The organism is Leisingera sp. SS27 (genome assembly GCF_028368855.1).
In the GTDB taxonomy this organism is placed as follows: domain Bacteria; phylum Pseudomonadota; class Alphaproteobacteria; order Rhodobacterales; family Rhodobacteraceae; genus Leisingera.
This window is the reverse complement of sequence record NZ_JAQNCY010000004.1, coordinates 1-110494: the sequence shown is the minus strand read 5'-3', so window position 1 is coordinate 110494 and position 110494 is coordinate 1. Positions and strand designations below refer to the sequence as shown.

Annotated in this window: 118 protein-coding genes; 51 read left to right on the top strand and 67 right to left on the bottom strand. The window is 62.7% G+C overall.

The features are described 5' to 3' along the window. Positions 1-34 precede the first annotated feature (34 nt). Positions 35-1033 carry a polyprenyl synthetase family protein gene (locus N6L27_RS10565; RefSeq protein WP_271907213.1) on the bottom strand — a complete coding sequence of 333 codons (999 nt, stop codon included), beginning with the start codon at positions 1031-1033 and terminating at the stop codon, positions 35-37. Positions 1034-1090: 57 nt separating this feature from the next. Between N6L27_RS10565 and N6L27_RS10560 the strand changes: the two genes are divergently transcribed. The 3 genes from N6L27_RS10560 (at position 1091) to N6L27_RS10550 (ending at position 2478) form a co-directional block, all read left to right on the top strand. Next, complete coding sequence (locus N6L27_RS10560) at positions 1091-1306, top strand: putative signal transducing protein (RefSeq protein WP_271907211.1); 216 nt, start codon at positions 1091-1093, stop codon at positions 1304-1306. Further along, on the top strand, positions 1303-2070 hold the full coding sequence (locus N6L27_RS10555; protein WP_271907210.1) for a tRNA1(Val) (adenine(37)-N6)-methyltransferase: 768 nt from the start codon (positions 1303-1305) through the stop codon (positions 2068-2070). The genes N6L27_RS10560 and N6L27_RS10555 overlap by 4 nt, the downstream gene beginning before the upstream one ends. Positions 2071-2304: 234 nt before the next feature. After that, positions 2305-2478: a YdcH family protein gene (locus N6L27_RS10550; RefSeq protein ID WP_019297104.1), complete on the top strand. Its 174-nt coding sequence runs from the start codon at positions 2305-2307 to the stop codon at positions 2476-2478. A 79-nt stretch (positions 2479-2557) separates the two neighbouring features. Here the strand turns inward: N6L27_RS10550 and yddG are convergent, their stop codons facing one another. Further along, positions 2558-3421 (bottom strand): aromatic amino acid exporter YddG, encoded by an 864-nt coding sequence (gene yddG / locus N6L27_RS10545; protein WP_271907209.1) that lies wholly within the window; start codon positions 3419-3421, stop codon positions 2558-2560. Then, a complete protein-coding gene (locus tag N6L27_RS10540) occupies positions 3418-4365 on the bottom strand; it encodes a transcriptional regulator GcvA (RefSeq protein ID WP_271907208.1) in 948 nt (315 codons plus the stop codon). The genes yddG and N6L27_RS10540 overlap by 4 nt, the downstream gene beginning before the upstream one ends. Positions 4366-4478: 113 nt before the next feature. Here N6L27_RS10540 and N6L27_RS10535 point away from each other — a divergent pair, with 113 nt between their 5' ends. After that, entirely contained in the window at positions 4479-4628 is a 150-nt protein-coding gene (locus N6L27_RS10535) for a hypothetical protein (RefSeq protein ID WP_271907207.1), read from the top strand. Positions 4629-4721: 93 nt separating this feature from the next. Here the strand turns inward: N6L27_RS10535 and phbB are convergent, their stop codons facing one another. From phbB to N6L27_RS10495, 8 genes are all read right to left on the bottom strand, one after another. Continuing rightward, positions 4722-5444, bottom strand: a complete 723-nt coding sequence (phbB, locus tag N6L27_RS10530; protein ID WP_260017602.1) for an acetoacetyl-CoA reductase — start codon at positions 5442-5444, stop codon at positions 4722-4724. 189 nt (positions 5445-5633) lie between these two features. Further along, positions 5634-6809, bottom strand: a complete 1176-nt coding sequence (locus tag N6L27_RS10525) for an acetyl-CoA C-acetyltransferase (RefSeq protein ID WP_271907205.1) — start codon at positions 6807-6809, stop codon at positions 5634-5636. 370 nt (positions 6810-7179) lie between these two features. Next, positions 7180-8010, bottom strand: a complete 831-nt coding sequence (locus N6L27_RS10520; RefSeq protein ID WP_271907204.1) for an EAL domain-containing protein — start codon at positions 8008-8010, stop codon at positions 7180-7182. 126 nt (positions 8011-8136) lie between these two features. Beyond that, positions 8137-9069 carry a sterol desaturase family protein gene (locus tag N6L27_RS10515; RefSeq protein ID WP_271907203.1) on the bottom strand — a complete coding sequence of 311 codons (933 nt, stop codon included), beginning with the start codon at positions 9067-9069 and terminating at the stop codon, positions 8137-8139. Next, positions 9066-9464 (bottom strand): hypothetical protein, encoded by a 399-nt coding sequence (locus N6L27_RS10510; protein WP_271907202.1) that lies wholly within the window; start codon positions 9462-9464, stop codon positions 9066-9068. Before N6L27_RS10510 ends, N6L27_RS10515 begins: the two co-directional genes overlap by 4 nt. Positions 9465-9541: 77 nt before the next feature. Continuing rightward, on the bottom strand, positions 9542-9883 hold the full coding sequence (locus N6L27_RS10505) for a hypothetical protein (protein WP_271907201.1): 342 nt from the start codon (positions 9881-9883) through the stop codon (positions 9542-9544). 94 nt (positions 9884-9977) lie between these two features. Continuing rightward, the gene (locus N6L27_RS10500) at positions 9978-10334 is read right to left on the bottom strand and encodes a hypothetical protein (protein WP_271907200.1); all 357 of its coding nucleotides are present in this window, start codon (positions 10332-10334) and stop codon (positions 9978-9980) included. A gap of 66 nt (positions 10335-10400) precedes the next feature. Next, on the bottom strand, positions 10401-10988 hold the full coding sequence (locus tag N6L27_RS10495; RefSeq protein ID WP_271907199.1) for a TlpA disulfide reductase family protein: 588 nt from the start codon (positions 10986-10988) through the stop codon (positions 10401-10403). A 22-nt stretch (positions 10989-11010) separates the two neighbouring features. Here N6L27_RS10495 and argH point away from each other — a divergent pair, with 22 nt between their 5' ends. The 5 genes from argH to N6L27_RS10470 all read left to right on the top strand — a co-directional run bounded on the left by argH (position 11011) and on the right by N6L27_RS10470 (position 17366). After that, positions 11011-12405 carry an argininosuccinate lyase gene (argH, locus tag N6L27_RS10490; RefSeq protein WP_271907198.1) on the top strand — a complete coding sequence of 465 codons (1395 nt, stop codon included), beginning with the start codon at positions 11011-11013 and terminating at the stop codon, positions 12403-12405. A gap of 35 nt (positions 12406-12440) precedes the next feature. Then, on the top strand, positions 12441-12617 hold the full coding sequence (locus N6L27_RS10485; RefSeq protein ID WP_260017611.1) for a hypothetical protein: 177 nt from the start codon (positions 12441-12443) through the stop codon (positions 12615-12617). Positions 12618-12710: 93 nt separating this feature from the next. Beyond that, complete coding sequence (locus N6L27_RS10480) at positions 12711-12863, top strand: hypothetical protein (RefSeq protein ID WP_271907197.1); 153 nt, start codon at positions 12711-12713, stop codon at positions 12861-12863. A 564-nt stretch (positions 12864-13427) separates the two neighbouring features. Next, a complete protein-coding gene (gene lysA, locus N6L27_RS10475) occupies positions 13428-14693 on the top strand; it encodes a diaminopimelate decarboxylase (RefSeq protein ID WP_271907196.1) in 1266 nt (421 codons plus the stop codon). A gap of 48 nt (positions 14694-14741) precedes the next feature. Continuing rightward, positions 14742-17366, top strand: coding sequence for a DUF4175 domain-containing protein (locus N6L27_RS10470; RefSeq protein WP_271907195.1), 2625 nt, complete (start codon positions 14742-14744; stop codon positions 17364-17366). Between the two features lie 60 nt (positions 17367-17426). Here the strand turns inward: N6L27_RS10470 and N6L27_RS10465 are convergent, their stop codons facing one another. Next, positions 17427-18491 (bottom strand): zinc-ribbon domain-containing protein, encoded by a 1065-nt coding sequence (locus tag N6L27_RS10465; RefSeq protein ID WP_271907194.1) that lies wholly within the window; start codon positions 18489-18491, stop codon positions 17427-17429. Between the two features lie 206 nt (positions 18492-18697). Between N6L27_RS10465 and N6L27_RS10460 the strand changes: the two genes are divergently transcribed. From N6L27_RS10460 to N6L27_RS10445, 4 genes are all read left to right on the top strand, one after another. Further along, the gene (locus tag N6L27_RS10460) at positions 18698-19375 is read left to right on the top strand and encodes a cell division ATP-binding protein FtsE (RefSeq protein WP_271907193.1); all 678 of its coding nucleotides are present in this window, start codon (positions 18698-18700) and stop codon (positions 19373-19375) included. Beyond that, complete coding sequence (locus N6L27_RS10455) at positions 19372-20271, top strand: cell division protein FtsX (RefSeq protein ID WP_271907192.1); 900 nt, start codon at positions 19372-19374, stop codon at positions 20269-20271. Before N6L27_RS10460 ends, N6L27_RS10455 begins: the two co-directional genes overlap by 4 nt. Beyond that, complete coding sequence (locus tag N6L27_RS10450; RefSeq protein WP_271907191.1) at positions 20268-21017, top strand: lysophospholipid acyltransferase family protein; 750 nt, start codon at positions 20268-20270, stop codon at positions 21015-21017. The genes N6L27_RS10455 and N6L27_RS10450 overlap by 4 nt, the downstream gene beginning before the upstream one ends. A 192-nt stretch (positions 21018-21209) precedes the next feature. Beyond that, entirely contained in the window at positions 21210-22208 is a 999-nt protein-coding gene (locus tag N6L27_RS10445; RefSeq protein ID WP_271907190.1) for a sterol desaturase family protein, read from the top strand. Positions 22209-22268: 60 nt separating this feature from the next. On the opposite strand, the gene N6L27_RS10440 is transcribed toward N6L27_RS10445, so the two are convergent. The 15 genes from N6L27_RS10440 to mdh all read right to left on the bottom strand — a co-directional run bounded on the left by N6L27_RS10440 (position 22269) and on the right by mdh (position 37199). Continuing rightward, positions 22269-22577 carry an EthD family reductase gene (locus tag N6L27_RS10440; RefSeq protein WP_271907189.1) on the bottom strand — a complete coding sequence of 103 codons (309 nt, stop codon included), beginning with the start codon at positions 22575-22577 and terminating at the stop codon, positions 22269-22271. Between the two features lie 109 nt (positions 22578-22686). Next, on the bottom strand, positions 22687-23541 hold the full coding sequence (locus N6L27_RS10435) for a tellurite resistance TerB family protein (RefSeq protein ID WP_271907188.1): 855 nt from the start codon (positions 23539-23541) through the stop codon (positions 22687-22689). Between the two features lie 132 nt (positions 23542-23673). Then, the gene (gene lpdA, locus N6L27_RS10430) at positions 23674-25065 is read right to left on the bottom strand and encodes a dihydrolipoyl dehydrogenase (protein ID WP_271907187.1); all 1392 of its coding nucleotides are present in this window, start codon (positions 25063-25065) and stop codon (positions 23674-23676) included. A gap of 70 nt (positions 25066-25135) precedes the next feature. Continuing rightward, positions 25136-25405: a hypothetical protein gene (locus tag N6L27_RS10425; RefSeq protein ID WP_271907186.1), complete on the bottom strand. Its 270-nt coding sequence runs from the start codon at positions 25403-25405 to the stop codon at positions 25136-25138. A 226-nt stretch (positions 25406-25631) separates the two neighbouring features. Beyond that, entirely contained in the window at positions 25632-26024 is a 393-nt protein-coding gene (locus N6L27_RS10420) for an MAPEG family protein (protein ID WP_271907185.1), read from the bottom strand. A gap of 70 nt (positions 26025-26094) precedes the next feature. Continuing rightward, positions 26095-26571, bottom strand: coding sequence for a hypothetical protein (locus N6L27_RS10415; RefSeq protein WP_271907184.1), 477 nt, complete (start codon positions 26569-26571; stop codon positions 26095-26097). Positions 26572-26641: 70 nt separating this feature from the next. Then, complete coding sequence (odhB, locus tag N6L27_RS10410; protein WP_271907183.1) at positions 26642-28168, bottom strand: 2-oxoglutarate dehydrogenase complex dihydrolipoyllysine-residue succinyltransferase; 1527 nt, start codon at positions 28166-28168, stop codon at positions 26642-26644. Positions 28169-28180: 12 nt separating this feature from the next. Further along, positions 28181-31132 (bottom strand): 2-oxoglutarate dehydrogenase E1 component, encoded by a 2952-nt coding sequence (locus N6L27_RS10405; RefSeq protein ID WP_271907182.1) that lies wholly within the window; start codon positions 31130-31132, stop codon positions 28181-28183. A 41-nt stretch (positions 31133-31173) separates the two neighbouring features. Then, on the bottom strand, positions 31174-31476 hold the full coding sequence (locus tag N6L27_RS10400) for a hypothetical protein (RefSeq protein WP_271907181.1): 303 nt from the start codon (positions 31474-31476) through the stop codon (positions 31174-31176). Between the two features lie 21 nt (positions 31477-31497). Then, positions 31498-32202 (bottom strand): hypothetical protein, encoded by a 705-nt coding sequence (locus tag N6L27_RS10395; RefSeq protein ID WP_271907180.1) that lies wholly within the window; start codon positions 32200-32202, stop codon positions 31498-31500. A gap of 115 nt (positions 32203-32317) precedes the next feature. Beyond that, positions 32318-33202, bottom strand: coding sequence for a succinate--CoA ligase subunit alpha (gene sucD, locus N6L27_RS10390; RefSeq protein WP_039181809.1), 885 nt, complete (start codon positions 33200-33202; stop codon positions 32318-32320). A 12-nt stretch (positions 33203-33214) separates the two neighbouring features. After that, positions 33215-34042 (bottom strand): glycosyltransferase family 25 protein, encoded by an 828-nt coding sequence (locus N6L27_RS10385; protein ID WP_271907179.1) that lies wholly within the window; start codon positions 34040-34042, stop codon positions 33215-33217. A gap of 152 nt (positions 34043-34194) precedes the next feature. After that, positions 34195-34734 (bottom strand): hypothetical protein, encoded by a 540-nt coding sequence (locus N6L27_RS10380; RefSeq protein ID WP_271907178.1) that lies wholly within the window; start codon positions 34732-34734, stop codon positions 34195-34197. A gap of 8 nt (positions 34735-34742) precedes the next feature. Then, the gene (sucC, locus tag N6L27_RS10375; RefSeq protein ID WP_442915754.1) at positions 34743-35936 is read right to left on the bottom strand and encodes an ADP-forming succinate--CoA ligase subunit beta; all 1194 of its coding nucleotides are present in this window, start codon (positions 35934-35936) and stop codon (positions 34743-34745) included. A gap of 300 nt (positions 35937-36236) precedes the next feature. Continuing rightward, positions 36237-37199 carry a malate dehydrogenase gene (mdh, locus tag N6L27_RS10370; RefSeq protein WP_039181814.1) on the bottom strand — a complete coding sequence of 321 codons (963 nt, stop codon included), beginning with the start codon at positions 37197-37199 and terminating at the stop codon, positions 36237-36239. Positions 37200-37358: 159 nt separating this feature from the next. Between mdh and N6L27_RS10365 the strand changes: the two genes are divergently transcribed. Next, the gene (locus N6L27_RS10365; RefSeq protein ID WP_271907176.1) at positions 37359-38114 is read left to right on the top strand and encodes a sulfite exporter TauE/SafE family protein; all 756 of its coding nucleotides are present in this window, start codon (positions 37359-37361) and stop codon (positions 38112-38114) included. 78 nt (positions 38115-38192) lie between these two features. On the opposite strand, the gene N6L27_RS10360 is transcribed toward N6L27_RS10365, so the two are convergent. Beyond that, on the bottom strand, positions 38193-38507 hold the full coding sequence (locus N6L27_RS10360; protein ID WP_039181820.1) for a hypothetical protein: 315 nt from the start codon (positions 38505-38507) through the stop codon (positions 38193-38195). A 349-nt stretch (positions 38508-38856) separates the two neighbouring features. Between N6L27_RS10360 and N6L27_RS10355 the strand changes: the two genes are divergently transcribed. The 17 genes from N6L27_RS10355 (at position 38857) to N6L27_RS10275 (ending at position 49658) form a co-directional block, all read left to right on the top strand. After that, a complete protein-coding gene (locus tag N6L27_RS10355) occupies positions 38857-39711 on the top strand; it encodes an HpcH/HpaI aldolase/citrate lyase family protein (protein WP_271907175.1) in 855 nt (284 codons plus the stop codon). Positions 39712-39745: 34 nt separating this feature from the next. Next, positions 39746-40294, top strand: coding sequence for an NnrU family protein (locus N6L27_RS10350; protein WP_271907174.1), 549 nt, complete (start codon positions 39746-39748; stop codon positions 40292-40294). 23 nt (positions 40295-40317) lie between these two features. Next, positions 40318-40521, top strand: coding sequence for a DUF1737 domain-containing protein (locus N6L27_RS10345; RefSeq protein WP_024088976.1), 204 nt, complete (start codon positions 40318-40320; stop codon positions 40519-40521). Beyond that, positions 40521-41552 carry a MaoC family dehydratase gene (locus tag N6L27_RS10340; protein ID WP_271907173.1) on the top strand — a complete coding sequence of 344 codons (1032 nt, stop codon included), beginning with the start codon at positions 40521-40523 and terminating at the stop codon, positions 41550-41552. Before N6L27_RS10345 ends, N6L27_RS10340 begins: the two co-directional genes overlap by 1 nt. 142 nt (positions 41553-41694) lie before the next feature. Further along, positions 41695-41976, top strand: a complete 282-nt coding sequence (locus N6L27_RS10335; protein WP_271907172.1) for an NINE protein — start codon at positions 41695-41697, stop codon at positions 41974-41976. A gap of 13 nt (positions 41977-41989) precedes the next feature. Further along, a complete protein-coding gene (locus N6L27_RS10330; protein ID WP_206540425.1) occupies positions 41990-42229 on the top strand; it encodes a TM2 domain-containing protein in 240 nt (79 codons plus the stop codon). Positions 42230-42341: 112 nt separating this feature from the next. Further along, the gene (locus N6L27_RS10325) at positions 42342-43043 is read left to right on the top strand and encodes a DUF1194 domain-containing protein (RefSeq protein ID WP_271907171.1); all 702 of its coding nucleotides are present in this window, start codon (positions 42342-42344) and stop codon (positions 43041-43043) included. Between the two features lie 194 nt (positions 43044-43237). Beyond that, complete coding sequence (sdhC, locus tag N6L27_RS10320) at positions 43238-43621, top strand: succinate dehydrogenase, cytochrome b556 subunit (protein ID WP_271907170.1); 384 nt, start codon at positions 43238-43240, stop codon at positions 43619-43621. 18 nt (positions 43622-43639) lie between these two features. Then, complete coding sequence (gene sdhD, locus N6L27_RS10315; RefSeq protein WP_271907169.1) at positions 43640-44011, top strand: succinate dehydrogenase, hydrophobic membrane anchor protein; 372 nt, start codon at positions 43640-43642, stop codon at positions 44009-44011. Positions 44012-44030: 19 nt separating this feature from the next. Then, positions 44031-45836, top strand: a complete 1806-nt coding sequence (gene sdhA / locus N6L27_RS10310) for a succinate dehydrogenase flavoprotein subunit (RefSeq protein ID WP_271907168.1) — start codon at positions 44031-44033, stop codon at positions 45834-45836. 11 nt (positions 45837-45847) lie between these two features. Next, positions 45848-46627, top strand: a complete 780-nt coding sequence (locus N6L27_RS10305) for a succinate dehydrogenase iron-sulfur subunit (protein ID WP_039174849.1) — start codon at positions 45848-45850, stop codon at positions 46625-46627. A gap of 91 nt (positions 46628-46718) precedes the next feature. Continuing rightward, the gene (locus N6L27_RS10300; RefSeq protein WP_271907167.1) at positions 46719-46979 is read left to right on the top strand and encodes a hypothetical protein; all 261 of its coding nucleotides are present in this window, start codon (positions 46719-46721) and stop codon (positions 46977-46979) included. Positions 46980-47117: 138 nt separating this feature from the next. Further along, positions 47118-47387, top strand: coding sequence for a hypothetical protein (locus tag N6L27_RS10295; RefSeq protein WP_271907166.1), 270 nt, complete (start codon positions 47118-47120; stop codon positions 47385-47387). Between the two features lie 45 nt (positions 47388-47432). Beyond that, complete coding sequence (locus tag N6L27_RS10290; RefSeq protein WP_271907165.1) at positions 47433-48143, top strand: ZIP family metal transporter; 711 nt, start codon at positions 47433-47435, stop codon at positions 48141-48143. A gap of 128 nt (positions 48144-48271) precedes the next feature. Continuing rightward, positions 48272-48433: a hypothetical protein gene (locus tag N6L27_RS10285; RefSeq protein ID WP_271907164.1), complete on the top strand. Its 162-nt coding sequence runs from the start codon at positions 48272-48274 to the stop codon at positions 48431-48433. Between the two features lie 67 nt (positions 48434-48500). Next, complete coding sequence (locus tag N6L27_RS10280; RefSeq protein WP_271907163.1) at positions 48501-48695, top strand: hypothetical protein; 195 nt, start codon at positions 48501-48503, stop codon at positions 48693-48695. A gap of 105 nt (positions 48696-48800) precedes the next feature. Then, the gene (locus N6L27_RS10275) at positions 48801-49658 is read left to right on the top strand and encodes an urea carboxylase-associated family protein (protein ID WP_271907162.1); all 858 of its coding nucleotides are present in this window, start codon (positions 48801-48803) and stop codon (positions 49656-49658) included. A gap of 150 nt (positions 49659-49808) precedes the next feature. Here N6L27_RS10275 and deoD read toward each other — a convergent pair whose 3' ends face one another. The 3 genes from deoD to N6L27_RS10260 all read right to left on the bottom strand — a co-directional run bounded on the left by deoD (position 49809) and on the right by N6L27_RS10260 (position 52938). After that, positions 49809-50513 (bottom strand): purine-nucleoside phosphorylase, encoded by a 705-nt coding sequence (gene deoD / locus N6L27_RS10270; RefSeq protein ID WP_271907161.1) that lies wholly within the window; start codon positions 50511-50513, stop codon positions 49809-49811. Between the two features lie 20 nt (positions 50514-50533). Further along, on the bottom strand, positions 50534-50851 hold the full coding sequence (locus N6L27_RS10265) for an H-NS histone family protein (protein ID WP_065266064.1): 318 nt from the start codon (positions 50849-50851) through the stop codon (positions 50534-50536). 119 nt (positions 50852-50970) lie between these two features. Next, a complete protein-coding gene (locus tag N6L27_RS10260; protein ID WP_271907160.1) occupies positions 50971-52938 on the bottom strand; it encodes a protein meaA in 1968 nt (655 codons plus the stop codon). A 169-nt stretch (positions 52939-53107) separates the two neighbouring features. On the opposite strand from N6L27_RS10260, the gene N6L27_RS10255 reads away from it, so the two are divergent. From N6L27_RS10255 to N6L27_RS10230, 6 genes are all read left to right on the top strand, one after another. Then, positions 53108-54538 carry a 1-acyl-sn-glycerol-3-phosphate acyltransferase gene (locus N6L27_RS10255; protein WP_271907159.1) on the top strand — a complete coding sequence of 477 codons (1431 nt, stop codon included), beginning with the start codon at positions 53108-53110 and terminating at the stop codon, positions 54536-54538. Positions 54539-54650: 112 nt separating this feature from the next. Further along, a complete protein-coding gene (gene ccrA / locus N6L27_RS10250; protein WP_271907158.1) occupies positions 54651-55931 on the top strand; it encodes a crotonyl-CoA carboxylase/reductase in 1281 nt (426 codons plus the stop codon). 353 nt (positions 55932-56284) lie between these two features. Then, on the top strand, positions 56285-57004 hold the full coding sequence (locus tag N6L27_RS10245) for a helix-turn-helix transcriptional regulator (RefSeq protein ID WP_271907157.1): 720 nt from the start codon (positions 56285-56287) through the stop codon (positions 57002-57004). Between the two features lie 93 nt (positions 57005-57097). Beyond that, positions 57098-57739 (top strand): acyl-homoserine-lactone synthase, encoded by a 642-nt coding sequence (locus tag N6L27_RS10240; protein ID WP_271907156.1) that lies wholly within the window; start codon positions 57098-57100, stop codon positions 57737-57739. 63 nt (positions 57740-57802) lie between these two features. Beyond that, entirely contained in the window at positions 57803-59341 is a 1539-nt protein-coding gene (locus tag N6L27_RS10235; protein ID WP_271907155.1) for an ATP-dependent DNA helicase, read from the top strand. After that, entirely contained in the window at positions 59338-60075 is a 738-nt protein-coding gene (locus N6L27_RS10230; protein WP_271907154.1) for an SDR family oxidoreductase, read from the top strand. Before N6L27_RS10235 ends, N6L27_RS10230 begins: the two co-directional genes overlap by 4 nt. Positions 60076-60156: 81 nt before the next feature. Here N6L27_RS10230 and N6L27_RS10225 read toward each other — a convergent pair whose 3' ends face one another. The 23 genes from N6L27_RS10225 to N6L27_RS10115 form a co-directional block, all read right to left on the bottom strand. After that, the gene (locus tag N6L27_RS10225) at positions 60157-60942 is read right to left on the bottom strand and encodes a TIGR02186 family protein (protein WP_271907153.1); all 786 of its coding nucleotides are present in this window, start codon (positions 60940-60942) and stop codon (positions 60157-60159) included. Between the two features lie 2 nt (positions 60943-60944). After that, positions 60945-61868, bottom strand: a complete 924-nt coding sequence (locus N6L27_RS10220) for a sulfite exporter TauE/SafE family protein (RefSeq protein ID WP_271907152.1) — start codon at positions 61866-61868, stop codon at positions 60945-60947. A gap of 124 nt (positions 61869-61992) precedes the next feature. Continuing rightward, the gene (locus N6L27_RS10215; protein ID WP_271907151.1) at positions 61993-62916 is read right to left on the bottom strand and encodes a sulfite exporter TauE/SafE family protein; all 924 of its coding nucleotides are present in this window, start codon (positions 62914-62916) and stop codon (positions 61993-61995) included. Between the two features lie 181 nt (positions 62917-63097). Continuing rightward, positions 63098-64063: an ABC transporter permease gene (locus tag N6L27_RS10210; protein WP_271907150.1), complete on the bottom strand. Its 966-nt coding sequence runs from the start codon at positions 64061-64063 to the stop codon at positions 63098-63100. Beyond that, positions 64063-65157 carry an ABC transporter permease gene (locus tag N6L27_RS10205; protein ID WP_271907149.1) on the bottom strand — a complete coding sequence of 365 codons (1095 nt, stop codon included), beginning with the start codon at positions 65155-65157 and terminating at the stop codon, positions 64063-64065. Before N6L27_RS10205 ends, N6L27_RS10210 begins: the two co-directional genes overlap by 1 nt. Further along, the gene (locus N6L27_RS10200; protein WP_271907148.1) at positions 65158-66687 is read right to left on the bottom strand and encodes an ABC transporter ATP-binding protein; all 1530 of its coding nucleotides are present in this window, start codon (positions 66685-66687) and stop codon (positions 65158-65160) included. Then, positions 66684-67037, bottom strand: a complete 354-nt coding sequence (locus N6L27_RS10195; protein WP_271907147.1) for a nuclear transport factor 2 family protein — start codon at positions 67035-67037, stop codon at positions 66684-66686. Before N6L27_RS10195 ends, N6L27_RS10200 begins: the two co-directional genes overlap by 4 nt. Before the next feature lie 17 nt (positions 67038-67054). Further along, positions 67055-68050, bottom strand: coding sequence for a BMP family lipoprotein (locus N6L27_RS10190; RefSeq protein ID WP_271907146.1), 996 nt, complete (start codon positions 68048-68050; stop codon positions 67055-67057). A gap of 156 nt (positions 68051-68206) precedes the next feature. Further along, positions 68207-68632, bottom strand: a complete 426-nt coding sequence (locus N6L27_RS10185) for a GNAT family N-acetyltransferase (RefSeq protein WP_271907145.1) — start codon at positions 68630-68632, stop codon at positions 68207-68209. Then, positions 68625-69221 (bottom strand): tRNA (adenosine(37)-N6)-threonylcarbamoyltransferase complex dimerization subunit type 1 TsaB, encoded by a 597-nt coding sequence (gene tsaB / locus N6L27_RS10180; RefSeq protein WP_271907144.1) that lies wholly within the window; start codon positions 69219-69221, stop codon positions 68625-68627. Before tsaB ends, N6L27_RS10185 begins: the two co-directional genes overlap by 8 nt. 21 nt (positions 69222-69242) lie before the next feature. Then, a complete protein-coding gene (locus N6L27_RS10175) occupies positions 69243-69809 on the bottom strand; it encodes a NifU family protein (RefSeq protein ID WP_271907143.1) in 567 nt (188 codons plus the stop codon). A gap of 69 nt (positions 69810-69878) precedes the next feature. Next, on the bottom strand, positions 69879-70418 hold the full coding sequence (locus N6L27_RS10170; RefSeq protein WP_334312495.1) for a 2-hydroxychromene-2-carboxylate isomerase: 540 nt from the start codon (positions 70416-70418) through the stop codon (positions 69879-69881). Positions 70419-70498: 80 nt separating this feature from the next. Then, on the bottom strand, positions 70499-70954 hold the full coding sequence (locus N6L27_RS10165; RefSeq protein WP_271907142.1) for a universal stress protein: 456 nt from the start codon (positions 70952-70954) through the stop codon (positions 70499-70501). 290 nt (positions 70955-71244) lie between these two features. Further along, the gene (locus N6L27_RS10160; protein ID WP_271907141.1) at positions 71245-72108 is read right to left on the bottom strand and encodes a branched-chain amino acid aminotransferase; all 864 of its coding nucleotides are present in this window, start codon (positions 72106-72108) and stop codon (positions 71245-71247) included. 223 nt (positions 72109-72331) lie between these two features. Beyond that, on the bottom strand, positions 72332-72826 hold the full coding sequence (locus N6L27_RS10155) for a VOC family protein (protein WP_271907140.1): 495 nt from the start codon (positions 72824-72826) through the stop codon (positions 72332-72334). A gap of 199 nt (positions 72827-73025) precedes the next feature. Next, on the bottom strand, positions 73026-73787 hold the full coding sequence (locus N6L27_RS10150; protein WP_271907139.1) for a Phenylacetic acid catabolic protein: 762 nt from the start codon (positions 73785-73787) through the stop codon (positions 73026-73028). Between the two features lie 24 nt (positions 73788-73811). Beyond that, positions 73812-74885 (bottom strand): 1,2-phenylacetyl-CoA epoxidase subunit PaaE, encoded by a 1074-nt coding sequence (paaE, locus tag N6L27_RS10145; RefSeq protein ID WP_271907137.1) that lies wholly within the window; start codon positions 74883-74885, stop codon positions 73812-73814. A 10-nt stretch (positions 74886-74895) separates the two neighbouring features. Next, positions 74896-75369, bottom strand: a complete 474-nt coding sequence (gene paaD, locus N6L27_RS10140) for a 1,2-phenylacetyl-CoA epoxidase subunit PaaD (protein ID WP_271907136.1) — start codon at positions 75367-75369, stop codon at positions 74896-74898. A 100-nt stretch (positions 75370-75469) separates the two neighbouring features. Continuing rightward, a complete protein-coding gene (gene paaC, locus N6L27_RS10135; RefSeq protein ID WP_271907134.1) occupies positions 75470-76231 on the bottom strand; it encodes a 1,2-phenylacetyl-CoA epoxidase subunit PaaC in 762 nt (253 codons plus the stop codon). Further along, positions 76231-76515, bottom strand: a complete 285-nt coding sequence (paaB, locus tag N6L27_RS10130) for a 1,2-phenylacetyl-CoA epoxidase subunit PaaB (protein ID WP_008557866.1) — start codon at positions 76513-76515, stop codon at positions 76231-76233. The genes paaC and paaB overlap by 1 nt, the downstream gene beginning before the upstream one ends. A 62-nt stretch (positions 76516-76577) precedes the next feature. Further along, a complete protein-coding gene (gene paaA, locus N6L27_RS10125; protein ID WP_271907133.1) occupies positions 76578-77555 on the bottom strand; it encodes a 1,2-phenylacetyl-CoA epoxidase subunit PaaA in 978 nt (325 codons plus the stop codon). Positions 77556-77579: 24 nt separating this feature from the next. Next, complete coding sequence (gene pcaF / locus N6L27_RS10120; protein ID WP_271907132.1) at positions 77580-78782, bottom strand: 3-oxoadipyl-CoA thiolase; 1203 nt, start codon at positions 78780-78782, stop codon at positions 77580-77582. 210 nt (positions 78783-78992) lie between these two features. Continuing rightward, the gene (locus tag N6L27_RS10115; protein WP_271907131.1) at positions 78993-80618 is read right to left on the bottom strand and encodes a sulfatase-like hydrolase/transferase; all 1626 of its coding nucleotides are present in this window, start codon (positions 80616-80618) and stop codon (positions 78993-78995) included. A 126-nt stretch (positions 80619-80744) separates the two neighbouring features. On the opposite strand from N6L27_RS10115, the gene N6L27_RS10110 reads away from it, so the two are divergent. Further along, entirely contained in the window at positions 80745-81275 is a 531-nt protein-coding gene (locus N6L27_RS10110) for a GNAT family N-acetyltransferase (protein ID WP_271907130.1), read from the top strand. Positions 81276-81419: 144 nt separating this feature from the next. Here the strand turns inward: N6L27_RS10110 and N6L27_RS10105 are convergent, their stop codons facing one another. Both N6L27_RS10105 and N6L27_RS10100 read right to left on the bottom strand, forming a co-directional pair. Next, positions 81420-82775, bottom strand: coding sequence for an aspartate aminotransferase family protein (locus N6L27_RS10105; protein WP_271907128.1), 1356 nt, complete (start codon positions 82773-82775; stop codon positions 81420-81422). A 43-nt stretch (positions 82776-82818) separates the two neighbouring features. Then, the gene (locus N6L27_RS10100; RefSeq protein WP_271907127.1) at positions 82819-83598 is read right to left on the bottom strand and encodes an IclR family transcriptional regulator; all 780 of its coding nucleotides are present in this window, start codon (positions 83596-83598) and stop codon (positions 82819-82821) included. A gap of 612 nt (positions 83599-84210) precedes the next feature. Here N6L27_RS10100 and N6L27_RS10095 point away from each other — a divergent pair. Beyond that, positions 84211-86301 carry a 3-hydroxyacyl-CoA dehydrogenase NAD-binding domain-containing protein gene (locus N6L27_RS10095; protein WP_271907126.1) on the top strand — a complete coding sequence of 697 codons (2091 nt, stop codon included), beginning with the start codon at positions 84211-84213 and terminating at the stop codon, positions 86299-86301. Positions 86302-86482: 181 nt separating this feature from the next. Here N6L27_RS10095 and rpe read toward each other — a convergent pair whose 3' ends face one another. After that, positions 86483-87172, bottom strand: a complete 690-nt coding sequence (gene rpe, locus N6L27_RS10090; protein WP_271907125.1) for a ribulose-phosphate 3-epimerase — start codon at positions 87170-87172, stop codon at positions 86483-86485. Positions 87173-87386: 214 nt separating this feature from the next. On the opposite strand from rpe, the gene phnC reads away from it, so the two are divergent. The 5 genes from phnC to N6L27_RS10065 all read left to right on the top strand — a co-directional run bounded on the left by phnC (position 87387) and on the right by N6L27_RS10065 (position 92173). Continuing rightward, the gene (gene phnC, locus N6L27_RS10085) at positions 87387-88205 is read left to right on the top strand and encodes a phosphonate ABC transporter ATP-binding protein (protein ID WP_271907124.1); all 819 of its coding nucleotides are present in this window, start codon (positions 87387-87389) and stop codon (positions 88203-88205) included. Positions 88206-88270: 65 nt separating this feature from the next. Next, positions 88271-89173, top strand: a complete 903-nt coding sequence (gene phnD, locus N6L27_RS10080) for a phosphonate ABC transporter substrate-binding protein (protein ID WP_271907123.1) — start codon at positions 88271-88273, stop codon at positions 89171-89173. A 114-nt stretch (positions 89174-89287) separates the two neighbouring features. Beyond that, positions 89288-90157: a phosphonate ABC transporter, permease protein PhnE gene (gene phnE, locus N6L27_RS10075; protein WP_271907122.1), complete on the top strand. Its 870-nt coding sequence runs from the start codon at positions 89288-89290 to the stop codon at positions 90155-90157. After that, the gene (phnE, locus tag N6L27_RS10070) at positions 90154-91527 is read left to right on the top strand and encodes a phosphonate ABC transporter, permease protein PhnE (protein ID WP_271907121.1); all 1374 of its coding nucleotides are present in this window, start codon (positions 90154-90156) and stop codon (positions 91525-91527) included. Before phnE (N6L27_RS10075) ends, phnE (N6L27_RS10070) begins: the two co-directional genes overlap by 4 nt. A 31-nt stretch (positions 91528-91558) precedes the next feature. Continuing rightward, positions 91559-92173: a chloramphenicol acetyltransferase gene (locus tag N6L27_RS10065; protein ID WP_271907120.1), complete on the top strand. Its 615-nt coding sequence runs from the start codon at positions 91559-91561 to the stop codon at positions 92171-92173. Positions 92174-92395: 222 nt separating this feature from the next. Here N6L27_RS10065 and N6L27_RS10060 read toward each other — a convergent pair whose 3' ends face one another. Continuing rightward, positions 92396-93463: an Mrp/NBP35 family ATP-binding protein gene (locus N6L27_RS10060; protein WP_271907119.1), complete on the bottom strand. Its 1068-nt coding sequence runs from the start codon at positions 93461-93463 to the stop codon at positions 92396-92398. A gap of 236 nt (positions 93464-93699) precedes the next feature. Beyond that, a complete protein-coding gene (gene gap, locus N6L27_RS10055; RefSeq protein WP_271907118.1) occupies positions 93700-94728 on the bottom strand; it encodes a type I glyceraldehyde-3-phosphate dehydrogenase in 1029 nt (342 codons plus the stop codon). A 143-nt stretch (positions 94729-94871) separates the two neighbouring features. Between gap and N6L27_RS10050 the strand changes: the two genes are divergently transcribed. Together N6L27_RS10050 and N6L27_RS10045 are read left to right on the top strand one after the other, a co-directional pair. Next, entirely contained in the window at positions 94872-95876 is a 1005-nt protein-coding gene (locus tag N6L27_RS10050) for a LacI family DNA-binding transcriptional regulator (protein ID WP_271907117.1), read from the top strand. Between the two features lie 146 nt (positions 95877-96022). Continuing rightward, positions 96023-96238: a hypothetical protein gene (locus N6L27_RS10045; protein ID WP_271907116.1), complete on the top strand. Its 216-nt coding sequence runs from the start codon at positions 96023-96025 to the stop codon at positions 96236-96238. A 68-nt stretch (positions 96239-96306) separates the two neighbouring features. Here N6L27_RS10045 and N6L27_RS10040 read toward each other — a convergent pair whose 3' ends face one another. The 7 genes from N6L27_RS10040 to N6L27_RS10010 all read right to left on the bottom strand — a co-directional run bounded on the left by N6L27_RS10040 (position 96307) and on the right by N6L27_RS10010 (position 104427). Beyond that, positions 96307-97452 (bottom strand): iron-containing alcohol dehydrogenase, encoded by a 1146-nt coding sequence (locus N6L27_RS10040; RefSeq protein WP_271907115.1) that lies wholly within the window; start codon positions 97450-97452, stop codon positions 96307-96309. A 64-nt stretch (positions 97453-97516) separates the two neighbouring features. After that, positions 97517-98899 carry an aldehyde dehydrogenase family protein gene (locus tag N6L27_RS10035; protein WP_271907480.1) on the bottom strand — a complete coding sequence of 461 codons (1383 nt, stop codon included), beginning with the start codon at positions 98897-98899 and terminating at the stop codon, positions 97517-97519. A gap of 96 nt (positions 98900-98995) precedes the next feature. Continuing rightward, positions 98996-100348: a glutamine synthetase family protein gene (locus tag N6L27_RS10030; RefSeq protein ID WP_271907114.1), complete on the bottom strand. Its 1353-nt coding sequence runs from the start codon at positions 100346-100348 to the stop codon at positions 98996-98998. 116 nt (positions 100349-100464) lie between these two features. Beyond that, the gene (locus N6L27_RS10025) at positions 100465-101499 is read right to left on the bottom strand and encodes a TRAP transporter substrate-binding protein (RefSeq protein WP_039181977.1); all 1035 of its coding nucleotides are present in this window, start codon (positions 101497-101499) and stop codon (positions 100465-100467) included. Positions 101500-101550: 51 nt separating this feature from the next. Next, a complete protein-coding gene (locus N6L27_RS10020) occupies positions 101551-103053 on the bottom strand; it encodes a TRAP transporter large permease (RefSeq protein ID WP_271907112.1) in 1503 nt (500 codons plus the stop codon). Further along, complete coding sequence (locus N6L27_RS10015) at positions 103053-103649, bottom strand: TRAP transporter small permease subunit (protein WP_271907111.1); 597 nt, start codon at positions 103647-103649, stop codon at positions 103053-103055. Before N6L27_RS10015 ends, N6L27_RS10020 begins: the two co-directional genes overlap by 1 nt. Continuing rightward, positions 103642-104427 (bottom strand): N-formylglutamate amidohydrolase, encoded by a 786-nt coding sequence (locus N6L27_RS10010; protein WP_271907110.1) that lies wholly within the window; start codon positions 104425-104427, stop codon positions 103642-103644. The genes N6L27_RS10015 and N6L27_RS10010 overlap by 8 nt, the downstream gene beginning before the upstream one ends. A 152-nt stretch (positions 104428-104579) precedes the next feature. Between N6L27_RS10010 and N6L27_RS10005 the strand changes: the two genes are divergently transcribed. The 3 genes from N6L27_RS10005 to N6L27_RS09995 all read left to right on the top strand — a co-directional run bounded on the left by N6L27_RS10005 (position 104580) and on the right by N6L27_RS09995 (position 106306). Then, positions 104580-105452: a MurR/RpiR family transcriptional regulator gene (locus tag N6L27_RS10005; RefSeq protein ID WP_271907109.1), complete on the top strand. Its 873-nt coding sequence runs from the start codon at positions 104580-104582 to the stop codon at positions 105450-105452. A 113-nt stretch (positions 105453-105565) separates the two neighbouring features. Beyond that, a complete protein-coding gene (locus N6L27_RS10000) occupies positions 105566-105910 on the top strand; it encodes a hypothetical protein (RefSeq protein ID WP_271907108.1) in 345 nt (114 codons plus the stop codon). 45 nt (positions 105911-105955) lie between these two features. Further along, entirely contained in the window at positions 105956-106306 is a 351-nt protein-coding gene (locus N6L27_RS09995; protein WP_271907107.1) for a RidA family protein, read from the top strand. A gap of 59 nt (positions 106307-106365) precedes the next feature. Here N6L27_RS09995 and N6L27_RS09990 read toward each other — a convergent pair whose 3' ends face one another. Continuing rightward, a complete protein-coding gene (locus tag N6L27_RS09990; RefSeq protein ID WP_271907106.1) occupies positions 106366-107640 on the bottom strand; it encodes an aspartate aminotransferase family protein in 1275 nt (424 codons plus the stop codon). Between the two features lie 402 nt (positions 107641-108042). On the opposite strand from N6L27_RS09990, the gene N6L27_RS09985 reads away from it, so the two are divergent. Continuing rightward, positions 108043-109497, top strand: coding sequence for an aldehyde dehydrogenase family protein (locus tag N6L27_RS09985; RefSeq protein ID WP_271907105.1), 1455 nt, complete (start codon positions 108043-108045; stop codon positions 109495-109497). Between the two features lies 1 nt (position 109498). Then, the gene (locus N6L27_RS09980; protein WP_271907104.1) at positions 109499-109882 is read left to right on the top strand and encodes a carboxymuconolactone decarboxylase family protein; all 384 of its coding nucleotides are present in this window, start codon (positions 109499-109501) and stop codon (positions 109880-109882) included. The last annotated feature ends 612 nt before the right edge of the window (positions 109883-110494 follow it).

The following is a 110494-nucleotide window of genomic DNA, read 5'->3' as shown; positions in this document are numbered from 1 at the left end:
AAAGACCGAGGGGGCAGCGCCCCCTGGCCCGGTGTCAATTCAGCCGCGAAACCACGTAATCAGCCAGATCGCTCAGCATGGTGCGGATCTCGTGGTCCGGCAGAACCTCCAGCGCAGCCCGCGCCTTGGCGGCCCAGCCATAGGCATCCGCGCGGGTGGCTTCCAGCGTCTTGTATTTCGCCATCAGCGCCAGCGCCTGCTCCAGGTCGCCGTCTTCCTGCTTGCCCTTCTCGATGGTGCGGGTCCAGAACGCACGCTCCTCATCACTCGCCTGCGCCACCGCCTTGATCACCGGCAGGGTCAGCTTGCGCTCGCGGAAATCGTCGCCGACGTTCTTGCCGGTTGCCTTGCTGTCGCCCTGGTAATCCAGCAGGTCATCGGCAATCTGGAAAGCAATCCCCAGCGCATCGCCATAGTCGAACAGCGCCTTCACCTGTTCCTCCGGTGCGCCGGCAATCACTCCGCCCACCTCGGTCGCGGCCGAGAACAGCGCCGCGGTCTTGCCGCGCACCACCTGCAGATAGACGTCTTCATCGGTTTTCAGGTTCGACGCGGCGGTCATCTGCAGCACCTCGCCCTCGGCAATGGTGGCTGAGGCATTGGCCAGAATGTCCAGCACTCGCAGGCTCTCGGTCTCCACCATCAGCTGGAAACTGCGGGCAAACAGGTAGTCGCCCACCAGAACGGAACTCTTGTTGTCCCACAGAAGGTTCGCTGTCGGGCGGCCGCGCCGCTGGGCGCTCTCGTCGACCACATCGTCATGCAGCAGGGTGGCCGTGTGGATGAATTCCACCGTCGCGGCCAGTTTCAGGTGGTGGTCGCCCTCGTAGCCGCAAAGCCGCGCCGCTGCCAGCGTCAGCATCGGCCGCAGCCGCTTGCCGCCGGCCTCGACCAGATGCGCGGTCACCTCGGGAATGCGCGGCGCGTGCTTGGAGGCCATCCGGGTGCGGATCAGCGCGTTCACCGCATCCAGCTCCTGGCTCAGCGTTGCGGCCAGCATCTCATGCGGTTTCCTGGTCATCACTTGGTCCATCACTTTCCCGCTCGCAAGTCTCGACAAGGGGGACGGCTTGCCCTTAGATCCATCCCCATGAAAGAGCTTCTGCGCAGCACCGATCCGACGATCATGGCCTTTGCCTCAGCCCTCCTTGAGGGTGAGGATATAGACTGCTTTCAAATGGACGTAAATATGAGCATCCTGGAAGGCAGGATCGGAATTTTCCCGCGCCGTCTGATGGTTCACGAGGATGACTATGACGATGCCGTGATCGTGATGCGCGACAATGAAATCCCGCTGGGCAGATGACCTGCTTCTCTGATGATGAGCTGACCCGCAACGGTTTCCTCGGCGGCAGGGTGCAGCTGTGGCAGCCCGTGCGCGGCTACCGCGCCGGGGTGGACCCGGTTCTGCTGGCGGCCGCGGTTCCCGCGCGGGCGGGGGAGGCGGTGCTGGAGCTTGGCTGCGGTGCCGGGCAGGCGCTGCTGTGCCTTGGTGCGCGGGTGCCCGGACTGGCGCTGGCCGGAGTGGAGCTGCAGGCGCCATATGCGGACCTTGCCCGGCGCAACGCCCAAGCAAACGGTCAGGACGCCGAAGTGTTTGAAGCCGATCTTTCTGCCCTGCCGGAGGCGCTGAAGCAGCGCCAGTTCCACCACGTCATCGCCAACCCGCCCTATTACAAGGCCGGCGCCCACAGCCAGGCCCGCGACGATGGCCGCAAGGTGGCCCTGGGGGAGGGCACGCCGCTGGCGGATTGGATCGCCGCCTCTGCCCGCCGCCTTGCACCCAAGGGCTACTTGCACATGATCCAGCGTGCCGACCGGCTGCCGGACATGCTGGCGGGCTGCAGCGGCGTTCTGGGGTCTATAGAGGTGCTGCCGCTGGCGCCGCGCCATTCCCGCGCCGCGGAGCTGGTGATCCTGCGCGCCCGTAAGGGCGGACGGGCGGATTTCCGTCTGCATGCGCCGCTGATTCTGCACGAAGGCAGCCGGCATGAGCGTGATGGGGAGAGCTACCGCCACGAAATCAGCGCCATCCTGCGCGACGGCGCCGCCTTGCCCTGGCCCCGCTGAGGCCCTTTCAGCAGCCGCGCCAATGTGGGATTGCCGCCTAACCGTTTCAACCTGTGGTGAATCTGCGCGCCCGGTTTTCTGCAAAAACGCGCTGCACGCTGCGGCAAAATGCGCGGCGCATAGCCGATATGAAAATTTCATGACAAAAATAGTGCGGCTGCAGCGTGACAGACGCGGAAACATATGCTCCACTCTTCCTGTCAAACACATCTAGCTCAAAAAAGGAGGGTTACCATGAGCCTCAGCTCGCATCTGACCGAACTTAAGAAGAAGCACGAGCATCTGAGCATGGAAGTGGAACAGGCCCAACGATCGCCCAGTACCGACGATCTGGAAATCGCAGCAATGAAAAAGCAGAAGCTGAAGCTGAAGGAAGAGATCACGCGCCTGACAGCTGAAGCCGTCTGAAGAGTTCCCGCCGGGTCATAGACCGGCACAGTCAACGGGAGGGCCTGCCAGAGCGGCGGCCCTCTTTTTGTTTCCAGGACTATTTGCCGGCACTGGCCCGCGCCGCAATTAGCGCCCCGCCAGTGATCAGCGCTGCCGCCAGCGCCAGCCCCCAGGAGGCCGCGGCAATCCCCGCCAAGACCAGGATCAGCGTCGACAGCAGCGGTGCCGCGTAAGAGCTGGTGCCAAGCATCTGAATGTCGCCCTGCTTGACGCCGATATCCCAGACATAAAACGCCAGCCCGACGGGGCCGAGGCCCAGCAGCAGGGTGGAGGCCCAGCCCAGCGTGCCCGCAGGCCACACGGTTTCCTCCAGCGCGAAATGCAGCCCCCAGGAAGCCGCGGCGGTCGCCAGGCAGAACACCGCAACCGAACTGGTCGGCGCGCTGCCCACCAGCCGCGACAGCACCGAGTAGCCGGACCATGTCAGCGCGCACAGCAGCGCCAGCCCGTAGCCCGGCAGATACTGCGCCTCAAACCCGCCGCCGCCGCCGGAAATGATGGTGGCTGCCCCGGCAAAGCCCAGGACCGCACCGATCAGATGCCCTGCCTTCAGCCTTTCGCCGGGCAAGAGGCCGGAAAACAGCACGATCAGCAGCGGCCACAGGTAGGCAATCAGCCCGGCCTCTGCCGCCGGGGCCAGCCGCAGCGCGGAGAAGTAGAGCGCGTGATAGCCAAACAGGCCAATCGTGCCGAAGATGTAGACCCGCACCGGCACATGGCGCAGCTGTTTCAGCTTGCCCGACGCTGCGGTCCAGATGATCCCCAGCGTGCCGCCAATGGTGAAACACAGTGCATTCAGCAGCAGCGGCGGGGTGGGTTCCGAGCCGACAGTCAGCAGCGCCAGCAGCGCCCACAGCAAAACAGCGATGAAGCCAATGGCGGTCGCGCGGGTCTTGGTCATTGGGATTGCAGATCCTGAATCGGAATAATCTTGATGTCGCCCCACATATGCGCGGTTTTCTCGATCTCCGCAAAGTACCAGTCGCGGAAGGCTGCAATCTGCGGCCTGTCCTTGGCTTCCGGCAGACACAGGAAACGGAACCGCGCGTCGGATTGGATGGCGATCTTGAAGGGTGCCACCAGCCGCCCCTCGCGCACGTCCTTGATGATCAGCGGCCTCCGCCCCAGCGCCACGCCAAGGCCCGCACAGGCGGCATCGATGGCATGATCGGGGGCTGAAAAATGGGTTCCGCTGGTGGGGGTGAAGCCAACCCCCGCCGCCTGGAACCAGGTTGGCCAGTCGCACCCCGGTGCCACCTTGCTGATGGAATCGTCAAAAATCAGGGGCGCGTTCATCAGCGATTCCGGGGTGGGGAATTGCTCATGCATCTCAGGCGTCATCACCGGCGTCAGCCAATCGGGCCGGGTGCCATAAGAGGCAAGCCCCACGTCGTCTGACACGCCAAAGCGGATTGCCACATCCACATCGCCGCGGCGCAGGTCCACCACCTTGAGAGAGGCTGACAAGCGCAGCTCGATCTCCGGGTGGCTGCGGGCAAACTCGAACAGCCGCGGCGCCAGCCACTTTGCCGTCAGCGCAGGGCCTGCCGTCACCGTCAGCGTGGTTTCATCCAGCAGCCGCCGGGTGCTTTGCCAGGCCTGGCCCAATGTGCGGAAGCCCTCGGCCGCGCCGGGTGCCAGCGTCTCGCCCGCCTCGGTCAGCTCCACCGCCCGGTTCAGGCGGCGGAACAGCGGCTGGCCCAGATGCTCCTCCAGCGACTTGATCTGAAACGACAGCGCCGCAGGGGTCACGTTCAACTCATCTGCCGCCTTGGCAAAGGACATGTGGCGTGCAGCGGCGTCAAAGGCGCGCAAAGCGGTGAGCGGAGGCAGGCGGTCAGTCATCTTCGCATAAGTACAGCTTAACTGAAGCTCTGCAAAGTCTCGTTTGTGCGTTTGACGGAACGTCCTCATATTGGACGCAGGTAAAGGATACTGATCTGAGAAGGAGGCCGAAGATGCTGGAATACACTGCTGATGCCACCGTCAAATCCGCGATGGCCCGTGCCCACGCCGAGCGGGGGCAGGTGCTGAAACAGGCCTGGATCTGGCTGTTCGGCAAACGGGCGGCACCCGTCCTCCGCCCCAAGGTTTCCCGCTGGGCCTGAGCGCGCTCTGATTTCGAGAAAGAGGCACTTACGGGATAGGAAAAGGGCCGGTCCAGATGGACCGGCCCTTGCCGTTTCTGCTGATGCCAGGGATCAGACGAAGAACTGCGCGCCGTTGGCGGAAATGGTCGAGCCGTTGATGAAGCCCGAGTCGTCAGACGCCAGGAAGGCCACGCAGCGGGCGATCTCTTCCGGCTCGCCCAGACGGCCGGCCGGGATCTGGCCGATGATCGACTCGCGGACCTTCTCCGGAACCGCCATCACCATTTCAGTGGCGATATAGCCGGGGCAGACCGCGTTGGCGGTGATGCCGGCGCGCGCACCTTCCTGGGCCAGCGATTTCACGATGCCCAGGTCGCCTGCCTTGGTCGCGGCATAGTTCACCTGCGCGAACTGGCCCTTCTGGCCGTTGATCGAGGAGATCACGATGACGCGGCCGAACTTGCGCTCGCGCATGCCGGGCCAGATGGGGTGCACAGTGTTGAACACGCCGGTCAGGTTGGTGTCGATCACCTCCTGCCACTGCTGCGGCGTCATTTTGTGGAACGGCGCGTCGCGGGTGATGCCGGCGTTGGCCACCACGATGTCGATCGGGCCCACTTCCTCTTCGACCTTGGCGATGCCTGCAGCGCTGTCCTCATAGCTGCCGACGTTCCACTTGTAGGTCTTGATGCCGGTTTCCTCGGTGAATTTTGCCGCGGCTTCGTCATTGCCGGCATAGGTTGCGGCCACATTGCAGCCCTGCGCCTTCAGCGCCTGGGAAATTGCTGCGCCGATGCCGCGGGAGCCGCCGGTGACGAGTGCAGTACGTGCCATTAAATAATCCTCCAGTCATAGTCTCTTGGTAATCTTGCTACAGATTACGGTAAGTGAGCGCAACAATATTGCGCAGAAAAATTCTGCATTGCCGCGAAAAAATTGTCGCACCTGCAGTATAGGCCTGCCGTGTAAAAGAAAAAGGACGCCACGGGGGCGTCCTTCTCATTTTACGGTTTGTTGCCGGTTTTATGGGCGCTCGACACACATGGCGACGCCCATGCCGCCGCCGATGCACAGGGTGGCCAGGCCTTTCTTGGCGCCGCGGCGCTTCATTTCGAACAGCAGCGTGTTCAGCACCCGGCAGCCGGAGGCGCCGATCGGGTGGCCGATGGCGATCGCGCCGCCGTTCACGTTCACGATCGACGGATCCCAGCCCATGTCCTTGTTCACCGCGCAGGCCTGGGCGGCAAAGGCTTCGTTGGCTTCGACCAGATCCAGGTCATTGACCGACCAGCCGGCCTTTTCCAGCGCCTTGCGGGAGGCATAGACCGGGCCAACACCCATGATCGAAGGGTCCAGGCCCGCGGTGGCATAAGAGGCGATGCGGGCCAGCGGCTCGATGCCGCGGCGCTCGGCTTCATCGGCGCTCATCAGCAGGGTGGCGGCGGCGCCGTCATTGAGACCGGAGGCGTTGGCGGCAGTAACCGAGCCGTCCTTGGTGAAGGCCGGGCGAAGCTTCTGCATCGCTTCCATAGTGGCGCCGTGGCGGATGTATTCGTCTGCATCCACGGTGATGTCGCCCTTGCGGTGCTTGACCACGAACGGGGTGATTTCATCGGCGAACTTGCCCGCCTTCTGCGCGGCTTCCGCCTTGTTTTGCGACGCAACCGCAAACTCGTCCTGCATGTCGCGGGAGATCTGCCACTGCTCGGCCACGTTTTCGGCTGTCTGGCCCATGTGGTAGCCGTTGAACGCATCCCACAACCCGTCGCGGATCATGGTGTCGATGTATTTCATGTCACCCATCTTGTGACCGGCGCGCAGATGCGCGGCATGGGGGGACAGGGTCATGTTTTCCTGGCCGCCGGCCGCCACGATGGAGGCGTCGCCCAGCTGGATGTGCTGCGCACCCAGCGCCACGGCGCGCAGGCCGGAGCCGCAAACCTGGTTGATGCCCCAGGCAGCGCTTTCCTTGGGCAGGCCGGCGTTGATATGGGCCTGGCGGGCCGGGTTCTGGCCCTGCGCCGCGGTCAGCACCTGGCCCAGGATGGTCTCGGACACTTCGGATTTGTCCACACCGGCACGTTCCACAACAGCTTCCAGCACCGCGGCGCCCAGGTCATGGGCGGGGGTGTTGGCGAATGAGCCGCCAAAGGAGCCGACGGCGGTGCGCGCGGCGGATGCGATTACAACATTGGTCATTGATTCTGGTCCTCTGCCATCAATTCAGGTCTTCCGGGAGAGCCTGGCACCTGCAGTTTCAGCGGGCGCGCAAGAATCTTTCCCGATCACTCCGGGTACCGACATAATCTATTGCTGCACGTGCAGCAATTGACAGCGTGTCTCAGGGGGGGCGGCAAAGTCAACCGCAGGATACGTCCAGAACGGCAGGATTTCCGTCAGCGGGGCGCCGCGATGCTGCAGGGCAGCAACAAAGCCCGTCGCGGGCCTGCGCCGGGCGGATTGGCAAAGCACTTGAAAAGACCGGAACATATCAGGGATCCGGGAGCAGGGCGGTGTTGCTGGCGCTGCGTGCGGGCCTGCGCCGCGCGAAGGCCCGTGCGGTGTCCGGTCAGCCGCTTTCCTGCCGTTTCATGTCCTCGATCCAGGGCGGCGTGACAGAGGGGGCGCCGAACAGGTAGCCCTGCAGGCAGTCCACGCCGTTGTCCACCAGGAATTCCGCGTCTGCCTGGCTTTCGACCGATTCCGCGACGGTCAGCATGTCGAATTGTTTGGCAATGCCGATCAGGGCGCGGACCACGGCCTGATTGTCGTGGCTGGCGTGGATGCCGCGCACGAACTGGCCGTCTATCTTGACCGCGTCAAAGAAGAACTGGCGGAAGTTTCCGATCGCGGTGGTGCTGGCGCCGAAATTGTCGAGCGCAAAGGCGATCCCGTGCGGCTGCATCCGGCCCATGAAATCGGTCACCAGTTCCGGTGCGGCCATGGCTGAGGCTTCGGTGATTTCCAGAACCAGCCGTTCACCAAGCGTGCTGTCGCGCTTCAGGAACCGTTCCAGAACCTGCGTCCAGCGCTGATATCCGATGGAGCGTGCGGACATGTTCACCGACAGGCGGACCTGGGGGTATTTCTCCAGCGCCTTCAACCCGTGCTGCAGCGCCAGGCAGTCCATTTCGCGGCCGATCTCTTTGTCCTCGACCACATGCATGAATTCGCGGGCCGGGATCACCCGGCCGGTCGGGTCCAGCACCCTGATATAACCCTCGTAGAGGGCGACGCCATGCGGCGCCATCGCCTGCATGATGGGCTGATAGGCCAGAACGGTTTGATTGTGCCGCACGGCTTCCGCCACCATATCAAGCGTGGAGCGGTCGCGGCCGGCCACCGCCGCATTCAGCGGATTTTCAGCGCCTTCCGGAAAATCTGTCTTACGTCTGCTCATCTGCTGTCAGGCCCCTTTTTGTGCTGAAGCTGGGGTGAGTATCATGCTCCGTGCAGACTGCTGCAAAAGGGTTGAAGCAGGATTAAAATTCAAATTTGAACGACCCGCCCGGAGCGCCGCAGGCGGTCATCCGCCGAAGCCGGGTGTGCCTGCGTCCTCGGGGTGGCGGGCCAGATGCGCAGCCTTGATCGCGGCAGAGGTCTCGCGGCTGCCGTCGTGGCTGTAGCCGGGCGGCGCAAAAGCATAAAGCAGCCGCTGCTTCAGGGTCAGGTCGGGCTGGCGCATGTCCTTGAAAATGCCCGCCCATTCATGAAAGGCGACCCGCAGCGGGTTGAAGGTGGCGATGTTGTGGACCAGCCCGTAATCGGGGCGGTCGTGATCCTGTTCCGGCACAAAGGTTCCGAACATCTTGTCCCAGATGATGAAGACACCGGCATAGTTGCAATCCAGGTAGCGCGGGTTTCTGCCATGGTGGGCGCGATGGTGGCTGGGGGTGTTCATTACGGCCTCGAACCAGCGGGGCAGGCGGCTGACGGCCTCTGTGTGGATCCAGAACTGGTAAATCAGGTTCAGCCCGCCGCAAAACAGCACCAGCGCCGGGTGAAACCCCAAGAGCACCATGGGTGCCTTCACGATCATCATGAAGGTGAAGGTGCCGGTCCAGGTCTGCCGCAGCGCGGTAGTCAGGTTGTAGTGCTGGCTGGAATGATGATTTACGTGGGACGCCCAGACCCAGCGCACCCTGTGGCCGAAACGGTGCACCCAGTAATAGCGCAGATCGTCCAGCACGAAACACACCAGCACCGCCCACACAGACGTGCCCATGTCCAGCGGCGTCAGCTCCCACAGGAACATGAACAGCGCCCAGGCGACAAAGCCCAGCAACAGCCCCTCCGCCACACTGCCCGCGCCCATGATGAGGGAGGTCACCGCATCGCGGGTCTCATATCTTCCGCCGCGGCGCTTCAGGGCGATCCACAGGAACTCAGCCAGGATGGCGGCAATGAAAAAGGGCACCGCCAGCTGGGTCACGTCGGGGTAGGAGATTTCTCCGGTCATGCGGCCTCCGCCGGGGTGTTGATCAGGGCAAGCCACTGCTGCCGCTCGCGCTCCGGCAGAGCCAGTGAGAGGCCGGGGGCCGCGAAGTCGTTGAATTCAAAGCGCAGTCCGGTGGCTGTTTCGCGGACCTGGCTGCCGGTCAGGTGGCGGCCCACGGTGCCGCTTCCAAAGGCCCAGAGCAGCCCTGGGCCGTTCCCGGTCACTACCAGCGCGGCCTGTCCGCTGGCTGCGGGCAGCACCTTGAGGACCTTGTCACCGGGAAAGTGGCGCAGCCAGCCGGAGCGGGAGGTTTCAACGCCCAGCACAGCCTGCCGGGAGCGCCCGGTCAGATGTAGCAGAACGGCGATTCCCGATATTCCGCCCAGCACCAGGGCCAAGAGCAATTCCAGCGCCATACGCGACCTCCCGCGCGCAGACTGGCGGGCGGGCGGAAGCCTGTCAAAGGTGGCGTGGGGTCAAGCCCGGGGGGCTGTTATCCTGCCATGGCGGCACTGCGCGGGCGGGCCAGCACCTGCATCTGCACCACCCGTTCAACAAAGGGCACCAGCCCCTCCGGCCCGGAGGCCCGGTCTTTCAGATGGATGCAGACATCCGGCCGCAGCGCCGCTATGATGCCAATGAGGTCGCCGCGGATCTGGTCATCCAGGCCCGCGCCCATGATCACGCATTCGATGCGCGGCTCTGTCTCCAGCTGGCGCACCACCTCGGGCTGGTCATGCGCGCCCAGCCAGTGGATCGGCAGATGGTCCAGCTCCTCAGCCACATTGCCGATCACATGCGGCAGCTTTCCGATCAGTAACACAACAGGTCTCATTTCACTCTCCACCCTAGGCCAGGACGCCGTTCCGGGGCGTCCCTCGGTTTACAGGTAGTGCAAAATGCTGCCGGGTCAGGCAGAGGCCGCGGGATCAGAAGGAATAGGTGATGGACCTGCCCTTGCCCTGATCGCGGGTGAAGGTCACGGTGTTTCCATCGGTTGTGACCGTGAGGCAGTTCTGCGGAAGCTGCTTTTTCCCGATATAGACATTTCGGCAATAGAACCGCTTGTGCCAGGCCCAGGCCCCAACGATCTTTTCGCCTTTCGGAGAGACGCCCTGTAACTTGCCGTCTTCGGTGGCAAGAACCCAGTGATCGCCGGCCACCAGCTTCTTACCGGCAATTTTGGCCAGAAAATCCTTTTCGGTCTTGATAGGCCCGGCGCTGGCCGGGACGGAGGCTGCGATGCTGAGCGCTACGGCACACAAAGTCAGATGCAGCAATTTCATGGGGGTCCCTCCCGGAATACTTGTTAACAGAACACCGGGAGAGTGTGTCAGATCAGGGCTGATTTTTCAATTGGTGGGTGCGGCGCTGCCTGCTCGCTCGCCAATCATCGCTGCAATGATGTCCTTAGCGCTCTCGGAGTTCCACTCGGCATCGCCCAGAAGCCGCGCCACCTCCTTGCCGTCGCGGTCCAGCAGTACCGTGATCGGCAGACCGATCACTGCCATCTCACGGGCCAGAGCCTGTTTCGGGTCCTGGTGGCGGGGCAGATTGCTGATGCCGTTTTCATCAAAGAACTTCTGGATGCCCGCGGGCGAGTTGCGCCCGGTGGCGATGGTCAGCACTTCGAAGTCCTCACCGCCGAACTCCTCTTGCAGCTCCGCCAGCTGCGGCATTTCCTTGCGGCAGGGGGCGCACCAGGTGGCCCAAAAGTTCAACAGCACAATCTTGCCCTGGTAGTCCCCCAGGGATGCCGTGCCGGCGCCGTCGGCCAGATCAAAGGCGGCGGCGGACACATCGCGCGGCTCTGCGTGCACCACCAGCTTCTTCATTGAGCCATCGCGCAGCGCTTCCAGCTGCGCCTGATCTGCCGCAGCCGCGGCATTTGCACCCAAGGCGAGGGCCATATAAAGGGAAAGCTGACGAAACAGACGCATATTATCTCCGGGGTTCCACACCATGACAGATCAATCCTCGAACCAGATGTGGGGCGGCCGCTTTGCCGCTGGCCCGGACGCGATCATGGAGGCAATCAATGCCTCGATCGGGTTCGACAAGCGGATGGCAGCACAGGACATCGCAGGCTCCAGGGCCCATGCGGCGATGTTGGCCGCCACGGGCGTCATTACGGATAATGATGCGGAGGCCATTCGGGAAGGGCTGCTCACCGTTTTGTCAGAGATCGAGGGCGGAACTTTCCAGTTTTCCACAGCACTGGAAGACATTCATATGAATGTAGAGGCGCGCCTGAAGGAGATCATCGGCGAGCCCGCAGGCCGCCTGCACACGGGCCGCAGCCGCAATGACCAGGTGGCGACCGATTTCAAACTCTGGGTACGCGATCAGCTGGACGCAGCCGAAAGCGGCCTCTTGGCGCTGATCCGCGCGCTTCTGTCGCAGGCTGAGGCAGGCGCCGATTGGGTGATGCCGGGCTTCACTCACCTGCAAACCGCGCAGCCGGTGACCTGGGGCCACCACATGATGGCCTATGTCGAGATGTTCGGCCGCGATCTGTCCCGCGTCCGTGACGCCCGCGCGCGGATGAACGAATCGCCCTTGGGTGCCGCAGCGCTGGCCGGCACCTCCTTCCCGATTGACCGGGAGATGACGGCAAAGGCGCTTGGCTTTGACCGCCCGGCGGCCAACTCACTGGATGCGGTCAGCGACCGCGACTTCGCGCTGGAATTCCTCAGCACCGCGTCGATCAGCGCCGTGCACCTGTCGCGCTTTGCCGAGGAGCTGGTGATCTGGTCCTCCGCCCAGTTCCGCTTCGTGACGCTCAGCGACCGGTTCTCCACCGGCTCGTCGATCATGCCGCAGAAGAAGAACCCGGACGCCGCCGAGCTGATCCGCGCCAAGGTTGGCCGGATCTTTGGCGCCAACACCGCGCTGATGATGGTAATGAAAGGCCTGCCGCTGGCCTATTCCAAGGACATGCAGGAAGACAAGGAACAGGTCTTTGACGCCGCCGACAACTGGATGCTGGCGCTGGCGGCGATGGAAGGCATGGTCAAGGACATGAGCGCCAACCGCGAGAGCCTGGCGGCTGCGGCGGGCTCCGGCTTCTCCACCGCAACCGACCTGGCCGACTGGCTGGTCAGGGTGCTGAAGGTGCCGTTCCGCGATGCCCACCACGTGACCGGCACCCTGGTTGCGATGGCCGAACAGCGCGGCTGCGACCTGCCGGATCTTTCGCTGGAAGATATGCAGGGTGTGCACGCAGGCATCACCCAGGACATCTTCTCTGTGCTTGGTGTTGAGAATTCGGTAAACTCGCGCATGTCTTATGGCGGCACCGCGCCCGCCCAGGTGCGTGCGCAGGTCGCCCGCTGGAAAGAAGTGCTGGCAGGCTGATCCCGTCAGGGACGGCTGCGGCAAGGAGGCAGACGATGCGCAACATGATCTTTGCTTTGCTGGGACTGGCCGTGCTGTCGGCCTGCGGCGCCGACGGCGAACCGGTGCAGCCGACCCTGAACGCCGGTGTCGGCGTCGGCAGCGGCGGTGTCCATGTCGGCGGCGCGGTGGGTCTGCACAAGGGGCCGCTCAGCGTCTTTCTCGGCTTCTAGCAGCCAAGCGCCCTTGATGCGGCGCAACAGAGCAACCGCGTTTAGACCGCCCCGCAACACTGCCGGGGCGGTTTTGGTTTCAAGGATATTGCAATGAAAGCAGCTATTGCCCTTCTGGCCTTCCTGAGCCTGGCCGCCTGCGAGGCCGGCGCCCCGGCGTCCGGCCCGCCGCAAAAACCCGAGCCGGCGGCAACCGGCGTGAAGGTCTCCGGCTATGGCCGGGTTGGGGTCTCCACTGCGTTCTAGCGGACACGGGCAAGAGCCGGTCCGGGCCCTTGTCCCGTCCGGCTGCCGTCTGCTGCTGTGTGTTCCGTATCTGATTTGCTGAGCTTCAGAGGTAAGTAATGGCGGCGCCGCCAAGGGGCGGAGGCGGGACGGGAGTTTCCTCCCGCACGCGAAACGTCGTCTGTGCGTGCCCGTGCCAAGGGGCCCTGTTCCTGAGTGCCGGGGGTGTCAGGCCCGGCGGTGACCGCGATCAAATGGGACTATGCCATCTGCCGCTTAAAATCGCGTGAGCCATGCGTGCGCCGGTTGCGCAACACCCCGGGCATTGCGGTTGCCGCCGCTGTTTTGCAGTGAGTATTTGGGGAAAGATGAAGGCGCAGGCCGGGTGTTTTCATCTTTCCCGAAATACTCAAACTCCGCCGCCCGCAACGAAACGCCGGCGGGGATGGCGCGGCGCAGGGCCCGACGGGCGCGGGCGCATCTTTGATGCGTTTGCGGCGGGCGGCAGAGCTGCTTTGTGTCCTACAGGGCGGGCGGGGCGGAATCATTTGATCCATCCGCCCCTTTTGCCCTAAACGCGGGGGCATGGACCATTTTCTCTACCGCGACGGCGCGCTTTTCGCCGAAGACGTTCCCATCTCCGAGATCGCCGCGGCGGTGGGCACCCCGTTCTATGTCTATTCCACGGCCACGCTGCTGCGCCACTTCCGCCTGTTCGACGAGGCGCTGGAAGGCACCGACCACCTGGTCTGCTTTGCGATGAAGGCGGCCTCTAACCAGGCGATCCTAAAGACCCTGGCGCAGGCCGGCGCGGGCATGGATGTGGTCAGCCAGGGCGAATATCTGCGCGCCAAGGCGGCAGGCGTGCCGGGGGACAGGATCGTGTTTTCCGGCGTCGGCAAGACGGCAGAGGAAATCCGCGTGGCGCTGACCGGCGGCATCCGCCAGTTCAACGTGGAATCCGAGCCGGAGATGGAGGTGATCAGCGCCGTGGCTGAGGAGCTGGGCAGCAAGGCCCCTATCACCATCCGGGTGAACCCGGACGTGGATGCCAAGACCCACGCCAAGATCGCCACCGGCAAATCCGAAAACAAGTTCGGCATCCCGATTGCGCGCGCCCGCGAAGTCTATGCCCGCGCCGCCGCGCTGCCGGGGCTGGAAGTGGTGGGGATCGATGTCCATATCGGGTCGCAGCTGACTGACCTGGAGCCGTTCCGGCTGGCCTATCAGAAGGTGGCCGAGCTGACGGAAACCCTGCGCGCCGATGGCCACAACATCCGCCGCCTGGACCTGGGCGGCGGGCTTGGCATCCCGTATGAGCGCTCCAACTCCGCGCCGCCGCTGCCGGTGGAATACGGCCAGATGGTCAAGGAGACCCTGGGCCATCTCGGCTGCGAGATCGAGATCGAGCCGGGCCGCTTGATCGCGGGCAACGCGGGCCAGCTGGTCAGCAAGGTGATCTATGTGAAGTCGGGCGAGGGGCGCGATTTCCTGATTCTTGATGCCGCGATGAACGACCTGATCCGCCCGGCGATGTATGAGGCGCATCACGACATCATTCCGGTTGAGGAGGCGACAGCGGGCGTGGAAAGCCAGCCCTATGACATCGTCGGCCCGGTTTGCGAGACCGGCGATACCTTTGCCAAGCAGCGCGGCCTGCCGCCGCTGGCTGCGGGCGATCTGGTCTCCTTCCGCAGTGCCGGTGCCTATGGCGCGGTGATGGCGAGCGAATACAATTCCCGCCCCTTGATCCCGGAAGTGCTTGTGCACGGGGATCAATTCGCGGTTATTCGCCGCCGCCCGGACTATGAAGAGATGATAAACCGCGATACCATCCCGGAGTGGCTCTGAAGCGATCCGGGCGCAATCCGGCGCGGGCCATCGGAGAATGAGGCCCCAATGCCCTTTGACCGCCTTGGAAACCGGCAGGCCGATCCGGTCCTGAAACCCCTGCGCTGGCCGCTGGCCCTGACGCAGGCCGGGCTGGCGGCAGAGCGTGCCTTGCGCAGCTTCTGGCCGCTGGCCTCGCTGCTGATGGCGGCGCTGGCGGCACTGATGCTGGGGCTGCACCAGATACTGCCGGAGCGGCTGGTCTGGACCGGTGCGATTGCGGTGCTGATTGCCGCCGCTGCGGCGCTGGGCTGGGGGCTCTGGCGTTTCCGCTGGCCCAGCCGGGCCGCGGCGCTGGACCGCTTGGACCAGACCTTGCCGGGCCGTCCGGTCTCGGCTCTCTTGGATACCCAGGCGATTGGTGCAGAGGATGCGGCGTCAGCCGCGCTGTGGCAGGCCCACCAGCGCCGGATGGCCGCGGCGGCGGCCAAGGCCAAGGCGCCGGCACCTGATCTCAACATTGCATCTTCCGACGCTTACGGCCTGCGCTATATGGCGGGGCTGATGCTGGCGGTGGCGGTGCTGTTCGGCTCGATCTGGCAGCTGGCCACGGTCAGGGATCTGGGCGCAGGCGGCAGCGCTGCGCTGAACGGGCCGGCCTGGGAGGGCTGGGCGGAGCCGCCTGCCTATACCCGCCTGCCGGTGCTCTATTTGAATGACCAGGACGCAGGCCTGCTTAAACTGCCGGAAGGCAGCCGCGTTACCTTGCGGTTTTATGGCGAGGTGGGCGCGCTGGAACTGGCAGAGACTGTCTCCGGCGCGGGCAGCAGCGAAGCAGGCCCCGCGCAGACCGCCATGGAGTTCAGCGTCACCCGCAGCGGCAGCTTTGCCATCGAAGGCAACGGCGGGCGCAGCTGGCAGGTGGAGGTGATCCCGGACAATCCGCCCATGTTGGCGGTCGCAGGCCAGCCGGAGCTGGAAAACGACGGCTACACCACATTGGGTTTTACGGCGCAGGATGATTACGGCGTGGCGGCAGGCCAGGTGCGGATTGCGCTGGATCTGGCGGCGGTGGAGCGGCAGCACGGGCTGGCCGCGGAGCCTGACCCGCGCGAGGCGCTGGTGCTGGACCTGCCATTGCCCCTGTCCGGCTCGCGCAAGGATTTCACCGAGAAGCTGATCGAGGATTTTTCCCAGCACCCCTGGGCCAATCTGCCGGTGGTCTTCACCTTCACCGCGGTGGATGAGGCAGGCCAGTCGTCTGCTGCCGCGGGATACGGGGCCGAGCTGCTGACCCGCCGCTTCTTTGATCCGCTGGCCGCAGCGGTGATCGAACAGCGCCGCGATCTGTTGTGGACACGCGCCAATGCAGTGCGGGTGGCGCAGGTGATCCGCACCCTGACGCACCGCCCCGAAGGGCTGTTCCGCGACTATGGCGATTTTCTGCGGCTGCGCACCATTCTGCGGCGGCTGGAGAGCTATACCGTTGACGGCTCGATCCCTGAACCGCGGCAGGAGGAGATCGCTTCTGCGCTGTGGGATCTGGCGATCCAGCTGGAAGAGGGCGACGTGGGCGACGCGCTGGAGCGGATGCAGCGGGCGCAGGAGCGGCTGAGCCAGGCGATGCGCGACGGTGCCAGCGAGCAGGAGATCGCGCGCCTGATGCAGGAACTGCGCGAGGCCACCCAGGACTACATGCGCCAGCTCAGCCGTCAGGCAGAGGCGAACGGCGAGATGATGGACCCGGGTGATATGCCCGAGGACATGATGACGCTCAGCCAGGACGACCTGCAGGCGATGATGGACCGCATCCAGGAGCTGATGGAGCAGGGCCGCATGGCTGAGGCTGAACAGGCGCTGCGCGAGTTCCAGGAGATGATGGAGAACATGCGGATGACCCGCTCGCAGCAGGGGCAGGGCCAGGGCAACGAAGGCCGCGAGGCGATGGAGGGGCTGGCGGAGACCCTGCGCGAGCAGCAGGGGCTGTCGGATCAGGCGTTCCGCGATCTGCAGGAGCAGTTCAACCCCGGCGCCCGCAGCGGCGAGAGCCAGGGCAATGAGGGCCGCGACGGCGGCCTTGGCCGCGGCCAGAGCCATCAGGGCGGCCAGGGCGGCGACCAAGGCGATGGCCAGGGCGGCGAGGGCGCCGAGAGCCGCAACCCCGATGGCCAGGGCGGCCAGGGCGGCAGCAACCGCGAACAGCCGGGGCAGGGCGGTTCGCTGGCCGACCGGCAGCAGGCACTGCGCCAGCAGCTGCAGCAGCAGCGCGACGGGCTGCCCTATATGGGCGGCGAGGCCGGTGAAGCCGCGCGCGAGGCGCTGGACCGCGCAGGCCGCGCCATGGAAGGTGCCGAAGAGGCGCTGCGCGGCGGTGACAATGCCGAGGCCATCGACCGCCAGTCCGACGCCATGGAGGCGCTGCGCGAAGGCATGCGCAGCCTGGGCGAGGCGCTGGCGCAGCAGCAGCAGCCGGGGGCGCAGAACGGGCAGCAGCCCTCTGCCACGGCGCAGGGGGACCGGCTGGACCCGCTGGGCCGCAACAACGGCAGTATCGATGACGGCGGCAAGGTGGGCGAAGGCACGGCCTACCGCCGCGCCTGGGATCTGCTGGAGGACATCCGCCGCCGGGCAGGAGAGCGCGAGCGCAGCGATCGAGAGCGCAATTACCTGCAGCGCCTGCTGGACCGGTTCTGACACCGGCAGCACGGGGCACTGCGGCCGGAGGTGCCGTTCGGGACCTTGAGCCGAGCTGCCTTATTGAGTTGAGGTGACAGACTTCACCTGGTTGTCCAGCCACAGCCGTGCCTGATCGACCCAGTCCACATAGCTGCTGATCACCGGGTCCGCCTGCGGCAGCTTCTCGGCAATCAGCGGCGCCTTGTCATAGACCATCACCAGGATCAGCGCTGCAATCAGCGACACTGCAAAGCCGCGGGCAAAGCCGCTTTTACGCCGTACCGGCACGTCTTCAGGATCCGCTTGCGGTGCGGTTGCCGCAGTGCCGGCGGAACGCAGGGTGGAGTTGATTTCCTCGATGTCCGGCAGCAGCTCCTTGCGCGAGCCGCCTTCGGCGGCAGCCAGCTGGCGCGGGTCCTCGCCGCGCATCCGCGCCATCCGGTCGCGGGCCTGACGGCTGCGGCGGGCTGCTTCGTCATCCACGGGTGCTGCGCCCTCCAGCCCAAGATCGGGCTGGATTTCCAGGCTTTGTGCCTCTGCCTTGCGCAGCTCAGCCTCGCGCGCAGCTTCCTCGCGCAGGATATCAGACATTTCCGGGTCCAGTGTGCGCCCGCGCTGCGGCTGCGGGGGGTCTTCGGCGTGAAGGTCTTCTTCTTCGCCCTCGCCGTGACCGCCGGACTGGTCATCCGCGTCTTCTTCAAAGCGGTCCTGCGGCGCAGCGGCGGATTCCGTCTCATCCGTCAGTTCCGGGACGGCTTCTTGCGCCGTATCTTCTGGCGTGCTGTCTTCCAGATCAGCCTCTGGTGAAGCTTCCGGCTGCTGCCCGGCGTCCTGCTCAGCTTGCGCTGCTCTTTCCCGTTCTGCTTCGGCGTCCCGTTCCGCTTTCGCTGCAGCGTCCTGTTCCGCCTTTGCCGCCAGCTCCCGCTCAGCCTTCTCCCGTGCCTCTGCTTCCGCCGCGCGGGCAAAGGCTTCTTCGATCCCGATGTTCTCCAGCGCGTCCTCTGCGCCGGCTTCAGCGGTGCCCGCTGCCGCCTGGTACCAGGTCTGGCCGCAGTTCGAGCACTGCACATCGCGCCCCTCGGGCGGGATCACATCCTCGGGCACTTCGTATTGCGCTGCGCAATTCGGGCAGGTCAGGCGCATCATGCTCTCCTCGGCACCATCCCGCCGCCCTGCAGGCGGCAGATTGTTTTTCCAAGGATTATAGGCATCCCCCACAGGCGGTGAAAGTGGCAAATGCGGCAACAGCACGCACGCGGGTTTCCCGGCAACAGAGCCCCCATTGAAACTGCCGGCCCCTTGGGGCAAAACAGCCGGGCGCAATTAACAGGCGCGTTCAGGGGGCAGCAGTGATCGAGCTGGAAAATGTGGGCTACAACTACGGCGGCGGCGAGCTGCTGCACGAGGTGTCTGTGCAGCTGGCGCCGGGCTCGTTCCATTTCCTGACCGGCCCGTCCGGCGCGGGCAAGACCACGCTGCTGAAGCTGTGCTATGGCGCGCTGATGCCGACCGCGGGCCGGGTGCGCGCCTTCAACATGGATGTGCACGGGCTGGACCGCGACCAGATGGCCTATCTGCGCCGCCGGGTCGGCGTTGTGCATCAGGACTGCCGGTTCCTGGATCATCTGCCGGTGATTGAGAACATCGCGCTGCCGCTCTTGGTCTCGGGGCGCGAGCTGAGCCACGAGGAAGCCAACCTGCAGGAACTGCTGAACTGGGTGGGCCTCAGCGAGCGTGCCCACGCGCTGCCGCCGGAATTGTCGGGCGGCGAGCGCCAGCGGGCGGCGCTGGCCCGTTCGGTGATCCTGTCGCCGGATGTGATCATCGCCGATGAGCCGACCGGCAATGTGGACTGGGAAATGTCGCAGCGGCTGCTGCAGCTGCTGGTGGAGCTGAACCGGATGGGCAAGACCATCCTGGTTGCCACCCATGACCTGTCGCTGATCCGGGCTGCCAAGAACCAGGTGCAGGCGCGGGTGCTGCGGATTTCCAACCGGCAGCTGCAACTGGCGGGGGCGGACCTATGACCGAAGGCAGGCTGCGCAAGCTGATCCTGGGCGACGCCCAGGCGGACCGGGTGGTGCCGCCGAGCGGCTTTACCGCCCAGCTGACCCTGTTTGTCTCCGGCGCGATGGCGTTCCTCACGGTTTTTGCGCTGGCGCTGTCGATGGCCTCGGGCCGGCTGGCCGACCAATGGGCCGAGGAGCTGGCCCGGGCCGCCACTCTGCGCATCAACGCCCCGGCGGAGCAGCGCGCGGCACAGACCGAGGCAGCGCTGGAAATCCTGCGCCAGACGCCCGGTGTGGCCACTGCGCGGGCGCTGACCGGTGAGGAGCAGGCGGCCTTGCTGGCGCCCTGGTTCGGGGCTGGCGTGCCGGTCGGGGACCTGCCGCTGCCGCAGCTGATCGAAGTCACGGGCGATGATGCGGGGTATGATGCCCAGGGCTTGCGGCTGCGGCTGCAGGCCGAGGTTCCGGGCGCGGTGCTGGATGATCACACCCGCTGGCGGGCGCCGCTGGTGGATGCGGCCCAGGCGCTGCGCCGCCTGGCCTGGGTTTCGATCCTGCTGATCGGCGGCGCCACTGCGGCGATGATCACCCTGGCCGCCAATGCCGCCCTGGCCGCAAACGCCCAAGTGATCGAAGTGCTGCGGCTGGTCGGCGCGCTCGACAGCTATATCGCCCAGGCTTTCATCCGCCGCTTCACCCTGCGGGCGCTGACCGGCACCGCCGTTGGTGTGGCCGCGGGTATGATCGGGGTCTTTCTGATGCCGGAAGCCTCTGCTGAGGGCGGTTTCCTGACCGGGCTTGGCCTTCAGGGCTGGGGCTGGCTGGCGCCCTTGCTGATCCCGCCACTGGGCGCGCTGGTGGCCTTTGCCGCCACCACCCGGGCGGCCACCAAACGTCTGGGGGAACTGTCATGAAAAACCCGATCCAATGGCTGCGCTCGCTGGTCTTCATCACGCAGATGTATCTGGCGATGCTGGTGCTGGGCATCGTGTTTGCACCCTGGGCAATGGTGTCGCCCAAGGGTGCGCGCACGGCCTGCAAGACCTATGCCCGCTGGTCGTTGTGGACCGCCCGCTGGATGGTCGGCATCCGCAGCGAAGTGCGCGGGCAGGTGCCCGAGGGCGAGGTGATCGTCGCCGCCAAGCACCAGAGTTTCCTGGATATCCTGATGATCTTCAATGCGGTGCCCTCGGCCCGGTTCATCATGAAGAAAGAGCTGATGTGGACGCCCGTTATTGGCGTCTACGCCAAACGGCTGGGCTGTGTGCCCGTGAACCGCGGCAAGCGCGGCGCGGCGATTGCCAAGATGGTCAAGGATGTTGCCAAGGAAAGCGCGGAGCCGGGGCAGCTGATCATCTATTCGCAAGGCACCCGCGTGGCGCCCGGCGCCAGGAAACCCTACAAGATCGGGACCGCGGTTCTCTATGACGGGCTGAACCAGCCCTGCGTGCCGGCTGCCACCAATGTCGGCGTGTTCTGGCCCCGTACCGGGATCTACCGAAAGCCGGGCCTGGCAGTGGTGGAATTCCTGGAACCGATGCAGCCGGGGATCGCCCGCGACGACTTCATGGCGCAGCTGGAAGAGCGGGTCGAAAGCCGCTCAGACGCGCTGATGCGCGAAGCCGGCTTTGATCCCGGCCAGGCTGCCGCCAAGGCCTGATCCGCTGGCCTGACCGGCTGTTTCGGCTGTGAGCAGGAGGCACAGGCTCCAATTTGCCGGGGTGACGGTTTGCCCGAAACAGGCTAGCCTTACCGCAAGAATGCGCGGCAAGCCGCCGGCCGGTGGCGGGGGCATGCCAGAGGCGCGCAGCAAGTGCCAACAGCAGGCAGCAGAAGAGCGGGCAGTAAAAGAATGAGCGAATTCCTGGCTTCCTATCTGGCTTATGCCAGAGATGTTTTTTTGGCTTTTCTCGATCCGGGGCAGCGCGTTTTCTACGTCTATATCGCGACCTCCGTTCTGGCGGCCTACGGGGTCTACCTGTTCCAGCGCAAGCAGAGCCGAAATGCCGCTGAGGGGTCCTTCCTGGGGTTCCTGTTTCCCAAGTCGGTGTGGTCGCATCCTTCGGCCTGGCTCGACGTGCGCTATTTCTTCTTTCACAAACTGCTGGCGCATTTCCTGCTGCTCGGCCTGTTTGCCGGCACTGCTGCCCTGGTGTTCCGCTGGATCACCGGCCATGCGATCACCTCTCTTCCCGTCACCGCCGAGGGCGCCGCGGGCTGGGGCATCGTGATCGGCTACATGCTGGTCAGCACGATCGTGCTCGATCTGATCGGCTATACCGTGCACTACCTGCAGCACAAGGTGCCGATCCTGTGGGAATTTCACAAGGTGCACCACAGCGCCGAGGTGATGCATCCGCTGTCCAACTACCGCGAGCACCCGGTGGACAATTTTTTCTATCTGCTGCTGATCGGCGCGGGCTACGGGGCGGTTGCGGGCGGTGTCTACCAGTATGCCGCGGTGGTGCCGAGTGTTCCCAGCATTCTGGGCGTGCCCATCCTGATGTTCGTCTTCAACATCCTGGCCTACAACCTGCGCCATTCCCACGTCTGGCTGCGCTGGCCCGGCATCTGGTCCAAGGTGTTCCCGTCGCCCGCCCATCATCATGTGCATCACAGCTGCCATCCGGATCATTTCGACAAGAACTTTGCCTTCATGTTTCCGGTCTGGGACGTGATTTTCGGCACCTATGAAATGCCGGAGGACAACCGCGATGTGAAATTCGGCGTCGCGGGCATGAAACCGATGGAGATGGACACTTGCTGGAAGCTTTATTCCATCCCCTTCGTCAAGGCCGCGCGCCGCCTGAAACGGGGCAGCAAAGCCCGCAAGAGCGGACGCGCAAGCTGACGCCAGCCGCGGAGAGGGCAGTGGCCGGGCCAAGCGCCAAGGGCGCCAGCCCGGCGCTGGTTAGCGCACGACCTCTCCGATCAGGATCTGTGGCTGCACATTGGTGAAATTCGGAAGGTCTTCCAACGCGGGGCCTGCAGCCTGCATTGCGGTGTTCATTGCCGCCTCGTTGGCAAAGACCATGGTGGCGACAGCATGGAACGGGGCAGGCACATCCGGACCGCCGGCCAGCCCCTTGGTCACAACGATGCTTTGCGTATGAGGGGCGATGTGCTGATCCACCAGCGCCATATGGGTAGTGGCATAATAGCCGTGATCAAAGTGACTGCCATCGCTGACGGGATAGATCACTTGCAGTGAAACGGACATAAGCGGGTCTCCTGTATCTGCGTCACCCGCGCACTAAAGCCGGCAGCAGGCGGGTTGCCAAACGAAAACGGCCAGCTGCGGCAACTGGCCGTTGTTTTGTCCTGGCAGATTACGACGCTGCGCGCTGCTGTCTTGCATTGGCGGCTTCGGCCAGCAGCTGGTGGATCTTTTCCTTGCGCATTTTCATGGCCTTGGCCAGCATGCCGACGAATTTCTGCTCCTTGCCGTCCAATGTGCCGTCAGAGGCGGCGACAAAGAGAACACCGCGCATCATCACCTCTTTCTCAGCTTCGGTCCGGCCCTTGACCAGGCGCTTGAAGTCACCTTCCTTGGGGGCTGCCTCGGCCAGTTCCGCCATTTGCCGGACCATTTCCGGTGCAAAGCTCTCGCCTGTCATTTCCCGCGCGGCAGCGGCAATCCCGGCAACTTCGGCGTCAGCGACATGGCCATCCGCCTTGGCCGCATGACACATCGCGTCAAGGATTGCAGCTGCAGCAGGAGAGGCACTGCCCATCATCGCCTGGCGCTGATTGCGGCGGTCCCGGGATTTCTTTGCGCGGACACCAAACAGGCCCAGAGCAAGAACAACCAGAGCCCAGCCCCAATGGCCCTCAATCATGGCCCCGGCGGACAGTTCGGGTTCATCTGGAACCGATTGGCTGATTTCTCCCGCGGCCTTTGCGCCGGCCAGGGCTTCGGCGGTCAGGGCGATGTACTGATCGCTGTTGCACTTGTTGGCGGCCAATGCGTAGCCTTCCAGGCGCCGCAGATAGTTAATGAACAGGATGGCGTCGTCTTTCACCAGATGGCAAAGCGCATAAGGGGCGCCGTCAATTTCAATCTTGGTGCTGTCGACAAAGAGCAGGTTCTGGGATGAGCTGCCGCCCGAGCGCCTTGCTTCGGCTTCTCCTGACAGCGACACCAGCAGAAGGCCGGCCAGGGCGGCGGTCGTGAATTTGCGCATATCGCGGGATCCTTAATAGAAATTAATTCAACCGCAGGTAGCGGTCCGTCCGGGGCAAATTTATGAGTAAAAAATGAAGAAAGTCAGGCAGCCGGGCTGCCTGACTCATGCCGTGCCCGAAGGCAGTCCGGCTTAGCTGTGGACCGGCCCGTCGCCGCAAGCCAGTGCGGCTTCGCGCACAGCCTCAGAATAGGTCGGATGGGCGTGGCAGGTCAGGGCCACGTCTTCGGCGGAGGCGCCGAATTCCATTGCCACGCACAGCTCGTGGATCATGTCGCCCGCTGCCGGGCCGATGATGGCGGCGCCCAGGATGCGGTCGGTCTCCTTGTCGGCGATGATCTTGACAAAACCGCCCTCGGCCTGGCCGACGGCCTTGGCGCGGGCGTTGCCCATGAACATAAACTTGCCCACCTTGATCTTGTGGCCTGCCGCCTTCAGCGCGTCCTCGGTCTGGCCAACAGTGGCCACCTCGGGCGTGGTGTAGACGACGCCCGGAATGACACCGTAGTTCACATGGCCATGCTTGCCGGCAATCACCTCGGCCACGGCCATGCCCTCATCCTCGGCCTTATGCGCCAGCATCGGGCCTTCGATCACATCACCGATGGCATAGATGCCGGGCAGGCTGGTGCGCCAGTGGTTGTCGGTGGCGATCTGGCCTCGTTCGGTCATCTTGATGCCAAGCGCATCGAGCCCCAGCCCCTCGGAGTAGGGCTTGCGGCCGGTGGCAACCAGCACCACGTCGGCGTCCAGCGTGACCTCGTCGCCGCCCTTCTTGGGCTGGTACTTGACCTTGGCCTTGGTCTTGGAGGTCTCCACACCCTGCACCGCGGCGCCCAGGATGATGTTGAGACCCTGCTTTTCCAGGATCCGCTTGAAGGAGCGCTGCACGTCCTTGTCCATGCCGGGGCAGACCGCGTCCATGTACTCGACCACGGTCACTTCCGAGCCAAGGCGGGCATAGACAGAGCCCAGCTCCAGCCCGATCACGCCGGCGCCGATCACCGCCAGCTTCTTGGGGATCTTCGGCAGCTCCAGCGCGCCGGTGGAGGAGACCACGATCTTCTCGTCGATCTCGACGCCCGGAATGGAGGCAGGCACCGAGCCGGAGGCGATCACGATGTTTTTGGCCTCATGCACCTCATCGCCGACCTGCACCTTGCCGGCCGCCGGAATGGAGGCCCAGCCCTTGATCCAGTCGATCTTGTTCTTCTTGAACAGAAACTCGATACCGCCGGTGTTCTGGCCGATCACCTCGTCCTTGTAGGCCTTCATCTGGTCCCAATCGACCGACGGGCTTTTGCCCTTGAGGCCCATATGGGCAAAGTTGTGCTCTGCCTCATGCAGCAGATGGGTCGAATGCAGCAGCGCCTTGGAGGGAATGCAGCCCACGTTCAGGCAGGTGCCGCCGAGGGTCTCGCGGCCCTCGACAACCGCTGTCTTCAGTCCCAGCTGGGCGCAGCGGATGGCGCAGACATAGCCGCCGGGACCGGCGCCGATTACGATGACGTCATATTGGGACATGGGTCGGTTTTCCTCGTTTCTCCCCGGTTCCGTTCAGCGGAACACGCATTAGGGGATAGTGGTCTGATGATCAGACGGGGGTCAACATCTTGATCGAGATATTGGTGACCCCGTCGCGTTCAAGGTGCATGGCAAGCTCTTCCGAGCCGAAGAAGGCGCGGGCCTTCGCCAAGTCGGTGATCGCAAACAGCGCCACGGCGTGGTTTTTCTGGTCCGGATCGCTCCAGACGTTCAGATCGGTGATGCCCGCGGCCTGCCGGTTGCGCTTGTCCTGCCGGAACACGGTCAGCCAGGCGTTGAAATCGGCCACATCGGCCTGCCAGAGAACATGGGTTGCCATCGGTGTTACTCCTTTGTCCGTTCTGGAAGAAGGATGCACCGGATGGGGCGAGGAGCGCTTTGATTCCACTCAACTGACGGGGGGCTTGAGGCACTGCTTTCCGAATGGGGGCGCTGCCCCCGGCCCATGCGCAGTGGGGCTCCGCCCCGTTCGGCCCTGAAACCGCCCCCCAGGCGGTTTCCAAGACGGGCCTCACCCCCCGGAGTATTTTTGTAAAGGTGAAAGCTCATGCGAGGAGCACCCCCGCGAGCATCGCGGCAAGGCCGCTGGTGGCAATCAGCCAGATGGCGGTGCGCAGATAGGGCACGCCGCTGAGGTAGGCAGGCAGGTAGAGGGCGCGGCCCCCGAGATAAGTGTAGATCCCGGCGGAGATCAGCGCGCTGTGCAGACTCGCCAGTTCCGCGACCAATGCCAAGCTGATGAAGACCGGGGCGGTTTCCAGGAAATTGGTGAAGGCTCGCCGCGCCCGCCCCGCCAGCGCGTTGCGGCTGACGCCGGTGTCGCGCGGGCCTGCGGTCCAAGCGTTGCCCACAGAGAGCTTCAGCAGGAAACTGTCGCAGCTCACGTGGATCAGGGCGAGGATCGAGAGGCAGACAAGGCCCCAGAGCGGAAGGGTCATGGGAGGCTCAAATGGCCTTCTGCCCTAGAGTGCGCGCGCTCTATTCGGATGGGGAAACCAGAATACCTCATCATTTAACTGCCACTCGGTAACTGTTTTCCTTTGACAGCCCAAAATGATTTGCGCCTAGCCAAGCGCAAAAATACACGGGTAGAAACGGCGGAAGAAATACGGATATTACTATCGCTAGACCTGCAAATAGCATGGGTTGCCGAACAAAGGTGTCGAGAAGACCTATCGCCTTGAGCATGTCGATTTGGAAATTCCACATCGAAGCCAGAAGTGCCAAAGCCCCCTCGACCAACTGTGGAACGTTGCTTTGCGTTCGCGCAGGGTCTTCAGTCGAGGCTTTTGATTGCACAGTGTCCTCATTGGCGGAGCTTATGGCTGAGTTGCGCAATGCTAAAACCCACCCGACGAACGCACCTAACGGGGTTAAAAAAACGGCAGCATTATAGGCGTCGCCGCCCGTAGCGATGCCCATTGACGATCCCGCAAAAAAGCCGATGGCTGCGCCTGAAATAGCAAATGCTGTTGTTCGCTTCATATTGTTTCCTAAATAGTGGCAGGGTGGACCCCTGCCACAGGTATGTCCTGAAAATCAGCTGGAGCAAATTTTACAGATCCATCAGCAAACGCCGCGGGTCTTCCAGCGCTTCCTTGACGCGGACCAGGAAGGTCACGGCGCCTTTGCCGTCGACGATGCGGTGGTCATAGCTCAGCGCCAGATACATCATCGGGCGGATTTCCACCTTGCCATTGATCGCCATCGGGCGGTCCTGGATCTTGTGCATGCCCAGGATGCCGGACTGCGGCGGGTTCAGGATCGGCGAGGACATCAGCGAGCCGTAGACGCCGCCGTTGGAGATGGTGAAGGTGCCGCCCTGCATTTCCGCCATCGACAGCTTGCCGTCGCGGGCGCGGGCGCCTTTTTCGGCAATCGCCTTTTCGATGGAGGCAAAGGACATCGCGTCGGCGTCGCGGATCACCGGCACCACCAGACCCGTGGGCGTGCCTGCGGCGATGCCCATGTGGACGTAGTTCTTGTAGACGATGTCGGTGCCGTCGATCTCGGCGTTGACTTCCGGCACTTCCTTCAGCGCGTGGCAGCAGGCCTTGGTGAAGAAGGACATGAAGCCCAGTTTTACGCCGTGTTTCTTCAGGAACAGGTCCTTGTACTCGTTGCGCAGCGCCATCACCTCGGTCATGTCGACCTCGTTGTAGGTGGTCAGCATGGCAGCGGTGTTCTGGCTGTCCTTCAGGCGCTTGGCGATGGTCTGGCGCAGGCGGGTCATCTTCACCCGCTCTTCGCGCGCAGCGTCATCGGCGGTGACGGGGCCGCGGACCTGGGCGGGCGCCTGTGCAGGCGCGGCTGCGGGTGCTGCCTTGGCGGCGGCCACGGCCGCGGCGACGTCTTCCTTCATGATGCGGCCGTCACGGCCCGAGCCGGTGACCTGATCGGCGCTGATGCCGGCCTCTGCCATGGCTTTCTCGGCGGAGGGCGCGTTGGCGACGTCCTTGGAACCGGTGGCAGCGGCTGCCGGGGCAGGGGCTGCGGCAGGTGCGGCAGCAGCACCGGCGGCGCCGGAGGCAATCACACCCAGCTGCGAGGAGGCCTGCACGGTGGCGCCTTCAGCGGCCATGATCTCAGTCAGAACGCCGGCCGCGGGTGCGGGCACCTCGACGGAGACCTTGTCGGTTTCCAGCTCGCACAGCATTTCATCCTGCGCGACGGTGTCGCCCACCTTCTTGAACCAGGACGAAACGGTCGCCTCGGAGACCGACTCGCCAAGTGCGGGAACCATGACCGGCACCGGGGTGCCGTCGCCGCCGGAGGGCGCAGCAGCCGGAGCCGGTGCTGCCGGCTTTCCAGCAGAGGGCGCGGCAGGGGCTGCGGCGGCGCCGTTGGCCTCAGTCAGGGTGGCCAGCAGCGCGTCGACACCGACGGTGTCGCCTTCTGCGGCGACAATCTCGCCCAATGTGCCGGCGGCGGGCGAAGGCACCTCGACCGTCACCTTGTCGGTTTCCAGCTCGCAGAGCATTTCATCGGCATTGACGCTGTCGCCGGGCTTCTTGAACCAGGTGGCCACGGTGGCCTCGGTCACGGATTCGCCCAGAGTGGGTACGCGGACTTCGGTTGTCATGTCTCTTTATCCTCAGATGCTCAGCGCTTCGTTCACGAGGGCTGCTTGTTGGGCTTTGTGTTCGCTGGCCAGGCCGGTTGCAGGCGAGGCCGAAGTGGCGCGGCCTGCATAGACGGGCCGGGTGTGCTTGGCGCCGATGCGGGTCAGCACCCATTCGATGTTGGGCTCGATGAAGGTCCAGGCGCCCTGGTTCTTGGGCTCTTCCTGGCACCAGACCATTTCCGCCTGCTTGAAGCGTTCCAGCTCCTTCACCATCGAGATGGCGGGGAACGGGTAGAACTGCTCGATCCGCATCAGGTAGACGTCGGTGATGCCGCGGGCGTCGCGTTCTTCCAGCAGGTCGTAGTAGACCTTGCCGGAGCACATCACCACGCGCTTGATCTTGTCGTCCGCCGCCAGCCGGGTGTCGGAGTTGCCGTGCTGCGCGTCGTCCCACAGTACCCGGTGGAAGCTGGAGCCTGTGGTGAACTCCTCTGCCTTGCTGACCGCCAGTTTGTGGCGCAGCAGCGATTTCGGGGTCATCATGATCAGCGGCTTGCGGAAGGTGCGGTGCAGCTGGCGGCGCAGGATGTGGAAGTAGTTCGCCGGCGTGGTGCAGTTGGCGACGATCCAGTTGTCCTGGCCGCACATCTGCAGGAAGCGCTCCAGACGGGCAGAGGAGTGCTCCGGCCCCTGGCCCTCGAACCCGTGCGGCAGCAGGCAGACAAGGCCTGACATCCGCAGCCATTTGCTCTCGCCCGAGGAGATGAACTGGTCGAACATGATCTGGGCGCCGTTGGCGAAATCGCCGAACTGGGCCTCCCACAGCGTGAGCGCATTGGGTTCCGCCAGCGAGTAGCCGTATTCAAAACCCAGCACCGCATATTCGGACAGGGCCGAGTCGATCACCTCGTACTGGGCCTGGCCCGCACGGATGTTGTTGAGCGGATAGTAGCGCTCCTCGGTCTCCTGGTTGACGATGCCGGAATGGCGCTGGGAGAAGGTGCCGCGGGTGGCGTCCTGGCCCGCAAGGCGGACCGGATAGCCTTCGGTCATCAGCGAGCCAAAGGCCAGCGCCTCGCCGGTGGCCCAGTCAAAGCCTTCACCGGTTTCGAACATCTTGCCGCGCGCATCCAGAACCCGGCCGACGGTGCGGTGCAGCGGGAAGCCTTCGGGCACCCGGCTGAGCGCGTTGCCGATCTCGGCCAGCGTCTCCGGTTTGATCGCGGTGCGGCCGCGCTGGTAGTCGGCGTCTTTCTTGTCCAGATGCGACCAGCGCCCGTCCAGCCAGTCGGCCTTGTTGGGCTTGTAGTTCTTGCCGGTCTCGAACTCTTCATTCAGATGCGCCTGGAAGGCCGCCTTCATGTCCTCGATCTCGCCCTCGGGGATGAGGCCGTCCTTGACCAGCCGGTCGGTGTAGAGGGTGAGCGTGGTCTTGTGGCCCTTGATTTTCTTGTACATCAAGGGGTTGGTGAACATCGGCTCGTCGCCTTCGTTGTGACCGAAGCGGCGGTAGCAGAAGATGTCCAGCACGACATCCTTGTGGAACTTCTGGCGGAACTCGGTGGCGACCTTGGCCGCATGCACCACAGCCTCCGGGTCGTCGCCGTTAACGTGGAAGATCGGTGCCTCAACCACCAGCGCATTGTCGGTGGGGTAGGGAGAGGAGCGCGAGAAATGCGGTGCAGTGGTGAAGCCGATCTGGTTGTTCACCACGATATGCATGGTGCCGCCGGCCTTGTGGCCCCTGAGGCCCGACAGGGCAAAGCATTCCGCCACCACGCCCTGGCCTGCAAAGGCCGCATCGCCGTGCAGCAGGATCGGCAGCACCTGGCTGCGGTCGGTGTCGCCCAGCTGGTCCTGCTTGGCGCGGACCTTGCCCAGAACCACCGGGTTCACCGCCTCAAGGTGGGACGGGTTGGCGGTCAGGCTGAGGTGCACGTTGTTGCCGTCGAATTCGCGGTCGGACGACGCGCCAAGGTGGTATTTCACGTCGCCGGAGCCGTCCACATCCTCGGGCTTAAAGCTGCCGCCCTGGAACTCGTTGAAGATCGCCCGGTAGGGCTTCTGCATCACATTGGCGAGGATATTGAGGCGGCCGCGGTGCGGCATGCCGATCACGATGTCGCGCACACCCAGGGCGCCGCCGCGCTTGATGATCTGTTCCATCGCCGGGATGAGGCTCTCGCCGCCGTCCAGGCCGAACCGCTTGGTGCCGGTGTATTTGACGTGCAGGAACTTCTCGAAACCCTCGGCCTCGACCATCTTGTTCAGGATCGCCTTGCGCCCCTCGCGGGTGAAGGTGATTTCCTTGTCGTAGCCCTCGATCCGCTCCTTCAGCCAGCTGGCCTGCTCCGGGTCGGAGATATGCATGTACTGCAGCGCAAAGGTGCCGCAGTAGGTGCGTTTCACGATCTCCACGATCTGGCGCATGGTGGCGACCTGCAGGCCCAGCACGTTGTCGAGGAAAATCGGCCGGTCCATGTCGGCATCGGTGAAGCCGTAGGATTTCGGATCCAGTTCCGGGTGGCTGGCGCTTGCGCGCATACCCAGCGGATCAAGATCGGCCGCCAGATGGCCGCGGATCCGGTAGGCGCGGATCAGCATCAGCGCGCGGATCGAGTCCAGCACCGCGCGCTGGATCTGATCATCGGTGACCTCGACGCCCTTGGCGGCGGCCTTGTCCTTGATCTTCTTGCCCGCGCCCTTGGCCTCCGCCGGGGCCGGCCATTCGCCAGTCAGCGCGCCGGTCAGATCGTCATTGGGGGCCGGCGGCCAGTCGCCGCGCGCCCAGGAGGGGCCCTTGGCCTCTGCCTTCACGTCCAGTTCGGCGTCGCCCATCTGGCGGAAGAACTCGGCCCAGGCGGCATCCACCGCATTGGGGTCATTGGCGTAACGGGCATAAAGCTGCTCCAGATACTCCGCATTGTGCCCCTGCATGAAGGAGGAGGCGTGGAAGAGGTCGTTGGGCGATTGGTCGGTCATCTTAAGCTCCCGAAGAGTCGGTATGCGGTTGTTGGGGCAGGTCAGGGTTCACACTGGAACGTGACCTGTTCCTTGGTCGGGTCGAGCGATTGTTCCGGGCCGGAGGTGATGGTCACGGAACTGGCGCCCTTGCAGATTTCGGTTTCGATACGGGCCTGGACGTCGTCGATGCTGGTGCCGGGCTCGAAATTCAGCACCCCCTGCACCGGCGTGGTGATAGCCGCGGCGGAAGTGGCGGTTAGAAGGGCGAGGCTGAGGACGGCTGCTATGCTGCCACGTTTTGTGTTTTGGCCCCTGACGAAGGAGCAGATGCGGAATTGGGCGTTGTTCAATTGGTAGGCCATGGGTTCTCGATCTGATCTTTGTCACACCATTATGGACGCGTCGAACGCCGCAAAAAGGTAGATTGTTGGGCTGGCGCTTTCCCAGCGTGGCGCGAAACTGTCTTTCACAGAAATTCGTAAATTTAGTTCATAGCGGTTGCGGCCATTCATCTGGTCGAGGCCTTCATAGACGAACGATCCGTCCTGACTTGGCTGGCTAAAACGAGCCATTCTGATTTGCCTGTAAGCAGATGGTTTCGGAGTAAACCGCTCAATAAGCCCTGAGTTGCAGAATAGGCTTTTGTAGAGGCGAATGTCTGGGGCGTCACGTTTTTCAGTGTTGCTGATAAAGCAAAACCCCATTTGAGGACGGTTTCGCCGAGACATTGCCTGCCGATCAAACGGAGCAGCAAAAACACTGAGATCTTTCTCAGAGTTAGTCCAGATTGTTCCTGAGGCTTCTTCCCGCATTTTTTCGACCCAAAGCCAAGTATTGTCAGCGTGCTTCTCTCGAAATTGGCGTTGCGCAGAAAAAATGGGATTCCGAACGTCTTCCGGTGCTGCTTGAGCCAGAACTCTGCTCGCAATCCGTTCTGCCGTGGTTGGATCAAGGGTAATTTCTGCTGCTTTCACATCGTTTTCAAATTCTGCCCAAGTGGCATCTGAGTTGTCTTGTTTCAGGCCAGCAGCAGCAAGTTCACGACTAGGATCCCAGTCTCTGGTGTACTCTACGCTGGCGTTGACCATATGTTGCAGAGCGCATTGCAAAGGCTCCAAGACGCCGCGCATTGGGTGCGGGGAGAGCGCAGATGCCGCACTCTCCTTTGTCATTGTTGGCGTGCCTTCGGGGCGCCGAAACATCTTACTTGCCGATCGCTTTCAGCACCGCTTCACCCAGGCCGGCCGGGCTTTCGGCGACCACGATGCCTGCGGATTTCATCGCTTCGATCTTGTCCTCGGCGCCGCCCTTGCCGCCGGCGACAATGGCACCCGCGTGGCCCATGCGGCGGCCCGGAGGGGCGGTGCGCCCGGCAATGAAGCCAGCAACCGGCTTCTTGCGGCCCTTCTTGGCCTCATCGGCCAGGAACTGCGCCGCCTCTTCCTCGGCGGAGCCGCCGATTTCGCCGATCATGATGATGCTTTCGGTCTCGTCGTCAGCCAGGAACCATTCCAGCACGTCGATATGCTCAGTGCCCTTGATCGGGTCGCCGCCGATACCGACGCAGGTCGACTGGCCCAGGCCCACGTCGGTGGTCTGCTTCACCGCCTCATAGGTCAGGGTGCCGGAGCGGGACACCACGCCGACGGAGCCGCGGCGGTGGATGTGGCCGGGCATGATGCCGATCTTGCAGGCATCCGGGGTGATCACGCCGGGGCAGTTGGGACCGATCAGGATGGAAGAGGAGTTCTCCAGCGCGCGCTTCACCTTCATCATGTCGAGCACCGGGATGCCTTCGGTGATGGCGACGATCACTTCCATTTCGGCGTCGATTGCCTCAAGGATCGAGTCCGCGGCAAACGGCGGCGGCACGTAGATCACCGAGGCGTTGGCCTCGGTCACATGCTTGGCTTCATGCACGGAGTTGAAGACCGGCAGGTTCAGGTGGGTCTGGCCGCCTTTGCCGGGGGTTACGCCGCCGACCATCTTGGTGCCGTAGGCGATGGCCTGTTCGGAGTGGAAAGTGCCCTGCGAGCCGGTAAAGCCCTGACAGATGACCTTGGTGTTTTCGTCGATGAGGACTGCCATGTTTCGGTTCCTTCAAGCGGTATGTGTGTGTTGGGTCTGCGGGGTGGCCAGGGAACGGCCGTCGAAGCGGATTTTTTCGAGGGTGGCCCGCCCCAGGACCACGCTGGGAAGTATTCGGAAGCCGCCGCGGAATTCGTATATCCCGCGCCGGAGTTTCTGGCGGATCAGCGGCCAGCCCTTGGGCCGGTAGCGCGGCGGGCCGACGCCCACTTCGCCGGGCGCCTCGTTACCCTGTTCGGCGAGTGCTGGCTGCACCTGATAGACCTTGATGCTGCGCGCAGGCCGCGAGGCATCGAAATTGAACAGCAGGTTGTCGAGCGTGATGCAGAACGGGCGGCTGTCCAGCAGGTGCTGCGCAGCCTTGCGCGAGATCACATAAGCCGCACCGCCGGCGTGACGCGACAGCATCGGGCGCACCTCGCGGCCCAGATGGGTGAAGCCGCCCTTGCCAAGCGCCACTTGCAGTTTCTTGGCCCGCCAGCGTTCGAACTTGACGATGCCGGCATCTGCAGGCCACCAGGAAAGATCCGCCAGCCAGGCGCCGGTGTCGGGCGACAGGAAGACGTCATCCTCCAGGATCAGGGCAACATCGGCGTCCGAGGCCAGGAATGCTTCCCAGGCCTTGGCATGGCTGAGAGTGCAGGCCATGTCCTTGGTCTGGAAATAGCCCCAGTTGCCCTCAGAAGCGCATTGCTGCAGCATCTCCCCGCGGCTGACCTGAGTACTGTCCACCGCATCGATGCGCACAGCCGAGAGCCCGGCCTGATCCAGCTCCTGCTGCATCAGCGCGGCCCGGCCCGTGGCCTGCTGCAAGCCTATGAGGTAGACGGTGGCTTTCACTCGGCTTGGTCCTGTCGCAAGAGGCACTTACCCGGTACTTCGGGGAAGCGCTGACAAGGGTGCATATTGCTTTCACCAGTGTGGGCTGCCATCGAGTTGGCTCCTGCAAGTTTTGCTTTGCTAGGGAGGTCCCTTCGAACCTCCCTCAGTTCCTACAGCGGTTGAGAGTCATGTATACTCCGCAGAGCAATGGTTTGAGACGTCAATCCATGCTCGGTGCGGTGCCTTACCTTTGGTTCAACCCAGAGCACGTCGTTGCCCCTCACAAAGTACTCTTCGGGGCGGCCTCTGCGATCCCTACGGGTTTGCTTCTCAAAGCCAAGCTTTGACAGGCTTGAGAGTAATACATCAGGCAGAGACACCCGAGCAGCGTCAGGCCCTTCAAAGTGGCCAACTTTGCAATTGGTGCCCCCATTGCTCAGCAGCAGCAAGCCTGAAGTCGGCGAGCCGATTTCCCAACGCCTGAAGTTTCCAAGCCCCTTAAAACCAGAAGCTTTCAGACTATTGAACTTTGTTGGGTCGTCCTTGCCGAGTGCGACGCATGCTTCAATGACGTTGGGCATCTCAGATCGGTAGGCACCTGCATTTTGCGTCGAAGCTACAGATTGAGGTGCCTTCGATACCTGATCAGTAGAAACATTACAGGCCGCCAAAAACACTGCAAGTGTGCCAGTTGCAATCACCAATTTCATAGGTCTGGTCAGCCTTTCACCGCTTTCACGATCTTTTCGGCGCCGTCTTTCAGGTTGTCGGCGGCGATCACGTCGAGGCCGGAGGTGTTGATGATCTCCTTGCCCTTCTCGACGTTGGTGCCCTCGAGGCGGACCACCAGCGGCACCTTCAGGCCGACTTCCTTCACTGCGGCAACCACGCCCTCGGCGATCACGTCACAGCGCATGATGCCGCCGAAGATGTTGACCAGGATGCCTTTGACGTTGGGGTCGGAGGTGATGATCTTGAACGCTTCGGTCACCTTCTCCTTGGTGGCGCCGCCGCCGACGTCGAGGAAGTTGGCAGGCTCGGCGCCGTAAAGCTTGATGATGTCCATGGTGGCCATCGCGAGCCCTGCGCCGTTCACCATGCAGCCGATCTCACCGTCCAGCGCGATGTAGTTCAGGTCGTACTTGGAGGCTTCCAGCTCTTTCGGGTCTTCCTCGGTGGTGTCGCGCAGTTCAGCCACGTCGGCGTGGCGGTAGACCGCGTTGCCGTCAAAGCCGACTTTGGCGTCCAGCACCTTGAGGTTGCCATCATCGGCGATGATCAGCGGGTTGATTTCCAGCATCTCCATGTCCTTCTCGACGAAGGCTTTGTAGAGCTGGCCCATGAGCTTGACGCACTGCTTGATCTGCTGGCCCTCAAGGCCGAGCGAGAAGGCGATGCGGCGGCCATGGTAGGCCTGATAGCCGGTGGCCGGATCGACGGAGAAGGACAGGATCTTTTCCGGGGTGGCAGCGGCCACTTCCTCGATGTCCATGCCGCCCTCGGTGGAGCAGACAAAGGAGATGCGCGAGGTCTGGCGGTCGACCAGCAGCGCCAGGTACAGCTCGGTCTGGATGCCGGAGCCTGTTTCGATGTAGATGCGGTTCACCTGCTTTCCGGCCGGGCCGGTCTGATGCGTGACCAGGGTACGGCCCAGCATCTTCTTGGCTTCCTCGGCAGCTTCTTCCACCGATTTGGTCAGGCGCACGCCGCCCTTTTCGCCGGCGTCGGCCTCCTTGAAGGACCCCTTGCCGCGGCCGCCTGCGTGGATCTGTGCCTTCACCACCCACAGCGGGCCGTCGAGTTCACCGGCGGCGGTTTTGGCTTCTTCGGCCCGCAGCACCACGCGTCCGTCGGACACCGGAGCACCGTAGCTGCGAAGGAGGGCTTTGGCCTGATATTCGTGGATGTTCATTTGAAACTGTCCCGTCTGGCTGCAATTGTCTGCTGATTTATAGGCCGTCTTAAAGCCAAGTGTTAAAGGCTTTTTTGACAGGGGGCAGGGAAATGCGGAAGATTTTCGGCTTTTGTGATCACAGGATTTGGGGGTGTGATCACAATTTAACGAAGGCTTGATGCGGGTGATTCGAGGCAGGTCCGAAGCCTGCACTCGCCGCATCATAGGCCAAAAGCGGCAGCGGCGGCCACGGTGCGGCGCCGCAAAAGAAAAGGCCCGCTGCAAGCGGGCCTCTCTGATTTCCGGTGGCTGCGGGGCTTAGGCCAGCGAGGCGTCGATGCCCTTGCAGGCTTCGACCAGGCCCTTCACGGCGTTGACCGAGTTGTCGAACATTGCCTGCTCTTCCTCGTTCAGCTGGATGTTCACCACCTTCTCGATGCCGCCGGCGCCGATCACGGTGGGCACGCCCACATACATGTCCTTGACGCCCAGTTCGCCGTCGCAATAGGCGGCGCAGGGCAGCACGCGCTTCTGGTCTTTCAGGAAGGCCTCGGCCATTTCGATGGCGGAGGTTGCCGGCGCATAGAAGGCGGAGCCGGTTTTCAGCAGGCCAACGATTTCTGCGCCGCCGTCACGGGTGCGCTGCAGGATGGCGTCCAGACGCTCCTGGGTGGTCCAGCCCATCTTGACCAGGTCGGGCAGCGGGATCCCTGCAACGGTGGAGTAGCGCACCGACGGCACCATGGTGTCGCCGTGGCCGCCCAGCACAAACGCGGTGACGTCTTTCATGGAGACGCCGAATTCCTCAGCCAGGAAGTGACGGAAGCGGGCGGAGTCCAGAACGCCGGCCATGCCGCAGACCTTGTTCGCGGGCAGGCCCGAGAATTGCTGCAGCGCCCAGACCATTGCGTCCAGCGGGTTGGTGATGCAGATCACGAAGGCGTTCGGCGCGTGGTCGCGGATGCCTTCGCCGACGGATTTCATCACCTTGAGGTTGATGCCCAGGAGATCGTCGCGGCTCATGCCCGGCTTGCGCGGCACGCCGGCGGTCACGATGCAGACGTCGGCGCCTGCGATGTCCTCGTAGGACTGGGTGCCCTTCAGGGAGGCGTCAAAACCCTCGGAGGGACCGGATTCTGCGATGTCCAGCGCCTTGCCTTCGGGGATGCCTTCGGCGATGTCGAAGAGAACGACGTCGCCCAGTTCCTTGAGGGCTGCGAGATGTGCGAGGGTGCCGCCGATCTGACCTGCGCCGATGAGGGCGATTTTGGGTCGTGCCATTGGAAAATGTCTCCGGTCCGGTTGAAATTTCCTGATGCCTACGGCGTAAACCCGTGCCGTGCAAGGGCTCTGCGCTGCGGCAATCGGCTCTGTATGCTTGTGTATACCGTGCTGATACCGCTAAACCGTCTGTAATCTGGGCATTTCGGAGGGCAGGTGATGGCGGCGTTTGATGCAATGTTTTTCGTTTTTGCCATCCCGGCGGTCGTTTTTGCGGGCGTGTCCAAGGGCGGTTTCGGGTCTGGCGCAGCCTTTGCCTCCGCGTCGATTCTGGCGCTTGTGCTGGAGCCGGGCGCCGCGCTGGCGCTGATGCTGCCGCTCCTGATGCTGATCGACGTGGCCAATCTGAAGCCCTACTGGGGGCGCTGGAACCTGCGGGCGTCGCTGCTGCTGATTGGCGGCGGATTGCCCGGTGTGGCATTGGGGACCTGGCTTTATGCGGCGGTGGATGCCGATGCGATGCGGGTGCTGATCGGTGCCGTTTCCATTGGTTTTGTATTGTGGCAGCTGCGGGCACGGCTGGGGCTGCGGCTGGCAGCGGATGCGCCGTTGTCAACAGGCGCCGGGGCGCTGGCAGGGCTGGCGGTGGGGTTCACCAGTTTTGTCAGCCACGCAGGCGGCCCGCCGGCCGCGGTCTATCTTCTCAGCCTCAAGTTGCGGAAGACCGAGTACCAGGCCAGCACAGTGCTGATCTTCTGGGCCATCAACATCGTCAAGGCGGTGCCTTATGCCGGGCTGGGGCTTTTTACCCGCGAGACCTTGACGCTGGATCTGGTCCTGGCGCCCTTTGCCCTTCTGGGGGCCTGGCTGGGTGTAAAGCTGCACCATTCGATCCCGGAGCGCTGGTTCTTTGCGCTCACCTATGTGCTGCTGACGGTGACCGGTGCCAAGCTGATCTGGGACGGGCTGGTCTGAAGTCTGCTCATATCAGCCAGCCCGCGCGGCGTCCCCGGCCGCTTAACCTGCAGCCTGGAAACCTGCCTCAATACCTGCTCAGGCGTCGCTGTCGGTGTTCGGCAGTGCTTCTGCGAGCACTTCATAAGACTGTCCGGAAGCCACCAGGCAGGTCATGCCGTTGGGGGTGGTTACCGTAATGGTCCAGCTGCCGGTTTCGTCCGAGGCGAAGGTTTCCATCACCATGCCCTGCTGGCCCATGCCAATGCTCTGGCGGCTTTCGCCGTATTTTTCCGCCAGCCGTTTCACCACAGCCTCGCGCGGGGCGCAGTTGCGGCTTTGGGCGGCGGCGGGGGCGGCGGCCATGGTCACCGCGGCCAGCGCCAGCGGCAGTGCGAAGAATGAGTGTTTCATCTCGTTTTACCCTTTCCGGAACGGCCGGACAGAGCAGGGTGCCTGACGGCAGCCCCCGGTGTCCCTGTTCGGGCCGGTGTGTGACGCAATTCGAAATGCAGGCCCCATGCCTGCGGGCATCAGATGCGGCCCGGTGGGGCGGCGATGTGCTGTGCCTTGGTACCCTTCAGTGTGCCAATCAGGTGCTGATAAGTGGTTAATCGGGCGTGCGCCGGGAATTCACACATTTTTTCAATATCTTGCTGCGATGGCGCGAGAGGTTACGCTGCGCTGCGGCGGAATTGTACTTGAAAGTATACAATCGAATCTGTACCGATTTACGCAACAAAATAACTTTTGGAGAGGCTCCATGGATCCGCGCACGCGCCCTTACCGTTCGGTTTTGTATATCCCCGGCTCCAATGCGCGTGCGCTGGAGAAGGCCAAGACCTTGCCGGTGGACGCGGTGATCTTTGATCTGGAGGACGCGGTCTCAGCCGATGAAAAAACCAATGCGCGCGAGACCTTGGCCCAGGCGCTGAAGGCTGGCGGCTATGGTTCGCGGATGAAGATCGTGCGGATCAACGGGCTGGATACACCCTGGGGCCGCGGTGACGCAGCAGCAGCAGCGCGGATGGCCCCGGATGCGATTCTGCTGCCCAAGGTGAATGCGCCGGAGGACCTGGATGCGTTGGCGGAAATCACCGGTGACATCCCGCTGTGGGCGATGATGGAAACCCCGCGGGGCATGCTGAATGCGGCTGCGATTGCCGCGCACCCCAAGCTGCAGGGCATGGTGATGGGCACCAATGACCTGGCCAAAGAATTGCAGACCCGCTACCGCCCCGACCGGATGCCGATGATGGCAGGGCTGGGCCTGTGCCTGCTGGCGGCCAAGGCCGAGGGGCTGGTGATTGTCGATGGCGTCTATAACGCCTTCAAGGATGTGGAGGGGCTGGCCGCCGAATGCGCGCAAGGCCGCGACATGGGCTTTGACGGCAAAACCCTGATCCACCCGGCGCAAGTGGAAGTGGCCAATGCGGCCTTTGCCCCGACCGAGCGGGAGATCGATACTTCCCGCCGTCAGATTGCCGCATTTGATGAGGCCCAGGCCGCAGGGCAGGGTGTCGCGGTGGTTGACGGCAAGATAGTTGAGAACCTGCATGTCGTAACGGCGCGCGAGATTCTGGCAAAAGCGGATGCAATCGCTGCGGTTTCCGCGTAGGTGTTAATCAGCTTAACATCAAAGAGAGGCTGAAATGGCACTGTTGATCCTGGGACTTCTGCTGTGGTGGGGCGGCCATCTGTTCAAACGGCTGGCGCCGGAGATGCGTGCCTCCATGGGCAATGGCGGGCGCGGCGTGGTGGCGCTGGTGCTGGTGGCGGGCGTTGCGCTGATGGTGATCGGCTACCGCTCTGCCGAAAGCTTCGATCTGGCGCTGGTTCCGCCTTATTTGAAGCACATCAACAATCTGCTGGTGCTGGTTGCGATCTATTTCATGAGCCCCGGCCCGCACAAGGGCGCGCTGTTCTACAAGATGCGGCACCCGATGCTGACGGGGTTTGGTCTGTGGGCGCTGGCGCATCTGCTGGTCAATTGGGATCCGGCGTCGTTCGTGCTGTTCGGCGGCCTGTGGGCCTGGTCCATCGCCGAGAAGATCGTGATCAACCGCGCGGAGCCTGACTGGCAGCCCGGCCCGAAGGGAACGATCGCCAAGGACGGGATGTTCCTTGCTGCTTCGATTGTCCTGATGGGGGTGATCGGCTACGTCCACGGCATCGTCGGCCCGGCGCCATTTGGCGGCTAGGCCCTAAGCCAGGATAGGAAACCATGAAGCTTTACCGATTTTTGTCCGAAGACGACACCTCTGCCTTCTGTCACAAGGTGACCGATGCGCTGAATAAGGGCTGGGAGCTGCACGGCAGCCCGACCCAGACCTTCGATCCCGTCAAGGGGATCATGCGCTGCGGCCAGGCGGTGGTGAAGGAAGCGGACGGAACCTACACCCCTGAGACCAAACTGGGAGAACACTGATGGCCAAGACCAATCCGGGCCGGTTTTTCGAAGACTACACCGTGGGCGAGGTGATCCGCCACGCGGTGCCCCGCACGGTGTCGGGCGGCGAACGGGCGCTGTACCACGCGCTCTACCCGGCGCGCCATGCGCTCTATTCTTCGGATGAATTTGCCCGGGCCTCTGGTCTGCCCTCAGCGCCGCTGGATGATCTGGCGGCCTTCCATGTGGTGTTCGGCAAGACGGTGCCGGACATCTCCCTCAATGCGCTGGCAAACCTCGGTTATGCCGAGGGGCGCTGGCTGCTGCCGGTCTATCCCGGCGACACGCTGCGCTCGGAGTCCGAGGTGATAGGCCTCAAGCAGAACTCCAACGGCAAGTCCGGCGTTGTCTATGTGCGCACCCGCGGGCTGAACCAGCGCGATGAATGCGTGATGGAATATGTGCGCTGGGTGATGGTGCGCAAACGCGACCTGGATGCGCCGGCGCCGGAAACCGTGATCCCCGAGCTGAACAAGGTGATCCCGGCGGATCAGCTGGTGATCCCTTCGGGGCTGGATTTCAGCAATTACGATTTCACCCTGGCCGGCGAGCCGCACCGCTGGGGCGACTATGAGGTGGGCGAGACCATCGACCATGTGGACGGCGTCACCATCGAGGAAGCCGAGCACATGATGGCGACCCGCCTTTGGCAGAACACCGCCAAGGTGCATTTCGACAATACTGCGCGGCCTGACGGCACCCGTCTGATCTATGGCGGCCATGTGATCTCGATGGCGCGGACATTGTCGTTCAATGGCCTCGCAAATGCGCAGATGATTGTCGGTCTGAATGGCGGCGCACACGCTAACCCCTGCCTGTCCGGGCTGACAGTGCGGGCCTGGTCCGAGGTGCTGGACAAGGCCGATACCGCGGCGCCTGGTGTCGGTGCGATCCGGCTGCGGCTGGTCGCGACCAAGGGCGGCGCACCATTTGCGCTGAAGGGCGAGGACGGCAAATACCTGCCCGATGTGCTGCTGGATCTGGATTACTGGGCTTTGATGCCGAAGTGACCGGGCTGGCGCGGTGGTCTTTTCGGGACCGTTGCTTACGCCCCACGCTCTCCCTGTCAGAAAGACGGGCCGGAGAAATTCCCGTCTTGCAATCCTGGGGCGCGCCGGTAAACCTGCCTGCGCTACTCAGGGTGGAAACTTTATGATTGACGAAGAAAAGTCCTCGGCCAGCTACGGGACAGCCGTCATTTTGTGCGGTCTGTTCGGTGTGATTGGCGTGCATCATTTCTACTTGCGGAATTACGTGCATGGAATGATTGACCTGGGGTTGTTCATTCTGTTTGTCGTTCTTCTGGCCGGCAACCAGCCCTTGCTGGGCTATCTGGTGCTGCTCGTTGATATCGTGCACTCAATAATCGTTTTTTATCTGTTGATTGCGGAAAGGGCCCGCGACGGATCGGGCCGTTTGGTCAAACTTAAATAGGGTTAAGAACAACATGGCAAATATGGATCATGCAGTTGCCGGCGACGTTAGCGAAAAGGGGTTCGTTCCCGCTGTGCTGCTCTGCTTCTTTCTGGGATCGCTGGGCGCGCACCGTTTCTATCTCGGCAAGATCGGCACCGGCATCCTCATGCTGATCACGCTTGGCGGCCTGGGGATCTGGACAATTATTGACTTTGTCCGCCTGATTATCGGCTCCATGGGCGACCGGGACGGTCTGCCGCTGCGCCGCTGAAACTTGTCTGCTGCGGCACTCAAGCCGCAGCAGATTTTGCGGCCTGAGTGCCGGTAAACTCCCCGCGCAAAAGTGATAGCCCTGAAAGCTGCAATCAGCTTAAGCTGGACGCATGCGGGTTTTGCAGCTTCTGGTTTTCTCCATGCTCTCCCTTTGGCCGCTGCGCGCAGCGGCCTGCGATCTGGCATTGGTGCTGGCGGTGGATGTCTCCGGCTCAGTTGATGCCGAGGAATACCGGATTCAGATGGACGGGCTGGCGGCGGGGTTGCGCGACGGCGTGGTCTCTGAGGCGCTGGTCAAGGCGCGTGCGCAGGTGCTGCTGCTGCAATGGTCGGGCGAGTCGCGTCAGGAAGTGACGCTGCCCTGGTCGGAGATCCGGACGTTTGGCGATGTCGAGGCGCTGGCGCAGGCAATTGAGCAGGCGCCGCGGCCCTGGCGCAATTACTCCACCGCGGTGGGGGAGGCTTTGTTTCTGGCGTTAGAGCAGTTTCCGGCAGTGGAGCACTGCAAGCGAAGGGTGATTGATGTCTCCGGTGACGGATTCTCCAACGAGGGGATCGAGCCGCGCGAAGTGCATGGCGCGCTTGCCGCGGCAGGGGTCACTGTGAATGCCATCGCCATCGAGCAGAGCGAGCCGGACCTGACGGCCTATTTCTTTGAAAATGTCATCCGCGGAGAGGGGGCCTTTGTGGTCTCTGCCGCGAGCTTTGCCGACTACCCGTCGCGCATCCGTAAGAAGCTGGTCAGAGAGGTGGCAAGACAGACCGCGGCACTGCCTGCAGGGACAGAGAGGGCGGTTGCGTCTTTGCAGTGATTTGCAGAAGGGGCCCTGATTCTGCAAAAAATTTTCAATCGGCAGATTTGTGATCACTAATTATTTGCTGTGATCACAAGCCGTGGCGTTTTAGCGCCAACAGGCCAGAAACCTGCCGTTTTTAACCGTTCCTTCGGGTGACACGCCGTAAAAATCGGCTAAAACGTCGTCAGCCAACCTGAAAAGGAGCCAACATGGCCGATGTCAATCGGGGCAACCGCCCGCTTTCGCCGCATTTGCAGGTCTACCGGCCGCAGCTGACCTCCGTGACTTCGATCCTGACACGGATCACCGGCAACGCGCTGATCGTCTCGGCGCTGCTGATCGCCTGGTGGTTCCTGGCCGCTGCAACCTCGCCAGAGTACTTCGCAATTGCCAACGGCCTGCTGACCAGCTGGTTCGGCGATCTGGTGATGGTGCTGTCGGCGCTGGGCCTGTGGTATCACACGCTGGCGGGCATCCGGCATCTGATCTGGGACAACGGCATGATGCTGGAACTGGAGCAGGCCGAGAAGCTGGGCTGGTTCGTGGTGATCGGCTCTGCCGTTCTGACTGTCCTTACCATTATCATCGTCTAAGCCCGGGAGGCACATGCAATGCGATATCTGACTGACCGCAAGCGCGCCGTTGGCATGGGCGCTGCAAAATCCGGAACGGAACATCACTGGTCGATGCAGGTGAGCTCAATTGCTCTCCTGATCCTGGTGCCGCTGTTTGTCTTCACCTTCGGCTCTGCGCTGGGCGGCACCTATGAAGAGATCACCGCCTATTACGCCCGCCCGTTCCCGGCGATCGTGGCGGCGCTGACCATGTGGGTTGGCATGATGCACTTTAAATCCGGCGCCCAGACCATGATCGAGGATTACGTCCACGGGCTGAAAGGCCGCCTGACGATCATCCTGGTCAACTGCCTGTCCTATGCCGTCGCCGCGACCAGCGCCTATGCGCTGATCCGCCTGGCCCTGTAACTCCCCGAGGTCTTTTTCAATGGCTGCTTACGAATACGAAACACATGAATATGACGTGGTCGTGGTTGGCGCCGGCGGGGCCGGTCTCCGCGCGACGCTGGGCATGGCGGAGCAGGGGCTGCGCACCGCCTGTGTAACCAAGGTGTTCCCGACCCGCTCCCACACCGTGGCGGCGCAGGGCGGTATTGCCGCGTCCCTGGGCAATATGGGCCCGGACAGCTGGCAGTGGCATATGTATGACACCGTCAAGGGCTCCGACTGGCTGGGCGACACCGACGCGATGGAATATCTGGCCCGCGAGGCCCCCAAGGCGGTTTACGAGCTGGAGCATTACGGCGTTCCGTTCTCGCGCACCGAGGAAGGCAAGATCTACCAGCGCCCCTTCGGCGGCCACACCACCGAGTTTGGCGAAGGCCCCGCGGTGCAGCGCACTTGTGCGGCGGCGGACCGGACCGGCCACGCCATCCTGCACACGCTCTATGGTCAGAGCCTCAAGAACAACGCCGAGTTCTACATCGAGTATTTCGCCATCGACCTGATCATGTCCGATGACGGGCAGTGCCAGGGCGTTGTCTGCTGGAAGCTCGATGATGGCACCATGCATGTCTTCAACGCCAAGATGGTGGTGCTGGCGACCGGCGGGTACGGCCGCGCTTATTTCTCTGCCACTTCGGCGCATACCTGCACCGGCGACGGTGGCGGCATGGTGGCGCGTGCGGGCCTGGCGCTGCAGGACATGGAATTCGTGCAGTTCCACCCGACCGGCATCTATGGCTCCGGCTGCCTGATCACCGAGGGCGCGCGGGGCGAGGGCGGTTACCTGACCAACTCCGAGGGCGAACGGTTCATGGAGCGCTATGCGCCCCAGTACAAGGACCTGGCGCCGCGCGACTATGTTTCGCGTTCGATGACCATGGAGATCCGCGAAGGCCGCGGCGTGGGCGCCGAGGGCGATCATATCCACCTGAACCTGAGCCACCTGCCGGCCGAGGCGCTGGCGGAGCGGCTGCCGGGCATTTCAGAGAGCGCCAAGATCTTTGCCGGCGTGGACGTGACCAAGGAGCCGATCCCGGTTCTGCCCACCGTGCATTACAACATGGGCGGTATTCCGACCAACTACTGGGGCGAGGTGCTCAACCCGACTGCAGACGATCCGACCGCCGTTGTGCCGGGCCTGATGGCCGTGGGCGAGGCGGGCTGCGCCTCGGTGCATGGCGCCAACCGGCTTGGATCCAACTCGCTGATCGACCTCGTGGTCTTTGGCCGTGCCTCCGCCATCCGTGCGGGCAAGGTGGTGGATGCAGACGCGGCGAACCCGGTGCTGAACCAGGCCTCCGTCGACAAGGCGTTCGACCGCTTCGACACCCTGCGCAACGCCAATGGCGGCATCCAGACCGCGGATCTGCGCCTGGAGATGCAGAAATGCATGCAGGCAGACGCGGCGGTGTTCCGTACCTCCAAGACCATGGCGGAAGGCGTCGAGAAGATGACCGCGATTGCGGCCAAGCTGGATGACCTGAAGGTGACCGACCGCTCGCTGGTCTGGAACTCCGACCTGATGGAGACGCTGGAGCTGACCAACCTGATGCCAAACGCGCTGGCCACAATCGTTGGCGCCGAGGCGCGCAAGGAAAGCCGCGGTGCCCACGCGCATGAGGACTTCACCACCCGCGACGACGAGAACTGGCGTGTCCACACTGTCTCCCGCGTGGAGGGCAACAAGGTTGACCTGTCCTACCGCCCGGTGGTGGTCGACCCGCTGACCACAGAAGACGAAGGCGGCATCAGCCTCAAGAAAATCGCGCCCAAGGCGCGGACGTTCTAAGGAGACAGACCATGGTTCAATTCAGCCTCCCGAAGAACTCCAAGATCACCACTGGCAAGACCTGGCCCAAGCCGGAAGGCGCCAGCAATGTGCGCAAGTTCAAGATCTACCGCTGGAACCCGGATGACGGGAAAAACCCGCAGGTCGACACCTATTTTGTCGATATGGACAGCTGCGGCCCGATGGTCCTGGACGCGCTGATCAAGATCAAGAACGAGATCGACCCGACCCTGACCTTCCGCCGCTCCTGCCGCGAGGGGATCTGCGGGTCCTGTGCGATGAACATCGACGGTATCAACACGCTGGCCTGTATCTACGGCATGGATGAGATCAAGGGCGATGTGGCGATCTACCCGCTGCCGCATATGCCGGTGGTCAAGGACCTGATCCCGGATCTCACGCATTTCTATGCCCAGCATGCCTCGATCATGCCGTGGCTGGAGACCAAGACCAACCGCCCGGCGAAAGAGTGGAAGCAGTCCATTGAGGACCGCAAGAAGCTCGATGGCCTGTATGAGTGCGTGATGTGCGCCAGCTGCTCGACCTCCTGCCCGAGCTACTGGTGGAACGGCGACCGCTACCTCGGCCCGGCAGCCCTGCTGCATGCCTACCGCTGGATCATCGACAGCCGGGACGAGGCCACGCCTGAGCGCCTGGACCAGCTGGAAGACCCGTTCAAGCTCTACCGTTGCCACACCATCATGAACTGCGCCAAGACCTGCCCCAAGGGCCTGAACCCGGCCAAGGCGATTGCGCATATCAAGAAGATGATGGTCGAGCGCACGGTCTGAACCGAATACTGGATAAACGCAACACACCCCGCTGCCGCAAGGCTCGCGGGGTGCTTTCTATTTAATGACAATTTCAAATAGGAGAAAAATTATGACGATTAAGGCTTTTGCCTTGCTTTTGGCCACAGGTTCCTTGACGGCCTGCGTGTCTTCCGGAGGGAACAGCAGTGTTAATTCAGAATGGAAAGCCCTGAACAGCAAGCGGCCGCAATGTGCAAAAGCTGCGGGTATCAGCGGACCTTATTCGGTTGCAACCGAGTACTCCGGAGGAACGGTTGTGCAGGTGTTTGAACCGGGACCGGGTGTAAGCGAAGCGCAGGCCGCGAAAGCGAATGCTTGCATGAAGACCTGATAGCCGTTTGGGCCGCAATCCCAAGGCAAAGTGCCGGAGTGTCGGCGAAGCTGCGCCACCCCGCGGCAGCGGAATTGAAACCCCCCGGTTTTCCTGCGAAACCGGGGGTGAGTTTTGACAGGCATAGGGTTTTGGGGCATGAGACTTCTTGGATGTGCCGCGGGCGCGCTTACCCTGCTGGCAGGCTGCATGACTGCAGCGGACAACGACCGGATCGGCGGCCAACTGGCGGCGACTGATGCTAGGATCCCCGGCTGCATTGAGGCTGCTGGGATCACCGGAGAGGTCCGGATCAGCACCGAGTTCCTAGGCCATGGCGCTGGCGCTACAGTGTTGCGCAATGTGCAGCCGGGGCCAAATGTGACAGCGGCGCAGGCGGCGCAGGCAACCTCCTGCATCAACAGCTGATCCAAACAGGTTGAGCGGCTTCGCCAGCCGCCCTAAGCTGCTGCAATGCAACCGCATATCTATGCCTTCCTCCTGGCTGGGCTGGCCGGTCTCGCAATGCCGCTGGGCGGCCTGCTGGCCTGGTGCGAGCACATCAGCAACCCGGTGCTGCGCGACCGGGTTCTGCACAGTATCGCAGCTTTTGGCGGCGGGGCGCTGGCGTCAGCTGTGGCACTGGTTCTGGTGCCGGAGGCGGCAGAGGTGCTGCCAGCCGTTTGGGCGGTAAGCCTGTTCGCTGCCGGAGGGTTGGTTTTCTACCTCACTGATACGGTGCTGCAGCGTCACGGCGGCAGCGGTGCCCTTCTGCTGGCGATGCTGCTTGACTACCTGCCTGAGGCGATGGCGCTGGGGGCAATGCTGGTGGCAGATGCGGCTACCGCCAAGCTGCTGGCGCTGATGATCTTCTTGCAGAACCTGCCTGAGGGCTTTGCTGCCTTCCGCGAGGTTTGGAGCGGTGATAGTCCGCCCTGGCATGTTCTGCTGCTGTTCCTTGGGCTGGCCGCTTTGGGGCCAGCCTGCGCGCTGGCGGGGCTGGTCTGGCTTGCACAGGCCCATTCGGTGTTGGGGGCGATCATGATCTTTGCCGCCGGCGGTATCCTGTACCTGCTGTTTCAGGATATCGCCCCCAAGGCGCACAGCAGCCGCAGCAGCGCACCTGCGATGGGGGCGGTTGCGGGATTTGCGCTGGGGCTGGCGGGGGATTTGCTGATCGGTTGAGAAGGGGCGGGGTGTTGGATTGCAGTAACTGCATGGCAAGCCTGCAAAAACATCCGGTGCGCCGGGTGGCGCCAGCGGGTAACTTACAAACCAAGGGAGGATGGTGCCGCAAGCAAGGAGACCGCCCGATGAAACCCGTTGAAACCCTGGAAGAGCAGCAAGCCAAGGCCGCCCGCGCCGCACTGGAGGCGCTGGAGCAGGCATTTGCCTATTACACTCCGGAAACGCCTGCGCCAGCGGCTCAGGAACCGCGTCCGGATCAGCTGTTCGAATATTGCCAGGCAGCCTGATCCGAGGCGCTCCGCAGTGTGGCGGTTTGCGTTTGAAGGGCTGGCTGGGCAGCGTTAGACAGGCCGCATGGTAATTGTTGTCCTGCTTGCTGTTGGTGTCTTCTGCTACTTCCTGTGGCGCCAGGGCGCCATGAAACTGACCCGCAACTGCCGCTGGCGCCAGGTGAAATCCCAAGGCCACTGGCGTTGCAACTATTGCGGGGCTGTTGAACCCGGTGATGCCGCCCCCCGAATTTGCCGCAACCCCCGTCGTCTGGGCTGAGACTGCTGGCCGGGATGATCCGTGAACGGGTTGCCTGTGCTATGGGCTTGCGCTGGGGCGGGGATGCGGTCTTGATGGGGCAAACGAACAGGAAGGTTTGCCCCCATGTCCAGCCCCCCCGCTGCCCCCGCCGACGCAGAGGCTCGACGCGCAGTCAAGCCGGTGATTTGCTACCCGAATGAGACCCTGCCATTGCCGGACCTGGAGCTCTACAGCCGGGCGCGGGATGGTGCAGTGAAGACCGCCGAGGTGCGGGTGCCGCCCCGCGATGCGGCCTGTTTCGAAGTGCCGGCCGGGCATTATTTCCGGATCACCTCAATCGAGGGGCCGCAGGTGGGCGATCTGAACCTCTGGAACAGGAGCGATCTGAGCGAGCGGTTCTATTCCGGCAAGACCCGCGCCCTTCATGGCACCCATATCACCACTGGAGAGCGGATGTGGACCAGCTTTCCGCATCTGCGTCCGATGGCAACCATCGTGGCGGACAGCTTGGGCTGGTACGGCTTGGATGAATTCGGCGGATCGGTGCATGACGTGATCGGCACCCGCTGTGATCCCTATACCGGCAACCTGCTGGCAGGCAGCCAGTACCACCACTGCTGCCACTCCAACCTGACCCGGGCACTGGCAGATCATCTGGGCGTTTCTCCGGCAGAGGCGGAGCCGCATGTGCATGATGTGCTGAATGTATTCATGTGCACGGGCTTCACCCGCGACACCGGCCAGTACTTCATGAAGGCAAGTCCGGTGCGGCCCGGCGATTATCTGGAGTTCTTTGCCGAGATCGACCTGTTGGGCAGCCTCAGCGCCTGCCCGGGCGGGGACTGTTCAGCAGAGCATTCCAGCGATTCCGCCGCCTGTTATCCGCTGCTGGTCGAGGTCTTTGCCCCGGCTGAGGGAGCGATGGGAAATTGGCAGAGCCCGCCGCCCAATGGGTACGACCGCAGCCACGGGCGCGGCTGAAACATCCGGATTGTGTATTTTCGGATGGGGTTGCTGAATTTCTGCGGGCTGGAACCTGCAGGAATCGGGAAATCCGTTGAGTTCAAAATGAAAAGGGCAGCAGGAAAACTGCTGCCCTTGGTTTTGCTGAAAAAATAGAATTACGTGGCGTCAGCTAAATGCTGCCTCCAGCGCTATTTCAACCATATCCCCAAAGCTTCGCTCCCGCTGGTCGGACGGCAGCGCCTCGCCGGTGCCAAGATGGTCAGACACGGTCAGCACCGCCAGCGCGCGGCAGCCGTGGCGGGCAGCCAGCGTGTAGAGTTCCGCCGCTTCCATCTCGACGCCCAGGATTCCATGGCGCACCATCTGCTCGTTCAGGTCCGGGCGTTCGTCATAAAACACGTCTGAAGAGTAGATGCCGCCGATATGAGTGGCTGAGCCGCGTTTGGATGCGGCTTGGGCCGCCGCCTGCAGCAGGCCCCAATCAGCGCAGGGGGCATAGTTCAGTTCGCGGAAAATACCGCTGGAAGGGCTGTTCACGGTACTGGCGGTCATTGCCAGGATTAAGTCGCGCACTTTCACCTTGTCCTGCATTCCGCCGCAGGAACCAATACGGATCAATGTCTTCGCACCGTAGTCGCGGATCAGCTCATTGGCGTAGATCGACAGCGAGGGCATGCCCATGCCGCTGCCCTGGATGGTGACGCGATGGCCGTTCCAGGTGCCGGTATAGCCCAGCATCCCGCGCACTTCGTTGACCAGTTTGGCGTCCTGCAAAAAGGTTTCGGCGGCCCATTTCGCGCGATAGGGGTCGCCGGGCATCAGCACGGTTTCGGCTATTTCGCCGGGCGCGGCGCCGATATGAATGGTCATGGTTTCGCTCCGCTTGAGGCTCAGATTTCCAGGTCGGAAATATCCATGCCCGCAGTCAGCGCGGCATGCACCCAATGCGGCTTACGGCCACGGCCGGTCCAGGTTTCCTCGGGGTTGCTGGGGTTGCGGTATTTTGGCGCCGCCTTGGTCTTCTTGGCGCCCTGGCGTGACGCATTGGCGATTTCATCCAGCGAAAATCCGTATTTGGCGGCGGCTTCTTCGGCGGCTTTCAGGGCTTCCTGACGCTCGCGCAGTTCTGCCTCTTGCAATGCCTTTTCAACGTCGCTTTGCAGCTGGAGAAGTTCTTTTCTGCTCATTGCCGAAAGGTCGAAGGTCATTTTGAACTCCATATAAAAATGACATACCGGAAAATCCGGTATGTCATTCCTTATGACCCAATTGCCAGACGCGTTTCAGCATCTTTTTCGGGTATTTGCAGGAATTCGCCTGTTATAGGCTAATTCGCTGCAATTTGCGGTGGCTTTGCCAGGTCGACAATGTCGCTCATGATTGAATTAAGCTCGAAATCCTTGGGGGTGTAGACACGGGCCACACCCATCAATTTCAGTTTTTGAGCGTCTTCGTCAGGGATGATGCCGCCGACCACCACAGGAATGTGCTCCAGCCCGGCATCGCGCATGCGCTGCATCATTTCCTCTACCAGCGGCAGGTGGCTGCCCGACAGGATCGACAGGCCAACAACATGTGCGTCGTCCTTCTGTGCTGCTTCTACCAGCTCAGCCGGGGTCATGCGGATCCCGTCATAGGTGATGTCCATGCCGCAATCCCGGGCGCGGAAGGCGATCTGTTCGGCGCCGTTGGAGTGGCCGTCCAGACCCGGCTTGCCGACAACGAACTTGATCCGGCGGCCCAGCACGTCGCTGACAGCGTTGACCGCATCGCGCAGGTCATCCAGCCCTTCTGTCTTGTTGGAGACAGAGGCGGACACGCCCGTCGGGCCGCGGTAAGTGCCGTAGACCTTGCGCATCTCTTCGGCCCATTCACCGGTTGTGACACCGGCCTTTGCCGCGGCAATCGACGGTTCCATGACGTTGGTGCCGCTTTGCGCTGCAGCACGCAGGGCTGCCAGTGCCTTTTCCACTGCGGCAGCGTCACGTTCGCCGCGCCAGGCGTTCAGCCGTGCGATCTGTTCCTGCTCAACTGCAGGATCAACAACCATGATGCCGCCGTCCTCGGTCTGGAGCGGCGAAGGCTCGCCCTCGGTCCATTTGTTGACGCCTACTACAACGGTTTCATTGCGTTCGATCCGGTTCAGGCGTTCGGCATTGGAGTCGACCAGACGGCCCTTCATATATTCAATCGACGCCACCGCGCCGCCCATGGATTCCAGGTTGACAAGCTCGGCGCGCGCGCCTTCCTTCAGCTCCTCCACCTTGGCGTCGACTGCAGGGTTGCCATCGAACAGGTCGCCGTACTCCAGCAAATCGGTCTCATAGGCCAGGATCTGCTGCATCCGCATCGACCATTGCTGGTCCCAAGGGCGGGGCAGGCCAAGTGCCTCGTTCCAGGCAGGCAGCTGCACCGCGCGGGCGCGGGCCTTCTTGGACAGCGTCACCGCCAGCATCTCGATCAGGATGCGGTAGACGTTGTTTTCCGGCTGCTGTTCGGTCAGCCCAAGCGAGTTCACCTGCACGCCATAGCGGAAGCGGCGGAACTTGGGGTCGGCAACGCCATAGCGTTTTTCGCAGATCTCGTCCCACAGATCGACAAAGGCGCGCATCTTGCACATCTCGGTGACGAACCGGATGCCCGCATTCACAAAGAAGGAGATGCGGCCCACCATCGCCGGGAAGTCCTCCGGCGCAATGCGCGGCTTCAGCTCATCCAGCACCGCCTGGGCGGTGGCCAGGGCAAAGGCCAGCTCCTGTTCCGGCGTCGCGCCGGCCTCTTGCAGGTGGTAGGAACAGATGTTCATCGGGTTCCACTTGGGCACGTTAGTGTAGCAGTACTCCGCCACATCCGCGATCATCTTGAGGCTGGGTTTGGGCGGGCAGACATAGGTGCCGCGGCTGAGGTATTCCTTGATCAGGTCGTTCTGCACAGTGCCCTGCAGTTTCGAGACATCCGCGCCCTGTTCCTCAGCCACCGCAATGTACAGCGCCAGCAGCCAGGGGGCGGTGGCGTTGATGGTCATCGAGGTGTTCATCTGCTCCAGCGGGATCTCGTTGAACAGGGTCCGCATGTCACCCAGGTGGCAGACAGGCACGCCAACCTTGCCGACTTCGCCGCGGGCCAGCACATGGTCGCTGTCATAGCCGGTCTGGGTCGGCAGGTCGAAGGCGACCGAGAGGCCGGTCTGCCCCTTGGCCAGGTTGGCGCGGTAAAGCGCGTTGGATGCCGATGCCGTGGAATGGCCGGCATAGGTGCGGATCAGCCAGGGGCGGTCTTTTTGCATCTGCGGCATGTCGGGCCTCGCGAGTCAGTGTGCAGGTAATTTTATTTCGTCAAACAGATGTAAACTGCAATTTTAAACCCATGTCAATTCGCTGCGTTGCGGCAATTCCTCTCCCGTAGCAGGAAACCGGAATGGCTTCGCGCTTGTAAAGGCTGCTGCCATGGGCAACTGTTCAATCATGACGCAAACCGTGGAACTGCCGCTGTGGCTCTTTGTGCTGATCGTGGGTTTTGCCGCGGTGACCTTTGCGTCGCATTTCCTGTTCCCCTCTGTGCGCTGGTTCTTCCGGCGGCGTCTGGAACGGGCGGTGGCCCGGCTGAACAAACGGCTGGAACGCCCGATTGAGCCCTTCAAGCTGGCGCGGCGCCACGACATGATCCAGCGGCTGATCCACGACCCTCAGGTGGCGCAGGCCGCGGCGGATCATGCTGAGGCTGAGGGCATCCCGGAAAACGTGGCGTTTGAGCAGGTGCGCCGCTATGCGCGGGAAATCGTGCCGGGGTTTTCCGCTTTTGCCTATTTCGGTCTCGCGATCCGGGCGGCGCGGTTCCTGTCCAACGCAGTCTACCGCGTGCGGCTGGGCCATCAGGACGAGGAGGCGCTGCGCGCGATTGACCCTAATGCCACCGTGGTCTTTGTGATGAACCACCGCTCCAACATGGACTACGTGCTGGTTACCTATCTGGCCGCCGACCGCTCGGCGCTGTCATATGCGGTGGGGGAGTGGGCGCGGGTCTGGCCGCTCAGCCGGCTGATCCGGGCAATGGGCGCCTATTTCATCCGCCGCCGCTCGCGCAATGACCTCTACCGCAAGGTTCTGGCGGCCTATGTGCGTCTTGCCACCCGCGGCGGCTCCACCCAGGCTATGTTTCCGGAAGGCGGCCTTAGCCTTGATGGTGCCCTGGCCCAGCCCAGGCTGGGGCTGCTGAAATACATCGTTGAAGGCTACGATCCGGACCACCGCGACGTGGTCTTTGTGCCGGTGGCGCTGAACTATGACCGGGTGCTGGAGGACAAGATCCTGACCTCTGCAGCCAAGGCGGGCGACCGGCGGTTCAAGGCCCGGATCGGGCTGGTCGCATTGCGGCTCTTGCGGCAGTTGTGGCTGTGGATGACCGGCCGCTACCGCCGCGCAGGCTATGCGGCGGTGAATTTCGGCCGTCCTCTCAGCCTCGCCGGGTTCGGCGCCGGGCGCGAGGGCGACATTACCAAACCGCTGGCGAGGGAACTGATGCAGCGGATCAGCGGCATTGTTCCTGTTCTGCCGGTGCCGATGATTTCTGCCATCCTGCTGCGGCACGGGCCGCTCAGCCGGGCGGCGATTGAGCACCGGCTGGAAGATCTGGTTGCCGCAATGCCGCTGGCGCATGTCCATATACCGCGGGACAATCTGTCCTATGCCGCTGAGGCGGGTCTGACCCAGCTGTTGCGGCGCGGGCTTGTTACCGAAGCGGGCGGACGGGTTGCACCTCTGGCTGTCCGCCAGGATCTGCTGGAGTTTTACGCCAACTCGATCCGTCATCTGCTGCCTGAGGACAGCGGTTTGCCCGGCAGAAGCAGTGATTTTTCTGCACCCGCAAAAGGTGATGCTGCATCCGCTGGGTCATAAAATTACCCAAACAGCGCAAAAGTGGTTGCAATATTACCTCCCCGATCCTATCCATCAGGTAACCGCTGCGATTCTGCACCGCGGCAAAGAACAGGATGCAAAGGAGGCTATCATGGCATTGGATACCCAGACTGACGTCATGTCGTACGAGGCGCCCGAGAAAGATCTCTATGAACTGGGGGAAATTCCTCCGATGGGCTTTGTGCCCAAGAAGATGTACGCATGGGCCATCCGCAAGGAGCGCCATGGCGAGCCGAACACCGCGATGGTGCAGGAAGTGGTCGATGTGCCGGAACTGGACAGCAACGAGGTGCTGGTTCTGGTGATGGCGGCTGGCGTCAACTACAACGGCGTCTGGGCCTCGCTGGGCAAGCCGATCTCGCCGTTTGACGGCCACAAGGCTCCCTATCACATTGCCGGCTCTGATGCCTCGGGTATCGTCTGGGCCGTCGGCTCCAAGGTCACCCGCTGGAAAGTCGGCGACGAGGTTGTCATCCACTGCAACCAGGACGACGGCGACGACGAGGAATGCAACGGCGGCGACCCGATGTACTCTCCCAGTCAGCGGATCTGGGGCTATGAGACGCCGGACGGATCCTTCGCTCAGTTCACCAATGTGCAGGCCCAGCAGCTGATGCCGCGCCCCAAGCACCTGACCTGGGAGGAAAGCGCCTGCTATACGCTGACCCTGGCCACCGCCTACCGGATGCTGTTCGGCCATGAGCCGCACGATCTGAAGCCGGGCCAGAACGTGCTGGTCTGGGGTGCTTCGGGCGGTCTCGGCTCCTATGCGATCCAGCTGATCAATACCGCCGGCGCCAACGCCATCGGCGTGATCTCGGACGAGAGCAAGCGCGACTTTGTCATGGGGCTGGGCGCCAAGGGCGTTCTGAACCGCAAGGATTTCAACTGCTGGGGCCAGCTGCCCACCGTAAACACCCCGGAATACGCCGAGTGGTTTAAAGAGGCCCGCAAATTCGGCAAGGCGATCTGGGACATCACCGGCAAGGGTGTGAACGTTGATATGGTGTTCGAGCACCCGGGCGAAAGCACCTTCCCGGTCTCCACCTTTGTGGTGAAGAAGGGCGGCATGGTCGTGATCTGCGCCGGCACCACCGGCTACAACCTGACCTTCGACGTGCGCTACATGTGGATGCACCAGAAGCGCCTGCAGGGCTCGCACTTTGCCCACCTCAAGCAGGCCGCGGCTGCCAACAAACTGATGGTCGAGCGCCGTCTGGACCCCTGCATGTCGGAAGTGTTCACCTGGAATGACCTGCCGGAAGCGCACATGAAGATGCTGCGCAACGAGCATCTGCCGGGCAACATGTCGGTGCTGGTGCAAGCGCCGAAAACCGGCCTGCGCACCCTGCAGGATGTGCTCGACGCCTGAGGGCGGACTGGTTCATAAGGGTGATGAAAACTGTGTTTCCCGCGAATCGCATCTGCGTTTCGCGGGAAATTCTATTTTTAATTTGATCTTTTCAGATGTTTAGCCGCTGGTTGCTCACGGGAGATATAGGTGGCTGTGCCGAAAAAGGTATGTAGGATAAACCATAGGTGGCATAAGGTTGTCCCAGGACACCTATGAACGGCGCCAGACCGCCAATTTTGGGAACAAAGTCAGAAATGCCGTTGACTGCGGTAAGTTAGCCGCTGCAAAGAAATAGGCCGGAGTTATATTCCTTGCCTGAAGCGGAGGCGGCGGCATTCAAACCTAACTTCGGTGGATTTGGGCGGAAATTGATGGCAGGCAAAGCAGAACTTGACCGTATTCTGGAGGCGCTGGACGCCACTGGCAGCCTCGATGGCCTGCAGCAGATCATTGAGCAGGTCTGTACTGTGTTCGGTGTTGATCACGCCATGTACCACTGGGTCGACAGCGCCGGCGACCACTATTACTTCGGCACCTATCCGCAAACCTGGGTCGAGCGGTATCAGGAAAAGGCCTATGTCCGTGTCGATCCGGTTGTGGCCGGCTGCTATCAGCGGTTTCATCCTGTCGACTGGAAGCGGCTGGACTGGTCGCCGAAACCGGCGCGGGAGTTTCTGAAGGATGCGCTGGAGCATGGTGTCGGCAACCAGGGGTATTCTATCCCGGTTCGCGGTCCTAACGGTCAGTTTGCAGTTTTCACTGTCAGCCACAACTGCGACGACGAGACCTGGGAGAAGCTGACCGAGCGCTACAGCCGCGACATGATCCTGATGGCGCATTATTTCAACCGCAAGGCGCTGGAATTCGAACCCGACCGCAGCCCGGATCAGGCCCAGCCACTGTCGCCGCGCGAAGTGGATGCGCTGACCTTGCTGGCGATCGGATACAGCCGGGCGCAGGTGGCGAAGACCTTGTCGATTTCCGAGCATACGCTGCGCGTCTATATCGAAAGCGCGCGGTTCAAGCTGGGGGCAATCAACACGACCCATGCAATTGCCCGTGCCATGTCGCTTGGATTTATTGTGATTTAACGGCGGGTTGCGAAGGCTACCGCAAATACACTCTGAGATTGCCGGTTCTGGCCGTACCCTGTTCCCACTGTTCAACCAGAAGGGGACTAAATCATGCTTCGCTTTATCTACGGCCGCGATCTTCACAACCACGCTTTCCTGGCGCACTCGATGTTCCGGGACCGGGCGGACCAGTTCAAGACCCGGCTGGGCTGGGACGTGCAGGTCGATTTGCACGGTGAGGAGCGGGATCAGTATGACGCGCTCGACCCGCTGTATGTGATCTGGGAAATGCCCGATGGAAGCCATGGCGGCTCCATGCGGTTCCTGCCGACCACCGGACCGGTGATGGTCAATGACGTGTTTCTGGATCTGGCGGGCGGGGTGCCGATCTGCAGCCCGCTGATCTGGGAATGCACCCGGTTCTGCCTGTCGCGCGATGCAGGCAGCAACGTGGCAGGCGCGCTGACACTGGGCGGGGTTGAGATCATGCGAAACTTCTCAGTGGCGCATTTCGCCGGCGTCTTCGACCGCCGCATGGTCCGGATCTACCGCAGCCTGGGTTTCAGCCCGGAGGTGATCGGCACCCAGGGTGAAGGGCGGAACCGCATCTGCCTGGGCCTGTGGGAATACGCGCCTGAAGTCTACTTGAACGTGGCCGCCAAGGCGGGCATCGCGCCGGAGCTTTCGCAGCTCTGGTTCGACCGTTCCTTTGGCGGGGCAACACCCGTGATGCCCTTGGCGCTTACAGCCTGACAGATGTGAAAACCGGGGCCGGTACCTCTGGCGGACCCGGCCCCGCGGCTGTAGGGTCGCGCCATGACAGCTCTGCCCGTACAGTTTTCTGATGATCAGGCCACCGCTTATGACAGCGTGACCGAGCTCCTGCGCCAGGCAGGAGTGGACCTTGATGACGGGCTCTTGCATCCGCCCCGCGGCGACGCCGGGGTGATGGCGGTGATCGGCAAGGCGGGCTCTGGCAAGACGCTGCTGCTGGCGGAGCTTTACAAGGCGCTGGAGCAATCAGGTGTCGAGGTTGTCTCTGGCGACTACGAGAGCCGCAAGAAGGGCGAAGACCGCCGCACCCTGGCGATCCTGGCGCCGACCAACAAGGCCGCCAGCGTGCTGCGCCTGCGCGGGGTGCCTGCGACCACAATTCACCGCATTCTCTATACCCCTGTCTATGATCCGGAGTTTGAGAAGATCGCCGAATGGCTGGCGGGGCAGGGCGACCAGCCCGAAATCGAAGGGCTGACAGAGGAGGCTTTGGCCCGCGCTGCGGCTTTTTATGAAAAGAACAAATCAATCCCCGGGGCACTGGCCGCAGCAGGCTTGCGCGGCTCTGACTTCATCACTGGCTGGAAACGGCGCGAGGAGCCCTTGGACATCGGTTTTGTCGATGAGGCCTCGATGCTGGATGACCGCCAGTTCGAAGACCTGAAGGAGATCTTCCCGAACCTTGTCCTGTTCGGCGATCCGGCGCAGCTGGCGCCGGTGAACCAGTCGGGGTCGATGGTGTTTGACGCGCTGCCGGAGCCGCGCCGGCTGATCCTGAACCGGATCCACCGGCAGGAGGCCGGCAACCCGATTCTGGATCTGGCGCACGCGCTGGCCGACCCGCAGCTGGGGTTCGAGGATTTCGAGCGGATGATCGAGGACACCGCGCGCCGCGACGACCGGGTGGTCTGGGGGCAGCGGGTAGAGGTCGACCTGATGGCCCGCTCGCCAGTGCTGGTCTGGCGCAACAATACCCGCATCCGCCTGATCAACGCTTTCCGCAGCGTGCATGGCGCGCCGGAGGATGAGCTGATCGCCGGCGAACCGCTGATCTGCGACGGTATCGAATTGCCGGCGAAACACCGCAAGAAGCGTCTGGACCTGGAGGCCCGCGGGCTGATCAAAGGGGCGCAGGTGATCTACCTCGGCCCGGGCCGCAAGCCCGGGTTTTCGCGCCTGCATGTGATGGGGGCGGAGGATCCGCAGGTTTCGGCTGCCTCGATCGTGAAAATTGAGAAGCCGGATGAGGAAGAGCCCTTCATTCCGTTTGCCGCCCGCATGGGGGCCACGTTTCTGCATGGGGCGGCAGTGACTATTCACAAGGCGCAAGGCTCGCAGTGGGAAACTGCGCAGGTCTTTGCGCCCGATATCTATGCTGCCGCCCGCATGGGGCGGGTGGAGGCGGGCCAGCCATTGTGGAAACGGCTGGCCTATGTGGCGATCACCCGGGCGCAGGTGCGTCTGATATGGGTGGTCAGGAACCGCCTGGCCAAGCCCACCGGTCCCCTGCCGGTGGATGACTTGAAGGCGGTGCCTGCCGCGGCGCTGACACTGGAAGCACAGGAGGAAACCCCGGCATGAGCAAGTCAATCCTGATCACTGGCGCCAGCTCCGGTATCGGACGGGCGGTTGCGGAACTGTTTCTGGCGGAGGACTGGCAGGTCGGGCTGGCCGCGCGCCGGGCTGAAAAGCTTGAAGAGGCGGCGGCGGGTCATGCCAATGCCCATGTCCTGCCCGCCGATGTAACTGATCCTGCGGCGGTGGACCATGCGGTGAACAGCTTTGCCATGGCGGCAGGACGGCTGGACGTTCTGTTCAACAATGCGGGCATCTTCACCCCGCCCGGCACCATTGACGAGATCCCTCTGAAGGACTGGTTCGCGTCGGTGAACGTGAACCTGACAGGCATGTACCTGGCGGCTCGTGCGGCTTTCCGCCAGATGCGCCATCAGGCGCCGCAGGGCGGCCGGATCATCAACAACGGATCCATCGCCGCACATGTGCCGCGGCCGCATTCGGCGCCTTATGCCGCAACCAAGGCGGCCATTACCGGGCTTACCAAGAGCCTGTCGCTGGACGGCCGCCCATTTGACATCGCCTGCGGCCAGATCGACATCGGCAATACCCGGACCCCAATGGTGGAGGACCTGAGCCGGCGGCACGCCGAGGCGAATCCCGAAGCTGAGCCAATGCAGAGCTTTGCGGTTGAGGATGCAGCGAAGTCAGTGCTCCACATGGCCAATCTGCCGCTGGAGGCCAATGTGCAGTTCATGACGGTGATGGCCACCAAGATGCCCTATATCGGCCGCGGCTGAGCACTCCCGCCCGTCGCCGGCGCATCTGAGATGCACCGCTCCCGTTGGGCGTGGCGCTGCGCTGGCGCGCAGCGCGCCTTCCTACCGGTTCCTGAGCAGGCTGAAGGCCGCAGATGCGCTCCAGCCGGCGGCAATCGCAATGGCCAGTGACATCAGGCCGTAAAGGAACGGCTGCTCGCGCGAGAGCGAAAAGAGGAACCGTTCCAGCCCGACCTTGCGGACGTCGATGGTGGTCTCATAGCTCGACACCACTTCGCCGCCCCGGGTCAGGAAGATGCGGGTCTGGTAGTCGCCTTCGGTCAGATCGGCAGGCATGGCGATTGCCGTGCGGAACAGGGTCTGCTGATCCACCGCAACGGTGTTCTCCCGCAGCGAATACAGTCCGTTTTTCTCCCGGATCCGCACCACCGCATCGGCAAAAGCCTGGGCGCCGCGGATATGCATGGCGGCACCTACCGACCGGATCGCACGTTTGATCGACACCCGGTAACGCAGGTCTTCGGTGTCGTTCAGCACCTGGGCAAAGGGCGCGCTGGTGGCGACGGCATAGAATGCGGGCGCCGAGTCGACCAGCACGCTGTCGACGTTGACCCAGATGCCAAGTTTCTTTTCCTTGCGGCGCACCATCACGGACGGGGCCGGTCCTGACACGGCGACGATGACTTCCAGCGGCTCGTCGGTGGGGATCGGGGCCTCGCGCTTGACCGCGCCGAAGATCAGGATTTCCGAACCGTCAAAGGTTGCGGTGATGGCCACCCGGTCCTGGCTGAGACCCAGAACGACCTCTTCCTTGGCGGCTTGGGCTGCGGATTGCGGCAGCAGCGCCAGGGCGGCGGCCGTTAGGGCAGAAAGCAGCAGTTTGCGCATGATCAGTGGCCTCCCGCTTCGCCAAGCGAGAACAGCTCAGCCGGTTGCAGCAGAAGGTCGAGGCCCAGCTTTACGCAGACCGCGATGACCATCAGCGCCAGCAGGATGCGCAGCTGTTCTGCCTTGAGATAGACACCGATGCGGGTGCCGATCTGGGCGCCGATAACACCGCCGACAAGCAGGAGAACCGCCAGCACGATGTCCACCGTATAGTTGGTTGTGGCATGCAGCATGGTGGTGAAGCCGGTGACCAGGATGATCTGGAACAGCGAGGTGCCGACAACCACCTTGGTTGGCATGCCGAGGATATAAATCATCGCAGGCACCATGATGAAACCGCCGCCGACACCCATGATCGCGGCCAGGATACCAACGCAGACGCCAACCAGAACGGGCGGGATCACCGAGATGTAGAGGCCCGAGGTGCGGAACCGCATCTTGAACGGCAGCGCATGCACCCAGCCGCGCTGGCGCCGGGCTGCGGGCGCGGCGCCGCCCGCCTTCTTGGACTTGCGGATCGCATTCAGGCTTTCGATGAACATCAGCCCGCCGACCACGCCCAGGAAAACGACGTAGCAGAGCTTGACCAGCAGGTCGACCTGGCCGAGCGCCTTGAGGTAGTTGAACACCACCACCCCGAGCGCCGCGCCCATCAGACCGCCGGCCTGCAGCACCAGACCCATCTTGATATCGACCGTCCGCCTTCGGAAATGCGCCAGCACGCCGGAGAAGGAAGAGGCGACGATCTGGTTCGCCTCGGTGGCCACAGCCACCGCGGGCGGGATACCGATGAAGAACAAAAGCGGCGTCATCAGGAAGCCGCCGCCAACTCCGAACATGCCCGAGAGAACCCCGACCATTCCCCCAAGGCCCAGGAGAAGGAAGGCATTCACTGAGACCTCAGCTATGGGAAGGTATATCTGCATGTTCTTTGTTAGACCGCAGTCATATCAAAAATCAATGATCTATGCCGCTCTGCAGCGTGCAGGACTGATTTGCAGTTGCAAACTGGACTTATTGCAGCCTGAGCCCATGCCGCATTTGCCTGCATCAGGGCAGGTTCAGCACGGTCAGGGAAAACAGGTCGGCCGGTTCCAGCAGAAGCTCGAACCCGATTTTGACTGATACCGACAGAACCAGCATGGCCAGAAGCACCCGGAGCTGTTCTGCTTTGAGCCTGGCGCCGATCACGGTGCCGAGCTGGGCACCGGCAACGCCGCCAATCAGCAGGAACACGGCCAGCACAACGTCAACGGTGTAGTTGGTTGTGGCGTGCATCACCGTGGTGAAGCCGGCGACAAAGATGATCTGGAACAGGGAGGTGCCGATCACCACCTTGGTCGGCATACCTAGGATGTAGATCATTGCAGGCACCATGATGAACCCGCCGCCGACGCCCATGATTGCCGAGAGGATGCCGACGCCAAAGCCGACCAGTGCGGGCGGGATCACAGAGATATAGAGCCCGGACGCTTTGAACCGCATCTTGTAAGGCAGGGCATGCACCCAGGACCGCTGGCGCCGTCTGTACGCGGGGGCGCCGCCCGCCTGCCGGGCCTTGCGGATTGCATTGACGCTTTCGACAAACATCAGTGCGCCGATTACACCGAGGAACAGCACGTAACAGAGCTGGACCGCCAGATCGACCTGGCCCAGCTGCTTGAGGTAGTTGAAAACCGCCATGCCCAATGCCGCACCCAGAAGGCCGCCGCCCAGCAGGACGTAACCCATCTTGAGGTCCACCGTGCGGCGCCGGAAATGCGCCATCAGCCCGGACACGGACGAGGCCACCACCTGGTTGGCAGAGGTGGCAACCGCAACCCCCGGCGGTATACCGATCAGAAACAGGAGCGGCGTGATCAGGAAGCCGCCGCCCACACCGAACATGCCCGACAGAACTCCCACGGCGCCGCCGATGCCCAAGAGCAGCAGAACGTTGACCGAGACTTCGGCGATGGGGAGGAAAATGTGCATGCTGCCTTACAGCAACTGCGGTGCGCGCGGTCAACCGGCCGGGCAGCACCGCGGCGCTCAGGACCGACAGAGAGCCGCGATCTGGACCTATGGGCGTAGGCTTCCCGTGCCTGCAGGAGAAGGGCGGGAAAAGAAAACGCCCGGCGCGGAGCCGGGCGTTTTGTTGGTACTGGCGCTGTGCTCAGCGCTCTTTCACATAGGGTTCTCCGCCGGCCCGGGGCGGGATCGCCTTGCCGACGAAACCGGCCAGGATGACCACCGTCAGCACGTACGGCAGCGCGTCCATCGCCTGCACCGGGATGGTGATGCCGCCCAGTTCGATGTTCTGGAACCGCAGCGCAATCGCTTGCAGGAGGCCGAACAGCAGGCAGGCGCCCATGGCGTGCCAGGGCCGCCACTTGGCAAAGATCAACGCCGCCAGGGCGATGAAGCCGCGGCCTGCGGTCATGTCCTTGACGAAACCCGCCTGCAGCGCCGTGGCCAGATAGGCGCCGGCAATGCCGCACAACAGGCCGCAGATCAGAACCGCTGCATAACGCAGACCGACAACCGAGACGCCGGCAGTGTCCACGGCAGCTGGATTTTCACCGACCGCGCGCAGGCGCAGGCCGAACCGGGTGCGGAACAGCACCCACCAGGTGGCCGGCACCGCCAGGAAGGCGATGTAGACCAGGATCGAATGGCCGGAGAGCAGTTCGGAATAGACCGGGCCCAGCACCGGAACGCCGGACAGGCTTTCGGCAAAGGGCAGATCAAACGGTGTGAAGCGTCCGCCGCCGATCAGCGACGGTGTGCGGCCGCCCTGCTGGAACCAGTCCTGGGCGATCAGCACCGTCATGCCCGCGGCCAGGAAGTTGATCGCCACGCCGGAGATCAGCTGGTTGCCGCGGAAGGTGATGGAGGCCACGCCGTGCAATGCCGCCAGCAGCAGAGACGAGCCGATGCCAGCCAGCAGACCCAGCCAGACATTGCCGGTGACGGCAGCGACGGCGGCGGAGAAGAAAGCCGCCATCAGCATCTTGCCCTCAAGGCCGATGTCGAAGATGCCCGCGCGCTCTGAGAACAGCCCCGCAAGGCAGGCCAGCAGCAGCGGCGTGGCCAGGCGGACGGTCGAATCCAGAAGCTGAATGATCGTGAGGAAATCCATCAGTTCTGCCCTTTCCGCATCGCCAGGAAGATCCGCTCCAGCGGCATCCGCACCATGTTGTCGAGCGCGCCGGTGAATAGGATCACCAGCGCCTGGATCACCACGATCAGCTCACGCGGGATCGAGGTCCAGAGCGCCAGCTCGGCGCCGCCCTGGTAGAGGAAGCCAAAGAGGATCGCCGCCAGGAACACGCCGAACGGGTGGTTGCGCCCCATCAGCGCTACAGCGATGCCGATGAAACCGGCGCCTTCGGTGGCGTTCAGCACCAGCCGTTCCGCTTCGCCCATCACGTTGTTCACTGCCATCATTCCTGCCAGCGCGCCGGAGATCAGCATCGCGATCATGATGGTGCGGACCGAAGAAATGCCGGCATAGCGCGCACCGGGTTCCGATTTGCCTAGACTGCGGATTTCAAAGCCCAGCGGCGTGCGCCAGATCAGCAGCCAGACAAACAGGCAGGCGCCGACAGCCACCAGAAGACTGACGTTGGCGGGTGCGGATTTTGAGAACTCGATCCCGATCGGTGCCAGCAGCTCATGCAGGGAGGGCAGATGCACAGCCTCCGGGAAGCGTTCAGTGGCCGGATCCATTGATCCTTCGGGGCGCAGCAGGTTCACCAGCACGTAGTTCAGCACCGCAGCGGCGATGAAGTTGAACATGATGGTGGTGATCACGATATGGCTGCCGCGCTTGGCCTGCAGATAGGCCGGGATTGCGGCCCAGGCCGCACCGAACAGGCCCGCGCCAAGCGCCGCAAAGACCAGCGCCAGCGTCCAGTGCGGCCAGGGGATCAGCAGACAGACCAGCGCCACGCCAAGCCCGCCCAGCATCGCCTGGCCTTCGCCGCCGATGTTGAACAGGCCCGCATGGGCCGCGATTGCCACCGCAAGGCCGGTGAACATGAAATTGGTAGCGTAATAGAGCGTGTAGCCCCAGCCATAGGTGGAACCCAGGGCGCCATCAACCATCAGCTTGACCGCGGCCACCGGGTCTTCGCCGATCCCGAGGATCACCAGGGCTGACAGGATAGCGGCCAGCAGAAGGCTGATCAGCGGGATCAGGACCACATCGGCCCATTTCGGCATCTTGTCCATTTACGCGGCCTCCCCCGCGACACCGGCCATCATCAGGCCCAGCTCTTTCTCATCGGTCTGATCGGCCGGGCGTTCGCCCATGATCTGACCGTCAAACATCACCGCAACCCGGTCCGCGAGCGACAGGATCTCCTCCAGCTCGACCGAGACCAGCAGGATCGCTTTGCCTTGGTCGCGCAGCTCGACGATTTGCTTGTGAATGAATTCAATGGCGCCGATGTCGACGCCACGGGTCGGCTGGCCGACCAGCAACAGGTCCGGGTTGCGCTCGATCTCGCGCGCGACGACGATCTTCTGCTGATTGCCGCCGGAGAAGTTCTTGGCCGCCAGCCAGGGATCGGGCGGGCGAACGTCGAATTTCTCCATCTTGGCTTCGGTATCGGCGCGCAGCGCCGCGTTGTTCATCAAAACGCCGTTCTGATAGGCCGCGTCGCGGTGATACCCGAAGGCCACGTTTTCCCAAGCGTGGAAGTCCATGATCAGGCCCTCGCGCTGGCGGTCCTCCGGCACATGGCCGATATGGGCATCGCGCCGTGCGGCGGCATCGGAACCATGACCCTGCAGCGGCAGCGGAGTGCCATGCAGCTTGATGCTGCCGGTGCCAGGACGCATGCCGCCCAGAACTTCCATCAGTTCCGACTGGCCGTTGCCGGCTACGCCCGCGATGCCAAGGATTTCACCCGCACGCACGGTCAGGTCGATGCCCTTAACGCGCTCGACGCCGGCGCTGTCCACCACCCGCAGGTTCTCGATTTCAAGGATCGGGGCACCAGGCTGAGCAGGCACCTTGTCGACACGCAGCAGGACCTTGCGGCCCACCATCAGCTCCGCCAGATGCTCCGGACTGGAGTCGGCAGTCTTGACGGTGGCGGTCATCTGGCCGCGGCGCATGACGGACACCGTGTCGGTGTATTCCATGATCTCCCGCAGCTTGTGGGTGATCAGGATGATGGTCTTCCCTTCCGCGCGCAGCCGGTCGAGGATGCGGAACAGCTGGTCGGCCTCGGCTGGGGTCAGCACCCCGGTCGGCTCATCCAGGATCAGGATCTCGGCCTTGCGGTAAAGCGCCTTGAGAATTTCCACACGCTGCTGCATGCCAACGCCGATTTCATCGATGCGGGCGTCGGGATCGACGAACAGCTCGTATTCCTCCTCCAGCGCCTTCAGCTCCTTGCGGGCGCGGCGCAGTGAGGGCATCAGCATGCCGCTGTCTTCGGCTCCCAGAACAATGTTTTCCAGCACGGTGAAATTCTCCACCAGTTTGAAATGCTGGAACACCATGCCGATGCCCGCGGCAATGGCGGCCTGGCTGTCCGGGATCGCGGTTTTCTTGCCTTTGATCCAGATCTCGCCTGAATCGGCCTTGTAGAAGCCGTAGAGGATCGACATCAGCGTCGACTTGCCTGCACCGTTTTCACCGATGATCCCGTGAATGGTGCCGGGCGCGACGCTGATGGAGATGTCCTTGTTTGCCTGGACCGGGCCAAAAGCCTTGGAAATGCCTTTGAGTTCGATGGCGGGGGCGGTCAATCGGGCTCTCCCATACCTGTAAATCCGATCAGCCGCACCACCTTGCCGTCCTTAAGGTCGGCAAAATACTGTCCGCGCACCATGCGCTGGCCGTCTTTCTCGAAATCCACGGTGGCGCGTGCGTGCCCGTGGTGTTCCGAAACGGCAATCACCTTGGCCGAGGCGCCCGGCATCATCGCGCTGAACTGCGCGATATAATCCAAATAGGCGCCGCGTGTGGTGATCGGGACGGGGGTGTTGGGATCGGAATAGTAGAAGTCTGGCCCGATGGCCGCGTCCGTCTTTGCGGCGCGCGCGTCGGGCGATGGGTCGCCCCAGGCCGCAAACAGAGTATGAAGTGAATCCGTCATGGCCTGGGGCTTTCTTCTTAGAAGCTCAGCGCAGGGCAGCTGTCGTCGGACATGTAGTCATGCACCTTGATCTCGCCGGAGGCGATTTTGGCTGCTGCATCGTCCACAGCGGCCTGCATCTCGGCAGAGACCAGCGGCGCGTTATGCTCATCCATGGCATAGCCGACACCGCCGTTGGCCAGGCCCATGACAGAGAAGCCGGTTTCCATTTCGGCGCCATCGCTGAACGCCTCGAAAACCGCGTTGCCGACCTTCTTGGTCATAGAGGTCAGCACTTTGCCCGGATGCAGGTGGTTCTGGTTGCTGTCGACGCCGATCGACAGGATGCCTTCGTCTGCGGCGGTCTGCAGCACACCGACACCGGTGCCGCCAGCCGCGGCATAGACCACGTCAGCACCTTGGCTGATCTGCGCCTTGGTCAGCTCAGACCCTTTGACCGGGTCGTTCCATGCCGCCGGGGTGGTGCCGGTCATGTTGGCGATCACGGTGGCGTCCGGGTTGGCTGCCTTGACGCCCTCGGCGTAGCCGCAGGCAAACTTGCGGATCAGCGGGATGTCCATGCCGCCGATAAAGCCCACGGTGTTCGATTTGGACGCCATTGCGGCCATCATGCCGACCAGATAAGAGCCTTCGTGTTCGTTAAAGACAACCGAGCGCACGTTGTCGCCTTCAACCACCATGTCGATAATGGTGAACTTGGTGTCCGGATAATCGGCGGCCACCTGGCCCAGGGCGTCGGCAAAGGCAAAGCCGACCATTACGATCGGGTTGGCGCCAGCCTCGGCAAAACGGCGCAGCGCCTGCTCGCGCTGGGCTTCGGACTGCAGTTCGATCTCGCGGTAGCTTTCGCCGGTCTCCTCGGCCCATCGTTGGGCGCCGCCATGCGCAGCCTCATTGAAGCTCTTGTCGAACTTGCCGCCCAGGTCGAAGATCAGGGCCGGTTCCGCCAAAGCGGCGCCTGCGGTCAGGGCCAGCGTCGCGGCTGCGCCCATCAGCGGTTTCATCAGGGTCATCAGGTTAACTCCCACTGTCATTATTTGTTAGATGCAGCGGGGATTTTCCGCTGCCCGGCCCCGTTCAGGCCTTAGAGGGTGCGGCAATTTAGCCTGCAGGGCAGGGAGGGGGTCAACCGCTTTTTGACCATTTGGTGCGAAATCCGCGCAACTGGCCTAGCGTAAAGCTTTTCTCATCAGGATTGCGTCCGCCGGATTGGCGTCTTTGCGGCGGTAATAGCCCGTCCGGCGCCCGCATTCCGCGAATCCGCAGGCGTGGTACAGCGCCTGCGCGGGGGTGTTGTCGGCGGCCACCTCCAGAAACACCTCTGCAGCACCGCGTGCGCGGGCCAGTGATTCCCAATCTGCCATGCAGGCGCGGGCCAGCCCCTGCCGCTGATAGGCCGGATCTGTGGCAATGGTCAGCAGTTCTGCCTCCTCCGCGATCACCCGTATCAGGGCAAAGCAGCGCGCATCTCCGGCGAAAAGGACCAGAGGGCTGTCCAGGAGGGCGGCAAACTCCAGCGCCGACCAGGGCCGCGATCGGGTGAAGGCCGCGGCATGTGTGGCGGCCATCTGTGCCGGTGTCAGGGAATTACTCATCAATCAGTGCCGGCGGCACGTCGCTGGACGGTGCCGCGTCCGCTGCGCGCAGGTACAGCGGTGCGGGCGGCTCCGTCACGGTTTCAAACTGCTTTGCTGCGATGCGCGCAATCGCTTCGGCAATCCCTGCCGGGCTCGCCTCAGGCGCAAACGCCAGCCCGGCACCGCGGGCGGCGTCTTCGGCCTCCTGGCGCAGCATCAGACGCGGTGCCTCCCCGGGCAGGGCGGCATAGACCTGATCGCGCGGTGCAGGCACGGCGGGCAAAGACCCCTCAGCGGTGCGGGCCTCAAACCCGTCGACGCCCACGGCCGGAATCTCCAGCCCCAGTGCCAGCCCGCGGGCGGCAGAGACCGCAATGCGGATGCCGGTGAAATTGCCGGGGCCAATACCCACGCCAATGGCATCAAGATCGGCCCACGTGGCACCTCCCTCGGCCAGCACCTCCTCCAAGAGCGGCATCAGCCGTTCGGCCTGACCGCGCGGCATTTCCTCCAGCCGGGAGGCCAGCACTGCATCACCGCGCAGCAAAGCGGCCGCGCAATGCGCGGCCGATGTGTCAAATCCCAGAACCAGCGGTTCGGAAGCCATCAGTTGTCCTTTCGCGCGCGGTCAGACAGCAACCGGGCGCACTTCAGTGACTTCCGGGATGTAGTGGCGCAGCAGGTTCTCGATGCCCATCTTCAAAGTCAGCGTCGAGGACGGGCAGCCGGCGCAGGCGCCCTGCATGTGCAGGTAAACGACGCCGCGGTCAAAACCGTGGAAGGTAATGTCGCCGCCGTCCTGGGCCACTGCCGGGCGCACCCGGCTGTCCAGCAGTTCCTTGATCTGGTTGACGATCTCCGCGTCCTCGCCGGTGTGTTCAGCATGGCCCGAAGCGGGGCTTTCAGAGCCGTCCGCCATCACCGGCTGTCCGGACTGATAGTGCTCCATCACCGCGCCCAGAATAGCAGGCTTGATGTGGTCCCATTCGACGCCGTCCGCTTTGGTCACGGTGACAAAGTCGTTGCCGAAGAACACTCCGGTCACGCCCTCAACCGCAAAGATGCGGGAGGCCAGAGGCGATTTTCCGGCAGCGTCTGCGCTGGGGAAGTCGGCGGTGCCCACCTCCAGAACGGTCTGGCCCGGCAGGAATTTCAGCGTCGCCGGGTTTGGCGTGGATTCAGTCTGAATGAACATGTCGGGTCTCCGTTAAGCGTGCCCCCGATATGCGCTCTGCGGCGCGCCAAGTCAAGATTTGGAACGATTCTAAATTGCGCCGGCCACGGCATGGTCCAAAGCCTGCTCCAGCCGGTCATCGCCCCAGAACAGCTCCGTCCCGCTGGTAAAGCTGGGCGCACCGAATATGCCTGCGGCTATTGCCTCGTCTGTCTGCGCCCGCAGAGCCGACTTGATGTCCGGTGCCTGCGCCCGCTGCATCAGGCCGAGGTCAAGGCCAGCCATGCCGAGACAGTCCCGCAAAACACTTTCATCCGCAATATCTTCTCCTGCGCCGAACTGTGCCTGGAATACCGCCTTGGTGAAGGTGTCCAACCGGTTTTCTTCCGCCGCCGCCAATGCCAGACGCGCAGCCATCAGCCCGTTCTGCGGGAACACCGCAGGGCGGCAGAAGGGCAGGCCGCGGGCCGCGCAGATCCGTTCCATGTCGCGCCACATGTAGCGGCCCTTGGCTGGATAGATGTTGAAAGGCGAGGTGTCCCAGCCCTGAGCGGCAAAAACCGGACCGAGCAGAAACGGTTTCCAGGTAACGGCAATGCCGCGGGCGGCGGCAAGTTCGCCGATCCGCATCACCTGAGATAGGAGTAAGTGGAGGCGAATTCGAACCAGAATGTGATCCTGCCAGTCATCGCCTCTTTCTTGCCCCTTGATCAGGTGATCGCTTCCAGCTTTTCCTTGCTGAGGTCGCCGGGCACGATGGTCATCGGCACCGGCAGTGCACCGGAGTTCTTGGTGAGCTGTGTGACCAGCGGCCCCGGTCCCTTGCGGCCGGTGCCGGCGCCCAGCACCAGAACGCCGATTTCCGGATCCCCCTCGATAAAGTCGAGGATTTCCGGTACCGGCTCACCCTCGCGGATCACCAGTTCGGGGTCAACGTTCTGGCGGTCGCGCATCCATTTGGCGAAAACCTCGAAATGGGCGTGGATACGCTCGCGGGCTTCCTCGCGCATCACTTCGCCGACGCCGATCCAGTGGTTGAACTCATCCGGGGGGATGACCGACAGGATGGTGACGCCGGCGCCGGTGTGCGCCGCCCGCATCGCGGCAAAGCGCATGGCGTTCAGGCATTCGCGGCTGTCGTCCAGGACCACAAGAAATTTGCGCATCTTCGCTCTCTCGTTGTTGCACCGCGGATCATGGCGCAAGCGGCACGATCAGGCAATAGAGCCAAAGAGCCGTCAACGCTGCGTATTTCTGGCCCTAGACTTCTGCGTCTTCGGGCGTGCCGGGCCAGGGCAGCGCTCCCGCACACGTAGGGTGCTCCGGCGGTGCCGGATTATCCTTGGCGGATTTGGGCCGGGCGCCGCGCAAATGCACGGCGCGGCACCGCGCAGCGGGTTCTGGAAGAAACTCCGGAACGGGCGGGAGCCCTTGCAGGCAGTGCCGGCCGAAGGGCTTACCCTTGGCTGGCAGCCCAATCCCAGTAGAGGTCGCGAACCCGTTTGGCGACCGGTCCCGCCTGATAGCGGCAGTCATCAAACGCCGTGACAGGTGTCACCTTGCTCATGTTGCCGGAGAGGAAAATCTCGTCGGCTTCCTCAAAATCCCGATATCCCAGCACGCATTCATGCACGGTCATGCCATCGGCGCGCAGATTGCTGATGTGCCGGGCACGGGTGATGCCCGCCAGAAAGGTGCCGTTGGGGATCGGGGTGAAGACCTCGCCGTCCCGGACCATGAAGACATTGGTGGTGGCGGTTTCAGCCACATTTCCCATTGCGTCCAGCACCAGTGCGTTGCTGAAGCCCTTGCTGCGCGCCTCCCGCAGCATCCGGGCGTTGTTGGGGTAAAGGCAGCCCGCCTTGGCGTTCACCACCGCGCTTTCCAGCACCGGACGGCGGAAGCGGGTGCGGGTCAGCGTGGCTGAGGCTTCAGGGGCTGCCATCGGAATTTCTTCCAGACACACGGCGAATTCAGTGCTGTCCGCTTTGGGTGCGATCAGCGTCTCGTCGCCATCGGCGGCCCAGTACATCGGCCGGATGTAAACCGCGGCGCCGGGAGCAAACCCCGCCAGCCCGTCACGGATGATCTCCGCCATCTGCGCCGGAGAAAGGGTCGGCGTCATCATCAGTGCTTCGGCTGATGCGTTGGTGCGGGCGCAGTGCAGATCCAGGTCCGGAGTTCTGCCGTCAAAGAAGCGCGCGCCGTCAAACACGGAGGAGCCCAGCCACATCGCATGGTCCGCAGCCCGCATCACAGCGGTGTTGCCGTTCTGCCAGCTGCCGTTGAAGAAAGTGCGGATTGTGCGGCCCACAGCCATGGTTCAGCCTCCTTCTGCTTGCCGCAAGGGTAGGCAGGGAAAGGTCAGAGGTCCAGACCTGACAGAGCTCGTCCAAGCCGGTGAAGCGGCTTGGGATAAGCGTGTTTTCTTTTTAATTTCAGGGGGCTGAACAATTGCTGTCCGGATATTGACGTCACGTCCATTAAGTCAGCATATCTGACCAATTGTTTCGCGCGCGAAACATTCGGACAGAATGACTGACCTACTCAACCTCTGCGAGCATCGCATCCAGGTCCAGCGCTTCGGTTCCCATGTCCAGGCTGCCGTCCTCCGCCCGCGGCCACTCCGGTTCCGGCCGGTCGCGGTAGAGTTCCACCCCGTTGCCATCCGGGTCGCGCAGGTAGATGGCCTCGGAGACACCGTGGTCGGCTGCGCCCTCCAAAACAATGCCGGCGTCCAGAACACGGCGCAGCACCGCAGTCAGGCTCTTGCGGTCCGGCAGCAGGATGGCGGTGTGGTAGAGGCCGGTCATGCTGGGTGCCGGGGCAGGGCCGCCGCGCGACTGCCAGGTGTTGAGCCCGATGTGGTGGTGATAGCCGCCCGCCGACAGGAAGGCGGCGGAACTGCCCAGCCGCTGGGTCAGGTCAAAGCCCAGCACGCCGCTGTAGAAGGCAATCGACCGCTCCAGATCGGAAACCTTGAGGTGGACATGGCCGATGCGGGTGCCTGCGGGAAGAGGGGGTGTTCCGGTGCTCATTGCTGCCTCCATCTGTGTGCTGGAGCAAAGATGGGGGATAGATGTTCTGGATGCCATTCCGCAGTGCTGCACCATTTCCCTGTGGAGATGCACAGCCTGACAGTGCGGCACGTTCAGCGCGCCGTCAGGCGCGCCCGGCCCAACCGGCCTGCGCATCTATGATGCTCGGAAGCCCGGGCGGGAGCTCCTCCGCCAGAGGTCAGGCGGCGGGTTTCAGTCCGGCTCTGGCCAGAACTGCAGAGGCGGACTGTTCCCAGCGCGCCTTCAGTTCTGCATTCGGGGTGCGGCGCAGGCCCATGGACTTGAGGCCTTCGAACTTTTGCGAGGTCTCCGAGCCGAAGCTGGCAGCAACCCGCGGCCACCAGTAGTTTGTCAGCTCCTGCAGGGCATCGGTGCCTTGCGCCTCCACCAGCACCATCAGCCCTTCCTCCGCCAGTTCGGCGTGATGCGCTTCGATAGGCTGGATGGCGCGGAAGGCTTCAGCAAGCGGCTGGTAGGAAACATGGCTCAGCTCATCCAGCTGCACGGCGACAGCTGTCCCCATCAGAAGGTTCATCACCACTGCATCCGCCCAGCCTTCCAGCGGGTAGTTGAAGACCGCCAGCCGCATGTCATGTTTGCTGCGGGTCTGGCCGATGTCGGCGCCGCGTTCCAGCCGCGCGGTCCAGGGGTGGTGGTCGGCATAACGTTCTGTATCGGCGCCGAAATCGCCCATGATGCGCAGCACCTTCTCGGCGCTGTCGGATTTTTCCAGCACGATTTTGGCGGCGGCGATGCGCGCCTTGATGCCCGGGCCTTCGTTGATGATGTCGGCAAAGCCCGCGGCCCCCGCCAGCTCGCTGTCGACGAAGGTCGCCATCGTCTTCATCAGTTCGGCGCGGTAGCGCGGCGGCACGTTGGACGGGTTGGACAGCACGCCGCCCTGGGCCAGATAGCTTGCGATGCTCATCTCGTCAGTCATGATCTTTCCTCCCTCGGGCAGGCGTTACTGGTCGTAGTCGACCACGACGTTATCGGTCACCGGATAGGCCTGGCACGAGAGCACATAACCTTTTTCGACCTCGTAATCCTCCAGCGCATGGTTGGCGACCATTTCGACCTCGCCCTCCAGCACCTTGCAGCGGCAGGTGGAGCAGACCCCGGCTTTGCAGGCATAAGGCGCGTCCATTGCGTTTTCCAGCGCGGCGTCCAGCAGGGTCGTGTCCTTGCCCATCTCGATGGTCTGAGTGGCGCCGTCCAGGGTGATCGCAGCCTTGGTCTGATTGGCGCTGCTGGCCGCATCCGTTGCGGCGGCCTTGCGCTTGGCGCGGCCCGGCTGGGCAGAGGCGAAGAGTTCGAACTTGATCTGGCTATCGCTCAGACCGGCGGTGCGCAGGGCGCTGGCGATGCCCAGCATCATCGGCTCCGGACCGCAGATGAAGGCAGTGTCGACGGACTGGATATCGATCCAGTGTTCGAACAGCTGGGCGCATTTCTCCTCCGTCACCAGGCCGGTGAACAGGTCGATTTCCTGGGCGTCGCTTTCCAGCACATGGATCACATTGAAGCGGCCCATGTAGAGGTTTTTCAGGTCCTCCAGTTCCTCGCGGAACATGATCGTGTTCACGCCCTTGTTGGCATAGACCAGCGTGAAGGATGACTTGGGTTCGGCGTCCAGCGTTGTCTTGAGGATCGACAGCACCGGTGTGATGCCGGAGCCGCCGGCAAAGCCCAGGTAGTGCTTTTCTGCCGCCCCATCGAGCGGGGTGAAGAAGGTGCCCATCGGCGGCATCGCTTGAAGGGTATCGCCCGCCTTCAGTTCAGTATTGGCCCAGGTCGAGAATGCGCCGCCGTCAACACGCTTGATGCCGACCTGCAGGATGCCTTCGTCCTTACCGGCGCAGATCGAGTAGCTGCGGCGCAGCTCCTCGCCGTCGAAGTCGCGGCGGAAGGTCAGGTACTGGCCCTGGGTGAAATCGAATTCCTCAGCCGCGCCACCCGCGGGCTTCAGGGTAACCACCACCGCATCGCGGATGGTCTTGCGGACGTCGGTGACTTCTAGGTCGTGAAAGCGCGCCATCAGGGTCTCCTCAGATGCACTTGAAATAATCAAAGGGTTCCAGGCAGTCCTGGCAGCGCCAGTGGGCCTTGCAGGGAGTGGAGCCGAACTGGCTCACACGGGTGACATCTTTGCTGCCGCAGCGCGGGCATTTTTCGGGGCCGCCAGCGGGCTGGGGCGGGGCAATGCCGTATTCCTCCAGCTTGACGCGGCCCTTCTCCGTCAGCCAGTCGGTGGTCCAGGCGGGGGAGATCTGCGTTTTGAGCCGCAGATCAGTGATGCCGCGGTCGCGCAGGGCGGTCTCAATATCCATAGCGATCACCGAGGTGGCCGGGCAGCCGGAATAGGTCGGGGTGACGGTGACCACCAGGGTGCCACCCTCCCAGGCGACATCTCGGATGATGCCGAGATCCACCAGCGAGATCACCGGGATCTCCGGATCGGGCACGGCGTCGAGCCACTCCCAGATCCGGGTGGTGCTTGGCTGAGTCGTCACTTGGCTCATGCGGTTACCCTCATTGGCTGTTCCGCCCGGCCTCTTTCACGGAAGCGGGCCTCACCCCCCGCCTGAAGCCGGGGGTGCCCTCAGTTCTTTGGCCGTGGCGTTACCACTTGGCGCCGGGATAGGCGCGCTGCAGCCATTGCATCTGGGTCAGCAGGTGGCCCAGGTGCTCGGTGTGCATCGCACCGGTGCGCCCGCCCTTTTGGGCAAAGCGGCTCTCCGGAATGGTCAGCGTCGCGTCGCCCAGGATGCGGGAGATCAGCGCGTCGTACTCTTCGCGCAGGGACGCCGGGTCGGGGGCGATGCCCGCTTTCACCATTTCGGCGTCGGCCTCGTCGGACTGGAACATCTCGCCCACGTAGGGCCACAGATAGTCCAGCGCCTCCTGCATCCTGCGGTGGCTTTCCTCGGTGCCGTCACCCAGGCCCACTACGGTGTCGGCGGAGCGCTCCAGGTGATAGGCCACCTCTTTCGAAGCCTTCTCGGCAATCGCGGCGACCCGCTCGTCCGAGGATTTCATCAGGCGGCCCAGCTGGATCGAATGCCAGGCGTCGAACAGGAACTGGCGCATCAGGGTGCGTCCGAAGTCGCCGTTGGGCACCTCGCACAAGAGCACGTTGCGGAAGTCCCAGGCGTCGCGCAGGAAGGCGATGTCGTCAGCGGACTTGCCCATCCCCTGCACTTCACCGGCGAGGCCGAGCCACATCTGGGTCTGGCCGATCAGGTCCAGCGCGGTATTGGCCAACGCGATGTCCTCTTCCAGCACCGGGGCGTGGCCGCACCATTCGCTGACCCGGTGGCCGAGGATCAGGGTGTTGTCCCCCATCCGCAGCAGGAACTGAAAAAATGCGTCTTCGCGGGCCATTACATCGCCCCCACTTCTTCGGGGATGTCGAAGAAGGTCGGGTGGCGGTAAACCTTGCTTTCCGACGGCTCATAAAGCGGGCCCTTGTCGCTGGGCGAGGAAGCGGCGATGTGGTTCGCTTCAACCACCCAGATCGACACGCCTTCGTTGCGGCGGGTATAAACGTCGCGGGCGTTCTTGATCGCCATTTCGGCGTCGGGCGCATGCAGGGAGCCGACGTGGCGGTGGCTCATCCCGTGCTGGCCGCGGATGAAGATTTCCCAGAGGGGCCATTCGTTTTTCATGTCTCAAATCCTCCTGGCTGAGGGGGCGCTGCGCGGCAGGCGGAGCGCCGGAATTCTTGGGGTTACTCGGCGGCGTGCTGGCGCGCGGCTTTTTTCTTGGCGTGGGCAAGCAGGCCGTCGCGGACCCAGGCGCCGTCGTCCCAGGCTTTGTTGCGGGCGGCGAGGCGGTCCACGTTGCAGGGGCCGTTGCCTTTGATCACTTCGAAGAACTCGCTCCAGTCCGGGTCGGTGTAGTCGTAGTGGCCGCGCTCCTCGTTCCATTTCAGGTCCGGATCGGGGATGGTCAGGCCCAGGTATTCGGCCTGCGGAACGGTCTGGTCGACAAACTTCTGACGCAACTCGTCGTTGGTGTTCATCTTGATCTTCCAGGCCATCGACTGGGCGGAATGGACCGAGTCCTTGTCGGAGGGGCCGAACATCATCAGAGACGGGTACCAGAGGCGGTTCAGCGCATCCTGCGCCATCTTCTTCTGCTCCGGGGTGCCCTCCGCCATCTTGCGGATCGCGTCATAGCCCTGGCGCTGGTGGAAGCTTTCCTCCTTGCAGATGCGGATCATCGCGCGGGAGTAGGGGCCGAAGGAGGTCCGCTGCAGCGGCACCTGGTTCATGATCGCGGCGCCATCCACCAGCCAGCCGACCGCGCCGATGTCGGCCCAGTTCAGCGTCGGGTAGTTGAAGATCGACGAGTACTTCATGCGGCCGTCCAGCAGCATCTCGGTAATTTCGTCGCGGGAGACGCCCAGGGTCTCCGCCGCACAATAGAGGTACAGGCCATGGCCCGCCTCATCCTGCACTTTGGCCAGCAGGATCGCCTTGCGCTCCAGCGTCGGCGCGCGGGTGATCCAGTTGCCCTCGGGCAGCTGGCCAACGATTTCCGAATGCGCGTGCTGGCCGATCTGGCGGATCAGCGTTTTGCGGTAGCCTTCGGGCATCCAGTCCTTGGGTTCGATCTTCTCGCCCGCGTCAATGCGGGCCTGGAAGGCGGCCAGCTTTTCCGGATCGTCCTGGGTCGCTTCGGATTTGATCATCTGAGCATACATGTCTGGGACCTCCCCTAGAGTTCGTTACACGCGTTCGAGGATCAGGGCGGTGCCCTGTCCGACGCCGACGCACATGGTGCACAGGGCGTACCGCCCGCCGGTGCGCTGCAATTGGTAGGCGGCGGTCAGCACCAGCCGCGCCCCGGACATGCCGAGCGGGTGGCCCAGTGCAATTGCACCGCCGTTGGGATTAACATGGGGCGCATCGTCCGCGACGCCAAGTTCGCGCAGTGTCGCAAGGCCTTGCGAGGCGAATGCCTCGTTCAGCTCGATCACGTCCATCTGGTCGATGGTCAGGCCAGTGCGGGCCAGAACCTTGCGGGTGGCGGGAACCGGGCCGATGCCCATGATGCGCGGCTCGACCCCTGCGGCGGCCATGCCGACGATGCGGGCCATTGGTTTCAGGCCGTTTTTCGCGGCCGCGGCCTCATTTGCCATCAGGATCGCCGCAGCACCGTCGTTCACGCCGGAGGCATTGCCTGCGGTGACGGTCTTGTCCGGGCCGTTGACGCCCTTGAGGCCTGACAGCTTCTCCGCCGAGGTGCCGGGGCGGGGGTGTTCGTCGGTGTCCACAACCAGATCATCGCCCTTGCGCTGGGGGATGGTGACCGGGGTAATCTCGTCCAGGAAAATGCCACCCTCATGCGCGGCAGCCCAGCGGGCCTGGCTGCGGGCGGCGAATGCGTCCTGATCTTCGCGGGAGACGCCGTAGTCTTCGGCCACGTTGTCTGCGGTCTGCGGCATCGAGTCGGTGCCGTACATTTCCTGCATCTTCTTGTTCACAAAGCGCCAGCCGATAGTGGTGTCATAGACCGCGTTGGCGCGGGTGAAGGCAGAGGCGGCCTTGGGCATCACAAAGGGGGCGCGGGACATGCTCTCGACGCCGCCGGCAATGGCCATGTCATAATCGCCCGCCTTGATCCCGCGCGAGGCCATCCCGACCGCATCCATGCCGGAGGCGCAAAGCCGGTTGATGGTGGTGCCAGGCACGGAGGTCGGCAAGCCCGCCAGCAACGCCGCCATACGGGCCACGTTGCGGTTGCTTTCGCCGGCCTGGTTGGCATCGCCAAAGATCACGTCGTCCAGGCTGCCCCAGTCCACGTCCGGGTTGCGCGCGGCGAGCGCGGCAATCGGGAGGGCGGCAAGATCATCAGTGCGCACCTGGCTCAGCGCGCCGCCATAGCGGCCGATCGGGGTGCGGGTGGCATCGCAGATGAAAGCATCCATGGGTGTTCGCGTCTCCTGTGGCGGCGGCAGGAAAAGCCGACCGTTGGGTCGGTGATAAGCCGGAAGATGATTCGCGGCAAGCAATTTGTAACGAAAAATTCGATCTTGATGGAAACTTGTAACGAGTTAGTGCGGAGCTGTCCGGGCAGGGGGGCGCCCCCATCCCGCGGGGCTCCCTGAAGCATGCACGCTAAATAAAGGTCCGGGTAGTTACTGCGGTACTTGTCCGCGGTATCGTTCTGTCAATTCAGGCGCCACATCATCAGCCTCGTAGACCCCCAGCAGGATACCCTTGCGCCCGGACTTGCCGCGGCGCGCTTTGATCTGAGTATCCGAAAGGGTGATCCGCTGCGACATCCTGAGGCCCCATTCCAGCAACCGGTCATACATCAGGTCGATGATCGCCTGGTGAGCGCCGTCCTTTGCGAGATCCACCAGTTCATCCGGATCATTTTCCATGTCGAACAGCATCGGCCTGAGCCCGCCCTCTGCGTGCATGAATTTCCAGCGCTTGTCGGTGACCATGAACAGCCGTGCATCCCTCGGCTCCAGGCCCAGCTTCTCGCTAAGCGGCATGGTGGAATAGTCGAACTCAGCAATGGCAAAATCCCGCCAGTCCGGGCTTTCACCGCGCAAGAAGGGCGTCAGTGAGCGCCCCTCCAGGATATGCGGCGCAGGTTCACCACCAGCCGCCTCCAGGAAGGTTGGCAGAAGGTCGATTGCTTCAACCAGCTCATCGCAGGTGGTGCCGCGGGTGGCATCGGCCTCCGGGCGCGGGTCATAGATGATCAGCGGGACCTTGATCGAGGGCTCGTGGAACAGGTTCTTTTCGCCCAGCCAGTGATCGCCCAGATAATCGCCGTGATCCGATGTCACCACAATCATTGTGTCCTGCATCCGGCCAGTTTCCTCCAGCCAGTTGAACAGCCGCCCTATCTGGTCATCGGCCTGCTTGATCAGCCCCATATAGGCGGGGATCACCTTTGCCCGCACTTCGTCGCGGCTGAAGGTTTTGCCGATCTGGTTATTCATCATACCGCCGAACACGGGGTGCGTGTCCTCGCGCTCCCCTTCCGAGCGCACGACTGGCAGCACATGCTCCTTCCCGTACATATCGTGGTAGGGCGCGGGCACGATGTAGGGCCAATGCGGCTTGATATAGCTCAGGTGCGCGCACCACGGGCCCTCTGCCTGCGCGATGAAGGCCATCGCCTGAGTGGTCAGCCAGGGCGTTTCGCTGTCTTCCTCGGCGATATTGGCGGGCTTGTCCGCATTGATCATGAACCAGCCGGAGGCGATGTCATTCCCGTCTATCCCGGCATTGGCAAAGTCGTTCCACGGGTTTTCCCCCGGATAGCCTCTTTCCTTTAGGTACTCGTTGTAAGGGCTGCGCTTGCTGTCGTAGAAGCCGTCCGGCCCCTCTGCCCACAGCCCGTCATCGCGCACCCAAGGGTCAAAGCCGCATTCCGACTGGCGCACGCCAATCACACTGTCCGGTGCCAGCCCCAGCCGCTGCATCCCGTCTGCATCCGCAACCATGTGCGTCTTGCCGATCAGGTGGCAGCTCATGCCCGCTTTGCGCAAATGATCGCCCATGGTCCACTCGCCCACCCGCAAGGGATAACTGTTGAACTGCACCCCGTGGCTGGAGGGGTAACGCCCGGTATAGCTCGACATCCGCGAGGAGCCGCAGGTTGGCGACTGCACATAGGCGCGGGTAAACCTCACGCCCCTGGCGGCCAGCCCGTCGATGTGCGGCGTCTGCAAATGCGGATGGCCGGCGCAGCTCAGATAGTCGAACCGCAGCTGGTCGAACATGATATAGAGGATGTTCATCGGCGCCTCCCGCTCAGTGCTGCAGTATTAATAAACAAGTGAAGCAATTTTGGCGAGGGGATCTTCTTGACGGGCCCTGTATCAGCCTGAACTATGACGCCTGATTTTCTATTCCCAACGGCATTCATGACCTGTCCATCAATCCCCGCCGCGATCCGCCCTGCCGGAATGAATGACTGCTCCAGCCTTGCGGCCCTATCGGTCGAGGTCTGGTCCAGCACCTACTTGCGCAATGGAATCAGCGGGCATTTCGCGGACTATGTGCTGGCGCATTATACGCCTGCACGTTTCGCCGAGGCCCTGCAAAACCCTGCAGAGCGCCTGCTGGTTTCACAGAACCGGGATGGCATCGACGGCTATATCCGCGTCACGCACGGGCGGCCCAGCCCGGTTGGAGGGTGTTCGTGCACTGAGATTTCCACGCTTTACGTTCAGCCGCGGCACCATGGGCGCGGCATCGGAATCTGCCTGCTGCAGGCCGGGCTTCAACTCTGCCGGTCAAACGGCTGGGACGCTCCTTGGCTCAGCAGCAATTCCGAGAACTCCCGCGCAATCTCCTTCTATCTGCGCAACGGGTTTGAACATGCCGGGCTGACAAGTTTCAGGATCAGCGAATCCGAATACGCCAACGACGTGCTGCAATACTCCTCTCTCTGAAGCCCCGGCCAAATCTTCAACCGCCTTTCCAATGCGCCGGCAGACAGGATGCGAACGGGCCCGAAGCCTGTGCTTCGGGCCCGCCATGGCACCTGGTGGCGCCCGGGCCTGGCGGCCCGGGCGCAAGGGGATCCGGCGCTGATGTCAGCTCACCGCTGCAAAGCCTGCATCAAGGGCAGAGAGGATGGTGCTGGCCTCCGCCTCGCTCAGCACCAGCGGCGGCGACAGGATGATGTTGGGGCCGGAGACCCGCACCATGGCGCCTGCGTCATAGGCCGCTTCCTGCAGTTTGCCGATGGTCTTCTTGTCCACGGCCGCCTTGGTGGTGCGGTCGGACACCAGCTCGAGCGCGCACATCAGGCCGTGGCCGCCACGGACGTCGCCGATCAGCTCGTATTTCTGCTGCAGCGCCAGCAGGCCCTGGTGGATCTGGGTGCCGCGGGCGGCTGCGTTTTCCGTCACGTTCAGGCGTAGGGTCTCTTGAAGGCAGGCTAGGGCGGCAGCCGCGCCGACCGGGTGGCCGGAGTAGGTGTAGCCGTGGCCGATGGCCGCCTTGCCGCTGGTGTCCTTCTCGAAAGTTTCGGTCATGTGGTCTGCAATCATCACCGCGCCAAAGGGGAAGTAGCCGTTGGTGATCGCCTTGGCGGTGGCCATCATGTCCGGCTGCACGCCCCAGTGGCGCGAGCCGCTCCACGATCCGGTGCGGCCGAAGGCGGCGATCACCTCATCCGCAATCAGCAGGATGCCGTTTCTGGAGCAGATCTCGCGCACCCCGGGCATGAAGCTGGCGTGCGGCGGGATCACCCCGCCGGCCCCCAGGACCGGCTCCATGATGAAAGCGGCGATAGTGCCTGCGCCCTGAAAGGCGATCTCGTCCTCCAGAGCCTGCAGGCAGAGCCGGGCCAGGCGTTCCGGATCGGTCTCGTTAAAGGGGTTGCGGTAGGTGTAAGGCGCCGGGATGTGGAAGCAGCCCGGCAGCAGCGGTTCGTACTGGGTTCGGAAGTTTGCGTTGCCATTCACTGAAGCCCCGCCCATGTGGGTGCCGTGGTAGCCCTTCTTGAGGCTCAGGAACTTGGTGCGGCCTTCCTCGCCGCGGATCTTGTGGTACTGGCGTGCGAGCCGCAGGGCGCTTTCCACCGAATCCGAGCCGCCGGACGTGAAGAAGGCGCGGGTGAGCCCGTCGGGTGCAAAGAACTTGCGCAGCTCCTCGGCCAGCTGGATCACCTGGTCGTTGGTGGTGCCGCGGAAGGTGGAATAGTATGGCAGCACATCAAGCTGCGCCGCGATGGCATCCTTTACAGGCTGGCAGGAAAAGCCGAGGTTCACGTTCCACAGGCCGCCGACAGCATCGACAACTTCATGCCCGTCGATGTCTGTGATCTTCACCCCCTGAGCCGAGGTGATGATGGCAGGCGGGTTGGCCAGGCTGTCGCCCGGGTGTGCCATGGGGTGCCAGAGGGATTTGGCGTTGTGCTCTTTCAGGAAATTGGAGTCTTTCATGAGGTAGCTCCTGGATGCGGCCTGGTTTGGGCCGGTGAAGAGGTCAGGCGGTTTCGTCCTGCGGGAAGCCCGCTGGAGCGGACCCTCCGATGCGGTAGGTGAGGGTGGCGCCTGCGCGGCGCAGGGCGGCTGGGATCAGTTGTTTCTGTTCTGCTGTCATGCGGGAGGCGGGGGCGGCCACCGCCAGGGCGCCGATCACCTTGCGGTCCGGATCAAATATTGGAACCGCGTGGGAATGAACGTCTTCTTCAAAGCCGCCGACGGACACGGCAATGCCGCTTTTGCGGATGCCGTCCAGCTGAGCGCGGATTTTCTCCGGGTCAGTGAGTGTCTCCGGGGTGCGGGCCTCCAGCGGCTGGGACAGTATGGCCTCGGCGAAGTCCGGTTCCGCAAAAGCCAGAACTGCCATGCCGGAGCTGGTGCCGTGGAACGTCAGCACCTTGGCGTCCTCCATCATAACCCTGGTGGCGTTGCGCGGAGAATAGGCGTGAGACAGCGAATTGAGCTGGCTTCCTTGCAAAAGCGACAGATGGGTGGTTTCACCGGTCTCATCGCTCAGTTCACGCAGCACCTGGCGGGAAACGGAGAGGATCGGCACCGCGGCCTCGCGCAGGGCTGCAAGACGCAGAACCTGGGGGCCCAGCCGGTAAGAACGGTCGCTGCCCGTCTGTTCTACAAAGCCTGATTCCTGAAGTTCGTTCATCAGCCGGTAAACGGTTGCCTTATTCATGCCGGACAAGCGTGTGAGGTCGCTGAGCCCGATCCCGGTGCGGCCGTGATTGAAATATGCCAGCAGTGACAAGGCTTTGGATACGGTTCCCATGCGCCGATTGAAGCTCCCTGTTTGAACTGTCCGGTCGGTCTTCCCGGGGTGGCAGTCCCGGGATGCGGTTTGAATGACAGATAGAAGGCCTGGCTGTCAATTAAATAAACCAACGGTTCATATATTGAACCGTTTGGCAGTGCCAGTACGAGCGTCGGGGCCGCAAAACTCTTGTCGGCCTCGGCAGTGATCAGCTGCGTGGGGTTTGGTATATGCCGAACGCCAGGACAGACCCGTGAACAACCCTATGCCGCGGCTGCCGGGTTGCCTTGGGGGCGGGGGCACGCCGGAACTTGCGGGTCGAACATGCGTTGCGGCAGCCGAGTTGAACAAGCCGGGCAGAGAATAGGCGGGCAAGGCGAATGCAGAGCAACCGGGCGCGCGGCGGCGGCAGGCTGGCCTGCGGGATAATATGTTTCAAAAAGTTTTCATTTTGCCAAGATTCTGTTACGCAACAATCAGCGTAACCGGCCGCCGGACACTAGAACGCCGCGACGCGGGGTTTCCTGGCCGTCGGCGGCCATTGGGGCTTGGCGCCGGTCCGGGTGCTGTGCCTAATCTATTGGGAACCGGGCGCAGGCACTGCCGCCGCGGGAGAGAGAGGAAGACCGGATGAGTGAAGCCATTGCATACGAGCGCGTCGGTGATATTGCCGTCCTGAAGGCGCAGAACCCGCCTGTGAATGCGCTGGGCATTGATGTGCGCAAAGGGTTGCTGGCCGGGATCGAGCGTGCTGAAGGCGAGGGCGCCAAGGCGGTGCTGATCTTCGGTGAGGGCAAGACCTATTTCGCGGGTGCCGATATCCGGGAATTCGGCAAGCCGCCGCAGGAGCCTTATTTGCCGGGCTTGTGCAGCCGGATTGAGGCCTCGCCGCTGATTGTGGTTTCCGCCATGCATGGCACTGCGCTGGGCGGCGGGCTCGAGGTGGCCTTGTCCTCGCATTACCGGATTGCGGTGCCTTCGGCCAGGATGGGACTGCCGGAGGTCAACCTGGGCATCCTGCCCGGCGCGGGCGGCACCCAGCGGCTGCCGCGGCTGACAGGGGCTGAGGCGGCGCTGGAGATGATTACCACCGGCCGCCACATCGGTGCGGCTGAGGCGCTGGACAAGGGCATCATCGACCGAATAGAGGAGGGCGAGCCGCGCGAGATTGGCCTCGCTTTTGCGCAGGAACTGCTGGATGCGGACGCCCCGCGCCGGGCTGTTGGGGAAATGCCTGCGCCGGAAGCCGTGGATTTTGATGCCATTTATGAAGCGACGCTGAAGAAAGGCCGCGGCCAGCTGTCTCCGGCAACGGCTGTGCGCGCGGTGCAGGCGGCAGTTGAAGCAGAGAGCTTTGAAGCCGGTCTGAAGCGTGAGCGCGCGCTGTTCACGGAACTGATGGAGTCGGACCAGCGGCAGGGGCTGATTCATGCCTTCTTCTCCGAACGCGCAGTCAGCAAGCTGCCGGAGCTGGAAGGAGTTGAACCCCGTGACGTATCCTCAATGGGGGTGATCGGCGGCGGCACGATGGGCGCGGGTATTGCCACCGCGGCCCTGCTGGCCGGGCTTCCGGTGGTCCTGATCGAGATGACGGAGGAAGGTGTTGCCGCCGCGCGCGGCCGGATTGAGGGCAATCTGCAGGGTGCCCTGAAGCGGGGTAAGATCACACAGGCGCAATATAATCAGCTGACCGGCGGGGCGCTGACCGTAGCCACGGATTATGCAGCACTCGGACAGGTGGATCTGGTGGTCGAGGCCGTGTTCGAGGACATGGGCGTTAAGCGCGAGGTCTTTGGCAAGCTGGATGCGCATTGCAAGCCGGGGACGGTGCTGGCGACCAACACCTCTTATCTGGACGTGGATGAAATCGCCGCGGCAACCTCCCGCCCGCAGGACGTGATCGGGTTGCATTTTTTCTCGCCCGCGCATGTGATGAAGCTGCTGGAGGTCGTGGTAGCGGAAAAGACCGCTCCGGAAGTTCTGGCGACCGGCTTTGCACTCGGCAAGCGGCTGAAGAAGGTGGCGGTGCGCTCCGGCATTTGCGACGGGTTTATCGGCAACCGGATCATGAACGCCTATCGCAAGGCGGCGGAATATGTGGTGCTGGACGGCGCCTCGCCCTATCAGGTGGACAAGGCGGTGACCGGGTTCGGCTTTCCGATGGGGCCGTTTGCGATGGGCGATCTGGCGGGGCTGGACATCAACTGGGCGGCCCGCAAGCGCCGTGCACCCACGAGGGATCCGCGCGAGCGGGTGCCGCGCTTCTACGAGATGCTCTGCGAGGGCGGTGACTTCGGCCAGAAGACCGGCAAGGGGTTCTATGTCTACGAAGCGGGCAAGCGCGGCGGCGTGCCGAACCCGAAGGTTGCGGAACTGATTGCCAAGGATCAGGAACAGCAGGGTGTTTCCCCGCAGGCGTTCTCGGACGCCGAGGTGCTGCGCCGTTACATGTGCGCCATGGTCAATGAGGCCGCCAAGGTCGTGGGGGAGGGCATCGCCCGCCGTCCGCTGGACGTGGATATGGTGATGCTGTTCGGCTACGGCTTCCCGCGGTTTTGGGGCGGGCCGCTGAAATGGGCCGACCTGCAGGGGCTGGATGGCATCCTGGCCGATATCCGGTCATATGCGGCAGAGGATGATTTCTTCTGGCAGCCCGCGCCGCTGCTGGCGCAGCTGGTGGCAGAAGGCAAAACCTTCGATTCACTGAACAAGGGCGGCTGAGCAGGCGGGCGGGCGCCCTTCCGGCCCGTCGAGGGCCGTCAGGGCGCGGCCCGGCTTTGCCGGTCTGGACACGCAACCGCTGACCTATCACGAGAAAGCGCCGCGCGGAACGCGCGGCGCTTGGCCCAACAAGAGCGGCGCATCTTTGATGTGCCCGGCGATTGACGGGAGTTTTCGCCGCTTACGTCCAAGTACCTTCGGTGGCGGAACGGATCTTGCGGATGTTCTCGCCGTAGACCTCCGGCTTGTCCACGGACCCGCCCTTGAACACCGCGGACCCTGCGACCAGCACGTCGGCGCCGGCTTCGGCCACCAGCGGCGCGGTGGTCGGGTCAACGCCGCCGTCGATTTCGATATGCACCGGACGGTCACCGATCATCGACCGCAGGCGGCGGATCTTGGCGGTCATGTCGAGGAACTTCTGGCCGCCGAAGCCCGGGTTCACAGTCATAACGCAGACCAGATCAGTCAGGTCCAGCAGGTGCTCCACCGCTTCGGCCGGTGTGCCGGGGTTCAACGCCACGCCTGCCTTCATGCCGGCAGCACGGATTGCTTGCAGGGTGCGGTGGATGTGCGGGCCTGCCTCGATATGGGCGGTCAGCACGTCGGCACCGGCGTCGGCATAAGCGTCGATGTAGGGATCGACCGGTGCGATCATCAGGTGCACATCCATCACCGTCTTCACATGCGGGCGGAATGCCTTCACCGCCTGCGGCCCGAAGGTGAGGTTCGGCACGAAATGCCCGTCCATCACATCCACATGCACCCAGTCTGCGCCTTGGGCTTCGATAGCCTGGATCTCCTGGCCGAAGTTGGCGAAATCGGCGGACAGGATAGAGGGCGCGATCTTGATATTGCGGTCAAAGGACATCTGGCGGCTTCCTTTTGCAAAGGGAAAAGAGGAGTCGCAGGCCGTATAGACTGTCCGGCCTGCTGTGCACAGGGCAGATTATGCTGTTGCCCGGTTTTGCCTCAGGGAGTGCCTGGAGGTTGCGCCGGAACGCGTTACAAAACTTTCACGGCAGTGACACAAGAGCTTTGAGCTGGGCCGGTAGGCAACTCCCGAATGACAAGGGAGCGCCCCGGTGCTGCGCATAGACAAACTGACCAAACGGTTCGGCGGCAAGATTGCGGTGGATACCGCCACGCTGGACATCGACAAGCCCTGCATGATCGGCATCATCGGCCGCTCTGGTGCGGGCAAATCCACTCTGTTGCGAATGCTGAACCGGCTGGAGGATGCCAGCGGCGGCCGCATCCTGTTCGAGGGGTGCGAGATAACGGGGCTGAAAGGCAAGGACAAGCGCGCCTGGCAGTCCGATTGCGCGATGATTTTCCAGCAGTTCAACCTGGTGCCGCGGATGGATGTGGTGTCCAACGTTCTGCACGGCACATTGAACCGCCGCAATGCGATGGCGACGCTGTTCAACCTCTATCCAATGGCGGATATTCACAAGGCGATCGACATCCTCGACCGCCTTGGCATTGCCGAACATGCGGCCAAGCGGGCTGAAGCGCTTTCAGGCGGCCAGCAGCAGCGGGTGGCGATTGCCAGAGCGCTGATGCAGGACCCGAAAATCATTCTGGCGGATGAGCCGATTGCCTCGCTCGACCCGATGAACGCCCAGACCGTGATGGAGGCGCTGCGCCGCATTCACGAGGAAGACGGGCGTACTGTCATTGCCAACCTGCACACGCTGGACACCGCGCGCCGCTATTGCGACCGGGTTGTCGGCATGCGCGACGGGCGCATTGTCTTTGACGGGCTGCCGGAGCAGCTGACAACAGGCGTGGCCCGCGAGATCTACGGCGCCGGAGAGGAATTCTCCGAGGCCGCCACCTCGACCGAGATTGAAACGCTGGAACAGGCGGATGCGATGCGCGCTGCCATTCCCGCTGAGTAACCCGTGACCCTGAATGCATCGACCCGGCGGGCTGCTCTGCCGGGACCCAACCGGAGAGACATGAGATGAAGAAACTGATTGCTGCCGTTATGGCAACCACTGCGCTGACCGCTCCTGTTGCGGCCGAAGACATCACCGAATTCCGCATCGGGATCATCGGCGGTGAGAATGCCCAAGACCGTTTGAACAACAACGAATGCCTGCGCGCCTACACCGAGCAGGAGCTTGGTGTCGAAACCAAGCTGTTCGCGCCGGCCGACTACAACGGCGTGATCCAGGGCCTGCTGGGCGGCACCATCGACATGGCTTGGCTGGGTGCCTCCGGCTATGCCAAGACCTACCTGACCGACCCCGAAGCGGTGGAGCCGGTTCTGGTCAAGGTCAATACCGACGGCGGCTACGGCTATTACTCGGTTGGTTTTGCCCGCAAGGACAGCGGCATCACCTCGCTGGAAGGCCTGAAAGGCAAGACCTTTGGCTTCGGCGATCCGAACTCCACCTCGGGCTACCTGATCCCGTCGATCGAGATCCCGAGCAAGATCAATGCCTCCATGGACTCCGGCGACTACTTCGGTGAAGTGAAGTTCACCGGCGGCCATGAACAGACCATCGTTGCGGTCGCCAATGGCGACGTGGATGGCGGTGTGACCTGGGCCGACGGCCTGGGCGAGTGGGAAGATGGCTACCAGTCCGGCGCCCTGCGCCGCGCCGTGGATGCCGGCCTTGTCGATATGAACGACATGGTGGAGATCTGGAAATCCGCCCCGATCCCGGAAGGCCCGGTGGTTTTGCGTAAAGCGCTGCCGGCAGAAGTAAAAGCCAAGATGACCGCGCTGATGGACAACCTCAGCGAGACCGACCGTGATTGCTTCTATGGTGTTGCGGCAGGTGAAGCCAAGAGCTTCGACCCGATCACTCATGAAGCCTATGAGGTGATCATCGAGGCCCGCAAGCTGAAGTCCCAGTAATTTCAGCCCAGCACGTATTTAATTGTGCTCTGCGGGGTTCCGGGCCGGTCTTGGAACCCCGCAATTTCCTGGATGGGCCCAGTATCACCCATCCCCAGAAGATCAGGATCCCAAATGGCAGATTTGACAGCCGCCCGGCCGGGCATCGAGGACATCCGGCAGCACTACATTGCCCATACCCAGCGCAAGCGGCTCTATGGCGGCATCCTTCTGGCGGTTTTTGTGGCGCTGATGGCGGCCGGATTCCGCACCGCGAATGCCCGCAATGCAGGCTCTTTTGCCGACGGGTTCACCCGCATCTTCGATTATCCTGCCGAAGTTCTGGCGGAAGCAGCCGAGAAGGCCGCCCAACTGCCGGGGCATCTGGTGGATTTCTTTCCGGCGCTGGTGGAGACGCTGAACATTGCCGCGGCCTCAACCCTTGTTGGCGCGGTGTTTGGAACCCTTCTGTCGCTTATGGCGACGCACGGCATGGCGCCTTGGCCCGCACTGATCCCGCTGTTCCGGCGTGTCAGCGATGTCTGCCGTGCTATTCCGGAAATCGTTATTGCTCTGATGCTGATCTTTGTGCTGGGCGGCGGGCCGGTGCCAGCCATGATTGCCATCGCCATCCACACCGCGGGCGCGCTGGGCAAGCTGTTTTCCGAAGTGAACGAAAACGCCTCGTTGAAACCCGTTGAGGGCCTGACCTCCGTCGGTGCCACCTGGGCGCAGCGGATGACGCTGGGGGTGATCCCGCAGGTTGGCCCGAATTACATCAGCTACGCGCTGCTCCGGTTTGAAATCAACATCCGCGCTTCTGCCATTCTCGGCTTTGTCGGTGCGGGCGGTATTGGCTACGAGTTGAAGAACGCCATGTCCTGGGGGCAGGGCCGCTACGACGAGGCTGCTGCCATTTTCCTCCTTCTCTTTGTCACCATCGTGGCCGTTGACCAGTTGTCCGGCCTCTTGCGTGACCATCTGACCCATGGAGCGAAGGCATGACCACTTTTGACACTACTCTGACGCCCGCAGACCTGAAGTCTGACATTTCGCGGCTGTTCCGGAAGAAGAGGCTGATGAATTTCGCGCTGCCCGCTGCAGTGCTGGCCTACCTGGCTTACGTGTTTGTGGCCTTCGATATGGCCGGGCTGTGGGAGCGTGCCAGCCTGGACAACGCCAGGACATTGGTGAGCGACAGCTACAGCTACAAGACCCACGTCACCCGCGACAACCGCAGCGGTGAGGTGACGGTGGCCATCGAAGGCGAACGCAAGGGTGCTTATCCCGACGGCATGGCGCCGGATTGGGTTGCCCTGGGCGAGACCACCGTGATTGATCTGGAGAACGGGCACAGCGTCACTTTTGGCTCCGAGGCCATCGAATACGCCATTCCCGGTTATGGCACAGTGCGTGCTGCCCCGAACCGCAGCGCAGGGGTGCAGGCAGAGCTGCCACCGGGGGAAGTGCCGGAGTGGATCAGCGTTTCCAAGAACCGCCTGGCCGTTACCACGAAGGCCGGCCGCCTGACCGTGACTCGCAACAGGGCCGAGGTGTTCCGCTATTTCGCAGGGTGGGAGCTGTTCTTCTTTACGCTCGACAGCCCGTATTACGGCCTGGGGGCAGGGGAACTGCTTCAGCGGGCCGCCGCCGGCGAGGGTGTTGCGATCTTCCGAGAGTTCTGGACCAACAAGATGTGGCGCCATCAGGATGTGGCCTGGGCGATTGCTGAAACACTGCTGATGGCTTTTCTGGGCACCATTGGTGCAGGCATCATCGCGCTGCCGCTGGCCTTTGCCGCCACGCGCAACTTCATGCCCCTGCGCAGCATTCGGTTCGCCATGCGCCGCCTGTTCGATTTCGTGCGCGGCGTCGACTCGCTGATCTGGACGGTTGTTCTGGCGCGGGCTTTTGGCCCCGGTCCGCTGACCGGCGCGCTGGCGATCCTGGTGACGGATACAGGCACCTTCGGCAAGATTTTCTCCGAGGCGCTGGAGAACGTAGACCAGAAGCAGATCGAGGGCGTGGCCTCCACCGGGGCCAAGCCGGTGCAGCGCTACCGTTTTGGAGTGATCCCGCAGATCACGCCGGTTCTGCTGAGCCAGCTTCTGTATTTCCTCGAGTCGAACACCCGGTCAGCCACCATCATCGGCGCGATCACCGGTGGCGGCATCGGCCTGTTGCTGACACAGGCGATCATCACCCAGAAGGACTGGGAGGAGGTGGCCTATTACATCACCCTGATCATCCTGATGGTGATGCTGATGGACTGGTTCTCCGGCTGGCTGCGCCGCCGCCTGATCAAGGGCGAGGGCGGCAAGGCCAAGCGCAGGCCGCGACGGCCGGAAGAGGGCGGGGCCTTTCTGCTGCCCTGACCTTGCCCCGGCATCTTGAGGAGGACTGACAATGGCCCGGTTGCAGGCTGAAGAGCCGTTCATCCACCCGGACTGCACGATCACAGGCAGCCGCTTCGGTGCCTATGTGGAAATCGGGGCCGGCACCCGCGTCGCAAACTCAAAGGTCGGAAACTACAGCTATTGCGACCGGAGCTGTGACATTGCCAATGCGGAGATCGGCAGATTCGCCAATATTGCCAGCTTCGCGCGGATCGGCGCCTCAGACCACCCGATGGAGAAGGCGTCGCTGCATCATTTCCTCTATCGCTCGGCCTGCTATTGGGATGATGCAGAGGATGATGCGGAGTGGTTCGTCCAACGTGCCGGGCGGACTGCGCGTATCGGTCATGACACCTGGATCGGCCATGGGGCCTTAATCAAGCCCGAAGTCACTATCGGTCATGGCGCGGTTGTGGCGGCTGGATCGGTTGTGACCAAGGATGTTTCACCCTACACTATCGTTGGCGGCAATACCGCCAAGGTGATCCGCCGGCGGTACCCTGAGGCGGTCGCTGAGCAGATGATGGAGCTCGCCTGGTGGGACTGGAGCCACGCAGCCTTGCGGACCGCACTGCCGGACTTCCGCATATTGCGGGCAGAAGAATTCCTGGAAAAGTATTCCTGATCCGGCGGGCAGGTGCTCCCGCCTGTTCCAGCACATTCATAGAATGTGCGTCACAGTTGGGCGTGGCGCCGCTGCGCGGCGGGCCTAAGGGCCTGCTGAGATGCGCTTCAGGGGCAGGTTTGCCCTGAAGCGCCAACTTATTAGTGAGGCCTGCCATTCCCGCCTCGAAGGCAAACGGTGTTGCACGCGGCCTTAGGGCCCTTGATCCGTGGCTGGCAGGGGTCAGGCGGCGCCTGCGTCGACCAGCTGGGTGGCAATATCCAGGAACACCTCTGCCTGGTCGCTGCCAGGCATGGCTGCCACGATCGGGGTGCCGTTGTCGCCGGCCAGCCGCACGTCCAGATGCAGCGGGACCTCACCCAGCAGTGGCACGTTCAGTTTTTGCGCCTCCTGCGCTACGCCGCCATGGCCGAAGACATGCTCTTCATGCCCGCAGTTGGAGCAGATGTGCGTTGACATGTTTTCGATCATTCCCAACACCGGCACGTTCATCTTGCAAAACATGTCGATGCCCTTGCGCGCGTCGATCAGCGCCACATCCTGCGGAGTGGAGACCACGATTGCACCGTCCACATGGGTTTTCTGGGCCAGCGTCATCTGCACGTCGCCGGTGCCCGGGGGCAGGTCGACGATCAGCACGTCCAGTTCGCCCCATTGCACCTGCAGAAGCATCTGCTGCAGCGCGCCCATCAGCATCGGTCCGCGCCAGATAACTGCCTGATCTTCTCCGGTCATCAGCCCCATCGACATCATGGTGACACCGTGGTTGCGCAGGGGCAGGATGGTCTTGCCGTCGGGGCTGGCCGGGCGGCCGCTGACGCCCAGCATCTTGGGCTGCGACGGGCCGTAAACGTCGGCGTCGAGCAGGCCGACCCTGCGCCCCTGCATTGCCAGCGCGCAAGCGATATTGGCGGAAACGGTGGATTTCCCAACCCCGCCCTTGCCCGAGGCCACGGCGAGGATTCGTGTCACGCCGGGCACCTTCTGCGGCGCCTGCTGCGGCTGGGCGGCCTTCTTGGGCTTCAGGTCCGGCGGAGCATTCTCCGAATGGGCGGTCAGCATGGCAGAGACTCTGTCCACCCCCGGCAGCGCCGCCACGGCCGCGTCGGCCTTGTCGCGCACGGGCCCGTAGCTCTCGGACTTGCCGGGATCGATTTCCAGAACGAAGCGGACGGTGCTGCCCTCAACGGTTACCGCGCGGGCAATGCCTGCGCTAACTATGTCACTGCCGCTGACGGGATCGGTGATGGTCTTGAGTGCCTCAAGGATGGTTTCACGGGTGAGTGTCACGCCGGTCTCCTGTAGCTGATCATGTCTTGCGCCTGTTCTGGCGCAATTCAGCAGGTCATGCCAGCCATACAAGGACTGTAGATTGATTTAGCGCATCCTGGAGTCAGCTTTTTTGCAGCCTGGCCTTGTTGAGGTGCGAAATGCCTTGCCGCAAACGCAGCAGCGCCGCGCTTATGCGCGGCGCCGGGCCCAACGGGAGGAGGCCCTTCGGGCCGGGGACGGGCGGGAGGAACCCGTCAGCTGGCCAGCGCCACCTCTGCGGTCTTCATTACCGCACCTATGCGGCGGCCAGTGTCCACCATGCGGTTGGAGAAGCCCCATTCGTTGTCATACCAGCTGACCACCCGCACCAGCCCTTCGGCGGTGACAGCGGTTTGCGCTGCCGCAAAGCAGCTGGAATGCGGGTCGTGATTGAAGTCGACAGAGACAAGCGGGTCTTCCTCAAAGGACAGGATACCCTCCAGCCCATTTTCAGCCGCGGCCCGCACCGCCGCATTGACCGCATCAACCGTGGCAGGGCGTTCCGGCACAAAGCTCAGATCCACAACGGAAACATTGGCAGTGGGCACACGGATCGCAGAGCCTTCCAACCGGCCCTTCAGATGCGGCAGCACTTCCGAAATGGCACGTGCCGCCCCGGTAGACGTGGGAATCATCGACAGCGAAGCCGCGCGGGCGCGGTAGAGGTCCTTGTGGCTGGTGTCATGGGTCGGCTGGTCGCCGGTATAGGCGTGGATTGTGGTCATGTAGCCGGTTTTGATGCCAAAGGCCTCGTCCAGCACCTTGGCCAACGGTGCCAGGCAATTGGTGGTGCAGGAGGCGTTGGAGACAATCACGTCCTCCGCTGTCAGGTCCATGTGGTTGACGCCATAGACCACAGTCCGGTCAGCGTCCTTGCCGGGGGCAGAGATCAGCACCCGCTTGGAGCCGTTTTTCAGATGCCGTGCGGCGTCGCCGCGGGCGGTGAACAGGCCCGTGCATTCATAGGCGATGTCCACATCCTGCCAAGGCAGCTCCTCAGGGTTGCGGATCGCGCTCAGCCGGATGCTGTGATGGCCCACGCAGATCAGGTCATCTGTCAGGAAAACCGGTGTTTTCAGGCGCCCGTGCACGCTGTCGTATTTCAGAAGATGCACCAGGGTGTCCGGCGGTGACAGATCGTTGATGGCAACCACCTCGATATCCTTGGCGCCGCCTTCCAGCAGCGCTCGCAGCACGCCGCGGCCGATGCGCCCGAATCCGTTGATTGCAATCTTCAGTGTCATCTCTGATCTCCGGCTGTTGCACCGGAGCTTGCCCCGGTATCGATAACGGTGTCGATACCGATAGCGATAACGGAGTAAAAAATCAACCCCTCACGCAGTTGCGGTGCCCTTGCGGCGGCCTGCGATCTGCAGGAGCATAGGGTATGACCAAGAAACTGCTTCTGAAAGACGTGGCCAAACTGGCCGGTGTCAGTGAAATGACCGCGTCCCGTGCCTTGCGCGGGGCACCGGATGTTTCTGCCAAGACCAAAGCAAAGATTGAGGAAATCGCCAGGACCCACGGCTATGTGCCAAACCGGATTGCCGGTTCCCTTTCCTCGCAGTCGGTCAATCTGGTGGCAGTGGTTGTGCCGTCGCTCAACAGCTTTGTCTTCCCGGAGGTTCTCTCCGGGATTTCCGCCGTCCTGAAAGAAAGCCCCTTGAAGCCGGTGGTCGGGGTGTCGGGCTATGATCTGGAGGAAGAGGAAAGCGTCATCCGCGAAATGCTCAGCTGGCGGCCCTCGGGGCTGATCGTTGCCGGGCTTGAGCATACGGAAGCTACCCGGCGGATGCTGCAGCAGGCTGATTGCCCGGTGGTTGAAGTGATGGATGTGGACGGTGACCCGGTACGCCATTGTGTCGGCATCTCGCATCTGCAGGCCGGCGGCGGCATGGCGGAGCAGATCCTGGCACGGGGCTACAGGAGCATTGGCTTCATCGGCACCAAGATGCCGCAGGATTTTCGGGCGCGGAAGCGCTTCGAAGGATTCACGGACGGGCTGGCGGCACAGAACGTGACACTTTCCGATATGGAGCACTATTCTGGAGAAAGTTCGATCCAGACAGGTCGGCAGCTGACGTCACAGATGCTGGCGCGCAACCCTCACCTGGATTGCATTTACTATTCAAGCGACGTGATGAGCGTGGGCGGGCTGATGCATTGCCTGGCCGCGGGACTGTCGGTGCCCGGCGATATCGCATTGGCGGGCTTCAACAACCTGCAAATCCTGCAGGGCTTGCCGCTGCAACTGGCGACCACGGACGCCTGCCGCCATGAAATCGGAGAGCGTGCGGCACGGATCATCCTGAAGTCACGGGAAACCGGCAAGGCGGAGGAGCTGGTTTTTGACCGTCTGACACCGGCGATAAGCCTTGGGGAAACGCTTTAGCCCGGCGCTGCAGCTTTCTGCCGCAGCGGAGAGGTAAACGTTCTTGCCGCGCCGGAAGTGGATTTTCCTAGCTTTGGCGGAATCTCCGGGGCAACCTGCCAGTATGGTTCCAGTTCTGCGCGGGTTGGCCCGGTAAAGGAGTGCAGATGCCCAAGTACAACGACATGTTCGAGCTTTCGGTTGAGGATATGGACCTGATCGAAACCTCTTTGCGCCACACAAGGGATGCCTTGTCGGAAACACATCCAGAGGCGGGCAGCGCTGATGCAGAAACCCTGCGCCGGGTCCACGCACTGCTGGGGCAACTGCATAATCAGAAGATTTTTTACTACCCCAAGGACGAGGTCTACGTCAGCGGCTGATGTCGCCGAAAAAAGAAAAGCGCACCCCGCAGGGCGGAGAGCGCTGTAGCTTGGGATACTACCGCTGATTACATCGCAGCCTTAAACAGCTGGGTGAGGTTTTCCTCGGTCAGCTCAACGGGATTGCCGCCGCAGGAGGGGTCGATGATGGCGCCCTTGACCAGGTCGGGGATCGCTGCGTCGGTGACGCCCAGGTCTGACAGACCGCGCGGAATACTGAGGCTGTCATTCAGCTCCTGCACATAGCTGCGGAAGCCGTCGAAACCGCCGTCAATGCCCAGATAAGCTGCGGCCATTTTGAAGCGGTCCGCAATCGCAGGGGCATTGAACTCCAGTACGGCTGGCATGCAAACCGCATTGGTGGTGCCGTGGTGGGTATTGAAATGTGCACCGATGGGGTGGCTCATCGCGTGGATCGCACCCAGGCCTTTCTGGAACGCCGTGGCGCCCATCGCGGCGGCGCTCATCATCTGGGCGCGGGCCTCGATATCGGTGCCATCGGCATAGGCGCGCGGCAGGTAGTCCTTGACCAGCCGCATTCCCTCCAGGGCAATGCCTTGGGACATCGGATGGAAATGGGGCGAGGAGAACGCCTCGACACAATGGGCAAAGGCATCCAGCCCGGTGCCTGCGGTGATGAACTTGGGCATGCCCACCGTCAGCTCGGGATCGCAGATCACCACTGCCGGCAGCACCTTGGGGTGGAAGATGATTTTCTTCTGGTGGGTGACGCTGTCGGTGATCACGCTGGCGCGGCCCACTTCGGAACCCGTGCCGGCGGTGGTCGGAACTGCGATGATCGGTGCGATAGCATCGGCATCTGCGCGGGTCCACCAGTCGCCGATATCCTCAAAATCCCAGACCGGGCGGGTCTGGCCGGCCATGAAGGCCACCATCTTTCCCAGATCCAGGCCGGAGCCGCCGCCAAAGGCGATCACACCGTCATGGCCGCCCGCCTTATAGGCGGCGACGCCTGCGTCCAGGTTTTTCTCATTCGGGTTTGGATCGACGTCCGAAAAAATACCGCGGCCGAGGCCCGCAGCCTCCATGATATCGAGGGTGCTTTGAGTGACCGGCAGATCCGCAAGCCCCTTGTCGGTGACCAGCAGCGGCTTGGTGATGCCAGCAGCAGCGCAGGCGTCAGCCAGTTCCTTGATCCGGCCGGCGCCGAACTTGATTGCGGTCGGGTATGACCAGTTTCCAACGAGAGACATGTTGTATTCCTTTGATGCAAGTAGCCCGCCCCGGGAGGAGAAACGGGACGGGCGGGACCGACCGTCAGCCAGTGACCTTCTTCAGGTGATAGGATTTTGGACGGGTCAGATTGTGATACCCGATGACCGACAGGCCGCCGCCGCGCCCGGTGTCCTTGCAGCCGGTCCAGCACAGGCCCGGATCAAGGTAATCGGCGCGGTTCATGAAGACGGTGCCGGTCTCGATTTGATCACCGACAGCTTGTGCCCGTTCCACATCCTTGGTCCAGAGCGACGCGGTCAGGCCGAAATCGCTGTCGTTCATCAGCCGGATGGCTTCCTCATCAGAGGAGACCTTCATGATGCCCACGACGGGCCCAAAGCTTTCTTCGCGCATAACCCGCATGCCGTGGGTCACGTTGGTCAGGATCTGCGGTGTCAGATAGGCGCCGCCGTCATCCTCGGCGAAGGTATCGATATGGGCCACCGCGCCGGCCTCAACGGCCTCGGCGATCTGGCCGCGCACCTCGCTGGCAAAGCGCACATTGGCCATCGGGCCGATGGTGGTCTCCGGGTCCAGCGGGTTGCCCAGTTTGTAGCCTTTGACGATGTCAATGGCCTTCTCCAGGAAAGCATCAAACAGGCTTTCATGCACATAAATCCGCTCGATGCCGCAGCAGCATTGGCCGGAGTTGAACATGGCGCCGTCAATCAGTGTGTCTACCGCCGCATCCAGGTCGGCATTTTCCATCACATAGCCCGGATCCTTGCCGCCCAGTTCGGTGCCGACGCCGGTAAAGGTGCCCGCCGCCGCGCGCTCCATCGCCTGGCCGCCGCCGACCGAGCCGGTGAAGTTCACGAAGTTGAAGGCCTTGCGGGCAATCAGTTCCGAGGTGGTGTCGTGGTCCAGGAATACGTTCTGGAAGACGTCTTCGGGAATGCCAGCGGAATGGAAAGCCTGCGCCATCCGCTCACCAACCAACAGGGTCTGGGTCGCATGCTTCAGCACCACGGTGTTGCCGGCAATCAGCGCAGGCGCCACGGTGTTGATCGCGGTCATATAGGGGTAGTTCCAGGGTGCCACCACAAAGACCACCCCATGCGGAATACGCTTGATGTAGCGCTTGAAGGTTGCGTCCTCGCCTACCTCAATATCCGCCAGCGACTCTGCGGCGATCTTCGCCATGTGGCCTGCGCGCTCGTTGAAGCCGCCGAATTCGCCGCCATAACGCACAGGCCGGCCCATCATATGCGCCAGTTCCGGCACGATATCGTCGTTCATCGCACCGACGGCAGCCACGCCCGCCATCACCAGATCAATGCGCTCCTGCAGCGGCCGGGCTGCCCAGGCTGCTTGCGCTGACCGCGCCCGATCCGCCGCTGCAAAGGCGTCCTCGCGCGAAAGCACCTCGCGCTCCGCAAAGACCGATCCGTCGATCGGTGAAATGCATTTCAAAACCTGGCCCATTGCCATTCACTCCATTCAGAAAGGGTCAAAGCCCTCTTCATCTTTCCGAAAATACTCTGAGGTTTGGGGCAGCGCCCCAAGCCGCCAGCAGCCGGATTACGCCCGCTCAAACCCGCGAGCGATCTCGTAGTCGGTCACCACCCGGTCGAAATCCTCGATCTCCACTTCCGCCGCGCGCACGTAGTGATCCACTACATCATCGCCAAGGGCCTTGCGGAGCATCACCGAGCCATTCAGCGCGGCTGCCGCATCGCGCAGGGTGCCCGGGATCATGCCGGTGTCGCCCTGGTAGACGTCCCCCCGGGTAGGCGCCTGCAGCTCCAGCCCTTCCTCGATGCCCGCAATGCCGGCGGCCAGCATGCCTGCCATCGCCAGATAGGGGTTCATGTCGGAGCCCGGAATGCGGCATTCGACGCGGATTGCCTTGGTGCCGTCACCGCACAGCCGGTAGCCCGCGGTGCGGTTATCCACCGACCAGATGATCCGCGTGGGTGCGAAGGTGCCCTTCATGAAGCGCTTGTAGCTGTTGATATAGGGTGCCATGAAGGCGGTGTAGTCGGGCGCGTATTTCAAGAGACCGGCCATGTAATTCTTCATCAGCGGCGACATGCCCAGTTCGTCTGTTTCGTCATAGAACGCGGGCTTGCCGTCCTGCCACAGCGACTGATGCACATGGGAGGAGGAGCCGACCTTGTCGTGGCTCCACTTCGGCAGGAAGGTCACCGCGTGGCCCTGTTGCTCGGCAATCTCCTTGATCGCGTGCTTGGCAATGGTGTGGAACTCCGCCGTGTCCATCGCCGCCGCGTATTTGATGTTCAGCTCCTCCTGGCCGGTCTCCGCCTCACCCTTGGAGTTCTCGATCGGCAGGCCCGCATCCCACAGGTGGTTGCGGATTGGGCGCATCACATGCTCCTCGCGGGTGGTCTGCAGGATGTTGTAATCCTCGTTGTAACCGGAGATCGGCTCCAAGTCGCGGAAGCCCGAGCGGCGGATCTCGTCAAAGCTTTTGGCAAACAAGAAGAACTCCAGCTCGGTGGCGCACATCGCGTCGTACCCCATCGCCTTCAGACGGTTCACCTGTTTCTTCAGGATCGCGCGGGGGGAGTGGGAAATTTCCTCGTGGGTGTGGTGATCCAGCACATCGCACAGCACCATCACGGTGCCTTCCAGCCACGGCACCGGCCGCAGGGTGGAAAGATCGGGCTTCATCACATAGTCGCCGTAGCCCCGTTCCCAGCTGGTTGAGGCATAGCCGTCAGGTGTCGCCATCGCGAGGTCAGTCGCCAGCAGATAGTTGCAGCAATGGGTTTCCTCCCAGGCGCCATTCACAAAATGCTTGGCGTGGAAACGCTTCCCCATCAGGCGGCCCTGCATGTCCACAAGGCAGACCAGAACGGTGTCAACGGCGCCATCGGCAACCTGGTCCTTAAGAGTGTCGAAGGAGAGCATGAGCGGCCCTTTGTCTGTTGCGCGCAAAACTTTTCTTCAAAAGCTTTGGCAAATTCCTTGGGTAAGGAGTTTGGCCCGCAGCAGAGCAGGCCAAACCCGGTGTTTCAGCGCAAGCCTCAGCCGTAGCGGTAGGGCCGGCCGGCTTTCTGCATGTCAGCGTTATACTTCTTGAAGATCTCCACAACCTTCGCCTTGGTCTCGGACTCGGCTGCGATTTCATCCCAGAACTTCACGGCTGCGTCTTCGACCTGCTGCCATTCATTGTCGGGAATGGTGGTCAGCTTCATCTTGTCGCCATTCACGCGCAGGGACGCTTCGCCGCCCCAGTACCACCACTGGCGGTAATAATGCGACTGGTCGCAGCAGACGCGGAACAGGGTCTGCAGGTCTTCCGGCAGTTCGTTCCAGCGGCCCTGGTTGGCAAAGAACGACCCTGCCCAGGCACCGGAGATGTTGTTGGTCAGGAAGTAGTCGGTCACATCGGCCCAGCCGACGGTGTAGTCTTCGGTGATGCCGGACCAGGCGATGCCGTCCAGCTCGCCGGTCTGCACCGCGACCTCGATGTCTTCCCAGGGCAGGGTGACCGGGACCACGCCGAACTGCGCCAGGAAGCGGCCAGCGGTCGGGAAAGTGAAGACGCGCTTGCCCTTCAGGTCTGCCAGCGAATTGATCGGATCCTTGGTGGCAAAGTGGCAGGGGTCCCAGGCGCCGGCCGAGATGTGCTTGACGCCGACCTTGGAGTATTCGGCGTCCCAGATCTCGTTCAGGCCGTACTGGTTGAACAGCACCGGCACGTCCAGCGAGTAGCGCGAAGCAAAGGGGAAATAGCCGCCAAAGACGGTTACTTCGGTGGGCGAAGCCATCGAGTCATCATCCGACTGCACTGCATCGATGGTTCCGCGCTGCATGGCGCGGAACAGCTCGCCCGTGGGAACCAGCTGATCGGCGTAGTAAAGCTCTATCTGCATCCGGTCGCCGGCGATCTTGTTGAACATGTCGATGGCGGGTTTTACCACATGCTCGGCCAGCGCGGCACCTGCATAGGTCTGCATCCGCCACTTGATAGTGGACTGGGCCAGTGCCGGGGTGGCCAGCGGCGCCGCCATGGCGCCAACACCGGCGGACTGAAGAAACTTACGTCTTGTTGTCATAATTCTCACTCCTTGTTGAAACATCCGGCCCCTTGCCGGGACTCTCCTTGGTTATTTTCCGTAGACATATTCCGGCAGCCACAGGGCGATCTGCGGGAACATCATGATCAGGGCGAGCGCCAGCACCATCACCGCGGCAAAGGGGATGATGGAGACATAGATGTCCTTCAGCCCGATCTCCGGCGGCGCCATTGCGCGCATCAGGAACAGGTTGTAGCCGAAGGGCGGCGTCATATAGGCGATCTGCGTGGTGATGGTGTAGAGCACGCCGTACCAGATCAGATCAAAGCCAAGCGCCCCAACCAGCGGCACATAGAGCGGTGCCACGATCACCAGCATCGCGGTGTCATCCAGGAAGGTGCCCATCACGATGAAGCTCAGCTGCATCAGGATCAGGATCATCCAAGGGGAAAGGCCCAGTTTGGTGGTGAACAGGTCCTCAATCGCCTTGACCGCACCAAGACCGTCAAAGATCGCGCCAAAAGCCAGCGCCGCCAGGATGATCCACATGAACATGCAGGAGATGCCGAGCGTTGAGCGCACGGACGTTTCGAACACCTCTTTGGTCATCCGCCCCTTCAGCACCGCCGCGATGAAGGCGGTCATGGCGCCGATGGCAGAGCTTTCCACCAGCGAGGTCCAGCCGTTCACGAAGGGCACCATCATCGCGGCAAAGATCGCCAATGGCAGCACGCCGGAGAACAGCAGGCGGTACTTCTCCTTCATGAACACGTCCTTGTAGAACATGGGGTTCTTGCGGGTGAGGAAAGAAAGAAAGCCAAGGGCCAGTGTCACGCCAAGCGCGGATTTGGTTTCCATCGCGCCGGTTAGTATCAAGAGCGGCACCAGCACCAGCGCACCGAGAACGATATAGTTCAGGCGCAGCGGGTGGTCGGTAATCTGCTCATACTCGGCCAGATCCTCCGGGTGCATCGCGGGGCCGAGGTTCGGCTGCATCCGGGCGCGGACATAGATGTAGATGATGAACATGGTTGCCATCAGCAGGCCCGGGATCACCCCTGCCAGCCACAGCTGCCCCACCGGCTGGCGCGCAATCATTGCGTAAAGCACCAGCACCACCGAGGGCGGCACCAGGATACCCAGCGAGGAGCCCGCTTGGATGGTGCCGGTCACCAGGATCTTGTCATAGCCGCGGCGTAAGAGTTCCGGCAGCGCAATGGTCGCGCCAATGGCCATGCCGGCCACTGACAGGCCGTTCATGGCTGAGATCAGAACCATCAGGCCGATGGTGCCGATGGCCAAACCGCCCTTAACCGGCCCCATCCACACGTGGAACATCCTGTAGAGATCGTCGGCGATTTTCGACTCCGACAGCACGTAGCCCATGAAGATGAACATCGGCAGTGTCAGCAAGGGATACCACTTCATCAGCTTCATGGCGGCGGAGAAGGGGATCTCTACCCCGCCGGTGCCCCACAGGAGCATGCCCGCAACCGCGCCGACAAAGCCGATGGCGCCAAATACCCTCTGGCCGGTCATCAGCATGAGCATCATGCCGGCAAACATCACGATGGCGATCCATTCGTAGGACATCAGATTTCAACTCCGCGCAGGCGTCCGATATCCCGGAACAGTTCGGCAAGGCATTGCAGCAGCATCAGGAATACGCCGAAGCAAAGGATGGTTTTGACGGGCCACAGGAACGGCCGCCAGGCGGTGGAGCTGCGCTCCAAATAGCCGAGCTGTTCGCCGGCAGCGGTGGGACCTTCGGTCACCAGCGTCGTCAGCAGGTCCCAGAAGAACTGCAGCGGTTCCAGCCCGAAATAGCCCAGTGAATAGGCGGTTGAGCTGAGAGCGCCGTACATCAGGATCACCAGATAAGTGATCAGGAAAAGCACGGTGAAAGCATCGACCATCGCCTTTGTCCGGGTCGACCAGCCGCCATAAAAAAGATCCATTCGCACATTTGAGCCGAGCTGCATGGAGTAGGGGCCGCCCAGAACGTAATAGGCGACCATCACGAACTGCGCGGTCTCCAGCGTCCAGTGCGATGGGTTGAAAAACGTCTTGGACACCGAGGACCACAGCAGCACCCCGATGAGGGCGAAAATCAGATACATGGCAAAGCGGCCAATGGCGCGGTTCATCGCGTCGATGCCGCGGACATAGGCCCGGATGATTCTAGGCATCTGGCCCTCCCTTCGCTGCCAGCGCGGCCAGGGCCGGGCGCAGCAATGTCAGCATTTCTTCTGCCATGGCCTCTTCTTTTTCTGGTGTTGCCACCAGATCATTGCGGATCTCGATCATCACGTTGGCCAGCCCATGCGCCAGCCCGTGGATTTTCAATGAATGGGTGACGCCGTCAGCCGGCCCATAGGGTTCGTTACGCTCGACCCGGCGGTGCGGCAGGGCAGGGGCCTCTGCCAGCATCGCGTCCGCCAGCCTGCTGTCGTTGTCATGCAGGATGCCGATCTCCACCGCGCGTTGCTTGCCGAAATAAACCGGTGTGAAGCTGTGCATTGTGACCAGCACGGTCTGCCGCCCGGATTCTTTGCGGGCCTTTATCAAATCGGAAACGGCTGCGCAGAACGGATCATAGACCGTTTCCACCCGTTCCAGACGCTGCTCCGCGGTCAGTCCCTTGTTGCCGGGAATTTCCACCAGTTCGGATTTCTCCGGCATGGCGCTGGCGGCCTCTGGCGGACGATTGCAGTCATAAACCAGCCGCGACACGGTGCTGGCGACCAGCGGGGCATCCAGCACTTTGGACATATGCAGGGCCACGGCCCGCGCGCCCGGGTCCCATGCGGCATGGCTCAGCCGGTCGGCTTCGCGCAGGCCCAGCCCGTCGTAACGGGCGGGGATGTTGCTGGAGGCATGCTCGCACAGAAGCAGGACCGGGCTGGTGCCGTTACGGTTCACCACCTCCACCGCGTCCTTCTGAGTGTGAGAATCACTCTCGTGCATGCGCCGCCTCCCTGTGAGTTGGAAAAATGTTTCCATGAAGAGATATTTGTGTCAATATCTTTTCATGATCGGTTCCGGACAGGTTTTCCTGAAACTTTCTTTTCAGGCCGGTTCCAGGTTAGAAAGTGTCTGTTCAAAACAGGAATGCGCCCTTGTCGAAACCTCCTGCCACCGTTCGCGAATTGATCCGTGAGAGCTATTCCTCGCTCACCCAATCCGAACGGAAATTCGCGAACCTGCTGCTGGAAAACTATCCTGCGGCGGGACTGGCCTCGATCACCATCGTTGCCGGGAATGCTGAAGTGTCCACGCCGACGGTAGCCCGGATGGTGCAGAAACTGGGGTTCAAAGGGTATCCGCAGTTTCATCAGGCCCTGCTGAAGGAGCTGGAGGCCAAGGTTTCGGGTCCCACCAAGCGGCGCGACAACTGGGCCTCAGAGGCGCCCGAAGGCCACCTGCTGAACAGATTTGCACAGGCTGTGACAGACAACCTTCAGCAGACGTTCTCCAACATTGACTCCGCCCATTTCGACGCCGCCGTGCATCAGCTCGCCAACACCGAAGGGCGGCTTTATGTGGTCGGCGGGCGCATCACCCGGGCGCTGGCGGATTATGCCTTCACCCACTTCCAGGCGATCCGGCAGCGGGTCACCCATATGACATCCTCATCCGCGACCTGGCCGCACTACGTGCTGGACATGGTTGAGGGCGATACGCTCCTGATGTTTGACGTGCGCCGGTATGAGACTAACCTGCAAAGACTGGCGGAGCTGGCTTCGGAACGCGGAGTGAAAATCGTGCTGATCACTGACCAATGGGCCAGCCCGATTGCCACGGTTGCCGAACACACCTTTAACTGCTGGGTCGAAATTCCGTCGGCCTGGGATTCCAACATCTCCACCATGATGCTGCTGGAGGCGATGATCGCCGCCACTCAGGAAGAAAGCTGGGACAAGACCAAGGACCGCTATGACCGGCTGGATGAGCTGTTTGATATGACACGGCTGTTCCGCAAATTCTCCTGATCCGACCAGGTTTCCCTGACCCTGTCAGCTTCGCCTGATCCGCCGCATGGACATTGCCCGCCGGTTGCGCCTTACTGGAAGTTGGCCGGTTTCATTCAGGCAGGAGTATTCACATGCGTTTTTCCGGAATTCTGACAGCTGCCGCCGTGGCAGCACTGGTTGCCGCGCCCGCGGCTGCCAATCCTCTCAGCCGTATTCTGGCCAAGTCCGGGCTGACGCCGCAGGACACCAATATTATGCGGCAGGCGGAGCAATCCCTGCTGGCCGAGGCGCAGGGCGGCAAGCGGGCAAAGTGGTCCAACCCGGACAGCGGCGCGCACGGCAACGTGCAGGTGGCGGGCAAGGAGGGCGATTGCGTGCTTCTGCAGCATCAGGCCTTTGTCAAGGATGACCAGACCGCCAAGCAAGTCCGCCGCAAGTTCTGTCCCTCCGAAGGCAAATGGCAGCTGTCCCAATGAAGACGGCGGCGTAAGCCCTGCAACAGCTATTCCAAGGATAAAGAGATGTCTGAAATCACCCGCAGCCACACCACCCAGCGCATGAGCCAGATCGTAACCCATGGCGATACCATCTACCTCGCGGGGCAGGTGGGAACTGCAGGCGCCAGCGTGGCGCAGCAGACCCAGGATTGCCTGGACAAGATCGACGCGCTGCTGGCAGAGGCGGGCAGTGACAAGAGCCGCATCCTGCAAACCGTGATCTGGCTTGCCGACATGAAGCACTTTGCTGAAATGAATGCGGTCTGGGATGCTTGGGTGCCAGAGGGCCATGCCCCTGCACGCGCCTGCGGCGAAGCGAAGCTGGCCCGGGAGGATTTCCTGGTGGAACTGATTGTAACCGCGGCCAGAGCCTAAGTTGGCCTTGGCTGGTATGGGAAAGGCGGGCAGGCAGCCCGCCTTTTTTTGCTGACGGGTTAATCCAAAGCCGCGGCAGCCTTTCTGATGGCTGCTTCGGTCTGTTCCAGATCCTCTTCTGTCAGAGCCAGGCTGGGGTAGGTCTTGCCCGGTGATTTGAAGATGCCCTCCTGGCGCAGCACCTCGTTATAGCGCTTGGTGCGTTCAGCGTTTCCGGCCTGGGTGTCCCGGTAATCGCGCACTTTGGCACCAGTGAAGACGACCTCGAACAGCGCAGGTTCGCCGACGATCTGAAACGGCACCCCGGCCTCTTCAAGTGCTGCGCTTGTCATCTGCATCAGCCGCTGGCCAGTGCTGTTCAGATGGTCGTAGGAACCCTCGCGGCGCAGAATCTCCATGGTCTTGAGGCCCGCAACAGCGGCCACCGGGTTGCCTGACAGCGTGCCCAACTGCATCAGCCAGCCTTCGGCGCCCACTTCCGCCTTGTCGAAATGCCGCATTATTTCGGCGCGTCCCACGATGGCGGCCAGCGGGAAGCCGCCGCCGATTACCTTGCCCAGCGTCGCCAGATCCGGCGTCACGCCGTACAGTTCCTGACCGCCGCCGTAGGTGGAGCGGAATCCGGTGACCACTTCGTCAAAGATCAAAAGGCTTCCGTGCTCTTTGGTTTCATCTCGCAAAAGCTGTAGGAAGCCCGGCAGCGGCGGCACGATACGCTGCAAAGGTTCGGCGATGATGGCCGCGATCTCTTGCCCGTGCTCCGCCATCAGCTGCTTGATGTATTCGAAGTCATTGAAAGGCGCGACCAGAACCTCTGCTGCAACGGACGGCGGGATGCCGGCGCTGTCCGGAATGGCCTGCGGGAAATTCACCCGCCTGACAGGGGCCAGGCTCATCTGCGCTTCTGCCGACATGCCATGGTAGCCTCCCTCGAACTTGACGATCTTGGTGCGCCCGGTGAACGCCCGCGCCAGCCGGATTGCATACATATCCGCTTCACCGCCGGTACTGACATATCGCAGCTGATCGGCACAGGGTACTGCGCGGCAAATCTCCTCTGCCAGTTCAATGCCGCGTGCGTTGCTGGCGAAGAAGGTCATGCCCCTCGGCAGTTGCTCCAGAACTGCCTCTATCACCTCAGGATGGCCGTGGCCCAGCATCATCGGACCGGAGCCAATCAAGTAATCGATGTACTCCTTGCCATCTTCATCCCAAACACGGGAGCCCTTGCCCTGGCGGATGACAATGCCTGGATCGAAGTTCCCGAAGCCGCCTGCGGGCAGCACTGCCCTGGCGCGGTCAATCCACTCGGACTGGGTAAGGATCTTTTCCATGTATTTGGCTCCTGTCGAGGCTGGTTTGGCCAAGTTGGAAATTTTTTGACCAAAAAGTCAAAATCTATTTGATCACAGCTGCGGGAGCGCCCAGCCCCGCGCGGTTGGGATGCACGCCGGGACCGGGACCAGAGTGCGCGGCAAAACGGCTATTGCGGCGCTCTGGTCCGGCCGGATCCAGCCGCGGGCTGGCTTGGGTAGAAAGGTTGCATTTATTCAACAGCCGTAGCGGATCGATGACTGCCTCCAAATGCAGCAGCGCCGCAGTGGTGATGTCAGCGCCCCGGTCTCCTGGCGGTCGATCCCTCTTGCGAAGTGAACCCGGAACATTCCATCCTGCATCGTCAGAAGTGGATGCGCAAAGCGGCAGACCACGACCTCGCAGCAGGGAACCAACGGACTATGACACAGCTTGATGCCGAATGGCTGAACTACATCGATGGCGCCTGGGCGCCCGGCGGGGCAGGGTGGATTGATGTCACCAACCCCGCCAATGGTGAACTGCTGGCCCGCCATGCGCTGGCCGATGCCGCGGACGTGGACCGAGCCGTCCAGGCGGCCCGCCGTGTGCACCTGTCCGGCGAGCTTTCAGCGCTGCGCCCGATTGCACGGGGCCGCATGGTGCAGGCCATGGGCCGCTACCTGCTCGACCATATCGACGAGATTGCCCGCGTCCTGACCCTGGAACAGGGCAAACCGCTTTGGGAATCCCGGATGGAGATCGAAGGCGCCGCGCTCTATTTCGAATACTACGGTAACCAGGCCAGCACGGTTGAGGGCCGCTCGATCCCGCTGGGCGGCGGTTATTTCGACTGGACCGAGAACGAGCCGATGGGGGTCTCCGCCCAAATCATCCCCTGGAACTACCCGGTGGAAATGACCGCAAGGTCCCTGTCTGCGGCGCTGGCCACCGGCAATGCCTGCGTGATCAAGACACCTGAACTTACGCCTCTTACCAACGCTTGGCTCGCACGTGCGGCCGAGGCCGCCGGGTTTCCGGCCGGTGCGGTTAACGTGCTCTGCGGCTATGGGCATGAAGCTGGCGCCGCCTTGGCAGGCCACCCGCAGGTCAATCAGATTGTCTTTACAGGTTCGGTTCCCACCGGCATCCGGATCGCCTCCGCAGCGGCACAGAATGTGGTTCCTTGCGTGCTCGAGCTTGGCGGCAAATCCGCTGCCATCGTGCATGAGGACGCCGACCTCGAAGCCTTTGAGAATGACATCCGCTGGGGCATATTTTTCAATGCAGGCCAGGTCTGCAGCGCCATGAGCCGGGTGATTGTGCACGAAAGCCGCCATGATGAACTGGTTGAACGCGCGGTTAACGTGGCGCAAAGCCTCAGCGTAGGACCTGGCATCGACCGGCCTGAGTTCGGCGCTAACATGGGCGCCTTGGTTTCCATGACCCAGCGCGACCGTGCCTTGGGTATCGTCCGGCAAGCTCAGGCGGATGGCGCCGCCATCGCAACCGGCGGCACCGCCGCCAGCAATGCAGGCGCTTTCCTGTCACCCACGGTTGTAACCGGCATTGCCCCGTCCGACAGTATCGCCAGCGAGGAGATCTTCGGCCCCGTGCTCTCAGTTCTCAAGTTCCAGTCCGATGCCGAGGCGATCGGGATCGCCAACAGCACCGGATACGGGCTGGTCGGTGGCGTCTTCACTCGCGACCTCGACCGCGCCACGCAATCGGCACGCCAGATCCGTGCAGGTCAGGTCTTTGTGAACGAATGGTACGCCGGCGGCGTTGAAACACCTTTTGGCGGCTACGGTAAGTCCGGCTATGGCCGCGAGAAGGGCCGCGAGGCGCTGTGGAATTACGTGCAGACCAAAAACATTGCCATGAAACTGAGAGGCTGAAATGAGTGCATTTGATGAAGACCTGTTCCTGAAAGGGCTGGAACAGCGCAAGGCAACCCTTGGCGCGGAATATGTCGAAAAGAACCTGGCTGCAGCGGATGACTTCACCCGTCCTTTTCAGGAAGCAATGACCGCATGGTGCTGGGGCTTCGGCTGGGGAGATGACGTGATCGACGCCAAGACCCGCTCAATGATGAACCTCTCGATGATTGGCGCGCTGGGCAAGATGCATGAATGGGAGTTGCACTGCCGCGGCGCCATCAATAACGGCGTTACCAAGGAGGAGATCCGCGCCATCATTCATGTGATTGGCATATATTGCGGTGTTCCTCAGGCCCTGGAATGTTTCCGGGCTGCCCGCAAGGTCCTGGAGGAGCAGGGCTGACTGGCCGGTTTGCTGTGTTTGAAGGGCGGCCCTTTCGGGGCCGCTTTTGTTTTGGCGGTTGCCTGGTTCCTTTGATCGCAGGGCTTTCTTTAATGGGGTGGGCTTCGCTGCGAACCCCCTTTCAATTTCACATTGTGGCAGGCCGGAGTTTAGGGAGGATGATCTGACCCTCGGCATTGCGGCTCACCCGCTGGTCCTCTTTTGTGTTGCAGGAGGCTGCTTGGGTCGGGGGCGCCGGCTCTGAAACTTCGATTCCTCTCTCTGTTTTTGTGGATATGTTTGTTGAGTCTGTGGGTAAGTGGTTTATGGCGGGTTTCTGGTGCGGTTTGGGCGGTCCGGGGTTTGGGCGGGCGTTGTGTTTTTGGTCAGGAGTGCTGACTTTTTGTCCATGTAAGCTATTGATATTGTTTGATTTGTGATTTTTCTTTTCGGAAAGTTTGGTTTTTTGCGTTTTTTGGGTTGCGGGTGTTCGGGGGTATCCGTAAAAGCCCCCTCACCGGCGGCGCTGAGGCGCAGCTGAGAGACACCGGGCGGGACGGCGGCGACGCGGGATCGGACGGGGGACGGGCTGGAGAGACGGCTGGACGCTCAGGAGAGACTGGGTCATTTTGG

What these genes read in the sequence shown, in the direction of transcription:
- N6L27_RS10235 (WP_271907155.1), top strand. Translation starts at nt 57,803, where the DNA reads ATGACAGCTCTGCCCGTACAGTTTTCTGATGATCAGGCCACCGCTTAT.
- N6L27_RS10465 (WP_271907194.1), bottom strand. Translation starts at nt 18,491, where the DNA reads ATGCGCCTGACCTGCCCGAATTGCGCAGCGCAATACGAAGTGCCCGAG.
- N6L27_RS10015 (WP_271907111.1), bottom strand. Translation starts at nt 103,649, where the DNA reads ATGCCTAGAATCATCCGGGCCTATGTCCGCGGCATCGACGCGATGAAC.
- N6L27_RS10440 (WP_271907189.1), bottom strand. Translation starts at nt 22,577, where the DNA reads ATGTCCGTTTCACTGCAAGTGATCTATCCCGTCAGCGATGGCAGTCAC.
- N6L27_RS09990 (WP_271907106.1), bottom strand. Translation starts at nt 107,640, where the DNA reads ATGGAAAAGATCCTTACCCAGTCCGAGTGGATTGACCGCGCCAGGGCA.
- N6L27_RS10010 (WP_271907110.1), bottom strand. Translation starts at nt 104,427, where the DNA reads ATGCACGAGAGTGATTCTCACACTCAGAAGGACGCGGTGGAGGTGGTG.
- N6L27_RS10505 (WP_271907201.1), bottom strand. Translation starts at nt 9,883, where the DNA reads ATGAGACCTGTTGTGTTACTGATCGGAAAGCTGCCGCATGTGATCGGC.
- N6L27_RS10165 (WP_271907142.1), bottom strand. Translation starts at nt 70,954, where the DNA reads ATGCGCAAATTTCTTGTGGTCCTGGACGACAGCCGCGAATGCCTGAAC.
- yddG (WP_271907209.1), bottom strand. Translation starts at nt 3,421, where the DNA reads ATGACCAAGACCCGCGCGACCGCCATTGGCTTCATCGCTGTTTTGCTG.
- N6L27_RS10175 (WP_271907143.1), bottom strand. Translation starts at nt 69,809, where the DNA reads ATGTTCATTCAGACTGAATCCACGCCAAACCCGGCGACGCTGAAATTC.
- tsaB (WP_271907144.1), bottom strand. Translation starts at nt 69,221, where the DNA reads ATGGCTTCCGAACCGCTGGTTCTGGGATTTGACACATCGGCCGCGCAT.
- N6L27_RS10040 (WP_271907115.1), bottom strand. Translation starts at nt 97,452, where the DNA reads ATGTCTCTCGTTGGAAACTGGTCATACCCGACCGCAATCAAGTTCGGC.
- lysA (WP_271907196.1), top strand. Translation starts at nt 13,428, where the DNA reads ATGGACCATTTTCTCTACCGCGACGGCGCGCTTTTCGCCGAAGACGTT.
- N6L27_RS10510 (WP_271907202.1), bottom strand. Translation starts at nt 9,464, where the DNA reads ATGGCGCTGGAATTGCTCTTGGCCCTGGTGCTGGGCGGAATATCGGGA.
- N6L27_RS10340 (WP_271907173.1), top strand. Translation starts at nt 40,521, where the DNA reads ATGGCCAAGACCAATCCGGGCCGGTTTTTCGAAGACTACACCGTGGGC.
- N6L27_RS10425 (WP_271907186.1), bottom strand. Translation starts at nt 25,405, where the DNA reads ATGGCAACCCATGTTCTCTGGCAGGCCGATGTGGCCGATTTCAACGCC.
- N6L27_RS10395 (WP_271907180.1), bottom strand. Translation starts at nt 32,202, where the DNA reads ATGGTCAACGCCAGCGTAGAGTACACCAGAGACTGGGATCCTAGTCGT.
- N6L27_RS09980 (WP_271907104.1), top strand. Translation starts at nt 109,499, where the DNA reads ATGAGTGCATTTGATGAAGACCTGTTCCTGAAAGGGCTGGAACAGCGC.
- N6L27_RS10360 (WP_039181820.1), bottom strand. Translation starts at nt 38,507, where the DNA reads ATGAAACACTCATTCTTCGCACTGCCGCTGGCGCTGGCCGCGGTGACC.
- N6L27_RS10190 (WP_271907146.1), bottom strand. Translation starts at nt 68,050, where the DNA reads ATGACCCTGATGAAACCGCTGATGGGCGCAGCCGCGACGCTGGCCCTG.
- N6L27_RS10295 (WP_271907166.1), top strand. Translation starts at nt 47,118, where the DNA reads ATGAGACTTCTTGGATGTGCCGCGGGCGCGCTTACCCTGCTGGCAGGC.
- deoD (WP_271907161.1), bottom strand. Translation starts at nt 50,513, where the DNA reads ATGACCATTCATATCGGCGCCGCGCCCGGCGAAATAGCCGAAACCGTG.
- pcaF (WP_271907132.1), bottom strand. Translation starts at nt 78,782, where the DNA reads ATGGATGCTTTCATCTGCGATGCCACCCGCACCCCGATCGGCCGCTAT.
- N6L27_RS10405 (WP_271907182.1), bottom strand. Translation starts at nt 31,132, where the DNA reads ATGACCGACCAATCGCCCAACGACCTCTTCCACGCCTCCTCCTTCATG.
- N6L27_RS10215 (WP_271907151.1), bottom strand. Translation starts at nt 62,916, where the DNA reads ATGCACATTTTCCTCCCCATCGCCGAAGTCTCGGTCAACGTTCTGCTG.
- N6L27_RS10450 (WP_271907191.1), top strand. Translation starts at nt 20,268, where the DNA reads ATGAAAAACCCGATCCAATGGCTGCGCTCGCTGGTCTTCATCACGCAG.
- N6L27_RS10365 (WP_271907176.1), top strand. Translation starts at nt 37,359, where the DNA reads ATGGCGGCGTTTGATGCAATGTTTTTCGTTTTTGCCATCCCGGCGGTC.
- N6L27_RS10115 (WP_271907131.1), bottom strand. Translation starts at nt 80,618, where the DNA reads ATGAACATCCTCTATATCATGTTCGACCAGCTGCGGTTCGACTATCTG.
- N6L27_RS10565 (WP_271907213.1), bottom strand. Translation starts at nt 1,033, where the DNA reads ATGGACCAAGTGATGACCAGGAAACCGCATGAGATGCTGGCCGCAACG.
- N6L27_RS10210 (WP_271907150.1), bottom strand. Translation starts at nt 64,063, where the DNA reads ATGGATTTCCTCACGATCATTCAGCTTCTGGATTCGACCGTCCGCCTG.
- N6L27_RS10205 (WP_271907149.1), bottom strand. Translation starts at nt 65,157, where the DNA reads ATGGACAAGATGCCGAAATGGGCCGATGTGGTCCTGATCCCGCTGATC.
- N6L27_RS10280 (WP_271907163.1), top strand. Translation starts at nt 48,501, where the DNA reads ATGGTAATTGTTGTCCTGCTTGCTGTTGGTGTCTTCTGCTACTTCCTG.
- ccrA (WP_271907158.1), top strand. Translation starts at nt 54,651, where the DNA reads ATGGCATTGGATACCCAGACTGACGTCATGTCGTACGAGGCGCCCGAG.
- sdhC (WP_271907170.1), top strand. Translation starts at nt 43,238, where the DNA reads ATGGCCGATGTCAATCGGGGCAACCGCCCGCTTTCGCCGCATTTGCAG.
- sdhA (WP_271907168.1), top strand. Translation starts at nt 44,031, where the DNA reads ATGGCTGCTTACGAATACGAAACACATGAATATGACGTGGTCGTGGTT.
- N6L27_RS09985 (WP_271907105.1), top strand. Translation starts at nt 108,043, where the DNA reads ATGACACAGCTTGATGCCGAATGGCTGAACTACATCGATGGCGCCTGG.
- N6L27_RS10265 (WP_065266064.1), bottom strand. Translation starts at nt 50,851, where the DNA reads ATGACCTTCGACCTTTCGGCAATGAGCAGAAAAGAACTTCTCCAGCTG.
- N6L27_RS10555 (WP_271907210.1), top strand. Translation starts at nt 1,303, where the DNA reads ATGACCTGCTTCTCTGATGATGAGCTGACCCGCAACGGTTTCCTCGGC.
- rpe (WP_271907125.1), bottom strand. Translation starts at nt 87,172, where the DNA reads ATGTCCTTTGACCGCAATATCAAGATCGCGCCCTCTATCCTGTCCGCC.
- sucD (WP_039181809.1), bottom strand. Translation starts at nt 33,202, where the DNA reads ATGGCAGTCCTCATCGACGAAAACACCAAGGTCATCTGTCAGGGCTTT.
- N6L27_RS10495 (WP_271907199.1), bottom strand. Translation starts at nt 10,988, where the DNA reads ATGCGTCTGTTTCGTCAGCTTTCCCTTTATATGGCCCTCGCCTTGGGT.
- phnE (WP_271907121.1), top strand. Translation starts at nt 90,154, where the DNA reads ATGACCACTTTTGACACTACTCTGACGCCCGCAGACCTGAAGTCTGAC.
- N6L27_RS10470 (WP_271907195.1), top strand. Translation starts at nt 14,742, where the DNA reads ATGCCCTTTGACCGCCTTGGAAACCGGCAGGCCGATCCGGTCCTGAAA.
- N6L27_RS10380 (WP_271907178.1), bottom strand. Translation starts at nt 34,734, where the DNA reads ATGAAATTGGTGATTGCAACTGGCACACTTGCAGTGTTTTTGGCGGCC.
- N6L27_RS10435 (WP_271907188.1), bottom strand. Translation starts at nt 23,541, where the DNA reads ATGCGCAAATTCACGACCGCCGCCCTGGCCGGCCTTCTGCTGGTGTCG.
- N6L27_RS10275 (WP_271907162.1), top strand. Translation starts at nt 48,801, where the DNA reads ATGTCCAGCCCCCCCGCTGCCCCCGCCGACGCAGAGGCTCGACGCGCA.
- N6L27_RS10065 (WP_271907120.1), top strand. Translation starts at nt 91,559, where the DNA reads ATGGCCCGGTTGCAGGCTGAAGAGCCGTTCATCCACCCGGACTGCACG.
- lpdA (WP_271907187.1), bottom strand. Translation starts at nt 25,065, where the DNA reads ATGTCCCAATATGACGTCATCGTAATCGGCGCCGGTCCCGGCGGCTAT.
- N6L27_RS10355 (WP_271907175.1), top strand. Translation starts at nt 38,857, where the DNA reads ATGGATCCGCGCACGCGCCCTTACCGTTCGGTTTTGTATATCCCCGGC.
- N6L27_RS10185 (WP_271907145.1), bottom strand. Translation starts at nt 68,632, where the DNA reads ATGAGTAATTCCCTGACACCGGCACAGATGGCCGCCACACATGCCGCG.
- N6L27_RS10110 (WP_271907130.1), top strand. Translation starts at nt 80,745, where the DNA reads ATGACCTGTCCATCAATCCCCGCCGCGATCCGCCCTGCCGGAATGAAT.
- N6L27_RS10155 (WP_271907140.1), bottom strand. Translation starts at nt 72,826, where the DNA reads ATGAGCACCGGAACACCCCCTCTTCCCGCAGGCACCCGCATCGGCCAT.
- N6L27_RS10500 (WP_271907200.1), bottom strand. Translation starts at nt 10,334, where the DNA reads ATGAAATTGCTGCATCTGACTTTGTGTGCCGTAGCGCTCAGCATCGCA.
- phnD (WP_271907123.1), top strand. Translation starts at nt 88,271, where the DNA reads ATGAAGAAACTGATTGCTGCCGTTATGGCAACCACTGCGCTGACCGCT.
- odhB (WP_271907183.1), bottom strand. Translation starts at nt 28,168, where the DNA reads ATGACAACCGAAGTCCGCGTACCCACTCTGGGCGAATCCGTGACCGAG.
- N6L27_RS10400 (WP_271907181.1), bottom strand. Translation starts at nt 31,476, where the DNA reads ATGGCCTACCAATTGAACAACGCCCAATTCCGCATCTGCTCCTTCGTC.
- N6L27_RS10025 (WP_039181977.1), bottom strand. Translation starts at nt 101,499, where the DNA reads ATGACAACAAGACGTAAGTTTCTTCAGTCCGCCGGTGTTGGCGCCATG.
- paaA (WP_271907133.1), bottom strand. Translation starts at nt 77,555, where the DNA reads ATGTATGCTCAGATGATCAAATCCGAAGCGACCCAGGACGATCCGGAA.
- N6L27_RS10260 (WP_271907160.1), bottom strand. Translation starts at nt 52,938, where the DNA reads ATGCCGCAGATGCAAAAAGACCGCCCCTGGCTGATCCGCACCTATGCC.
- N6L27_RS10100 (WP_271907127.1), bottom strand. Translation starts at nt 83,598, where the DNA reads ATGGGAACCGTATCCAAAGCCTTGTCACTGCTGGCATATTTCAATCAC.
- N6L27_RS10325 (WP_271907171.1), top strand. Translation starts at nt 42,342, where the DNA reads ATGCGGGTTTTGCAGCTTCTGGTTTTCTCCATGCTCTCCCTTTGGCCG.
- N6L27_RS09995 (WP_271907107.1), top strand. Translation starts at nt 105,956, where the DNA reads ATGTCTGAAATCACCCGCAGCCACACCACCCAGCGCATGAGCCAGATC.
- phnE (WP_271907122.1), top strand. Translation starts at nt 89,288, where the DNA reads ATGGCAGATTTGACAGCCGCCCGGCCGGGCATCGAGGACATCCGGCAG.
- paaE (WP_271907137.1), bottom strand. Translation starts at nt 74,885, where the DNA reads ATGGCGCGCTTTCACGACCTAGAAGTCACCGACGTCCGCAAGACCATC.
- N6L27_RS10245 (WP_271907157.1), top strand. Translation starts at nt 56,285, where the DNA reads ATGGCAGGCAAAGCAGAACTTGACCGTATTCTGGAGGCGCTGGACGCC.
- N6L27_RS10550 (WP_019297104.1), top strand. Translation starts at nt 2,305, where the DNA reads ATGAGCCTCAGCTCGCATCTGACCGAACTTAAGAAGAAGCACGAGCAT.
- gap (WP_271907118.1), bottom strand. Translation starts at nt 94,728, where the DNA reads ATGACACTGAAGATTGCAATCAACGGATTCGGGCGCATCGGCCGCGGC.
- N6L27_RS10240 (WP_271907156.1), top strand. Translation starts at nt 57,098, where the DNA reads ATGCTTCGCTTTATCTACGGCCGCGATCTTCACAACCACGCTTTCCTG.
- N6L27_RS10105 (WP_271907128.1), bottom strand. Translation starts at nt 82,775, where the DNA reads ATGAAAGACTCCAATTTCCTGAAAGAGCACAACGCCAAATCCCTCTGG.
- sdhD (WP_271907169.1), top strand. Translation starts at nt 43,640, where the DNA reads ATGCGATATCTGACTGACCGCAAGCGCGCCGTTGGCATGGGCGCTGCA.
- N6L27_RS10170 (WP_334312495.1), bottom strand. Translation starts at nt 70,418, where the DNA reads ATGCGGATCGGCGAACTTGCCGCCGCCCGCGGCATTGCCGTTACCTGG.
- N6L27_RS10480 (WP_271907197.1), top strand. Translation starts at nt 12,711, where the DNA reads ATGAAAGCAGCTATTGCCCTTCTGGCCTTCCTGAGCCTGGCCGCCTGC.
- N6L27_RS10520 (WP_271907204.1), bottom strand. Translation starts at nt 8,010, where the DNA reads ATGAGCAGACGTAAGACAGATTTTCCGGAAGGCGCTGAAAATCCGCTG.
- N6L27_RS10220 (WP_271907152.1), bottom strand. Translation starts at nt 61,868, where the DNA reads ATGCAGATATACCTTCCCATAGCTGAGGTCTCAGTGAATGCCTTCCTT.
- N6L27_RS10540 (WP_271907208.1), bottom strand. Translation starts at nt 4,365, where the DNA reads ATGACTGACCGCCTGCCTCCGCTCACCGCTTTGCGCGCCTTTGACGCC.
- N6L27_RS10255 (WP_271907159.1), top strand. Translation starts at nt 53,108, where the DNA reads ATGACGCAAACCGTGGAACTGCCGCTGTGGCTCTTTGTGCTGATCGTG.
- N6L27_RS10420 (WP_271907185.1), bottom strand. Translation starts at nt 26,024, where the DNA reads ATGACCCTTCCGCTCTGGGGCCTTGTCTGCCTCTCGATCCTCGCCCTG.
- N6L27_RS10225 (WP_271907153.1), bottom strand. Translation starts at nt 60,942, where the DNA reads ATGCGCAAACTGCTGCTTTCTGCCCTAACGGCCGCCGCCCTGGCGCTG.
- N6L27_RS10160 (WP_271907141.1), bottom strand. Translation starts at nt 72,108, where the DNA reads ATGGCTGTGGGCCGCACAATCCGCACTTTCTTCAACGGCAGCTGGCAG.
- N6L27_RS10150 (WP_271907139.1), bottom strand. Translation starts at nt 73,787, where the DNA reads ATGACTGACGAGATGAGCATCGCAAGCTATCTGGCCCAGGGCGGCGTG.
- mdh (WP_039181814.1), bottom strand. Translation starts at nt 37,199, where the DNA reads ATGGCACGACCCAAAATCGCCCTCATCGGCGCAGGTCAGATCGGCGGC.
- N6L27_RS10350 (WP_271907174.1), top strand. Translation starts at nt 39,746, where the DNA reads ATGGCACTGTTGATCCTGGGACTTCTGCTGTGGTGGGGCGGCCATCTG.
- N6L27_RS10305 (WP_039174849.1), top strand. Translation starts at nt 45,848, where the DNA reads ATGGTTCAATTCAGCCTCCCGAAGAACTCCAAGATCACCACTGGCAAG.
- N6L27_RS10020 (WP_271907112.1), bottom strand. Translation starts at nt 103,053, where the DNA reads ATGTCCTACGAATGGATCGCCATCGTGATGTTTGCCGGCATGATGCTC.
- sucC (WP_442915754.1), bottom strand. Translation starts at nt 35,936, where the DNA reads ATGAACATCCACGAATATCAGGCCAAAGCCCTCCTTCGCAGCTACGGT.
- N6L27_RS10345 (WP_024088976.1), top strand. Translation starts at nt 40,318, where the DNA reads ATGAAGCTTTACCGATTTTTGTCCGAAGACGACACCTCTGCCTTCTGT.
- N6L27_RS10445 (WP_271907190.1), top strand. Translation starts at nt 21,210, where the DNA reads ATGAGCGAATTCCTGGCTTCCTATCTGGCTTATGCCAGAGATGTTTTT.
- paaD (WP_271907136.1), bottom strand. Translation starts at nt 75,369, where the DNA reads ATGAGCCAAGTGACGACTCAGCCAAGCACCACCCGGATCTGGGAGTGG.
- N6L27_RS10095 (WP_271907126.1), top strand. Translation starts at nt 84,211, where the DNA reads ATGAGTGAAGCCATTGCATACGAGCGCGTCGGTGATATTGCCGTCCTG.
- N6L27_RS10535 (WP_271907207.1), top strand. Translation starts at nt 4,479, where the DNA reads ATGCTGGAATACACTGCTGATGCCACCGTCAAATCCGCGATGGCCCGT.
- phbB (WP_260017602.1), bottom strand. Translation starts at nt 5,444, where the DNA reads ATGGCACGTACTGCACTCGTCACCGGCGGCTCCCGCGGCATCGGCGCA.
- N6L27_RS10000 (WP_271907108.1), top strand. Translation starts at nt 105,566, where the DNA reads ATGCGTTTTTCCGGAATTCTGACAGCTGCCGCCGTGGCAGCACTGGTT.
- N6L27_RS10415 (WP_271907184.1), bottom strand. Translation starts at nt 26,571, where the DNA reads ATGAAGCGAACAACAGCATTTGCTATTTCAGGCGCAGCCATCGGCTTT.
- N6L27_RS10290 (WP_271907165.1), top strand. Translation starts at nt 47,433, where the DNA reads ATGCAACCGCATATCTATGCCTTCCTCCTGGCTGGGCTGGCCGGTCTC.
- N6L27_RS10525 (WP_271907205.1), bottom strand. Translation starts at nt 6,809, where the DNA reads ATGACCAATGTTGTAATCGCATCCGCCGCGCGCACCGCCGTCGGCTCC.
- N6L27_RS10485 (WP_260017611.1), top strand. Translation starts at nt 12,441, where the DNA reads ATGCGCAACATGATCTTTGCTTTGCTGGGACTGGCCGTGCTGTCGGCC.
- N6L27_RS10515 (WP_271907203.1), bottom strand. Translation starts at nt 9,069, where the DNA reads ATGACCGGAGAAATCTCCTACCCCGACGTGACCCAGCTGGCGGTGCCC.
- N6L27_RS10335 (WP_271907172.1), top strand. Translation starts at nt 41,695, where the DNA reads ATGATTGACGAAGAAAAGTCCTCGGCCAGCTACGGGACAGCCGTCATT.
- paaC (WP_271907134.1), bottom strand. Translation starts at nt 76,231, where the DNA reads ATGGCCCGCGAAGACGCATTTTTTCAGTTCCTGCTGCGGATGGGGGAC.
- N6L27_RS10285 (WP_271907164.1), top strand. Translation starts at nt 48,272, where the DNA reads ATGAAACCCGTTGAAACCCTGGAAGAGCAGCAAGCCAAGGCCGCCCGC.
- paaB (WP_008557866.1), bottom strand. Translation starts at nt 76,515, where the DNA reads ATGAAAAACGAATGGCCCCTCTGGGAAATCTTCATCCGCGGCCAGCAC.
- N6L27_RS10300 (WP_271907167.1), top strand. Translation starts at nt 46,719, where the DNA reads ATGACGATTAAGGCTTTTGCCTTGCTTTTGGCCACAGGTTCCTTGACG.
- argH (WP_271907198.1), top strand. Translation starts at nt 11,011, where the DNA reads ATGACAGATCAATCCTCGAACCAGATGTGGGGCGGCCGCTTTGCCGCT.
- N6L27_RS10330 (WP_206540425.1), top strand. Translation starts at nt 41,990, where the DNA reads ATGGCAAATATGGATCATGCAGTTGCCGGCGACGTTAGCGAAAAGGGG.
- N6L27_RS10195 (WP_271907147.1), bottom strand. Translation starts at nt 67,037, where the DNA reads ATGACGGATTCACTTCATACTCTGTTTGCGGCCTGGGGCGACCCATCG.
- N6L27_RS10560 (WP_271907211.1), top strand. Translation starts at nt 1,091, where the DNA reads ATGAAAGAGCTTCTGCGCAGCACCGATCCGACGATCATGGCCTTTGCC.
- N6L27_RS10455 (WP_271907192.1), top strand. Translation starts at nt 19,372, where the DNA reads ATGACCGAAGGCAGGCTGCGCAAGCTGATCCTGGGCGACGCCCAGGCG.
- N6L27_RS10030 (WP_271907114.1), bottom strand. Translation starts at nt 100,348, where the DNA reads ATGCTCTCCTTCGACACTCTTAAGGACCAGGTTGCCGATGGCGCCGTT.
- N6L27_RS10035 (WP_271907480.1), bottom strand. Translation starts at nt 98,899, where the DNA reads ATGGGCCAGGTTTTGAAATGCATTTCACCGATCGACGGATCGGTCTTT.
- N6L27_RS10045 (WP_271907116.1), top strand. Translation starts at nt 96,023, where the DNA reads ATGCCCAAGTACAACGACATGTTCGAGCTTTCGGTTGAGGATATGGAC.
- N6L27_RS10050 (WP_271907117.1), top strand. Translation starts at nt 94,872, where the DNA reads ATGACCAAGAAACTGCTTCTGAAAGACGTGGCCAAACTGGCCGGTGTC.
- N6L27_RS10230 (WP_271907154.1), top strand. Translation starts at nt 59,338, where the DNA reads ATGAGCAAGTCAATCCTGATCACTGGCGCCAGCTCCGGTATCGGACGG.